Consider the following 113,458-nt stretch of genomic DNA (forward strand, 5'->3'; position numbering starts at 1 on the left):
ACGGTTTGCTGCGTTCAATCATCGCGTGTGCGAATGGATTTTCTATTTGATCCGGGTCTGGAAAATTGTCGCTTTTCAGCACTCGTTCGTCGTAATACGTACCGTTAACCGAACTATCGGCCCTAAGGTAAATTGCAGAGATGATCCGGATGATCCGGTTGCGCACCAACGCTTGGGTGTGCTTACATCGCGACAGAAGTGCAGAGCCAATCTGCCGAACCAAACCAGGGAGCCTCACTTGGCTGATGCGTCAAACACGAGCGCGTTCGTTGAATTCGAACGCGTCCAGAAGAGTTATGACGGCGAGAACCTCGTTGTCAAAGATCTGAACCTCACCATGCCGAAAGGTGAATTTTTGACAATGTTGGGCCCGTCCGGTTCGGGTAAGACAACCTGTCTGATGATGCTGGCGGGGTTTGAGACAGCAACCCATGGTGATATCCGGCTGGGCGGTATCTCGATCAACAATATCCCACCCCACAAGCGCGGCATCGGGATGGTGTTTCAGAACTACGCGCTGTTCCCCCATATGACTATTGCCGAAAACCTCAGCTTTCCGCTGGAGGTTCGTAGCATGGGTAAATCCGAGCGTGAGCAGAAGGTGAAGCGCGCGCTTGATATGGTGGAAATGGGGGCCTTCGGAGGGCGTCGACCGGCCCAATTGTCCGGTGGTCAGCAGCAGCGGGTTGCCCTGGCACGGGCGCTGGTGTTTGAGCCTGAACTGGTTCTGATGGACGAACCGCTTGGTGCACTGGATAAGCAGCTGCGGGAAAAGATGCAGTTCGAAATCACCCATCTGGCACATCAACTGGGCATCACTACGGTTTACGTGACGCACGACCAGACCGAAGCGCTGACCATGTCGGATCGCGTCGCTGTATTCAACGACGGCCGCATCCAGCAGCTGGCGCCGCCGGATCAGTTGTATGAAGAGCCGTCCAACAGTTTCGTTGCGCAGTTCATTGGCGAGAACAACACGCTGGAAGGCACTGTCAAAGAGGTCAACAACGGCATCGCGCTGGTGCAGCTGGACGATGGCGAGCTGATCGACTGCAAACCAATCAACGTGTCCAAGCCAGGTGAACGGACCCGCGTTTCGATCCGTCCTGAACGTGTCGAATACAATAAGGACCGGATGCAGGAAGGCGCTCATACGCTGAAGGCGGAAGTGCTGGAATTCATCTACATGGGCGATATTTTCCGCACTCGCTTGCGGGTTGCCGGCAATGATGAGTTCATCATCAAAACCCGCAACGCCCCTGATCAGGAACGGCTGAAGCCTGGCCAGCAGATCGAAATCGGCTGGTTGCCTGAAGATTGCCGCGCGTTGGACGCCTAAGCCTCCACGCGTGCCCGAACCCCCGGCAGTGAACGACCGGGGGGCGACGATCCAGACAAATAATAATTTCAACAAGGAGTAGAGTGTCTATGAAACTCACCAAACTGACTGCCCTGGCGGCCACCACGGCGTTGTGTGCGCCGATGGCGATGGCCGCCGATATGGCCAACGAAATGACCATCGTGTCCTGGGGCGGCGCCTATCAGGAAAGCCAGCTGAAGGCATATGTCGTTCCCTATCAGGAAATGCACCCTGATCTGAAAGTGATCTGGGACGAAAGCTCGGCCGAAGCGACCGCAAAAATGCGCGCTATGACCGAAGCTGGCAATGTGACCTGGGATCTGGTCGATGTGGTTGCCTCCGACGCCATGCGCATGTGTGACGAAGGCCTGGCCGCTGAGCTGGATCACGACGAAGTGCTGGCTGCGGCGCCTGACGGCACCCCCGCAAGCGAAGACTTCGGCGAGCTGATCGTGAGCGACTGCTTTGTACCGCAGATCGTTTATTCGACCACTTTCGGCTATCGCATGGACAAAGTGGGTGACACCCCGCCATCCTCCATCTGCGATATCTTTGACACTGCAAAGTATCCCGGCAAGCGCGCCCTGCAGAAGCGTCCGATCGACAACGTCGAATGGGCTCTGTACTGCGATGGCGTCGCCAAGGATGAGATCTATGACGTGCTGAGCACCGATGAAGGTGTGGAGCGCGCGCTGGCCAAGCTGGACAGCATCAAGGATCAGGTTGTCTGGTGGACCGCTGGTGCAGAAACGCCTCAGCTGCTGGCCGACGGTGAAGTCGTCATGGGCTCGACCTTCAACGGCCGTCTGTTCTCGGCCATCGCTGAGCAGAACCAGCCAATCGACATGCTGTGGGATATGCAGTCCTTTGACCTCGACGGCTGGATTGTTCCTGCTGACCTGCCCGAAGATCGCAAGGCTCGCGTGATGGACTTCCTGAAGTTCGCCACCGACACCCAGCGTCTGGCTGATCAGGCGAAATTCATCTCCTATGGTCCGGCGCGTGCGTCGTCTGCACCGCTGGTTGGTAAGCACGCCATTCTGGGTATCGACATGGCGCCGCACATGCCAACCGATCCGGCAAATGCTGGCAACGTGCATGTCTATGACTACGAATGGTGGGCCGATAACCGTGATGATCTGGATGCAAAATTCCAGGCATGGCTGGCCAAGTAATCTGTTCCTGAACAGAGACTGACATCATCGGGAAAGGGCTGTGTGCCTGGCGCACGGCCCTTTCTCCACCAACAAAAAATTCCGACGGGGGCTCCTACCCATGAGCGATACCACCCACACCGGACCGGTCCTGGCCGCCGATGGCACGCCGCTGAAGCGTAGCCTGGCCCGAGCTCTCCGGATGCAGAAAATTCGCGCCCTGATGTTGATCGCGCCGCTTCTGCTGTTTGTTCTTCTGACCTTCATTCTCCCGATTGCCGACATGTTGTTCCGCTCGGTTGAGAATAAGATCGTCTCTGATACCCTACCCAAGACCGTGGTTGCGCTCAAAGACTGGGATGCAAATTCGGGCGAGACGCCGGATGAGGCGATATTCGCGGCGCTAGCTGCTGATCTTCAGGTTGCCGCGCAGGAAAAGACTCATACCCGTGTAGGCTCGCGTCTGAACTACGAAAATCCGGGCATTTCCTCACTCTTCCGCAAGGCTGGGCGCAAGGTCAAACGTTGGGATCTGGCTGAGGATGGTCCATTCAGGGAGCAGTTCATCAAAATCGATGAAGATTGGGCTGACCCGGAGGTCTGGCGCACCATTCAGACCTATTCCGGGGCCTATACCAACGGTTACTTCCTGAATGCTGCCGACTTCCAGAAAGGTGCTGAAGGGGCTGAGCTGCGACCGGAAAACGAACGCATCTATGGTACGCTTTTCCTGCGCACCCTGATCATGTCGCTGGCGATCACTGTGAGCTGTATTGTTCTGGGCTATCCTGTGGCTTGGATTCTGGCCAACTTGCCGTCGCGCACTGCAAACTTGTTGATGATCCTGGTGCTGTTGCCGTTCTGGACATCGTTGCTGGTGCGGACCTCCGCCTGGAAAGTCATGTTGCAGCAACAAGGTGTTATCAATGATACGCTGGTTTGGTTGGGGTTGGTCGCAGATGATGCGCGCCTAGTCATGATCAACAACCAATTCGGTACGATTGTGGCGATGACCCACATCCTGCTGCCGTTCATGATCCTGCCGATGTACTCTGTGATGCAGACGATTAACCCTTCCTATCTGCGCGCGGCCAAATCCCTTGGCGCGACCAATTGGACAGCCTTCTGGCGGGTCTATTTCCCGCAGTCGGTGCCGGGTATCGGTGCGGGGTCGATCCTCGTCTTCATTCTGGCGATTGGCTACTACATTACGCCGGAACTGGTTGGCGGCACCAAAGGTGTCTTCATCTCCAACCGGATTGCCTTCCACATCTCGCAATCGCTCAACTGGGGTCTTGCTGCGGCACTTGGCAGTATTCTGCTGGTCGTCGTCCTCGCGCTCTACTGGGCCTATGACAAGATTGTCGGCATCGACAACGTGAAACTGGGATAAGACACATGGCTTTGACACCTGTTGAAAACCAAACGCCCGGTTTTGTCGCGCTTGTTGCGGCTGCTGCCGGGGCCTTCTTCGGCCTCTTCGTGGGGACCGCCCAAGGCTCCGGGCTTCTCGGAGTTCTGATTGGCGCAGCTCTTGTCGGTGGACTCGGATTTGCCCTTGCGGGGATGCGTGATCAGGAGCGGTTGATCCGCTGGGTCTTGATCGCAGCCTTTGCTGTTGCGGGCTTCGTAATGGGCGGTCTGCCGGCAGCCGTGATGGGGTTGCTGTTCGGCGCTTTTGTCGGCTGGTTCATTTTCTGGCTCTCGACCTCGCGCTACCGCGTGCATCTGGCGCCATATCTCACTCCGGGGCAGGTGCTGTGGCACTATACGTTCCGGGTGATTTGTGGGGCGATCTTCATCTTCTTGATTACGCCGATTCTGGTGGTGATGCCGCTGTCGTTCAATGCACAGGACTTCTTCACCTTCACGCCGGAAATGATCCGCTTCGATCCTGAAGGATATTCGCTGAAACATTACCGCGATTTCTTCACCAATGCGGATTGGCAGCAGGCGATGTGGAACTCCATCAAGATCGCACCGATGGCGACAATCCTGTCGGTTGGCTTTGGTACCCTCGCTGCGATTGGCCTCAGTCAGCCGCATGTGCCGTTCCGTCGCGCCATCATGGCAATTCTGATTTCGCCCATGATCGTACCACTGATCATTTCGGCTGCGGGTATGTATTTCTTCTACAGCCGGATCGGCCTGCAGGGGACATATTTTGGCGTGGTTCTGGCCCATGCGGCATTGGGGATCCCCTTCGTGATCATCACAGTGACTGCGACGCTGGTTGGCTTTGATCGCTCGCTCACACGGGCTGCGGCGAATATGGGGGCTGGTCCTGTGACCACCTTCTTCCGTGTGCAGATGCCACTGATCCTGCCCGGTGTGATTTCCGGCGGCCTGTTTGCCTTCATCACCTCGTTTGATGAGGTTGTGGTTGTGTTGTTTGTCGGTTCGGCTGGTCAGAAGACGCTGCCCTGGCAGATGTTTATCGGCCTGCGCGAACAGATTTCCCCCACTATTCTGGCGGTGGCGACCATTCTTGTTGTGGTCTCGATCTGTCTCTTGACAGTGGTCGAGATGCTGCGCCGTCGTTCCGAACGTTTGCGCGGGATGAGCCCGAGCTAAGACATATGTTATCCAATGAAAAAGGCCCCGGTGAAAACCGGGGCCTTTTGCGTTTCGGGGGCTGGGATCAGAGACGTTCGATTGCCAAGGCAATGCCCTGACCGCCACCGATGCACATGGTGATGAGCCCTTTGGAGCCACCGATGCGCTCCAATTCATAAAGTGTCTTCAGCGTGATGATTGCACCAGTCGCACCTACGGGATGGCCAAGCGCAATCGCGCCGCCGTTCGGGTTCACTTTCGCAGGATCGAGCCCCAGTTCCTTGTTCACCGCAAGTGCCTGCGCCGCAAAGGCTTCGTTTGATTCGACGACGTCAAAATCGGAGGCCGACAGCCCGGTTTTCTTCAGAAGGTTCTGTACTGCGGGAACCGGGCCAATGCCCATGACCTCGGGGCGGACACCGGCGTGCGCGTAGCCCAAAATGCGCGCTTTGGGTTTCAGCCCGGCCTGCCGCGCTGCGTCGGCCGTGGCCATAACGATGGCAGCCGCGCCGTCGTTGATACCGCTGGCATTGCCGGCCGTGACGCGGCCGTCTTTCTTGAACACAGCTTTCAGCCCGCCCAGTGTCTCTAGCGTGCTGGCTTTGGGATGTTCGTCTACGTCAAACGGCACCATGTCCCGCTTTACCTTCACTTCAACCGGGGTGATCTGGCTGGCGAAATATCCGGCCTCGATCGCTGCGGCAGCGCGGGTCTGGCTGGCGAGGGCAAATTCATCCATCTGGGCGCGGGTAATGTCATGTTCATCCGCGACGTTTTCGGCGGTCACCCCCATGTGGCCGGTTCCGAACGGGCAGTTCAGCGCGCCCAGCATCATGTCCAGTGCCCGCGCATCACCCATTTTCTGACCCCAGCGTGCGCTTGGCACGATGAAGGGGCTGCGCGACATGTTTTCGGCGCCACCGGTAAGGGCAAATTCCGCATCCCCCAGCATCAGTGACTGGATGCCGGAGACAATCGCCTGTGCGCCAGACCCACAAAGCCGGTTCACGTTCATTGCCGGCGTACCATTGGGGATGCCAGCCTGCATCGCCGCCACCCGGCTCAGGTACATGTCGCGGGGTTCGGTGTTGATCACATGGCCAAATACCACATTGCCGATCTGTTCCGGCGCAACGCCGGAGCGTTCCATTGCGGCCTTGGAGGCCACGGTTGCCAGATCAATCGGCGTGGTGCCGGCAAGCGACCCGCCAAAGGTGCCAATGGCGGTACGGGCGCCATCCAGGATCACGATATCGGTCATCTCTCTCTCCTCATAGGTTTGGCGCAGAGTATGCAGATGCAGCATGGCCTGTCCTGCGGAACGTGCCGTCAAAACATGACTTCCGTGTCATGGCGTCTGTTTGACAAATAGGTCGTAAAGGCGCAGTGATTCCGTCATGACGGAACATGTAGACGATATCCTGACCCTGTTGCCTGCCCGCCTGAAAGAGGCGCGCCGGGCCCAGGGCCTCAGCCTTGAGGCGGTGGCCAATCTCTCTGGTGTCAGCCGCTCTATGGTAAGCCAGATCGAACGCGGAGAAAGCTCACCTACAATTGCGACCCTTTGGAATTTGACGCGCGCACTACAGGTTGATTTTGCCGGGCTCCTGGACAGCAATGAGGCGCAGGACAGTATTGAAATCCTGCGCGATGGCGATGTCCCTTCGATTGAGAATATGGGCGAGGGATGCCTCATCCGCATTCTATCCCCGCCGGAAGACGCCGGTGGGCACGAGGTCTACGATATCCGCCTCAAGGATGGTGGTGCGCTGAACAGTCAGCCGCACGGGCGGGGTACAGTTGAACATGTAACCGTGCTGGAAGGGGCCGTGGCGCTCACCTCTGGCAGCGCCACAGATCGGCTGCATGCAGGAGATACCGCACGATATGCCGCAGATGTGACCCATTCCATTGCAGCATTGGGAGGCGCGGCCCGCGTTTTCCTGATCGTGAAGAACGCGTGACGGAGGTCTATCGTCCGGCTTGTCCATTTTGACGGATATATCTCCGTTATCCTGAAATCCCCTATTCCGGAAATTAATCCGTTATGATAGAACCTCGACTCGAAAGAGAAGGAGTTCCCGCATGTCCACTGATTTTCTGACCGACATCTCCAAGACCCTGGAAGAGATCAAAGCCGATGGTCTCTACAAGCGGGAACGAATGATCACCTCCCCTCAGGGGGGCGAGATCAGGGTTGGAGATGCAGCAGTCATCAACCTTTGTGCCAACAATTACCTCGGCTTGGCAGATCATCCCGATCTGATCGCTGCCGCGCGTGGTGTGATGGATGATAAGGGTTTTGGCATGGCCTCTGTCCGCTTCATCTGTGGCACACAGGATATCCACCGTGAGCTGGAGCAACGTCTGGCGAAGTTTCTCGGTAAGGATGACGCGATTCTGTTTGCTGCCTGTTTCGATGCGAATGGCGGGTTGTTTGAGCCGCTGTTGGGGCCGGAGGATGCGATCATCTCTGACAGCCTGAACCATGCGTCGATCATCGACGGCATCCGGCTGTGCAAGGCCAAGCGCTACCGTTACCTGAACAGCGACATGAACGACCTGGAGGCCTGGCTGAAACAGGCACGTGAGGACGGGGCGCGGCATATCATGATCGCCACCGACGGCGTGTTCTCGATGGATGGCTATCTGGCGAAGCTGCCGGAAATCCGGGCGCTGGCGGACAAATACGATGCCATCGTGATGGTGGATGACTGCCACGCAACCGGCTTCATGGGGGCCACTGGCGCAGGCACGCCGGAGCACTTCGGGGTGGACGTGGATATCGTCACCGGAACATTGGGCAAAGCACTTGGGGGGGCTATCGGCGGTTACATCGCCGGGCCGCAGCCAGTGATCGACCTCCTGCGGCAGCGGGCGCGGCCCTATTTGTTCTCCAATTCGCTGCCGCCATCGATTGTCGCTGCCGGGCTGGAGGCAATCCGGCTGGTGGAGGAAGGCAACGGCTCACGCGCCCAGCTGTTCGAGAATGCGAAATATTGGCGCGCTGGGCTGGAGAAGCTTGGATTCGATCTCTTGCCGGGTGAGCACCCGATCATTCCGGTGATGCTGGGCGAAGCACAGCTGGCGCAGGACATGGCATCCCGGCTATTCGATGAAGGTGTCTATGTCTCCGGTTTCTTTTTCCCGGTGGTGCCGCGTGGTCAGGCCCGCATTCGCACTCAGATGAATGCGGCGCTGACGCGAGATGAGCTGGACCGCGCATTGGCCGCTTTTGGCAAAGTGGGCAAGGAACTGGGAATTCTGTCATGAGCCGTCCGAACACGATGAAGGCGCTGGAGAAAAGCCATCCGCGAGAAGGCCTGTGGATGGTGCAGGCGCCGGTGCCGGAGATCGGTCCAGATGAAGTGCTGATCAAGATCAGAACCACCGGCATCTGCGGCACCGATATCCACATCTGGAACTGGGATGAATGGGCGTCGCACACCGTGCCTGTGCCAATGATTACCGGGCATGAATTTGCGGGTGAAATCGTCGAGATCGGGCGCAATGTCACCGATTTGGCGGTGGGGCAGCGCTGCTCTGGCGAGGGGCATCTGATCCAGACGGATTCGCGCCAGTCCCGGGCGGGTAAGTTCCACCTGGACCCCGGCACCCGTGGTATCGGGGTGAATGAGCAGGGCGCTTTCGCGCAGTATCTCAAACTGCCGGCCTTCAACGTGGTGCCGCTGCCGGAGGATATCCCGGATGAGATCGGCGCCATCCTCGACCCGCTGGGCAACGCCGTCCATACCGCACTCAGCTTTGACCTGCTGGGGGAAGATGTACTGATCACCGGTGCCGGCCCTATCGGCGTCATGGCGGCTGCAGTGGCACGACATGCCGGCGCGCGGCATGTGGTAATCACCGACATCAACCCGGACCGCTTGGCGTTGGCAGAACACGTTGTCCCGGCGGTGCGTGCGGTGAATGTCGCAGAGGAAGACCTGCAGGACGTGGTGCGCGAACTGGGTCTGAAGCAGGGTTTTGACGTCGGGCTGGAGATGTCCGGCAGTCAGGCCGCGCTGGATCAGATGGTGGAGGCGCTGGTAATGGGTGGCAAAATTGCCTTGCTCGGCATTCCTCCGGGCAAATCTCCCGTCGATTGGAGCCGCATCGTGTTCAAGGCGATCACCATCAAAGGCGTTTACGGCCGCGAGATGTTCGAGACCTGGTATAAGATGATCGCCATGCTGCAGAATGGTCTGGATGTCAGCCGGGTCATTACCCATCGGTTTGATGTCGAGGATTTCGCGGAAGGCTTCGCTGCGATGAAGTCCGGTCGCAGCGGCAAAGTCGTGTTGCGCTGGCCCTGACAGGCAGGAGTGACGGAGTTCAAGTCTGCGTATGCTTCGGTTCCTCTGATGTCTCAAGCGGGTATGGCGAGGGGTGATCTATCCGGTCACATCCATAGCTTTGCTGTTTCCAGATGTTGACCGAAGCAACACGATATATATGTCTAGCCAGATGATAAAGACAGCCGACATAAAAGACCGCTTGGTCGCACAGGCTCTGGCGGAGGGGTTTGTGGCCTGCCGGATCTGCCGCCCGTCTGACGTGCCTGAGGTGCCGGACCGGCTTCAGGCGTTTCTGGACGCGGGCTATCATGGTCAGATGGGCTGGATGGAGGAGCGCAGCCATTGGCGTGGCGACCCGGCCCAGCTTTGGCCCGAGGCGCGTTCGGTGATCATGCTTGCCGAAAGCTATACGCCTGATGTGGATCCCATGGACATTGTCGGGCAGGCAGATCGGGCGGCGATCTCGGTCTATGCGCGGAACAAGGACTATCATGACCTGGTGAAAAAGCGCCTTAAGCGTCTGGCCCGTTGGTTGATTGCGGAGGCCGCGCGCGTGGAGGAGGCTGCTGAGGTCAAGGTCTTTGTTGACACCGCGCCGGTGCCCGAGAAACCACTGGGACAGGCGGCGGGTCTTGGCTGGCAAGGGAAGCACACCAATCTGGTCAGCCGTGACTGGGGCAATTGGGCCTTTATAGGCTCTGTTTTCACGACACTCGACCTTCCTGCGGATGCGGCTGAACCGGATCATTGCGGGTCGTGCCGTTCCTGCCTGACGGCCTGTCCAACCGATGCCTTTCCGGCGCCCTATCAGCTGGATGCGCGGCGTTGCATTTCCTATCTGACGATTGAGCATAAGGGGCCAGTCGATGAGGAGCTGCGCGCCAAATTGGGCAACCGGATCTATGGCTGCGACGATTGTCTCGCGGCGTGTCCCTGGAACAAGTTTGCCGTGGCCGCCAGTGATATCCGCTATGAGGCCCGCCCGGAATTCAACGCGCCTAAGCTGGCGGATCTGGCCGCTCTGGATGATCCGGGCTTTCGGGCGCTGTTTTCCGGCTCCCCGATCAAGCGGATCGGTCGGGACCGGTTTGTCCGCAACGTGCTTTATGCGATCGGGAATTCCGGCCTGCCCAAGTTGCGCCCGACGGCAGAAGCCCTGACCGAAGATCCTGATCCCACCGTGGCGGATGCCGCCCGTTGGGCCGTTCAGCGACTGACGTGACGCAAACAGGATGGATTGGCGGCAGGGCTGCGCTAAACCGGTGACCAAGACCAAAGATATGGTGAAGGGAGAACGGCCATGGCGCTCTTGCTTGGGGTCGATACAGGCGGCACTTATACCGATGCGGTGCTGATCCGCGATGATCGTGAGGTGCTGGCCAAGGCCAAGGCGCTGACCACCCGGCAGGATCTGGCCATCGGTGTAGGGGAGGCGGTTGCGGCGGTTCTGGCAGAGGCTGCGGTGGAACCGGGAGAGATTGCGCTGGCGGCGTTGTCCACAACGCTGGCAACCAATGCGCTGGTGGAGGGGCAGGGAGGTCGCGTCGCGCTGATATACATCGGCTTTGGTGAGGCGGATCTCGATCGTCACGGTCTGCGCGAGGCGCTGAAGGGCGACCCTGCGCTGGTCCTCGCCGGTGGCCATAGCCATTCCGGTGGTGAGGCTGCGCCACTGGACACAGAGGCGCTCCGCGTGTTTCTGCAACAGGAGGCGGCCTCAGTCAGCGGGTTTGCCATCGCCGGTCAGTTTGCGACCCGCAACCCCGCCCATGAGCTGGAGGTCGCCCGCATTATTGCCGAAGAAACCGGCGTTCCCGTCACTTGTTCACATCAACTGTCCGCGCGGCTGAACGGGCCGAAACGCGCATTGACGGCGGTTCTGAATGCGCGGCTGATCGGGATGATCGATCGGTTGATCGGGCGCGCTGAGACGCGTCTGGCCGACCTTGGGATCACAGCGCAGATGATGGTGGTGCGGGGAGATGGTGCATTGATGTCCTCAGAGCAGGCACGGGCGCGTCCGATCGAGACAATCCTCAGCGGCCCGGCGGCGTCCCTGGTGGGGGCGCGTTGGTTGACCGGTGTCGATAGTGCGCTGGTCAGTGATATTGGCGGCACCACCACCGATGTGGCGCTGATCGAAAATGGGAAGCCCAAGATTGACCCAGCAGGCGCGCAGGTGGGCGGTTTTCGCACCATGGTGGAAGCCGTCGCAATGCGGACCAGCGGTCTGGGCGGCGACAGTCAGGTGCATCCGGTTGCGGCGGGTCTGAACGGCGGTGTCAGCCTTGGGCCGCGCCGGGTGCTGCCGGTATCTTTGATCGCTACGATGGCGCCGGACGTGGTGCATGCCGCGCTGGATATGCAGTTGCGCGCTGCCACTGTCGGTGAATACGACGGCCGCTTTGTGCGTGCCATTCCCGGCCAGCATTCTCTGGGCCTCAGCGACAGAGAGGCCCGGGTGTTGGACCGGATCGGAGAACAGACACACCCCTTGGGTGCCGTGCTACAGACCCGCATTGAGCAGGGCGCGTTGATGCGGTTGGTGGACCGGGGGCTGGTGCAGGTAGCTGGGGTCACACCATCGGATGCCAGCCATGTTCTTGGCCGACTGGCCAGCTGGGACAGTGCGGCGGCTGAGAAGGCGCTGACGCTGTTTGCCCGCCGCCGGGTTGGATCCGGGGATCGTCTGGCACCGGATGCGGAGACATTGGCGCAGATGATCGTTGATCAGATGACCGAGCAGACCTCTTTGACCTTGTTAGAGACTGCATTTTCTGAAGAGAGCAGCCCCTTCGGGCCGCCGCCAGATCAGCTCGCGCGCCATGTGTTGATGCAGCGCGGGTTGACCGGACATCAGGGGCTTGTCGCCATCAAGGCAGGGCTGAATGTGGATGTCGTGGGCCTTGGCGCCTCAGCACCCAGCTATTACCCTGCTGTTGGGTCCCGCCTTCACTGCCGGATGATCGTGCCGGATCATGCTGGGGTCGCCAATGCCATCGGGGCGGTGGTGGGCCGCATCACCATGCGCCGAAGCGGAACCGTAACCGCGCCGGAGGAAGGCCGATACCGGGTGCATCTGGAGAACGGTCCGCAGGATTTCGCTGCCTCGGAAGAGGCCCTGATCTGTCTGGAAACCGAACTGCGTGCTGAGGCCCGTGCCGCGGCGGAGGCTGCCGGTGCACAGGATATCTCCGTTCAGGTGGACCGCGATATTCGCGTTGCTGAGGTGGAGGCACGGCAGGTGTTTGTTGAGGCTTTCCTGACCGTGGAGGCCAGCGGTCGCCCGCGTATTGCACAGGGGTGACCGCCGCTGCTGACCACAGACTTAACGCAGTAGGCCCCGCCAGATGACGGGGCCTTTGTGGTAAAGGATTCAGGGCTGCCCCATACGGGCGACTTATTCGGCTGCGGTCTCACTGCGCCTGGGCAGAACCCAATCGGGACGGGCAAAATGGCAGGTATAGCCGTTGGGCTGCCGCTCCAGGTAGTCCTGATGCTCAGGCTCCGCTTCCCAGAAATCACCAACCGGTTCGACCTCTGTGACCACCTTGCCGGGCCACAGACCCGAAGCATCGACATCAGCGATCGTGTCTTCGGCAATCGCCTTCTGGTCGGCATCCACATAGTAGATCGCGGAGCGATAGCTCATCCCCAGATCATTGCCCTGCTGATTGACGGTGGATGGATCATGGATCTGAAAGAAGAATTCCAGCAGCGCGCGGTAGCTGGTTTGACCCGGATCGAACATGATCTCAATCGCCTCAGCATGGGTGCCGTGGTTCTTGTAGGTCGCATTGGGCACATCGCCACCGGAATAGCCGACGCGGGTACTGACGATGCCCGGACGCTTTCGGATCAAATCCTGCATACCCCAGAAACATCCACCGGCCAGGACGGCACGTTCTGTCGTGCTGCTCATCTTCTATCCTCCACTTGATCTATATAATCGCCGTAGCCTTCTGCCCGCATGTCGTGCAGATGCACAAACCGCAAGGAGGCTGAATTGATGCAGTAACGCAGGCCGCCACGATCTGCGGGACCGTCCGGAAACACATGGCCCAGATGGCTGTCGCCATGGGTCGAGCGGACCTCGGTGCGGATCATGCCCAGGGTCCGGTCCTCCAGCTCCTGCACATGGGCAGGCTCAATGGGCTTGGTAAAGCTTGGCCAGCCGCAGCCAGACTCATATTTATCGGCAGAGGCAAACAGCGGCTCGCCAGAAACGATATCGACGTAGATACCGGGTTCCTTGTTGCCGAGCAGCTTGCCGGTGCCGGGGCGTTCCGTGCCTGCGTTCTGGGTGACGTAGAATTCTTCTTCCGAGAGGGCCGCAATGGCGTCCGGGTCTTTGGAATAGCTGCGCATCATGTCCTCCGATCTTGCTTGTGTTGCTGTAAATGGGGTCGTTCGGGGCAAAAGCAAAGCTGTATTTCAACGGCTCGCGTTTGCGTGTGTGGTGTCAGAGCGCAGGGCGGCGTCATGGCTTCGGTGTGCGCTGCGCAGACTGCCGCGCCAATTGCACCGCCAGAATGCCAAAGGTGACTATCCCGACACCGACGATATCCAGCAGCCCCAATTGCTCTCCCAGCAGCACACTGGCCACCGCGACGCCAAAGACCGGGTTGAGAAAATGGAAGGTCGCGGCACGCACGGCGCCAATCCGGTTCAACAGCAGCACCCAGATGAAAGTGGCGGTCAGACCAGGGACAAGTGTGGTGTAGACAAAGGCCAGCGCCAGCGGCCAGCTTGGCGTCAGGCGAAACGTCTCCACCATCGGGGCCACTACAAACAGAACCGCTGAACCGATCAGCATCTGCAACCCTACCACCATCATGTAGTTGCCGCCGGAGGTCGCGCCGCGCAAGGCCAGCGTCGCCAGCGTTAGGGCCAGAACACCGATCCCGCAGAGCAGAACACCAAACAGATCGACCCCGGCGCTGATGCGGGTGCCCATGATCAAGGCGACGCCCAGCACCCCCGCCAGCAGTCCCACAACTCCCAGTCTGGGCAGCCGTTCGCCGTATACCAGCCACAGGGCGATCGCGACCAGCATCGGCATGGTTGAGGCGATGATCGCGGCCAGCGAGGCCTCGATGGTTTCCATCGCGACGAAGTTCAGGCCGAGATAGAGCGCGTTCTGGCAGATGCCAAAGATGACTGTCGCCTTCAGCTGGCCGCGTGTCAGACGCCAGCTCTGTCCCATGTAGCGTGCAACCGCGACGCCGATCAGGCCGGAAATCAGAAACCGGAACGCCAGCGAATAAAGCGGCGAGGCATCGGCAACGATGATCCGCGCCGAGGTGAAGGCAGATGACCACATGAAGGCAAAGGCCAGCCCCATCGCCAAAGCGCGCAGATCCATGGATATGTCTCCCTGCCGGTCAGCTACCGGTCCCTGCCGTCGCCTGATCAGGCGCAGTCGCGATATGTTTAGCAAGGCAAGCATTCGCAGGAAACCGAATTCGCCCTCCGCATCCGGCGGGCCACATCAGCCACGCAGCCTACGAGATGAGCACAAAAAAGGGCCGCCTGAAAAGGCGACCCGAAACACGGTCAACCGTGCCTGAACCCTTAGCCGTTCACGCTGTCTTTCAGCGCTTTGGCGATGGTCATCTTGACCACCTTGTCGGCCTCTTTGGTGAATTTCTCACCGGTGGCCGGGTTGCGCACTTCGCGCTCGGGGCGCTCACGGCAGTAGATCTTGCCAACGCCGGGCAGAGTCACAGCGCCACCGCCGGATACTTCGCGAGTGATCAGCGCGCAAACAGCGTCAAGTGCTGCGCCTGCGGCCTTCTTGTCGCTGTCCATCTCTTCAGCCAGTGCGGCAACAAGCTGGGTCTTGGTCATCGGTTTGGACATTCTTAGGTCTCCTTGTCACTGCCCGAGTTGTGGGGCCTCATCGCGTAACTCTAGCGTTATGTAGTGTAAGAACACAACGAGTAGTGTCGTCAAAAACCCCACAAAATAGGGGTTTTCGAAGAATTAGAGGCAAAATAGCTCTCAAAGAAAGGCGGTTTCGTCAAAGGAACGCAGTTTTCGGCTGTGCAAACGTTCCAGAGGCATGCCGCGCAGCTGCTCCATCGCCTTTATCCCGATCTGCAAATGGCGTGCAACCTGAGTGTGATAGAACTCCGACGCCATACCCGGCAGCTTCAGCTCGCCATGCAACGGTTTGTCAGACACACAAAGCAGCGTCCCATAAGGCACCCGGAACCGGTAGCCATTGGCCGCGATGGTGGCGCTCTCCATATCCAGTGCGATGGCGCGGGATTGCGACAATCGCTGCACCGGGCCGGACTGGTCACGTAGTTCCCAGTTGCGGTTGTCGATGGTTGCGACGGTGCCGGTCCGCATGATCCGCTTCAGGTCGTAGCCCTCTAGCTCGGTCACCTCTGCCACCGCATCCTCTAGCGCGACCTGAATCTCCGCCAGCGCCGGAATCGGCGTCCAGATCGGCAGGTCGTCGTCCAACACGTGATCTTCGCGCAGGTACCCATGGCCCAGCACAAAATCGCCCAGTGTCTGGGTGTTGCGCAGTCCGGCACAGTGGCCGACCATCAGCCAGGCGTGTGGACGCAGAACCGCGATATGGTCGGTTGCTGTCTTGGCGTTGGAGGGGCCAACACCGATATTGACCAGTGTGATACCGCTGCCGTCTTCCCGTTTCAGGTGATAGGTCGGCATTTGCGGCAGCTTGCCAATCGTGGGGATCTCAGCTTCGGCCTCGGTGATCTCATGATCGCCGGTGCTGACAAAGCTGCTGTAGCCTGACGCGGGATCCGCCAGTTGCGCACGGGCGTAGGCTTCGAATTCGGCTACATAAAACTGGTAGTTGGTGAACAGAACGTGGTTCTGGAAATGGCTCGCATCGGTTGCGGTATAATGGGCGAGGCGGGCCAGAGAATAATCCACGCGCTGGGCCGTGAACAACGCCAGCGGTCCGGTGTCATCTGATGCTTTGTAGGTGCCGTTCACAATGTCATCATTGGTTGTCGACAGATCCGGCACATCAAAGACATCCCGCAACGTGAATCCTGCTGCGCCTTCCTGCGGAACGGTCAGGCTGGGATCAGCCGCCACCGCAAAATGCACCGGGATCGGTGTGTCAGAGACCGCGATGGTCACAGGCTGGCCGTGATTGCGGATCAACAGGCCGATTTGTTGGGTCAGATAATGGCGGAACAGGTCCGGGCGGGTCACCGTGGTGGCATAGGTGCCCGGCGCCGAGACATGCCCATAGCTCAACCGGCTATCCACCTGCGCAAAGGACGACGTGGTAAAGCGGATTTCAGGGTAGAATGCGCGAATACGATGAGTGGTGCCGGTACTGCCGACCGCTGGGCCATCGCTTAAAATCCGTGAGAACTCGGCGCAGAGAAACTGCGTCGCCTCGCGGTACAGAAGCTCCAGCCGGGCGACGGCTGCCGCAGCATCCGTGAACTCTTCGGCAGCCGGGAGTTGAGGGGTTTTAACTGTTGTCATGACGGTGCTCGATCACTGGAAAACGGGGTCCGCTGTGCGGTTCAGAAGGGCAATTGAAACGGGTGGGCGGTCAAGAGGATGGGGCACTCACGATCACGGGGATCTGTTCGAAACTGCGCACATCCACCAACCCCAGATCGGAAATCCGCAACTCGGGGATCACGACCAGTGCCAGCAGAGAATGCTGCATATAGGCGTTGTTGAGCTTGCAGCCGCAGGCCTCCATCGCCTCGACCATTTTCTGTGCCTTTGCGGCAACCTCGGTGGCGGGGCTGTCGGACATCAGTCCAGCGATGGGCAGTTCTACCAGCGCCAGTTCGGCACCATCGCGGAAAATGGTGATACCGCCGCCGACCTCGGCCAGACGATTGGCGGCCAGCGCCATCTGGTCGCGGTCGGTGCCAACGACAATCATATGGTGGCTGTCATGCGCCACGGTGGAGGCCATCGCCATCGGGCCCTTGTACCCAAAGCCAGAGACAAAGGCATTGGTCACACCGCCCGTTGCCCGGTGGCGTTCCACCAGCGCGATCTGGCAGGTGTCGCCCCCCTCCGCCATAGTGGCCTCGACCAGCCCATTCTGCACCGGCAGTTCTGCCTGCAGCGCCTTGGTCGGGGCCTGGTTCTCCACCACGCCGATCACATTGGCGGTGACCGCATTCGCGCCTTCGGGGGCGGCAATCTCGAAATCCTCAGCGCTCAGCTGATGTCCCAGATGCACGGTGCCACGTGCGCTCTCCGGCCAGTCCAGATGCGGACACTCCACGGTGATCTCACCGTCTTTGGCAGCAATTTGACCACGGGCAATCACCAGTTCAATCGGCAGGGTTTTGAGGTCAGAGGTCAGGATCACATCGGCGCGGCGCCCCGGTGTGAGGGAGCCGATATCCCGCTCCAGCCCGAAATGCGTGGCTGTATTGATTGTCGCCATCTGCAAGGCGATGACCGGATCACAACCACAGTCGATGGCGTGGCGCACCACCCGGTTCATATGACCGTCATTGACCAGCGTACCGGAGTGGCAGTCATCGGTGCAAAGGATGAAATTACGCGGATCCAGCCCTTTCTCGGTGATCGCGGTGATCTGCGCCTCAACGTCATACCAGGCCGACCCCAGCCGCACCATCGCGCGCATTCCCTGCCGCATCCGGGCAATGACATCCGCCTCGCAGGTGCCCTCGTGGTCGTCGGCTGGACCGCCCGCAACATAGGCCGCGAAATCCGGCCCCAGATCAGGAGAGGCATAATGCCCGCCAACGGTTTTGCCCGCGCGCTGTGTCGCCGCGATCTCCGCCAGCATCTTGGGATCACCGGCTGCTACACCGGGGAAATTCATCATCTCACCCAGACCAATAATCCCCGGCCAGCTCATGGCCTCCGCAACATCCTCGGCGGTAATCTCATACCCGGTGGTTTCCAGCCCCGGCGCTGAGGGCGCGCAGGATGGCATCTGGGTAAAGATATTGACCGGCTGCAACAGCGCCTCATCATGCATCAGGCGCACACCCTCCAGCCCCAGCACATTGGCGATTTCATGCGGGTCGGTGAACATGGACGTCGTGCCATGTGGGATCACCGCACGGGCGAATTCTGCGGGGGTCAGCATCCCGGACTCAATATGCATATGGGCATCACAGAGGCCGGGGATCATATAGCGCCCGTTGGCCTCAATCACTTCGGTGTCGGGACCGGTGCAATAGCTGGCATCGGGCCCGACATAGGCGATGCGCCCTGCAACGATGGCGATGTCATGATCGGGCAGTTGTTCGCGGGTGTGAACATTGACCCAGATCCCTTTGCGGATCACCGTATCCGCAGGGCGGCGACCTGCCGCGACTTCGATCAATTGGGGGGCAACGTCGGGCCAGCTTGGGAATGCGATATCTGTCATGGCCCAATTGTTCTGATAACCCGGGCAAGCGCAAGGCCCCTTGAGCGCTAGCGCAAACAATAGCTGTTTTTTGCAATACAAGAAGACCGCTGCAGGGATCCGCGCGTGCTATCGTCGGGTGGCGCGCAGGGCGCGCGGCGTTGTCGCAAAGGCGCTGCGAAAGGCACGGGTCAGCGCGCTGGGGTCCTCATATCCGCAGCGTACCGCAATCTCGGCGACACTGAAATCAGTCTCTAAGACAAGGCGTTTCGCCTGCTTTAGTCGCAAATGCCGATAGAGCGCCTGCGGCGTGGTGCCCAACTCGCCCCGCGTGCGGCGCGCCAGATCCCTTAGGCTGCGTCCTGCATGTCTTGCCACCTCCTCCAGCGGCAGTGGCGTTTCCAGATTGGCCTCCATCGCGCGGATGGCACGGGCCACAGAGGCGCTGCGCACAGGGGATGACCGGTCGCTCCCGGACTGGCTTTCGCTCAGAAACAGGGCCGCAACATCCAGTCGCAACGCTTGCCCGTGCTGCTGGGCAATCATGTCGAGAATCCCGTCAAAGGCCGCCATCGCACCGGAAGAGGTCAGCCGGTCGCGATCCCAGAGGAACCGATGTGTCTCCGCCTGAACCGCCGGGAACATGTCTGCAAAAGCCTCCATTTCCGAACTGTGAATCGTGGCCCGATAGCCATCAAGCAGCCCGGCTGCCGCCAGCAGCCAGGCGCCGGTGTCAAACCCTGCCAGAACGCCGTAGCGTTGCTGTGCCGCCCGCAATCCCCGTGCGGTGGCCTCCGTGGTGTGGCGTAGGTATCCATAGCTGGGCATTGCGATCAGCATGTCGCCCTCTGCCTTGTGCAGCGGCATCTGTGCAGTGACTTCCATCCTGGCAGAAGACATCGCGGTGCCGCCGTCTACCGTAACAAACTGCCAGGAGTAGACCTGTCGCCCGGCAAGGGTATTCGCCGCGCGCAGCGGCTCGACCGTATTGGCGAGGCAGTGGCCGGAGAACTGATCAAACAGCAGCAGGTCGATCTGCTGCGGCGCGGCGTGAGGTTTCTTCCAACTTGGCATGAAAAGGTCCGTTTCTGCACGATGATAGCCTCTCCCAGCCCTAGGCTCAGGTCAAGATCAATGCAGGAACCACCAAGGGGGAGCGGAAATGCAGTTTGGCCTGTCCGAAGAACAGTCGATGATCGTGGACACCACGCGCGCCTTTGTCACCAAAGAGCTCTATCCGCACGAACTGGAGGTGGAGCGCAGTGGTCACTTACCGATGGAGCTGGTACGCGAGATCCAGGCCAAGGCAATCGAGGCCGGGTTATACGCCGCCAATATGCCAGAGGAGGTCGGCGGGGCCGGGCTCGATACGCTGACATGGCTGCTCTATGAAAAAGAGCTGGGCCGCGCCAACTACGCCCTGCATTGGACCTGTGTTGCGCGCCCGTCGAACATCCTTCTGGCGGGCACCGAGGAGCAGAAAGAGAAATACCTGTACCCCTGTATCCGGGGCGAGAAATGGGATTGTCTTGCCATGACGGAACCGGGCGCCGGTTCCGATTTGCGCGGCATGACAGCAACTGCGCGTCAGGACGGCGATGAATTCATTCTGAACGGCACCAAGCATTTCATCAGCCACGCGGATATCGCCGATTTCGCCATTGTGTTCATGGCCACCGGCGAGGAGGACACCCCGCGCGGACCAAAGAAGAAAATCACCGCTTTCTTCGTCGATAAGGGGACGCCAGGTTTCACCATTCGCGATGGCTACCGTAATGTGAGCCACCGGGGCTACACCAATGCGGTGCTGGAATTCGACGACTGCCGCCTGCCCAAATCTTCCGTTCTGGGTGAGGTCGACAAAGGCTTTGATGTGGCCAACACCTGGTTGGGTGCCACCCGGCTGCAGGTGGCTGCGACCTGTCTCGGACGGGCGGAACGCGCGCTGGATCATGCGATCTCCTACGCCGCTGAACGCCGCCAGTTTGGCCAGCAGATTGGGAAATTTCAGGGGGTTTCCTTTAAGTTGGCCGATATGGCAACGGAACTGAAAGCGGCGAACCTCCTGACCTGGGAGGCCGCTTGGAAATTTGATCAGGGCAGCGTGACCGAAGCCGATATGTCGATGGCCAAACTCAAGGCGACCGAGATGCTCGCCATGGTGGCGGATGAGGCGATCCAGATTCACGGCGGTATGGGCCTGATGGATGAGTTGCCACTGGAACGCATCTGGCGCGACGCGCGAGTGGAGCGAATCTGGGAAGGGACCAGCGAAATCCAGCGCCATATCATCAGCCGCGAGTTGCTGCGCGCGCAGGGTGGTTGAGAGCATGGCGGCGAACGGTCTCAGGCTCTACCCGGACGCGTCGGGCAGGCGGGTCAGATTTCGCCTTCGGCGAGGATATTTGGAGCCAGAAGATGCAGAAAGGGTCAAGCCCCCGGAAGGGCGTTGCCGCAACCGGGGGCCATCTCCTGGCGCGGTCATCGGCGTCCCCGCCTGTACCGCCGGTCGAGGCTCGTCGATTCTGGTTAATGAAACCCTACCCATCTTCTGGCTCCAAATATCCTCGCCGAAGGCATCAGGTCTCTGTTCAGGCGGGAGCCGTGGCAATGATACGTGACTTCTGCACTTTGTTTCGGCCCTCTTCCATCGCGGTGATCGGTGGCGGTGCCTGGTGTCGTCAGGTGATCGAACAATTGCAGAAGATCGGGTTTTCCGGTCAGATCTGGCCGGTGCATCCGAAGGCTGCGGAGGTCTGCGGCTTGACAGCGTTTGCATCGGTGGATGATTTGCCCGCCGCGCCCGATGCCAGCTTTATCGGCGTCAACAGACATGCCACCGTCGAAGCGGTCGCGGCGCTCTCTCGCCGGGGGGCTGGGGGGGCGGTCTGTTTTGCCTCCGGTTTTCGCGAGGCCCAGAGGGAGGCCGGTGATGGGGCCGACCTGCAGAACCATCTTTTGCAAGCGGCGGGAGAGATGCCGATCCTTGGCCCCAATTGCTATGGGTTCATCAACTATCTGGACGGCGCCCTGCTCTGGCCGGATCAGCATGGTGGCACACAGGTCGCGCAGGGTGTCGCCATTCTCACCCAGAGTTCCAATATCGCCATCAATCTGACTATGCAGGCGCGTGGGCTGCCGATAGCCTATATGATCACCGTCGGAAATCAGGCGCAAAGCGATATGGCGGAGATCGCGCGGGTCCTGTTGGATGATCCTCGCGTCACTGCCATTGGCCTTCATATTGAAGGGATCCGTGATCTGCGCGCCTTTGAGGCGCTGGCGCAGGAGGCGGCTGTCTGTGGCAAGCCGATTGTGGCGCTGAAGGTGGGGCGCTCGGATCAGGCACAGGCCGCGACTCTGTCGCATACTGCATCGCTGGCGGGGCAGGAGGCGGGGGCGGCTGCCTTCCTGCGGCGCTGTGGCATCGCGCGGGTCGATGATTTGTCAGTGTTTTTGGAAACGCTGAAAATCCTGCATGTGCTTGGTCCCCGACGCGGGTGTCAGGTTGCCACGATCAGTTGTTCCGGTGGGGAGGCCAGTCTCGCTGCGGATCTGGGACAGGCGCAGGGTGTCACCTTTCCGCCGCTGTCCGACGGGCAGCATCAGGCGCTGCGCGCAGCACTTGGACCCATGGTGGCACTGGCCAATCCGCTGGACTACCACACCTACATCTGGCGCGACGTGCCTGCGATGACACAGGCGTTCAGTGCGATGGTGCATCCCGATCTGGATCTATTGATGCTGATTGTGGATTTCCCGCGCAAGGATCGGTGCAGTGCCGCAGATTGGGAGTGCGCAATTGAGGCGGCCATGGCCACGCGGATGCGCACAGGCGCCCCTTTGGCCATGGTTGCGACGCTGCCTGAACTCATGCCTGAGGAGATCGCGGACCGTTTGCTTGCAGCAGGCGTGGTGCCGCTCTGCGGTCTGCAGGAGGCAATGAGCGCCACGGCGGCCGCCAGCCAGATTGCGAGGCCATCGGATTTGCCCGCGCTCCTGCCCCGGCCGGACCTTGATGGGGTGGGCTCTGACATAGCACTTGTGCCGGAAGGCATCGCCAAACAACGCCTTGCCGCAACCGGTCTGCGCATTCCACGTAGCTGTCGCCTTTCCCGCAAAACGCTGGATGAAACGCTGGCTGAGGTAACATCCGAAGTTGGCTTCCCCCTCGTGTTGAAAGCCGAAGGCCTTGCCCACAAAAGCGAAGCTGGCGCGGTGCGGCTTGCTCTTGGATCGCAGGAGGCCGTCGCCGATGCCGCGCGGGAGATGCCGGGGGACCAGCTGCTGCTGGAGGAAATGATCAGCGGGACGGTTGCGGAACTGCTGATTGGGGTAACGCGCGATCCGGCGCATGGGTTTGTGCTGACGCTGGGTGCCGGTGGTGTGTGGACCGAGCTGCTGGAGGACAGCGTCTCGCTATTGCTGCCCGTCAGCGACACAATGCTGGAGGCGGCGCTGGATCAACTGCGGATCACCCGGTTGCTCAATGGCTATCGCGGTGCCCCGGCAGCGGATCGTCCAGCTGTTCTGCGGGCGGTGCGGGCGGTGGAACGCTATGTGCTTGCCCACTCGGACACAGTTGAAGAAATTGAAATTAACCCGCTGATTTGTACGCCCAGCGACGCCATAGCGGTGGACGCGCTGCTGCGAGAGAAGGAACTGACCCATGACTAATACCCCTATTCGAACGCGCCGCGATGGTCCCATTCTGGAAATCACACTGGATCGACCAAAGGCCAACGCCATTGATCTGAAAACCAGCGTTGCCATGGGGGAGGTGTTTCGGGATTTTCGCGATGACCCTGAGTTGCGTGTGGCGATTCTGACCGGCGGCGGTGAGAAATTCTTCTGCCCGGGTTGGGATCTGAAAGCGGCTGCCGACGGAGACGCGGTCGACGGTAACTACGGTGTCGGCGGGTTCGGCGGGTTGCAGGAGCTGCGCGATATGAACAAGCCGGTGATCGCCGCCGTGAACGGCATCGCCTGCGGTGGCGGGTTGGAGCTGGCGCTGTCGGCGGATATGATCGTTGCTGCCGATCACGCGACCTTTGCGCTGCCGGAGATCCGCTCCGGCACGGTAGCGGATGCCGCCTCGATCAAATTGCCCAAACGCATTCCCTATCATATCGCCATGGAGCTGTTGCTGACGGGGCGCTGGTTTGATGCCGAAGAGGCCCATCGTTGGGGCCTGGTGAATGAAATTGTCACAGCGGATCAGCTGTTGGACCGTGCCTGGGAACTGGCGCGCCTGCTCGCCTCCGGCCCGCCATTGGTTTACGCGGCGATCAAAGAGATCGTCCGTGACGCTGAGGATAGCAAGTTTCAAGACGCGATGAACCGGATCACCAAACGCCAGCTGCGCAGTGTCGATGTGCTGTATGACAGCGAGGATCAGATGGAAGGCGCGCGGGCCTTTGCTGAGAAACGCGACCCGGTGTGGAAGGGCCGTTAAGGGGAGGCGTCGTCCGGTTTCCGGTTCCAATTCGAAGATGACTGGCGGGGACTTGGACGGTCGGCACTCCCGCCCGCTCCGGGTGACCAGATGGTCTCCCGTCGCCGTTGGGCGTGGCGCTGCGCCAAACGGCGCAGCGGTCGGCGCCACAGATCAGCCCGAATGGCCGGATCAGAGGGCTTGACGCGCTGTCGCTAGACCTTTGAAAACACCGCAATCAATGCCGTGTCTGCGCTATGGGGACCCGTCGCCTTCGTACCGTAGATGGCCACCTCGGGCAGGGTCAGGTTGCGGATCCAGCCACCGTCCTGCAACCGCTCCAGTGCTGAGGCAAAACCGGACCGGGCCGAGAACCGCGCATTCACAGCCAGCGCAAACACCGCGCCGGGCCGTGCGAGGCGCAGCAGACCCGGCAATACCTCAGGGCCCACATGACCATGGGTGAAGGTGCCAGAGGAAACCACCCCGGCATAGGCGGCACCCGGCACCGGCACGCCCACTGTCAGATCCGCCTCGATCACATCGCGGTAGACATCCTTGCGCAGCGCCTGTGCCAGCATCTCCGGACTGATATCCGTGGCATCAATCGGTGCGATCCCGCGCCGGTTTAGCGCCACGCCACACAGACCGGTACCCGCCCCGACATCCAGCACCGGACCACACCCCTCCGCTGCGGCAAACAGCCTGGCAACCTGATCCGGCAGGATATAGCCGGTCTCCTCCGCAAAGCTTCGGTCGTAACTTTCGGCCCAGTCGGCATAGAGCCGCCGGGAATGGTCCGGCGTCTCCAGCCCGTAGGCGGTGGTCAGGGTGATCGGTTTTCGCGCCATGGATACAGGAAATGCGGTTTTGGTCTCTGAATCAACCCTTGCACCCGCAGAGAGCCACGCGCATCTATGAGCCATGATGAAAACGCTGCTTTGTCTTGGATTTGGCTACACCGCCCGCGCATTGGTTCCCCGGTTGCTTCAGGCCGGTTGGCGGGTCATTGGCACCACCCGGTCAGCCGAGGATGCTGTGCCGGTGCCGGGTGTCGACCTGATCACCTGGCCCGGTGCACCTCTGTCGCTTGATGGGGTGACGCATATCCTGTCGTCGGTGGGACCGACCGAGGCAGGAGACCCGGTTCTGGCGGAACTGGCGGATGCTCTGGCAGCCGCCGCCCGTGGCGACACTTTGGAGTGGGTCGGCTACCTCTCCACCACGGCTGTCTACGGTGATCATGATGGCGCCTGGGTGGATGAGGACACAGCCGTCACCCCCTCCAGCCAGCGCGGTCGCTGGCGCGCTGCGGCAGAGGCTGATTGGCAGGCTATTGCCGACTTGCCGCTTCATATCTTTCGCCTCGCTGGGATCTACGGCCCCGGACGCGGCCCCTTTGCCAAGCTGATGGCGGGCAAGGCGCGGCGTATCGTGAAACCCGGTCAGGTGTTCTCGCGGATCCATGTGGATGACATTGCGCAAGCGCTAGCCGCCTCGATTGCGCAGCCCGCCCCCGGCGCGATCTACAACCTCTGTGATGATGACCCGGCCCCGCCACAGGATGTTCTAGGCTTTGCGGCTGAGTTATTGGGCCTGCCGATCCCTGCCGAAGTCCCCTTCGATGAGGCCGGAATGACCCCCATGGCACGCAGCTTCTATGGTGAAAACAAGCGCGTCGCGAACCAGCGCATCAAGGAGGATTTGGGGGTGGAATTGCTCTACCCCACCTACCGCGAAGGCCTGCGCGCGGTCCGCGCTGCCGAAGATTTAGAAGCCTTTACCCCGCCGCAGGAAACGACAGGGGTCTAAGTTTCCTCGGCTCCGAAGAGGTTTGGACAAATCGCCTGTCAGACGCAAGCCCTAAGCCCGCTTCTCTCCAATCGACGCTACGCCCAGAACCTCCAGAACCTTGGCTTCGATCTGCGGCGCATTCATGGCGGCGACGGTGTACATATCCGCCGGGCTGGCCTGATCGATGAAGGTGTCGGGCAGCACCATGGAGCGGTACTTCAGCCCGCTGTCAAAAACGCCCTCTTCGGCCAAGAGCTGCGCCACGTGGGAGCCAAAGCCGCCTACGGCGCCTTCTTCGATGGTGATCAGCGCATCATGGCTTGCGGCGAGATTTAGGATCAGGTCGCGGTCCAGCGGTTTGGCAAAGCGGGCATCTGCAATCGTGGGTGTGATCCCCTTCGCCGTCAGCGCCTCAGCCGCCTTTCGCACCTCACCCAGACGGGTGCCAAATGACAGCAGAGCCACACGTTTACCGTTCTGGATCATCCGGCCCTTGCCGATCTCCAGCACTTCCGGAACCTCCGGCATGTCCACGCCTTCGCCTTCACCGCGCGGATAGCGGAAGGCAATGGGGCCGTCGTCATAGGCGGCGGCAGTGGCCACCATATGCGCCAGTTCAGCCTCATCCGCGGCGGCCATCACCACCATGCCCGGCAGGTTGGCCATATAGCCAATGTCAAAGCTGCCCGCATGGGTCGCCCCATCCGCGCCGACCAGACCGGCCCGGTCGATGGCAAAGCGGACTGGCAGGCGCTGGATCGCCACGTCATGCACCACCTGATCATAGCCGCGCTGCAGGAAGGTGGAATACATCGCACAGAACGGTTTCATCCCACCAGCTGCCAGCGCGGCGGCAAAGGTCACGCCATGCTGCTCGGCAATGCCCACGTCAAAACAGCGCGACGGGTATCGCTCAGCCATCAGGCTCAGACCGGTGCCATCGGGCATCGCCGCCGTAACGGCGCAGATCTTGTCATCCTCAGCCGCCAGCCGCACCAACTCCTTGCCAAAGACGGAGGTATAGGAGGGCGCGTTGGAGGGCGCTTTCTTTTGCTCGCCCGTCACCATGTCAAATTTGGCGGTGGCATGACCCTTGTCTCGGGCGGCCTCAGCAGGGGCATAGCCCTTGCCCTTCTTCGTCAGCACATGGATCAGGATCGGACCGGTGGCGCGGGCCTTCACGGTGCGCAGAACCGGCAACAGCTGGTCCATATCGTGGCCATCAATCGGCCCAAGGTAAGAAAAGCCCAAGCTTTCAAACAAGGTACCGCCGACGGCCATGCCCTTCAGCATATCTTTGGCGCGCTTGGCACCTTCGCGGAAGGGTTCAGGCAGCAGGGATGCGGCGCCCTTGGCCACGGCTTTCAACTCCTGAAAGGGTTCCTCAGCATAAAGGCGGGACAGATAGGATGACAGCGCCCCAACCGGCGGTGCAATCGACATTTCATTATCGTTCAGGATGACAATCAACCGCTTGCCCAGATGGCCTGCGTTGTTCATCGCCTCAAACGCCATGCCGGCCGACATCGATCCATCGCCGATCACCGCAATGGCGTCGCCCAGCCCCTCGGGCACCACACCACCCAGATCCCGCGCCACGGCAAAGCCAAGGGCCGCGCTGATTGACGTGGAACTATGCGCCGCGCCGAACGGGTCAAAGGGCGATTCCGAGCGTTTGGTGAAGCCGCTCAGCCCGTCCTTCATCCGCAATGTGCGAATGCGGTCGCGCCGACCGGTCAGGATCTTATGCGGATAGCACTGATGGGACACATCCCAGATGATCTTGTCGCGCGGGGTGTCAAACACCGCATGCAGCGCCGTGGTCAGTTCGACAACACCCAGACCTGCACCCAGATGGCCACCAGTGACCGAGACGGCAGAAATCGTTTCCTGCCGCAGCTCTTGCGCCACCTGCGTCAGCTGCGCGTCACTCAAGGATTTCAGATCTGCCGGGCGGGTGATCTGATCCAGAAGAGGGGTCTGGGGCCGGTCTGACATGGCAGCTCCTTGGGCGTGTTGCTTTGGCGGTGCACGCATTGTGCGGCTCAGCTATCGCGCGAGATAACGAAGCGCGCGGTGTCCTTCAAGGTTTCGGCGGCATCGCCATAGGGTGTCAGCGCATCACAAGCCTGTTCCATCAGGGTTTTGGCGCGCTTTTTCGCAGCGTCCAGTCCCAATAGCGACACAAAGGTGGCCTTGCCCGCATCGGCGTCCTTGCGGACGGCTTTGCCAACCTTTGCGGCATCGCCTTCCACATCCAAGATGTCATCTGCGATCTGAAAGGCAAGACCAAGCGCATCGGCATAGCGTCGCAGCGGGGCCTCATCCGCGCCAGCCATGACCGCGCCTGCGGTGGCAGACCAGGAAATAAGACAGCCGGTTTTGCGGTTCTGCAGGTGGGTGATTTGTTCCAGATCCAGCGGTCTGGTGGCGGTTTCTGCGGCGATATCCAGCATCTGTCCGGATACCATGCCGTCCTTGCCCGAAGCCTGCGCCAGGCCACGGATCAGCGTCAGCGCATGGGGGCCGATCCTGGGATCGGCGAGCAATTCAAACGCAAAGGTCTGCAGACTGTCGCCCGCCAGCACGGCCATCGCCTCATCCCATTTCCTGTGAACCGTGGGCTGGCCCCGCCGCAGATCGTCATCATCCATGCAGGGCAGATCATCATGCACCAGCGAGTAGGCGTGAATACATTCGATCGCCAGCGCCGCCTCTAGCGCCGCCGCCTCGGCAACGCCATGCAGGCGGGCGCTCTCCAGAACCAGAAACCCGCGCAGCATCTTGCCGCCGGTGACGGCATAGCGCATCGCGGCGTGCAGCGCGTCATCCCCGCCAAGCCGCGCATCCATATGCGTCGTGATACGGGTCTGGGCGTCCTTGAGCGCCTGCGCAAAGGGGCGCACAGGAGCAGGTTGCACGGTGGTATCTGCGGCAGTAGCCATGGATCAGCCAGCATCCAGAGGCTGGGTGCCGGTCGGAGTGCCCTTGGCATCCAGCGTGATCGCCGCGACTTTTTCCTCGGCCCGCTTCAGCTCATCCTCGCAACGTTTCTTCAGCTTGGCGCCGCGGTCATATAGCGCGATGGACGCATCCAGTGCCACATCGCCACGTTCCAGCTGGTCCACCACGGTTTCAAGCGCGCGCATGGCCTGCTCAAAGCTCAGCTCTTCAACGGGAGTTTCAGGGGTGGATGTGTCGGTCATGTGCCTGCCTCTATCAATTCTTCCACATGGGCTTTGGCCGCTGCGGCCAGCGCGTTCAGATCATATCCCCCTTCCAAAGTCGAGACGATACGACCGCCGCAAAGCTCCGCCGCCAGCGCACATAGCTCGCGGCTGAGCCAGCGAAAATCCTCGGTGCTCCAATTGAGTTCGGCAAGCGGATCGTCCTGATGGGCGTCAAATCCAGCCGAAACAATGATCAGCTCCGGCTTAAAGGCCCGCAGCCGCGGAAAAGCCTGATCAACATAGGCTGCTTTCATCTGCACGCCGCCCGATCCGGGCGGCAGGGGCAGGTTCAGGATCTGGCCGTGGACGCCATCTTCCTCCGGGCGGCCCGATCCGGGCCAAAGCGGCATCTGCTGGCTGGAAATGAACAGCGCACGCGGCTCATCCCACAACAAATCCTGTGTGCCGTTGCCGTGATGCACATCGAAATCCACCACGGCCACACGGGCCAACCCGTGGTGATCCAGCGCGTGTTTCGCTGCCAGTGCTGCATTGCCGAAAAAACAGAACCCCATGGCGGTGTCGGTTTCCGCGTGATGGCCGGGCGGGCGCACCGCAGCAAATGCGTTCTGTGCCTCACCGCCCAGTACCATATCCACCGCGCGCACTGCTGCCCCTGCTGCGCGAAACGCCGCATCCAGCGAGCCTGGCGACAGGAAGGTATCCCCATCAATCCGGCCAAACCCCTCCTTTGGCAGCGCCTTGCGCAGATCCGCGAGATAGCTGGCCGGGTGAATGCGCAGGATATCATCCTCTGCCGCCATCGGCGCGGTGACACGGGTCGGCCTCAGCCCCTCAAGCGCATGCAGAACATGCTCCAAACGGGCCACCCGCTCGGGATGGCCCTCGGGCGTCACATGGGTCAGACAATCAGCATGGGTGATCAAGGCAGTGGTCATGAGAGGTCCCCGTTTCTTCTAGCCAGAAATAGTCCCGCCGGAGGCACAGAAAAACCGCGCAGCGGCTCCGGAACTCTGGGCCTAATCCGGCGCCAGCATATATCCTGCACCGCGCACCGTCTGCAGATATTGCGGCTGCTTCGGGTTGGGCTCGATCTTGCGCCGCAGCCGGGTGATCTGAACATCCACGGCGCGTTCCTGCGCCTGACCACGGTCGCGGCCCAAATCTTCCACCAGCTTGGTCCGGCTCACCGGCTCGCCCGGACAGGCGGAGAAGATCTTCATCAGCTGGTTTTCCGTGCCGGTCAGGCGGATCAGCTCCTCGCCCTGCCACATCTCGCCGCGCTCAATATCATAGCGGATTGGTCCCAGATGCAGCACCTTGGGGGCGGCTTCGCTGGCGGCGGGCTCTGGCATCCGTCGCAGGATCGCATTGATCCGTAACAGTAGCTCCTTGGGTTCGAACGGTTTGGACAGATAGTCATCCGCGCCCGCTTCCAGCCCTTCGATGCGGTCTTCGGTCTCGCCCTTCGCCGTCAAAAGCAGAATCGGTGTGGCGATGGTTTCGCGCAGCGACCGGGTGAGAGAAATCCCATCCTCGCCCGGCATCATCACATCCAGCACGATCAGATCGAAATCCAGCCCCGACAGAACCCGCCGGGCATGGGCCGCATCGCGCGCGGCGGTGACCAGGAACCCGGCGCGCATCAGGAATTTTTTCAACAGGCCCCGGATGCGTTCATCATCATCGACGATCAGCAGGTGGGAATCAAAACTCGTCATGTGCCGGTCTCCCGTAACTTGGCGTAAGCGCGGCGCATATCGGAATCCATCATCGACTCTAGCACACGTTTAAAGCCCTGTACGGCCTCTGGCCCTGCATCCTTATAGGCGGCGCGCATTCGGGCGCGCTGGGCATCTGATAGGCTGGTTTCCAGCGCACGCCCTTTGTCGGTCAGAAACAGATGTCGTTCACGCTTGTCAGTGACGCCGACACGGCTTTCGACCAGACCATCGCCGATCAATGCGCGCAACACCCTGTTCAGCGATTGCTTGGTGACGCCGAGGATGGACAAGAGATTGTTCACCGTGGTGCCTGGTGCCCGATTGATAAAATGGATCGCCCGGTGGTGTGCCCGGCCATAGGCCAATTCTGCCAAAATCCGGTCCGGGTCTGCGGTAAATCCGCGATAGGCAAAGAACATCGCCTCGATGCCCTGCCGCAACTGCTCATCCGTCAGAAACAGCAGGCTTTCGCCGCCAAATCCCTGCCCCGGTCGCCCTTCTGCCATGGGTCTCTCCCTGTTGTGCTGAGGTCATTTTAAGTCAGCGTTGTTGACATTCCAAGTCCGAAGATGTATCGAATCGCAGGTTTAGCGCAATATTATGTCCGAACCGGTCATATACGGCGCAACTTATGGAAATTTGGCGAGACATTAGGAGGTGCGCCATGGCAGGTTATGATGATCGGGACGGTTTGATCTGGATGGATGGTGAGATGGTCAACTGGCGCGATGCCAAGGTCCACATCCTCAGCCATGCGATGCATTACGCCTCCTCCGTCTTCGAGGGAGAGCGGGCCTATAACGGCAAAATCTTCAAAAGCCGCGAACATTCCGAGCGGTTGATCGCCTCGGCAGAGGCGCTGGATATGCCGATGCCTTACACCGTCGATCAGATCGAAGCGGCGAAGGAGGAAGCCCTGAAAGCCTCTGGTCTGCAGGATGCCTATGTGCGGGCGGTTGTATGGCGTGGCTCGGGCGAGGATATGGGTGTCGCGTCGGCGAAAAACCCGGTGCGCATGGCCATCGCAGTCTGGGGCTGGGGCGCCTATTACGGCGATGCCAAGATGCAGGGCGCCAAGCTGGACATCGCAGAGTGGAAACGCCCAAGCCCGGAAACGATCCCGGTGCACGCCAAGGCCGCGGGCCTCTACATGATCTGCACCATCTCGAAGCATAAAGCCGAGGCCAAGGGCTGCTCGGATGCGCTGTTCATGGACTATCGCGGCTACGTGGCCGAGGCGACTGGCGCCAATATCTTCTTCGTGAAGGATGGTGAGGTCCACACGCCGAAACCCGACTGTTTCCTGAACGGCATCACCCGCCAGACTGTGATCGGCATGCTGAAGGATCGCGGCATCACCGTGCATGAACGCCACATCATGCCGGAAGAGTTGGATGGGTTCGAACAGTGCTGGCTGACCGGCACTGCAGCAGAGGTTACCCCCGTTGGCCAGATCGGCCCGCATAGCTTTGAGGTGGGGGAACTGACCCAAGACATCGCCAAGGCTTATGAAAAGCTGGTGCGCAGCTGATCATCCAGCCGTTTCAGATCCAGTTAAAATGCAAAAGCGCGGAGTAACCTCCGCGCTTTTTCCGTATGAGCCCGGTCCCTGCGTGCAGGGGCCGGGCGTGAATCAGAACAGGTATCAGACCAGTTCAGTTGTGACGGTCACATTGCCACGCACGGCGTTGGAATAGGGGCAGATCTTGTGGCCCGCCTCGGTCACGGCCTTTGCCTCCTCGGGGGAGAGGCCGGGCAGCGCCACCTTCAGTGCTACGGTCAGACCAAAACCGCCCTCGTCACGCGGGCCAATGCCAACCTCAGCGTGGACCGACACATCATTCGGGACCTTGGCCAGGCTGTCGTCCTGCGTGGTCGCGAATTTCATCGCGCCGATGTAGCAGGCCGCATAGCCTGCTGCGAACAGCTGCTCGGGGTTGCTGCCGTTGCCGCCACCACCCATCTCCTTGGGTGGATCCAGATCAAAGCTAAGGTCGCTGTCGTGAATGCTGGCCTTGCCATCGCGGCCACCGGTTGCAGTGGCTGATGCGGTATAGACGGGGGAGACGCTCATGGCGGGATCCTTTCCTGTGTCACTGTCGGAGTTCTTTATATCGTGTGCGATATAAATGGGTCTCCTTGCGCCAACGTCAAGTCCTTGCAGGTGGATCGTGTGCGATTTAAATTACCCCCATGACCGATGCGCCTTTTCCTGACATCCCGGATACGCCGGATCTTCTGTGTTTTGCGATCTATTCGGCAAATCACGCGTTGACCCGGCTTTACCGTCCTTTGCTGGCGCCTTTAGGGCTGACCTACCCGCAATATCTGGTGTTGATCTCGCTCTATCATGCTGACGGGCAGACAGTCGGGGCGTTGGGCCAGCGTTTGGATCTGGAGACCAATACGCTGACGCCCTTGCTGAAACGGATGGAGGTTGCGGGTTTCCTGTCACGGGTCCCCAACCCTGAAGATGACCGCAGCCGATTGGTGCAGCTGAGCGCAAAAGGCCGGAATCTGGCGGTGCGGGCGGGCGAGATCACCGCCTGCGCGGTTGAGGAGATGGGCGGCGATCTTCAGGATATTCTGGACCTGCGCGACAGGGTCAATGCGCTGCGGGCACGAATGGCGGCCAAGTAGAGCACGGCGCAGGCCGTGGTTTACCCTTTCGGATCGGTGACAGATCGCGCCTTGCCGCGTTCCAGCCCCAACCGGCTTTCGCGCCAGATCACCAGCACATTGCCCGCGATCACCAGCCCGGCCCCGATAAGCATCACCAACGTTGGCAGTTCATTGAACCAGATGTAGCCCAGCAGGATTGCAAACAGCATTGAGGAATAGTCGTACGGCGCCAGCATGGAGGCAGGGGCAAACCGATAGGACGATGTGACGAGGATCTGCGCCACGCCCCCGACCAGACCCGCGCTGATCAACAGTACCAGCGTGGTTGGATCGGGCCAGACCCAGCCAAAAGGCAGCGTGCAGAGCGACAGAATCGACGCGGTGAGCGAGAAATAGAACACGATGGCTGCGGTATGCTCTGTCATCACCATGCGGCGGATGTGGATCTGCACCAGCCCCCGCGCTACGGTTGCGATCAGGATCAGGATCGCCCCCAGTGTGGCTGTATCGCCAAGGTTGCCGCTGCCCAATCGGGGCCAGAGCATCACCAGAACCCCGATCAATCCAATGGTCACAGCGCTGATGCGGATCAGCCTGATCCGCTCGCCCAGCAAAACCGCCGCCAGAATGAGTGTGAAGATCGGAGTCGCATAGCCAATCGCCGTGACCTCGGGCAGCGGCAGCATCCCCAGCCCCATGAAGGTCATGCCCATCGCCGTCGTCCCGAGTATTCCGCGCAGGAAATGGCCACCGGGACGGGTGGTCTTTAGCCCGCGCGGCAGCTGGCCGCGCAGGGTCAGCCAGATCAGGATCACCGGGATGGCAAAAAACGATCGGAAAAACACGGCCTCACCGGCAGGGACCACATCGGATGTTGCCTTGATGATCGCGGACAGCCCTGTGAACAGGGCAATCGCCGCCAGTTTCAGCGCGATGGCCCGGCCCGGTTGATGCGATGTTAAGGATTTCACCATGCGCAGACCCTGCGCCCAAGCGTCGGAAAGTGCAACGGGTTGATTTTCCCACCCGGCTTTGTCCAAGGTCACGCAACGCTGCAACCACCCGTCGCCCCGCTGCAAGGAGTCCTTCGATGTATGACGCCAATCCTCTGATCCGCCACCTGCGTGCTGCGTCCCTGGATCGCGAGGACGCCCTGTTTGCCACCCGTCCCGGTGCGGATCCGGTTGGCTATGGCGAACTGTTTGCGGGGGCGGAACGTATGGCAGCCGCACTTGTTTCACGTGGAGTTGCGCCGGGCGATCGTGTGGCTGCGCAGGTGGACAAATCCCTCGCCGCGATTCAGCTCTATCTGGGTACGGTAATGGCCGGGGCAATCTTTCTGCCGCTCAATCCGGCCTACACCGAAGCTGAGGTTGCCTATTTCATCGGGGATGCCACGCCGCGTGTGTTTGTCTGTAACCCTGTGCGGCACGAGAGTCTGCGCGCCGTGGCGGGCGAGGCCACAGTATTGACGCTGGATGGTGAAGGGCAGGGCAGCCTTGCGGATCTGGCGGCTGGGCACGCGGGGTTCGAACCGATTGAGCGGAAACCATCGGATCTGGCGGCAATTCTTTATACCTCGGGCACCACGGGCCGGTCCAAAGGGGCGATGCTCAGCCATGAAAACCTCTATTCCAACTCACTGACCCTACGCGACTACTGGCAGTTCACCGCCGAAGATGTGCTAATCCATGCACTGCCGATCTTTCACACGCACGGTCTGTTCGTTGCCACCAATGTGGCCCTTCTGGCGGGGGCACAGGTGGTGCTGCTGCCCGGTTTTGATGCGGAGGCGATTCTGGCAGCAATGCCAAATGCCACGGCGCTGATGGGGGTGCCGACCTTCTACACGCGGCTTTTGGTGGACGCGCGGCTGACCCCCGATCTGGCGGCCAATATGCGGCTGTTCATTTCTGGCTCGGCGCCACTGCTGGTGGAGACCCACGAGCAGTGGGAGGCGCGTACCGGTCACCGTATTCTGGAGCGCTACGGGATGACCGAAACCAATATGAGCACCTCAAACCCCTATGATGGTGTGCGGGTTGCGGGCACTGTTGGCCCGCCGCTGCCAGGGGTTGAGGCGCGGGTGACGCTGGACAATGCGGAGATCCCGCTGGGCGAAATTGGCGTGCTGGAAGTGCGCGGCCCGAATGTGTTTCAGGGTTACTGGCAGATGCCGGAGAAAACCGCCGAGGAACTGCGCCCGGATGGCTGGTTCATCACCGGCGATCTCGCCAAGATCGACAGCAACGGCTACGTCATCATAGTGGGCCGGGAAAAGGATCTGGTGATATCCGGTGGTTTCAACGTCTACCCGAAGGAGGTCGAGACGCTGATCGACGATTTGCCCGGCGTATTGGAAAGTGCGGTGATCGGCGTGCCGCATCCCGATTTCGGCGAGGCCGTTGTGGCTGTGGTGGTCCCGACAGAGGAAGGCACCGATGCTGCATCCATCCAAGCGGCGCTGTCGGAACATCTGGCAAAGTTCAAACAGCCCAAGCATATAGCGCTGATGGATGAGCTGCCGCGCAACACCATGGGTAAGGTGCAGAAAAAAGCGCTGCGCGAGACATTCGCCCAGCTGTTTACCTGACTACAGGGGGGGCGCCGTCTCACGTCCGACCTTGGCGGTGAGCGGAGACAGGATTAGCCGCCGATGTGGCCCTGATTCTCGCCCACCTGACCACGATGCAGCAGCAGGTGATCCAGGATCACGCAGGCCATCATTGCCTCTGCCACCGGCACTGCACGGATGCCTACACAGGGGTCATGGCGGCCCTTGGTGATGACTTCGGCGGCGCTGCCATCCTTGCGGATCGATTGGCGCGGCGTCAGGATCGAGGAGGTAGGTTTCACTGCGAAGCGGATGACAACATCCTGCCCGGTGGAAATCCCGCCCAAAATCCCGCCGGAATGGTTCGACGAATAAACTGGCTGGCCATCCTCGCCGAGGAAGATCTCATCGGCGTTTTCGGACCCTTTCAGAAGCGCGGCGTTCATGCCTTCGCCGATCTCGACGGCTTTCACCGCGTTGATCGACATCATCGCTGCGGCCAGATCGGTGTCCAGCTTGCCATAGATCGGTGCGCCGATGCCTGCGGGCACGCCTCGGGCGACAACCTCAATCACAGCGCCAACTGAATCGTGATCCTTGCGCAGCCCCTGTAGGTAATTTTCCCAGTCCTGAACGGCGCCGGCATCGGGGATCCAGAAATCATTCTGGTCGATGGCGTCCCAGTCAAAGCGGCTGCGGTCGATTTCCATCTCGCCCATCCGGGTCATGTAGCCTTTGATTTCCAGGCCGGGCACCAGCGCCTTGATCGCCTCCCGAGCAACACCGCCAGCGGCCACGCGGGCCGCCGTTTCGCGGGCGGAGGAACGCCCGCCGCCACGATAGTCGCGGTTGCCGTATTTTTGGAAATAGGTGATGTCGGCATGGCCGGGGCGGAAGGTCTGGGCGATATCGCCGTAATCCTTGGAGCGCTGATCGGTGTTTTCGATCATCAGCTGAATCGGTGTGCCGGTCGATTTGCCCTCGAACACACCGGACAGGATTTTGACCGCGTCAGGTTCGTTGCGCTGGGTCATGTTCTTGTTCTGACCGGGGCGGCGTTTGTCGAGCCACTGCTGCAGCATCTCGGCATCGACCGGGACATTGGGCGGGCAGCCATCAACCGTCGCACCCAGAGCGGGTCCGTGGCTTTCGCCCCAGGTGGTGACGCGGAACAAATGGCCAAAGCTGTTGATCGACATGGGCGCGGTCTCCTTTGCGGGATTGCTTAGCGGGGGTGGGCGGCTCTCTCAAGGGCTTTCCTGTGTTTCTCAGCTCGTTGGGGGCGCTGCCCCCGCCACCCCTTGGGCGGCTCCCCCGGGATATTTCCGGCCAGAAGATGGGGCGTGTTTACCTGGCAGAAAGGACAGGCAGACTCCCCCAATGTTTCGCGTGCGAAACAATTGGTCAGCTCTGCTGTCGTTCTTTGAAAAGATGCGAGGCGGCTATCGCTTGTCTTTCGCCGGCCTGCCGCTTAGGGTCCGCGCCACCTCGGGGTGCGCCTTCGGCGCTGAGATCACACCCGTAGAACCTGAACCGGCTAGAACCGGCGGAGGGAAGGTATGGACTGGCTCCACCCTTGCCCCTCGTCGCGATGGAGGATGCCATGAAACATCTTGTACTTGCAGCGGGACTGCTGGGCGCTACGGCAGCCTATGCCGATACGCCTGAATTGATTGTCTATACATACGACAGCTTCGTCTCTGACTGGGGACCGGGTCCGGCCGTCGAGAAAGCCTTTGAGGCGACCTGTGGCTGTGATCTGAAACTGGTCGGCGCAGGCGACGGCGCGGCGTTGTTGGCGCGGGTGAAGCTGGAGGGCGCACGCTCTGACGCTGATGTGGTGCTGGGGCTCGATACCAATCTGACCGCAGCGGCCAAGGCGACAGGTCTGTTTGCGGATCATGCGGTCAGTGCCGATTATGCGCTGCCCTTCGCCTGGGAGGACGCCACTTTCGCCCCTTATGACTGGGGCTATTTTGCCTTCGTTCACAAGGCGGGAATGGACGCGCCTGCGAATTTTGCCGAGCTGGCCGAAAGTGATCTGAAGATCGTCATTCAGGATCCGCGCTCGTCTACGCCGGGTCTGGGGTTGTTGATGTGGGTGAAAGCGGCCCATGGCGACAAGGCGCCCGAGATCTGGGACGGGCTGGCGGACAATGTGCTGACCGTGACCAAAGGCTGGTCCGAAGCCTATGGTCTGTTCCTGGAGGGGGAGGCCGATATGGTGCTGTCCTATACCACCTCGCCCGCCTATCATCTGATTGCTGAGGAAGATGACAGCAAGGCGGCAGCGGTGTTTGACGAAGGTCACTACATGCAGGTCGAAGTTGCCGGTAAGCTTGCGAACAGTGACCAGCCGGAGCTGGCGGATCAGTTCCTTGCCTTCATGGTGTCGGACGCATTCCAATCGGTCATCCCGACCACCAACTGGATGTATCCGGCAGTGACCCCAGCTGATGGGTTGCCCAAAGGGTTTGAGACTCTGGTGGCACCGGAAAAATCGCTGCTGCTGAGCGAAGACGAGGCTGCGGCGCTGCGCGATGTGGCGCTGGACGAATGGCTGACCGCGCTCAGCCGTTAAGATCCCGTTGGGGTCTGGGCGTCGCTGCCTGTGTGGCGGCGCTGATCCTTGGGGCACTGGCCGCAGTGGTCTGGCGCGCCGAGGTTGGGCGCGGGCTTGGGTTTGCTGATTGGGCTGCTATTCGGTTCACTTTAATGCAGGCGGTGCTCTCGGCTGTTGTCAGCGTGGTGCTGGCGGTGCCGGTTGCCCGGGCGCTGGCGCGGCGGCGATTCCCGGGGCGGCGCCTGCTGATCGCCCTCATGGGCGCGCCGTTTATCCTGCCGGTGATCGTGGCAATCCTTGGCATTCTTGCGGTATTTGGCCGCTCCGGCTGGCTGAGCGATTTTCTGGGCCTGTTCGGGTTTGAGCCGGTGCAGATCTATGGGTTGCACGGAGTTGTGCTGGCGCATGTGTTTTTCAATCTGCCACTGGCGACGCGGCTGATCCTGCAGGGCTGGCAAGAGATCCCGGCAGAACGGTTTCGGCTGGCGGCGCAGATCAATGCAGACAGTCGAGCGATGTGGCAGCTGCTGGAAGCGCCGATGCTGCGGCAGGTGGTGCCCGGCGCGCTGGCGGTGGTGTTTGCGATCTGCCTGTCAAGCTTTGCGGTGGCGCTGACGTTGGGGGGCGGGCCGCGGGCCACTACCATTGAACTGGCGATCTATCAGGCGTTTCGATTTGATTTTGATCTGGGCCGCGCGGCGATGTTGTCCGGGGTTCAACTGTTGTTGACCGGTGGCGCGGCGCTGGTGGCCCTGCGGGTGGCCACGGGGGAAGGCTTTGGCGCGGGACTGGACCGCCCGGTACGGCGCTGGGACGGGCGGGGGAGTCTCGCACGCGTCGCGGACGCCGTATGCATCATCGGTGCTGCGGTGTTTTTGTTGCTTCCGCTGAGCGCGATTGTGATCTCTGGCCTGCCGGGACTGGTGTCGATGGGGGCGTCGGTCTGGTTGGCGGCGGTGTATTCGGCGCTGATTGCCGGGGTCAGCACGCTGGTGTTGCTGGCGATGGCCTTGCCGATGGCGGTTGCGGTGGCGCTGGGCCGGGGCGGGCTGGTCGAGCTGTCGGGCCTGCTGGGGCTGGCAGTGTCGCCACTGGTGATCGGCACCGGCCTGTTTATTCTGATCTATCCTGTGGCGGATCCCTTTGCACTGGCTTTGCCGGTGACGGCAATGGTCAATGCGCTGATGTCGCTGCCCTTTGCGCTGCGCATTCTGATTCCACGGGTGCGCGAGATCCTGGCGCGTTACGGCCGTCTGGCGATGTCACTCGACATGCGGGGGTGGGTGTTTGTCTGGCGTGTGCTGCTGCCCCGGCTGCGCCCGCAGATTGGCTTTGCCGCCGGGTTGGCGGCTGCGCTGTCGATGGGGGATCTCGGTGTCATTGCGCTGTTTGCCGATTCTGAAACAGCAACCTTGCCCTTGCAGGTCTATCGTCTGATGGGGGCTTACCGGATGGAGGCAGCCTCGGGTGGGGCGCTCTTGCTTTTGTGCCTGTCCATGGGAGCGTTTTATATTCTCGACCGGGGAGGTCGTCGCCATGCTGAGACTTGAGAACTGCCGATTGGATAACGGCGGCTTTATCGTGCGCGCGGATCTGTCGGTTGCGGCGGGTCAGCGGGTGGCGGTGATTGGCCCCTCTGGTGCGGGCAAGACCACGCTGATCGAGGCCATCGCGGGGTTTGTTCCGATCACGGCCGGAACGCTGTCCTGGCAGGGGCGCGCGCTGACCGATGTATTGCCGGGGGAGCGGCCCATCGCGATGCTGTTTCAGGACGGCAATCTGTTTCCGCATCTGAGCGTGGCGCAAAACGTGGGTCTTGGGATCCGCCCGAATCTGCGCCTGAGTGCTGAGGAGCAGGACAAGGTGCGCGCAGCGATCGCGCGGGTGGGATTGGCGGGTATGGAAGATCGCAAACCCGCCGCGCTTTCGGGGGGACAGCAGAGCCGCGTGGCGCTGGGACGCGTATTGGTGCAGGGGCGTGATCTGTTGCTGCTGGATGAGCCTTTCGCGGCACTTGGACCAGCGCTGAAGGCGGAAATGCTGGATCTGGTGGCAGAACTGGCGGCGGAGACCGGGGCCACGGTGCTGATGGTCAGCCATGATCCTGCGGATGCGCGCCGGATTGCCGGTCAGGTGGTGGTGGTGGCGGAGGGTGAAGCCCACCCGCCAATGGCGACGGCGGAGTTGCTGGACAATCCGCCGCCTGCGCTGAAGGCCTATCTGGGATAGGCCCTCGCGCCTGAAGGTCAGGCGCCAAACGCCTCTTTGCGGGTCTTGGTAATCATCAGCGCCGCATTGGCCGCCTCGCGCCCCTTGTCGACGAAATGAGCGCGGTAGATGGCGTTGTGATGATCGGTTTCCTGATAGTGGTGTGGCGTCAGCGAGACGGACAGGACAGGCACGTTGGTCTCCATCCCGGCCTGCATCAGACCATCCACCACAGCCTGTGCCACAAAATCGTGGCGATAGATGCCGCCATCCACCACAAAGGCAGCGCAGGCGATGGCATCGTATTTGCCGGTCTTGGCCAGTTCTTTGGCCAGAAGCGGCATTTCAAAGGCGCCGGGAACATCGAACACGTCGATCTGCTCGGCGGGGATCAGCTCCTGAAAGCCCTCCAGCGCGCGATCAACGATATCGGAATGCCAGTGCGCCTTGATGAAGGCAAATCGGGTGTGTGTCATTGTGGTATCTCCTATAGGTTTGACACGTCACCCAAGGCGATCACGAGTGATGAGGGCACACGTCCCCCGCGGCCCTGTCACACGTTCTCTTCCATCCGGACTATGACCGTCGGCTCTGGAGTTGCACCAGATCTGCTAGACATCATTTCCAGCGTGTTCACAGCCCGAAGAATGGGAACCGGTTTTCGGCTCAAGCTGTGACGTCACTCAAAATGACCGCTCGCGGGCTTACGGGGCTGGCCCGCTTACCGCCGGTGGGGAATTTCACCCCGCCCTGAGAACAGCGCGACCATGGCGGCAAGACAGGTCAAAGGCAAGAGAAAGAGCGCCGGTGCCGCACGGCAAAGGGGGGTTTTCCTACCGGCCTGCGCAGCTAGAGTGGAACGCGACCGGCCAGATTATCATCAAAAGGACATTCGACATGAAACTCTATCACGCGCCGACCTCTCCCTATGTACGCAAGGTCATGGTGCTGCTGCACGAGACCGATCAGTTGGCAGATGTGGAGCTGCGCCCGGTTGCCACGACGCCGATCTCTCCGGCCAGTGATCTGAGGGCGGCCAATCCGCTGGCAAAGATCCCGGCGCTGGAGCGGGCCGATGGTGCGACGCTTTATGACAGCCGGGTGATCTGCGCCTATCTGGCAGACCGCGCTGGCAATGCGCTTTATGCTGGCGGCTGGGACACGCGGGTGCTGGAGGCGACGGCGGATGGTATTATGGAGGCGGCTGTATTTCTGTCCTATGAAAAGCGTCTGCGCCCCGCAGACAAGCAGTGGCCCGAGTGGATCGAAGGGCAGAGCGGCAAGGTGCTGGGGGGCTGTGCCGCGCTGAACACCCGCTGGATGTCACATTTGCAAGGCCCCTTGCGGATTGGCCAGATCGCGGTCGCCTGTGCGCTGGCCTATGTGGATTTCCGCCACCCGGATATGGGGTGGCGCAACGGCAATGAGGCGCTGGCAGAGTGGTTTGCCGCATTCGATTCGCGCCCGTCGATGCAGGCGACACGCCCGCCGGAAAGCTGAGCTCTGGCGCAGGTGGCCCCTTGAATTCGAGGGTGCCTGCGCAAATATGTAAGGCTGTTTGCAACAGTTGTGCATAATTACTTGCGGATGCGTCCATCTGCGCGCCTATGACCGCTGGACGAAAGCCCTTCTCCCCGCTAGATACCCGCGATGAGTCACTGCGTTCTTTGCGCAGTGAATGCGCATGTTTGCCCTAAACGGGCGCTGGAATTGGAGAAAACCTCGTGTCCCACGCAGAAGACAACGAAGGAACCCGGAGAGATTTCCTCTACTACGCCACTGCCGGCGCCGGGGCAGTGACTGCGGGTGCCGCAATTTGGCCCCTGGTCAACCAGATGAACCCCTCGGCTGACGTTCAGGCTCTGTCCTCGATCATCGTGGATGTGAGCGGCGTGGAAGTCGGGACTCAGCTCTCGGTTATGTTCCTTGGCAAGCCGGTGTTCATTCGCCGCCGTACCGAGGAAGAAATCGAAGAAGCCCGTGCTGTCGATCTGGCGGAACTGCCTGATCAGCAGGACCGCAATGCGAACAAACCTGGTCTGGACGCATCCGATGAAAACCGCACCCTGGATGACGCTGGCGAATGGCTGGTGATGATGGGTGTGTGTACCCACCTCGGTTGCGTGCCGCTGGGTGACGGTGCAGGCGATTTCAACGGCTGGTTCTGCCCCTGCCATGGTTCGCACTACGACACTGCCGGTCGTATCCGCAAAGGCCCCGCACCCGAGAACCTGCCGGTTCCGGCCGCGGAGTTCATCGACGAAACCACCATCCAACTGGGATAAGGGAGGCACATATGTCCGGCATTCCGCACGATCATTACGAGCCGAAAACCGGTGGCGAGAAGTGGCTTCACAGCCGTCTGCCCATCGTCGGCCTGATCTACGACACCATCATGATCCCCACGCCCAAGAACCTGAACTGGTTGTGGATTTGGGGCATTGTCCTGGCCTTCTGTCTGGCCATGCAAATTGTCACCGGTATCATTCTGGTGATGCATTACACCCCGCATGTGGATCTGGCGTTTTCCTCCGTTGAGCACATCATGCGCAACGTGAACGGCGGCTTTATGATCCGCTACCTGCACGCCAATGGCGCGTCGCTGTTCTTCATCGCGGTCTATATCCACATCTTCCGTGGTCTCTATTATGGCTCCTACAAGGCGCCGCGCGAGATCACGTGGATCATCGGTATGCTGATCTATCTGATGATGATGGGCACCGCATTCATGGGCTATGTTCTGCCCTGGGGTCAGATGTCCTTCTGGGGCGCGACCGTGATCACCGGCCTGTTTGGCGCGATCCCGTTCATCGGCGAGCCGATCCAGACCCTGCTTCTGGGTGGTCCGGCCGTGGACAATGCCACGCTGAACCGCTTCTTCTCGCTGCACTACCTGCTGCCGTTTGTGATTGCCGGTCTCGTGATCGTCCACATCTGGGCGTTCCACACCACGGGCAACAACAACCCGACCGGTGTTGAGGTGCGTCGTGGCTCCAAGGAAGAAGCTAATAAAGACACGCTGCCGTTCTGGCCTTATTTCGTGATCAAGGATTTCCTTGGTCTGGCGGTCGTGCTGGTGATCTTCTGGGCCATCGTCGGCTTTATGCCGAACTACCTGGGGCATCCGGACAACTACATCGAGGCCAACCCGCTGCAGACCCCTGCGCATATCGTTCCGGAGTGGTACTTCCTGCCGTTCTACGCGATCCTGCGGGCCTTCACCTCTGAAGTCTGGGTTGTGCAAATTGCGTCCTTCGTCACCGGTGGTATCGTGGATGCCAAGTTCTTTGGTGTTCTGGCGATGTTTGGTGCGATTGCAGTGATGGCGCTGGCGCCCTGGCTGGACACCAGCCGCGTGCGCTCCGGTCGTTTCCGCCCGCAGTTCAAATGGTGGTTCCTCTTGCTGGTCATCGACTTCTTCGCCCTGATGTGGCTGGGTGCGATGCCTGCGGAAGAACCCTATGCGTCGATCTCCCTGGTCGCTTCGGCTTATTGGTTCGGCTACTTCCTGGTTATTCTGCCCCTGCTGGGCGTGATCGAGAAGCCGCTGGCCATTCCGGAGACCATCGAAGCCGATTTTGATGCCCATTATGGCAAGAAATCTGGCGCTGACGCCACGCCGGCTGAGTAATTGAGAAGGACAGCAACCATGTTGAAAAAACTTGCAACCGGTGCCGCCTTCGCTCTGGCGCTCGTTCCTGCCGCATCTTTTGCGGCAGGCGGAGCAGGCCATGTCGAAGACTACGACTTCTCTTTTGAAGGCCCGTTCGGCACCTATGACACCAACCAGCTGCAGCGCGGCTTGCAGATCTACACCGAGGTCTGCGCGGCCTGCCACGGTCTGAAACAGGTGCCGCTGCGCACGCTGGCAGACGAGGGCGGACCGAACCTGCCTGCGGATCAGGTCCGTGCCTATGCGGCTGATAACTTCAGTGTTTATGATCCGGAACTGGATGAGGACCGCCCGGCGAAGCCGACGGATCACTTCCCGGAGAACAACAACGCTGGTGCTCCTGACCTGTCGCTGATGGCGAAGGCGCGCGCAGGCTTCCACGGGCCCTATGGTCTGGGTCTGAACCAGATGTTCAAAGGCATGGGTGGCGCCGAATATATCGCCTCTCTGCTGGCGGGCTACACTGGTGAAACCAAGGAAGAAGCGGGCACCACTTTCTATGAGAACACCGCCTTCCCGGGTGGCTGGATCTCCATGGCGCCGCCGATTTCGGATGAGCAGGTCGAATTCATCGATGGCGCGCCGACCGATGTGGAAAGCCTGTCTCAGGACGTCGCGGCTTTCCTGATGTGGACCGCAGAGCCGAAGATGATGGCACGCAAGCAGGCTGGTTTTGTCGGCGTGCTGTTCCTGACGCTGCTGTCGGTGCTGCTGTATCTGACCAACAAGCGCCTCTGGGCGCCGCATAAAGGCAAGAAAACCAGCTAAGCCGGTTATGTCTTCAAGAACAATAAACCCCCGCACGGTCCTGCCCTGCGGGGGTTTATTTTTTGATCCTCAAGATGGGGCGCTGCCCCTCTGCCCTGCGGGCATTCACCCCGGAGTATTTTGGGAAAGATGACGGGGCAGGGCGCGCTGAGGCTGCTGTCAGGCGAAGAAGCGGGAGCGGGGTCTTGGGGTCTCGAGATGCGTGAAGAGCGTTCGGGCCATATCTGCGGCCGGGGGGCTGCCATCAAATTCCAGGTCATATCGGAGCCCATCATGGACATGCGCCGCATCTCGTGCGGCGCTGCCTGCTGGTCTGTTGCCTCGGACCCTCTCGCGCTGATTGAGCGTCGCGAGCGGCGGGCGCAACCCGATGAAGACAATATCATGGTGGCTCAGCAGGGCCTGTAGCTCAGCGTGCCAGCCGGGGGTGTCGAGGATATGTTCGATGATCAGGTCGTTCCCGGCCTCGGCAAAGCCGGCAATCATGCGGTGGAAGCCGGCGAAGAACGCCGGACGCGCTGCGTGCCAATCGGGATAATCCGCAGGCCGCCAGGCACCACTGTCGCGCAGGTGATCAATGGAAAGATGCAGGAAAGGCCGCGAAGCCTGATCCCGCAATGCGGTTGCAAGCGTGGATTTGCCGCTGCTGGAGGCGCCATGGAGGAAGAGGATGAGAGCCATTGATGTGTCTGTCTCCCGGCCGATAGGCACCCACTGCGCGAGGTCAGGCTGTGAGCTGTGTGCCCGTGATCCCGGTTGGTGTGGCGGTCACGATCTGCCCTTCGATCTGAGGGGCGGCAAAGGTGACTTCGGTGAATTGTTCGGTTCGGCCCATGTGCGGATTTTCCATCAAAATCTGATGAGCTTTACCCACTGCCGCGGTCAGATGCGTCTGAACCTGGGCGTCACCCGCGGCGCGCAGGCGGGCGGCGCGTTCCTTGATCAGAGGGCCGTTGACCTGGCTGGGGATCCGGGCTGCGGGCGTGCCCTCACGCTTTGAGTAGGGGAAGACATGCAGCCAGGTAAGATCGCAGTCGCTGACCAGCTTCAGCGAATTCTCGAAATGGGCATCGGTTTCGGTCGGAAAGCCTGCGATGATATCGGCGCCGAAGGTCATCTCCGGGCGAAGTTTGCGGGCCTCCTCGCAGAAGCGGATCGCATCATCGCGGAGGTGGCGTCGGGCCATGCGTTTCAGTATGAGATCATCGCCGTGCTGTAGAGACAGGTGCAGATGTGGCATCAGACGGGGTTCTGTTGCGATCGCCTGCATCAGGTTGTCATCTACCTCAATCGAATCGATCGAGGAAATCCGCAGGCGTGGCAGATCCGGCACCAGCTTCAGGATGCGCATCACCAGATCGCCAAGCTGTGGCGTGGCGGGCAGGTCTGCGCCCCAAGAGGTGAGGTCGACGCCGGTCAACACCACCTCATTATAGCCCCGGTCCACCAGCCGCTTGATCTGGTCCACCACCACGCCCGCCGGAACAGAGCGTGAGTTGCCGCGACCATAGGGGATGATGCAGAAAGTGCAGCGGTGGTCACAGCCATTCTGTACCTGCACATAGGCGCGCGAGCGGGTGCCGAAGCCATCAATCAGATGGCCAGCGGTTTCCGTCACCGACATGATGTCGTCGACTTGCACCTTTTCAGTGGTGCCGATGAAATCAGGTCCCTTGGCGATCTGCTGCCAGGTTTGGGCCTGCATTTTCTCGGTATTGCCGATGACCTGCGTGACCTCATCCATGGCGGCAAAGGTCTCGGGCTCGGTCTGGGCGGCGCATCCGGTGACGATGATCGGCGCCTCGGGGTTTTCGCGGCGCAGCTTGCGAATCTCCTGCCGGGCTTTGCGCACCGCCTCTGCCGTGACAGCGCAGGTGTTCACCACGACCGCATTCTGAAGCCCGGCCTGCTGGCTGAGCTCCTTCATGGCCTCGGTCTCATAGGCGTTCAGCCGACAGCCGAGTGTTGTGAACTTGGGGGCGTTGGTCACTTGGAGAGGCTTTCGAGGAATTGGCGGGTGAAGTGGCCGTCGGCCACATGCATGGTGGGTCCGGTCATCCAGACGCCATCCTCGCGCCAGTCGATCCAGAGCGTGCCGCCGTCCAGATCAATCTGCACCTTGCGGCCCGTCAACCCGCGGCGCGCTGCGGCCACTGCGGTGGCGCAGGAGGAGGAGCCGGAGGCCAGCGTAATGCCGACACCGCGTTCCCAGACCCGCATCCGCAGATGATCCGGTGCAACCACATGGGCCACCTGCACATTGGTGCGTTCGGGGTACAGCGGGTGATGTTCGTAGCGGGCGCCAAACTCCGCGAGAGGAATCACCTCTGCATTGTCGACAAAGAAGGTGCAGTGTGGATTGCCCATGCCGGTGGCGGTGGGTGCGCCCTCGATCGGCAGTTCCAGCGTATCGACATCTTCGGCCAGAGGAATATCCTGCCAGTCGAGCTGCGGCTCGCCCATGTTGACAGATGTGAGCCCGTTCCCCGCGTCCTCAGCCAGGAGGAGACCACGGTCGGTGGTCAGGCGCAGATGGGTCTTGCCGCTTTCATCCAGCAGGTGGCGCGCAATACAGCGGGTGGCATTGCCACAGGCGGCGGAGGTTGATCCATCGGCGTTGTAGAACGTCAGATGCGCGTCCTCGTCGCCCTTCGTGATGACCGTCAACTGATCAAAACCGATCCCCATCTGACGATGGGCGATTCCCTCAGCCATGGCCGGGGTGATGTCCCAAGTTTGATCGCGCGCGTCCACCACAACGAAATCGTTGCCGAGGCCATGCATTTTCATAAAGGGCAAGCGGGTGTCTGATCCTATGGTCATTTCGGGCATATAGACCTCCGCCGAAGATGAATCCAGCCTTGTGGCAAGAAACTTGAAAAAAGGGGTTGACCGTCTCAGCCCTTACCCCTAGATACGCCGCCTATCGGGACAGCATGACTGACACGGTCGCGCCGCTCCGAAGCAAATTAAGTGCTTGATCCTTCTGGGTTATGTCCTTAAAGAGCGACCAAGGAACGACAGATTGTTCCGACGAAGAAGTGGGCCGTTAGCTCAGTTGGTAGAGCAACTGACTTTTAATCAGTGGGTCGCAGGTTCGAATCCTGCACGGCTCACCACTTCCTCTCTTTCCACTGAAAATACAGCACAAGCTAGCGCATGATTCCGGTCCTGAGTGGGGCTGTATGGCCTGTTTTTGCGATAAGCTTCCGTCACCGCGATTGGTTGCGCGGGATTTCTGACGTGGAGTGCACACTGAAACCCTGCGGTGGGGACTCGCGCTGGACGGGGCGCATTGCTAGGGTGCGGTATCTTATCTCTGACGGCTTGCGGCGGTTTTGCGGGGCTGTTGATGGGCCGATTTGATCGCCTCTTTATCCGAAGGATTCTCCATGTCGAAAGTGCTGTTTGATCTGCCGCCGGTGCCGGCGATTCCTGTTGAGGGGCGGGATGAGAGCTGGCCGATTGGTCGTATCTTCTGTGTGGGCCGGAACTATGCAGCCCACGCGGCGGAGATGGGGGTCGAGGTCGATCGGGAACAGCCGTTTTATTTCACAAAGTCAGCCTGTCATGCCGTGCTGAGTGGTGCCGAGGTGCCCTATCCGCAGGGGACGGAAAATTTTCACCACGAGATGGAGCTTGTGGTGGCGATTTCTGCGCCTTTGCAGGATGCGACAGTGGCGCAGGCGCGGGCGGCGATTTGGGGCTACGGCTGCGCGCTGGATATGACGCGGCGGGACCTGCAACTGCGCGAGCGGCAGAAGCAACGCCCGTGGAGCCTGGGAAAGGATCTGGAGAATGGCAGTGTCTTTGCGCCGCTGCGCGCGGCGGAGGACTGGGGCGCACCGGGGGATCAGCGGATCTGGCTGAGGGTCAACGATGAGATTCGCCAGGACGCCTCGCTTGCGGAGCTGATCTGGTCGGTTGAGGACATACTTTGCCATCTGTCACGGTATTATCACCTGCGGCCCGGGGATCTGGTGATGACAGGAACCCCGGCTGGCGTCGGACCTGTTGTGGCGGGAGATGATATCGAAGGCGGGATTGACGGGTTGATGCCAGTGCGGCTGGCGCTGCGCTGAGGGATCTACGCGCGATATACAGGCGTTATGGTGAGTTTCACATCGCTATACACCTATAACGTGAATTAAGTAACCGAATTACCGCTTGTTTAGATTATCCTGTAACGTATTTTTCTTTCAACACGCTGCGCGCCCTGCGCAGGATCGCGAAATCATGTGGCGGAAATGCATAATCATCGGTTGATGGTTACAAATGCACCTAATAGCTGGTGAAGCAAGGGGGCGCTATCGTGACGGTCCGGGGCGGAATGGCCTCGTTTGCACAGTGTCGCAGGGCATGGGCGTTTGTTGCATCGGCGGGGTCCGATGGCGATAAATGGAATAAACAAAGGTCAGAGGGAGGAAACACATGACCACTCGGAGAAAGCTACTTGGCGCGGCGGGGGCCGTTGCACTCATGGCGATGGGGGCGACGTCTGCCATGGCGCAGGAGGTGACGCTGAAGCTGCACCAGTTTCTGCCGGCGCAGGCGAATGTGCCCAAGTTGATTCTGGATGTCTGGGCCGACAAGGTTGAGGCCTCTTCCGATGGCCGCATCAAGATTGACCGCTATCCGTCGATGCAGCTGGGGGGCAAGCCGCCAGAGCTGATGGATCAGGCCATTGATGGTGTTGCAGATATCGTCTGGACCGTGGTGGGCTATACGCCCGGCCGCTATCCGTCGACCGAGGTGTTCGAACTGCCGTTCATGATGACCAATGCGCGCGCAGCCTCGCACGCCTATTGGGAGATGTTCGACGAACATATGAAGGACACCGAGTTCAAGGACGTGAAAATCCTGGGCACATGGGTCCATGGTCCGGGTATCATCCACACCACTGATCCAGTGGAATCCCCCGACGACCTGCGCGGTATGAAGATCCGTGGCGGTGGCCGTTCGGTGAATGGTCTGCTGACCGAGCTGGGCGCAACCCCGGTTGGTATGCCGGTGCCTGCCATCCCCGAGGCGCTGTCCAAAGGCGTGATCGACGGGACTACCATCCCGTGGGAAGTCACCACCGCGCTGAAAGTACCGGAACTGGTTGAGAACCACACCGAATTCACCGGTCGTGCGCTTTATACGCTGACCTTTGTTCTGGCGATGAACAAGGAGAAGTACGAAAGCCTGCCTGACGATCTGAAGAAGGCTGTCGATGAGAACTCCGGTCTGGAATTCTCGGTCTTTGCCGGTGGGACCATGGCGGATGCCGACACTCCCGCGCGGGAATTTGCGCTGGATGAAGGCAACAATGTCATCACTCTGGACGAGGAGCAGACCGCGATCTGGCGTGAGGCGTCCCAGCCGATCTACAAGCAGTGGCTGGATGATATGAAGGCCAAAGGGGTCGATGGTGACGCGCTGCTGGAGCAGGCGACTTATCTGATCGACAAATACACTGCTCAGTACGACAACTGAGCCAAGACCGGTGGACCTGCGGCTGCGTTTATCCGCAGGTCCACCCCCCACCTGAAAGGGTAGGCTTTCCATGCACAAGCTGATGATGGGACTGGCCAGATCCATGGCCATGGCGGGCGGCGTTGTGCTGTCTCTGCTGATCCTGCTGACATGTCTGTCGATTGCCGGACGTCTGTTGAACGGGGGGTTGCACGGCGCCCTGATGCAGAGCATCGCGCCGGATCTGGCCGAGTGGCTGATCGCGATCGGCGTCGGGCCGATCAACGGGGATTTTGAGATTGTCGAGGCCGGTGTCGCCTTTGCGATCTTTGCCTTTCTGCCGCTCTGTCAGATTACCGCAGGCCATGCGTCGGTTGATATTGTGACCAACAGCTTTCCGAGGGGGGCCAAGCGGTTCCTGCGGATGGTGACGGAGATCATTTTCGCCGCAGTCTTGGTGCTGATTGCGGTTCGGCTCGGGGCCGGTGCGCTGAGCAAGCTTCAGAACGGCGAGACGTCCTTCCTGCTCGAGTTTCCTGTCTGGTGGGCCTATGCCGCCAGCCTTGTCGCGGCCAGCGTGGCCGCAGTGGTGGGCATCTATATGGCCACCATACGCACGATTGAATTCATGACTGGCCGCATCCTTGTCTGGGACGGCGTGGAGGGCGAACAGTGACTGCGCTTGAAATCGGGATTGCCTCTTTTCCCGTCCTGATGATGCTGATTTTCCTGCGGGTTCCGATTGGCCTGTCGATGTTTCTGGTTGGCCTGGTCGGGCTGATCATCGTGACCGATGGCACTCAGGTTGCCTTTGGCCGAATGAAGAGCGAGACCTATTCGACCTTCTCCTCCTATTCACTGACCATCGTGCCGATGTTCTTGTTGATGGGGCATTTTGCGACACTGGGGGGCATGTCGACTGCCTTGTTCAAGGCGGCCGAGGGCTTCCTTGGCCATAAGAAGGGCGGTGTTGCCATGGCGGCTATCGGCGCCTGTGCGGGCTTTGGCGCGATTTGCGGCTCGTCCCTCGCGACGGCGGCGACAATGGGGCGGGTGGCGCTGCCGGAGCTACGCAACTACGGCTATGCCGGTGGCTTCTCTACCGCGACGCTGGCGGCGGGCGGCACCCTTGGTATTCTGATCCCGCCCTCTGTGGTGCTGGTGATCTACGCGATCCTGACCGAACAGAACATTGCCAAACTGTTCTTGGCGGCCTTCATCCCCGGTATTCTGGCGGCCATCGGTTATGTGATTGCAATCTCTATCTACGTTCGCGTCTTTCCCGGAAGTGCTGGTACCCGCCCGCCCGTGCCATGGGGCGAACGGTTTGCGGCGTTGTTTCACGTCTGGCCGGTTCTTCTGGTCTTTGGACTGGTGGTTGGTGGGATCTATCTCGGTTGGTTCACCCCGACCGAAGGCGCGGCCGTTGGCGCGTTGGGGACTGGGCTGATTGCCTGGCTGAACGGTGGGCTTAATCGCGAGACCCTGACTGACAGTTTCATGGTCACGGCGCGTTCGACCGCGATGATCTTTTTCATCGTGTTGGGGGCCGGGTTTTACAACGGGTTCCTCGCCCTCACCAAGGTGCCGCAGGAGCTGGCTGATTTCGTGGTCTCACAAGGGTTGAGCCCTTGGATGGTGCTGATGCTGATCTTGGCGTTCTATCTGGTGTTTGGCTGCCTGATGGACAGCCTGTCGATGATCCTGCTGACCATCCCGATCTTTTACCCTGTCATTTCGGCGATGGATTTTGGTCTGGTGAACCTGCCCGCCATGCAGGCCGAGGCCGCGATGGAGGTGTTGAAGGCAGGTGTGCCACAGGGGATGGGGGCGGACATGCTTGCCTCGATCCAGGAGGCGATTGCCACCGGCACCGAACTGACCCGCGAGCAGATGAAAGAACTGGGCATTCGCGTGAGCAAGGGCATGGCGAACCGTTTGGAGACCGAATACGTCGCCATCTGGTTTGGCATTCTGGTTCTGATCGTGGTCGAGGTTGGTCTGATCACCCCGCCGGTGGGGATGAACCTGTTTGTGATCAACGCGATGGATCGCACCACACGGATGGTGGACACCTATAAGGCGGTGATGTTCTTTGTCGCCTCCGACCTGATCCGCGTTGTGATCCTAGTGGCTTTTCCGATCATCACACTGCTGCCGCTGATGTTGATGCGCTGACGGCGCGGTTCACTCTTGCGGCCATCCGTTTGACCATCGTGTCTGACGGGTGGCCGTTGCCGTTTCCAATCCTGTTTTCCCAAGTTCGAGGCCCAGAATGACCGACAGCCAGACGTCCGATTTTATCCATGAGATCCGTGTGGGCTGGGGTGACTGCGACCCGGCGCGTATCGCCTATACCGGTCATTTGCCGGGTTTCGCGCTGCAGGCCATTGATGCCTGGTGGGAACATCAGCTGGATGGCGACGGCTGGTATCAGATGGAACTGGATCGTGGCACCGGCACGCCCTTTGTGCATATGAGCATCGATTTCCGCTCCCCCGTTACGCCACGCCATCGGCTGGCCTGTTCGGTCTGGCCCGTTGCATTGGGGCAGAAATCCGTGACCTTCCGGGTGGAGGCGCGGCAGGACGGCACGCTTTGTTTTGAGGGCAAATTCGTCTGTGTCTTTATTGAGCCGAGCGATTTCAGCGCCAAGCCTGCGCCTGCTGATTACCGTGCGGTGATTGAGCCGTTGCTGCGGCCTGATCTCGTATAAAGCGCACTTTCTGGCAGGTTAGAGCTGCAATCACAGTGGTTCACGCTGCCAACCATCTGCAAATGACACCCGCTCCATGTCGGTGAAACGGCGGGTCCGTTCCAGCTCGGCCTCCAGCCGGTTCTGCCGTGCCGGAGACCATTTGACGCCCCGCTCTGGCCAAAGCGCGGTGACATGTAGATCGCCTGCGAGGTCACCCGCCTGACGGTGCGCCTTCATGTCGATACGCCCCACCAGACGGTCGCCTTCCATCAGCGGGAAGACATAATAGCCGTAGCGGCGTTTGGCGGCTGGGGTGAAAACCTCAATCCGGTAGTGAAACCCAAACAGCCCTTCGGCGCGCTTGCGATCCCGCAAGGCCGGATCAAACGGGCTGAGGAGACGCATGCGGCCGGGTGGTGGCGGCAGCGCGGCGGCCTGTTCGACAGCACCGGGGCGGGCAAAGACACGGCGGCTGCGCCCGTCCGCCAGCGTGACATCGACCGGTTCAATCTGCCCATCCGCCAGCGCCCGTTTGCACCACGCGGCGCATTCCGTTGGGGAGGCCGTGGCCCAGAAGGCTGCCAGCTCCCCGGAGGTGGCAAAGCCGAGCCGATCGAGCGCCGCGTTGCAGAGCCAGTCCAGTGTTTCTTCTGGTTTGGGGGAGCCTTGCACGGAGAGGTGACGAGCGTCGATGACCCGTTCGCTCAGATCATAGCGTTTCTGAAAGCCGCTGCGCCCCACAACCGCCAGCGCGCCGGACCGCCAGAGGTATTCCAACGCGGTTTTTGACGGGTGCCAGTCCCACCAGCCGCCGGTGCCCTTTTTCTCGTCCTTTCCCACGTCAGAGGAGCTGACCGCGCCATGGTCGCGAATATGGTCCAGAACATGCTGAAACTTGGCCTCGTAACCGTCGCGGTGCCAGTTGCGGTACCTCTGGCGCAGAACCTCGGCGTCGCGTCGAAACCGCAGGTGCCAGTGCGGGTAGAATTCCATTGGCAGGACCGCGGCGTCATGGGTCCAATGTTCGAACAGGCTGCGATCCTGTTCATAAAGCCGTTTCAGCGCCGCAGGCCGATAGCTGGGCCTGCGCGAAAACAGGATCATGTCATGGGCGCGGGCGACGGTATTGATGCTGTCCAGCTGCACAAAGCCCAATCGGGTGATCAGCTCCAGCAGTGCATCACCCTTGGCCGACCCGCTGGGTTGCTCCAACAGTGCGTGCCGATCCATGAACAGGCGCCGCGCGGCCCGGTTGTCCAGCCGCGCAATCGCCATCAGCGCCGTTTGAGCGTGTCACCAAAGGTGATCGTGGGCGTCAGGGTCACGTGCTTTTCGATCTCGGCATCCGGATTGTCGAGTTGGGCGGCAATGATCTCTGCCGCCTTGCGCCCGATTTCCAGACGACAGGCATCCATCGTGGCCAACTGCCGTGGCAGCCCCTGCAACAGTTCGACCCCGTTGAAGCCGGCAAGTCCGATCTGACCGGGAATGTCGATCTTCTGATCCATCAGATAGAGCATGCCACCGGCGCCGATCATGTCGTTGGAATAGTAAAGGAAATCCAGCTCGGGGGAGCGTTCGAGCATTTCCTGTGTCATCTCACGGCCCTTGGCGAGGGCAGATCCGCCAGAGTAGAAAGCGCGATCCATGATCTCCACGCCTTCCTTGGCGAGGGCCTCGGTGAAGCCCTCAAAACGTTTGCGCGCGCGGTGGTCCAGCGGCATCTTGGTGCCCATGAAGCCGATATTGCGGTAACCCGCCTTCAGGATCGCCTTGGCCATTTCTCGGCCTGCGCGACGGTGTGAAATGCCGACCATCGCATCCACCGGCTTGCCGTCGGTGTCCATTACCTCAACCACAGGAATACCCGACGCATTGAGCATGGCGCGCGCGGCCTCAGTGTGTTCAAGGCCTGCGATGATGACGCCAGAGGGCCGCCAGGAGAGCATCTCGTAGAGGACTTTTTCCTCTTTTTCCGGCTGATAGTCGGTGACGCCCACGACCGGCTGCAGATCGGTGTTTTCAAGCACGGAGTTGATGCCGGTCAGCACCTCGGGAAACACCATGTTGGAGAGCGACGGAATGATGACCGCCACCAGGTTCACCCGGTTCGACGCCAGCGCGCCGGCAATCTTGTTGGGGACATAGCCCAGTTCCTTTGCCGCGCTCAGCACCTTCTGGCGGGTCTTTTCCGACACATCGCCCCGGTTGCGCAATACGCGACTGACGGTCATTTCTGACACCCCGGTGGCTTCGGATACGTCACGAAGGGTGAGCGGGCGCTTGTTGTCCGTTGTCACGTCGATGGCCTCACATTGTTGTTCCCGTTAGGTTAGCGCAGACAGCGCAGGCTGCACAATGGGGACAGCCGCCGCGAAATCCAATTCCTCAGGATTGTCTTGCCATGACGGGTTTGCTATCGCGTAAACAGGCTGGCCTGGATTAGGCCCCGTGGCTCAACTGGATAGAGCAGCCCCCTCCTAAGGGGCAGGTTGCAGGTTCGAATCCTGCCGGGGTCGCCATAAATTTCAAAGGATTATGGTTGAATTTAACCTTGAAGTTTGTCGTTCCGGAACGAAACTCGGAACGAAACCCCGTGATTTCACACTGCGAAGCGGCCTGACCGATCGAGCTTGGGATCGACCGCGAAATGCGCGTGGTCCTTGCAGAAGGGTCAATTAGCTTTGATTGGGGAGGGCGTGGACGGCCTGACGGCAAGCCCTCACCCTCCGCAATAACGAGGCCTCAATCATCATCCAAGAAATCACTCAAGGCAGCAATTTTCTTAGCCAGCTTCTTGAGGCCATCTTTGTCGAGCAGGGCGGAGACGTAGACCGTATCGCGTCGAATGCGCCTTCCCGTTCCAGATATCGGTAGGTTTCGGTGTAGCTTTTCACGATGGGCTTGATTGCGCGATTCTGGAAATTTTCGCGCACAAGCCACGAAGTCAGAGCAGGTTCAGAAGGAGGGGAGCCAGGAAAACGATCCTAGATCTCGTTAAAAATATCCGGACCCCTGCCTGCTGTGAGGAGGGCAGACTCTCTGCCTTCATCGGAGTCTGGTTGAATGATATGCATGGCGACTTGAGTGACTCTTGTTTGTCCGACCCTGATTTTACAATAATTATAATGCTTTAAAGTGGCCAAGACCTTGTCGGATGCACCGCTGAGGCTGCTATAACCGACATGCTTCGCTGCCGTTTCACGATCAATGATGTTTCTGCGGTCAGCCTCAAAAATATCTGAAATCATCACCAGTGCCTTCTCAAGCGGGAAGTTGGGGTAGGCAGGGCTTCTGGGCCTGGCCATTTTAAGATCCTTTGACCTGCACCACCATGCATACACCCCCACCCAAGGGTGTCAGGCCTTCCTACACGGTCAGAATCAAAGGCAAATAGTTTCACAAAACGGCAGGGGGTGCCCGCCTACACGCGCTCGGGCGACAGCTGAACTGACGTCATTGGCATCGCACAGATCACCTTGCAGACCAGCCAGGTTTTTTCCCAGAAAGCTCGAAATCGGTATGCCTATTGGTGTCGTCTTGTGGCGCCTGTTTGATCCTGGGGCCACCCGTATTACGTCAGCCATATGAAACATTTGGGACCTATATACTTAACTAGCCGTATAGCAATCGCGGCTTAGTATGTTTATGTTACCCACAGGAGCGCGAAATGTCAGCACAAGTTGTAGCAGATGATATTCTAAAGATTGCAAAGAGGCGGGGCATGTCCCTGACCCCTATGCAGTTGATGAAGCTCGTCTACATCTCTTACGGTTGGTACCTCGCGATGCACAACGACAAGCTGTTCAATGACCGCATTGAGGCTTGGAAGTATGGGCCTGTCATCCCCAATCTGTATCAAGCGACTAAGCGGTTCGGCAGAGACGAAATCCCCACAGACTTGGTTGCCGATGGGCCAATCAGTAACCCGAGCATGGAAGCATTTTACGATAGCATTGTAGAGAACTATGGAAAATACTCCGGGATTGCCCTTTCAAATCTAACACATAGGCAGGGCACCCCTTGGCAGAGGGTTTTCCAGACCAATGTCATGAGTACTGAAATACCGGATGAATACATTCGAGACCACTATCAGCAGGGATTAGATGCAAGACGCGCCACCCCCACCCCCGCCTGAATGGGCCGAGGGCCATGAGTGGGAGCAAGACGCTGTTGCTAAAGCTGAAAAGTCGAAGTGGCCAGATCAGGAATCCTTGCAAGGTACGAAGGATGAAAACACCCTTCGCTTGTTGCGGCATTCGGGGAAAATTGCTGTTTGTATGATGTGGTTTTTCGCGCTGGTCTTTGTGTCCAGCATGGGTGTTTGGCTCTTTCACTTCCTGACGCCATGGGGGTGGCTAACCGATCTGCAACTATCGAAAATTCAGACAGTCGTTTTCTCCGGCAGTCTTGGTGCCCTCGTATCGGCATTCGCCCAAAAACACATTTCACAGTAGATTAACCCTCAATCAAAATGTCGTCGTATTCTCCAGCCGCCAGTGCTTCCTCGTCATATTCTATGCCCATAGCCTCAATTTTCTTGCGCTTCTTGAAGAGCGCCAACTCAGCGCGTGCGTGTTTCTTAGCCGTTTCAGCATTAAAGTTTCGCCACCCGTCAAACACTGGGTAATCGTTCACCTCCAGCAAACGGTCTAGCTTGTTGTGCAGCGACGCCATTGTCATAGGCGTGCCGCGCAGCGCGGACGCTTCCGCATAGAGCAGGAATTGCTCTGACAGCAAATGAAGCCGATACAGTTCATCATCATTGAGGTAATTCTTACCAACGACGACCTCGGACGCCTTTGGCTGTTTTCCGGCAAATGTTTGAACCCCCATGTTTTCGTCGCGATGGTCAGCCCGATCCAAGATGATCTTTGCCCCAGTTTGCCCTGTAACTGCGTGGTGGAACTTGTCCTGCAAGAGTGCATAAAAGGTTTTAACTTCTTGGGACGACGGCTCGTAATCAGACGCGCTAACCTTGAAGCACTCGCGTACCTTAGCGTAAATCTGCGTTTCTTCCGAGCGAAGCGCGCGTAGTTTTGCAGCAAGCGCATTTAGCTTTTCAGGCGACTCACGTAGGGCGCGATCATTGAGGACATAGCCCTCTTCGATGAACGCCTTGATGGTCTGTGTAGCCCACTGGCGAAAGCGTGTCGCCTTAGTGGAGTTCACGCGATACCCGACCGAGATAATGGCATCGAGGCTATGGACCGTTACAGGCTTCTTTGAGCCATCAATACCAACTTTCTTTGTATTGTTATTTTCATCAAGCTCACCATCTCGCCAAACGTTGCCCAGATGGTATGATATCGTTTGCTGTGTCGTCTCAAACAATTCTGCCATTTGGGCCTGTGTAGCCCAGATGCTTTCAGTTTCGGTATCAAGTCGAAAATCCACGGGGTCGGATTCACCCTGAATCGAGTATTGAACGACTTCGAAATTATCGCCGGATAGCACCTCTACAGGCGCTGCCTTGGTAACCTTCGGTGCGATAGCCGCAACCACCTCGTCAAAGGTTCCGCGAATAGGTTCTATAATGTCGGGCTTCTTAGCCATTAATCAGTTCCCTGTATGTCAGGCGCTTCGCGTCCATCCGGTCAATTGTCATGTTGATGAAGTTCATGGTGCCCGCTTTGGCGGTGTTGTGGCGGAATGAGAACTCATTCACGTAGCGGTGCAGGTGGTCTGTGCTCATGTAGTGATAAACGCCAATGTAGCCCCGCTTAAGCAGTGACCAGAAACTTTCAATGCCGTTTGTGTGGGCCATGTTGCGAACGTACTCGCCAGCAGAGTGACGTACTGTCTTATGGTCAAAGCCATGCTTGGGAAGGCTGCGATATGATTTGAATTCATCTGTGACGACCGTTGCACCCTCTGGGGCGTTGTCTTTGATGAAACCCACGAGCGTTGTGCCATCGGTACACTCGACAGGCATAGCGCGCACTTCGCCATGTTGGTCACGAATGCCTACAACTGCGGTTTTGCCAACCGCGCCACGGCCTGCACGCAACTTCTTGTCCGCGTGCTTGTTCTTCTCTTTGCCACCAACATAGGTTTCATCAACCTGAGTGTGATCGCCCATGTCGCCGTTACCTTTGCCGCTCATCCATGTCTCGCGGATGCGCTGAGCAAGGAACCATGCGGTTTTCTGAGTAACGCCCAATTCGCGGGCCATCTGAGTGCTAGGGATACCCTTGCGGGCGCTGGTGAGCATGTAGATGGCAAGCAGCCACTTGAGCAGGGGAAGGCGGCTCTCAGCCAGTACAGTGCCAGTACGAACGCTGAAATGCTTGCGACAGTCTTTGCAGCGATAAGGCATGGGCTTGTGATCTTTGCACTCGGCCACGCTGACCGAACCGCAGTGACCACAAACGGGCTCATCACCCCAACGGCGGGCTTCAAAGAACTTGCGGGCCGCTTCCTCATCAGGGAACTTGGCAAAGAATTCGAAAGTCGAAAGTGTCTCTGGCTGATCTTGCGGCATGGGCGTTGCTCCTTACAACACCCTTGTAACCTAACTAGCCAAAGTACGCAATAGATTTATGGCTAGTTAAGTATATAGGCCCCAAACATTTGATGATTTTGGGTATTCTGCTTCTTTGTGCGTGTGGTCGGAGCGTGCCAGATGAAGCACGTATCGTTGTGGCCGGAGACTCTATCATGGCCTGGAACCGCAGCGGCGGTGACTCGGTCGCAGATGGGTTGGAAAGGCGTCTCAGGGAGCCTGTGGGAGATGTCTCGCTGTCATTTGCACGGCTTATCGGGGGGGGAGGAGCTTTGAACATCCCCTCTCAGCTGAACGGCGTTGTGGCGGATTGGGTGGTGCTGAATGGCGGAGCCAATGACCTGAGCGGCAGCGGGTGTGGCTGTAGGGTTTGCGACAGCGTGCTTGACCGGCTGATCTCTGAGAGCGGGTCGAGGGGGGCAATTCCTGAGCTGGTTGCGGAGCTACGCCGCCGTGGATCCCGCGTGGTCTGGTTGGACTACTACACCGCTCCGCGATACGCCGGAACAAGCTGCGTTGTGCCATACCGGATATTGAAGGAGCGTCTGGATCGCATGGCGGCAGCAGATCAGGGGGTGATTGTTTTGGATTTGGATTCGGTGTTCCAATCCGATGATCTGTCCCTCTTTTCCAGGGATCGCGTCCACCCGTCCCGGCAAGGGTCAGGTCGCATTGCCGATTTTGTTGCACCTGTTCTTATTCGTTGACTGCAGTTATCTTTTTCGATGACTGCCTCTGCTCATATGTGAATTCCAAGCTTCGCGGGCACAACCGGGAGAGTGGGGTAGGAAAGCCAAGTACCGAATCATTCAGCACTGTCGCGCCGGACCGTTCAGAACGGACCGGCGTTCGTCATCAATCGCCAGCGCTCAGACCGGAGAGGAAGAAATCTTTGCCGAACTTGGGGTTGTTGGCCAGCCCTTCGACCATGTCCTCGTAGTATTGCCGTTTGATTGTACGGCTTTGGGCTTTCTCAAGTCCATGCCCGGTGAAGGAGGCGATGCGTGCGGTTTCATTGTCTTTCTTGACCCGCAGCGCGCGGGCGACCTTGTCCGGGTAGCGTTTCACCAGTGCGCTGCGCAGGGTCCAGGAGTATTTCGGGGAGAATGGAGAAATCCAGTCAATGAACCACAGGCGGTCGCCGCTGTTCCAGTGATCAGGATCGAGGTTGTTGGGATTGAGGATGTAGGCGGCCTCGGTGTCCTCATCAAGAAGCGCCCAGCTGCAATAGGCAACCGGAAAGCCGTCCTTTTCAACGATGTAATATTGCTGACTGGCGATGGCAGGCAGGATGAACCCTGCCTGCTGGCTGACCGTCCAATCCCGGTGCAGGACGGAATTGGACCACAGCCAGGCAATCTTGCCATAGGTCTGAAAGTTCTGTTGTTGGTCCATGGTCCTGCTTTCCTGCTGTGACGGTCTTGCGGTCGTGACGTCAGACGAAGACAAAGGAAGTCGCTCCCAGCTCATCAATTTCCACGCCAAACAAATCGATCAGGTCGCCGTCTGCGGTTTGGATACGGGTGTGGGTCTCTTCACCATTTGCGCTTTCGATGACCGAGATGTCAAAGCCATCCACCGATCCGCCGAAATCAAACATCAGCTTGTCTTCACCGACAGTGAAGTCAGTGATCCGGTCCATGCCATGGCCCGCGCGGAAGACGAAGGTATCAAACCCGTCTCCCCCGGAAAGCCGGTCGTTACCCGCCCCGCCTTCGAGAAGGTTGCGCCCTGCGGTGCCGTTCAGGTCATCATCGAAATCAGAGCCAATGACGCCTTCGAACCCGGAAATATGATCACCGGCAACATAGTTGGTCGGCGAGGGGATGAACTCCGAGGTCTGCTCAGTCAGTTTGATCCGCACCGCGGTTGAATGGCCCTCGTAGCTCAGCACATCAAAGCCATCGCCGCCGTGCAGCGTATCGGTACCCTCGCCGCCATGGATTGTGTCATCTCCGCCGTACGCGGAAATAACGTCATTGCCATCGCCGCTTTTGAAAAAGTTCGCACCGTCATTACCAACAAAAATATCGGTAAAGCTGGTTCCGACGGCCCCTTCAAAGTTTTCAATGCTCTCACTGGATGGTGTTACGTTGTCGTTCACAATGTCAGCGACCAACGAAGACCAGCCCTTAGCCGGGTTGTCAAAATACAGAACAATGCCATTGGTGGCGCCCTCATAGCTGAGGACATCAAATCCTGCTCCGCCATCCAGATTGTCTGCACCGGCACCCCCGTCGATCAGGTCATTCCCAGCGCCACCTGAAATCGTGTCGGCTCCCCCACTGCCCCTAATGAGGTTCGCGTCCATATCGCCGACCAGTTTGTTCTGGCCCGCGTCTCCGAGCAGGACATTGTAACTGCCGTCTCGGTTGGCAAGCATGTCTTCTAAGGTCGCAAGCCCCTCGGCGGTCAGAACTGCACCGCCGGTCTGGGCATCCCGTGCCTGTCCCAGCGCATCGGCGAATGTGCTGCTGTATGGGCTGTCGCCATTGTCGCGGTGCGTTGCCCAAATGTCGTCCGAATTCCGGAACGCGTGATAATTTGCGCGCAGGGTGCTGAAGGCGTTGTTGGGTGCCGCGGCTGAGGTGCTGTCGAAAGCCCCAAGCGCGCCGTGGCGGAAATTGACATCCGCACCATTGGAGGTGACCACATTGACCCGGAAGGTGCTGGCGCTGTTGCCGTCCTGCAGGATGGTATCAAGGTCCGCCTGCGACAGCCCGTCTTGGGTGGTCCACCCGGCCCAACTGCTGCTGGAGACCTGGTTGCTGGTGCTCAGGCCCGGACGATCAATGAAATAGTCCTGAACGGTGAAAGAGGAGTGCGCACCAAGTGAGATGACCAAGTCGTCGCCATATGAGTTGAACCAGATATCCCCGTCTTCGCGCATATGGATGTTGAGGACGTCACCTTTGATGTCTTCTGCTTCTGGCCCGGTGATCAGGTGGTGACCCTGGCTGCCGCCTCCATGGCTGGCCGGGAAATAGGTGATGTTGTAGACATCCCGGCCTTCGCCTCCGACCAGGATATCATTGCCGCCGTGGATATTGCTGTAGCTGAATTGATCATCCCCGGCACCGCCATAGAGGTAATCATCTTTCCATGACCCCTTGATCGTATCGTTGTGTTCCGTCCCGAGGATTGCAACGGAGTGGTTCCCCGCAACGTCGACGCTGATATCCAGCTCAGTTGTGGTCCCGTCGGCATTCACATTGGTAATGCCGTTGTTGATCGCCTCGCGGTAGTCCGACAGCGAATGAACAATCGTGTCTCCGTCGACGCCTTCCTGTTCCAGCGTGATATGCGCGGCTTCGGTATTCCATACGTTGAGTTGTTTCAGCGCAGTATCGTCAGTGCTGCGCAGGATATTGGTGAGCGAAGCCGCGGTTTTCGCAACCTCTTCATCCCGGTTGTCGGTCACCAGAGGGATCAGGGCTTCGGCCATCTCAGATGCGGTTTGTTCGCGGATCTGGTCAGTTTCCAACTCGTCTACCAAACGTTTGAAGCTCTCGGTACTCAGGCCCAGGGTGTCTCCGTCGCCAGCGCCACCATCAAGATAGAGCTCCTCCTTCTGACCGCTCCAGTAGCTCTCCAGTAGCGCGTGGTCGAGGTTGATCAGATCGTCACCCTCACCGCCGCCAACAACCTGAATGGTCGCGCCGACGTCGATCTGGTCATCACCGCCAAAGCCGAACACCTGTTCAAGCTGGGTCGATGTGTCGAGATACATGTAATCGCCCAGAGACGAGCCATGCAGAATCTCAACGTTGCTAAGGGTGTCTCTGACGGAATGCGCCTCGCTGCGCTCATCCAGCCCAACCTTGCGGAACTGCACAACTTCGGTGCGCTTGCCGTGATTGGTTGTCTGGGAGTCGATGGACTCCTGGTAGTATTTTGAACCGGCTTTGAGGTTCTTATACACATAGGTGGTGCCGTCAGAACTAGAGATCGACAGCCCGCGCGACAGCTCGTCTTCGGACAGCCGTGCATAAGAGGCGGTGTCTTGCCCGCTGCCACCATCAAAAGTGACCTGGCTTTCGTAAGAGAACAGGGTGTCATCGCCGCCGCCCGCATCGATGTCGATCCCGATCTCCATCTTGTTGCCCATGCGATCCTCTGCACTGGACACGACTTTGCTCATGTTGAAACTGGTTTGGTTGGCGCCGTAATCGCGGATATTCCAGCCCGAAAGATCGGTGATCTTGAGCGTTGTCTGATATTCGTTCTTGCCGGTTTCTTCGCGGCTAGTTTCCTCAGTCCCGGCGGAGAACAGTGGCGTCGTGAAGGTCAGGTAGGATTTGGCACCATTGGCGTTGGGCAACTGAATGACGTTGATATTGCTGCCTTCGCTCGGCGTGAGCGCACGGTCGCCAGTCTGCCAGCCATTGTTGGTGAAGGTCTCGACATAGTTCTTGGCGGTCTTGTTCAGCTCGCCGCTGGTTTTGCTGATTGCCGCCAGCTCGACATCGGTAACATCCAGCCCCTGACCCCCTAGCGCAATCACCTGATCAACGTCTTCATCGGCGACCAGATCACTAAAAAAATCGGTGTAGTGGGCTTTGGTCTTTTCCTGTTTTTGATCGAAACTGCCGTCAAAGAACTCCTCTACGGTCTGTGGGTTTCCGTTCTCATCCGTCCTTATCTTTTCGGCGTATTTGTCGGCAATCGCTTCAAGCGCGACCTGTTCAAACGCCCCGACAATCGCGGAAATTGCGCCGCCGATCAGCCCCACCGCAGCCGCGATGGGCGCCCCCACGCCGGTTGCGGCCAGCACGCCCGAGGTCACCCCTGTGACAACATCAAGCCCAGTGGTCACACCGTAAAACGCGGCTTCTGCGTCCTTGGATTCCTGCAACAGATCGCTGAGAAGACCTGAACTGTAGGTGTCGGATTTCTGGATCGCGTCGATCCGGTCCTGTTTCTGGTCGAACTCGGCCCATTTTGCCGGGTTGATGGCTCCGACGACGGACCCGATGGCACCAATCACCGGCACTGCCTTGCCAAGCACATTGGCGGCCTTGCTGCCCGCCTTCACTGCCAGTTCCGCAATGCCGAGCACGTTTTCAACCGTTGCAAAGGCCAGTGCCGTGCCCTGAAGACCGACTTCGGCCTGTACGATCTTGCGGGTCTCATCCGGCAAGTCGGGATCCGCCAGCAGCTTGGCAGTCGGCACAAAGCTCCCAGCGGCGCCGCCAACCAGTGACAGCGCGGCAAAGCCCTTTGCCCCCTTGGCGAATTTGAGGTGCCCTGCGGCCTCAAGAATATCACCGCCCGCCCCCAGCGCGGCCTCACCCAGGAAACCGGCATTTGCGGCATGGCCCTCGGGTGTGTTGTCGGGTTTCACCGCAAAGGCCGAAATTGCCTGTCCGGTGCTCAGCACATTGACGCCCGCCTTCAGCGACGCCGTGCGCACGGTGCTGCTGTATTCCTCAAACCCCTCAGTTTTTTCTTTCAGATTGATGAGATCAAGTGACTCTGCCGAAACCGCTTCCAGTTCGGCCTTCTTGTTGGCGGCAAGGATATCACTGCCGGTGTAGGTCTCGGCAGCATAGGTCTTGTATTCTTCAAGCTTTTCCTGGCGAGAGATCTCCAGCGCGTCGATGCGGGCTTGCAGATACTCTGCGTGGTTTGCGGTGTGTTCGCCAATGTCGCCACCTTTTGAGAAGGTCGCGAGTTTTGTCTGAAGGCTTTCAGCAGCATCCACCACTGCGTTGGTGCGGTAGATTTCCTTGCTGATCTTATCAGCCGCCGCCGCATCGAAATCCGGGTGGTTCGGATCACTCAGCCGGTCGTGTTGCGCCCGCAGGACATCAAGCTCGACATTCAACTTCGAAATGTCGTCGGTGACAGTGCCCTTGATTGAGTTGATGAACTGTTCATTGGTGTTTGCCAGTTCACCTGCGGCGTACTGCTGTTCGACCGCGGCGACGATCTTGCCAACGATTTTCAGGTCTTTGGCGACAAACTCCGCCCATTGGGCTTCCACGTTATTGTCTTCATCCTCGCCGGTCAGATCCTTTCCGGCGATTTTCCCTTTCAGGCTTTTGACCAGATTGTAGTTCCAGTTCGAGTAGTTGGTCGCCTTGCTGATCGACTTGACCTCTGGAATGGCGATCCCGGATTCAAGAAATGTCTGAACCGTATCGCGAAACGAGTCCCGCGCCTCCGGTCCCAGATCCGCAAAGATCGTGTCATATGCAATGACTGAGGTTTCCAGGATGGCGGCTTGTTCTTCGTTCAGCATATAATGCGACCTTTCTGACGGGGGCAGAGTGTGATCCGGTTTCGTCACGGTTGTGCCGTGCACGCAAACGCTGAAAAAAGCGCCGCCGTCATCGTATGTCCAGATCGCAGGGTTGGATAGATCCAGTCCGCGCTAAGTGCGAATAACGCGCGCGTGCTCAAGGGGTTATCAGAAACCTCCAAACTGAAACTAAGTGCGTTCAAGGGCGATGGCCGGGCGTATCAACTTGTTGATCTACAAAGGCAGTTGTCGCAGGTCTCAGCCGTAGTGACGCATTTCTATTATTACATCACATGTTCACAAAATCGGCGAATCGCCCCGGGATGGGGATGTATCGGTTCTCTCACAGGTGTGAATGCTGTGTTTTCGCCAGGCATGCCGACGAGCCGCTAAAGGGCACGCTCAGGTTGAACCCTGACTGGGCGCTTGCGTTTTGGAAGGGACCTGCGTGCTACCTTACTTCATACCGCCCAAGTCGCAGATCAGCGCGCGGATGGCGTCGACACCGTCGCGAGCCTTGAGGTTGGCAAAGACAAAGGGGCGTTCGTTTCGCATGCGTTTCGCATCGCGCTCCATCACTGATAGATCCGCGCCGACATGGGGGGCCAGATCGGTTTTATTGATAATCAGAACGTCCGAGCGGGTGATTGCAGGACCGCCTTTGCGCGGGATTTCTTCTCCTGCGGCGACATCAATAACGTAGATTGTCAGATCGGCGAGCTCCGGGCTGAATGTGGCCGATAGATTATCACCGCCGCTTTCGATCAGGATGACCTCAAGATCAGGATGACGCTCGCGCATTTCTGCGATAGCGCCAAGGTTGATGGATGCATCTTCGCGAATAGCGGTATGGGGACAGCCGCCGGTTTCCACTCCCAGAATCCGGTCTTGTGGCAGGATCTGCTGGCGCATCAGCGCTTCGGCGTCTTCTTGGGTGTAGATGTCATTGGTGATCACCGCGATTGAGTGGCTGTCGCGAAAAACCTCGCTCAGCGCAGCAGTCAGGGTGGTTTTGCCTGCGCCGACCGGTCCACCGATTCCAATACGCAGGGGGCCGTTGAGAGTGGTCATGTGCGAAAGATCCTTGAATGCTGGGTTTCATGTTTCATTGCGGCAATGTCGGCGAGGAAGCTGGTAGAAGACAGCTGCCCGAGGTCGCCTTCGTTGGTTTGCTCGGCAATGTCCTGACAAAGCGGCGCAAGGGCGTTAAGGCACGCCTGCGCCTCGCTTTGTCCGATTGGGGCAAGGCGCTGACCTGCCGCGATAAGGTTTGCAGCAAAGGCCTGCAGGTGCAGCGCGATGGTCGCCTGCAAGGGCATTGAACAGCAGATTGCCGCAAAGCCGACAGCAACGGGATAGGTGAGTTTGGCCGGGATGCCGTTCTGGTCTGTTTTTAGCCATACGCTGCGGGTGATTTGGCAAAAGGCCGCGCCCTGCAGGTCAGTTTCGCGAAGGCGTTCCAGGGATGGTGCATAGGCCCGGCACTGAGCGTCGATCTGTGTCACGGCATCAGTATTCGGGGCGTGATAGGCCGCAGCAAGAAACAGTGCATCAGACCAGCCACTGCCGTCCCTTAGAACTGTTGCAATCCAGTCCTGCAATTCTGGTGCTGTACTGACCGCAGCGGAGGTCATCGCCCATTCCAACCCGTGCGAGTAACTGAACGCCCCCACCGGATATCCGGGCGAAAACCACTGCGCCAAGGTCAGCAATTGTGCATCAGTGGGCATGGGAATGCGTGTGCCCTTCGCCATGTGCGTGGGAGTGTGAATGGCTATGGGTGCGGCCATGGCCGTAGGCCCCGCCCTCGGGGGTGAAGGGTTCCACCACATCGCACAATGCTGCACCGAGTTTCTGTAGCATGTCGCGGATTACATGGTCGCGCTGAATCAGCAGGCGATTGGTCTCTATCTGGCAGGGCATGTGACGGTTGCCTATATGCCAGGCCAGACGGAGGATGTGGTCTCCCGTGACTTCCAGCAGCTCCTCCTTTGCCGGACGGACGCCGATTTTGCGCCCGTCGTTGAGCACAAAGGCGTCGCCTGCATCAAGCGATTGCGTGGATGGAAAATCCGCCAGAAACCGCAGGCCGCTATCGCTGGTCAGCACTTTGCGCCGTAGAAACCGATCCTCATAGTTAAGGGTGATCCGGTCATCGGCATCATGCGCGTGGATCTTGTGTTGGCTTAGGGGGAGGGACATGGGAAGGCTCCGTCAGAAAAGGAAATAGCGCTGGGCCATCGGCAGGTCATCGGCCGGGGCGCAGGTCAGAAGCTCGCCATCTGCACGGACCTCATAGGTTTCGGGATCGACCTTGATCTCTGGCAGGGCGGTGTTGAGTTTCAGGTCAGATTTACCGATGTTGCGCGTTTTCCTGACTGCGCAGGTCTGTTTGGCGAGGCCAAGGTTTTGACCAATTCCGCCTGACTCGGCTGCCTCTGAAACAAAGGTGACGGATGAGTTTTCCACCGAACGGCCAAAGGCTGCGAACATTTGGCGTGAATAGACTGGCTGCGGCGTTGGGATCGAGGCATTGGGATCGCCCATTTGCGCCATGGCGATAGACCCACCAAGCAGAACCATTTCCGGCTTTACGCCAAAAAATGCAGGGTTCCAAAGAACCAGATCAGCCCGCTTGCCCACTTCTATACTGCCGATTTCATGGGCAATGCCATGGGCAATGGCAGGGTTGATGGTGTATTTGGCAATATAGCGGCGGACGCGAAAGTTGTCGTTTTCGCCGGTCTCTTCCGGCAGGCCCCCCCGTTGCTTTTTCATCTTGTCGGCGGTTTGCCAGGTGCGGATCAGAACTTCTCCCACCCGGCCCATGGCTTGGCTATCTGAGGCAATAATCGAAAAGGCGCCCATGTCGTGCAGAATATCCTCGGCTGCGATGGTTTCGCGGCGGATCCGGCTTTCGGCAAATGCGACGTCTTCGGGGATGGACTTGTCGAGGTGATGACAAACCATCAGCATATCAAGATGCTCTTCGATGGTGTTGACGGTAAACGGACGTGTGGGGTTGGTGGAGGAGGGCAGAACATGTGCCTCGCCGCAGATCTTGATGATGTCCGGGGCATGTCCGCCACCCGCGCCTTCGGTGTGGAAGGCATGAATGGTGCGCCCCTTCAGTGCAGCGACGGTATGTTCGACAAAACCAGATTCATTCAGCGTGTCGGTGTGGATCATCACCTGCACGTCCATCGCGTCCGCCACTGACAGGCAGCAGTCGATGGCGGCGGGGGTGGTGCCCCAGTCCTCGTGTAGCTTCATTGCGCAGGCACCTGCGGTGATCTGCTCTTCCAGTGCGCGGGGCTGTGATGCGTTGCCTTTGCCTGCAAAGGCCATGTTCATGGAAAAGGCGTCAGCCGCCTGCAGCATACGTCCGATGTGCCACGGTCCCGGCGTGCAGGTGGTGGCGAGGGTACCATGTGCGGGGCCGGTGCCGCCGCCGAGCATGGTCGTCAGCCCGGAGTGCAGCGCCTCCTCAATCTGTTGGGGGCAGATAAAATGGATGTGGCTGTCAAACCCGCCTGCGGTCAGGATCCGTCCCTCCCCCGCGATGATTTCGGTTCCCGGTCCGACGATGATCGTGACACCGGGTTGTGTGTCCGGGTTGCCCGCCTTGCCTATTGCAGCGATGCGCCCGCCTTTCAGGCCCACATCGGCCTTGTAAATGCCGCTATGGTCCACGATCAGTGCATTGGTGATGACCGTGTCGACGGCCCCCTCGGCGCGGCTCGCCTGAGACTGGCCCATGCCGTCGCGGATCACCTTGCCACCACCGAATTTCACCTCTTCGCCATAGCGGAGAGCCTTGCCGCCTCCGCTGGCTTCGGCGATCAGATCGCGCTCTACCTCGATGACCAGATCGGTGTCCGCCAGGCGCAGGCGGTCACCTACTGTAGGGCCAAACATCGCTGCATAATCGGCACGGGTGATTTGGGATGGCATTAGAGATTCCCCATGATGGCAGCATTGAAGCCAAAGATGCGCCGTGCGCCGGATATCGGGATTAGCTGCACTTCGCGGCGCTGGCCCGGTTCGAACCGCACGGCGGTGCCCGCTGCAATATCAAGACGCTGGCCGCGTGCGGTATTCCGGTCAAAGTCAAGCGCCGGGTTTGCTTCGGCAAAATGGTAGTGCGACCCGACTTGAATCGGCCGATCGCCGGTGTTTGCCACCATCAAATGGGTAACAGGGCGATCCGGGTTCAGCTCCAGATGGCCGATAGCGGGGAAAAGCTCGCCGGGGATCATTTGCGCCGCCACAGAAGGCTTGCACAGCCAATGATCACGGTCGCGACCAAGGCCGCCAGAAGCCAAGTTTCGGCGCCGTGGGGATGAACATGTGCCCCGCTATGGGCAAGGGCAGGGCTGCCGATCAGTAGCAAGAGAGAGAATAATGCAGGGTGCGGTGTCATGGCTTAAGGTCTCCTGGATGTGGATCAGCGAATGGGGTTGTGGACGGTGACAAGCTTGGTGCCATCGCGGAAGGTTGCTTCTACCTGGATGTCGTGGATCATCTCGGCGACGCCGTTCATGCAGTCGTCGCGGGTGATGACCTGCGCACCCGCTTCCATCATGTCGGCGACTGATCTACCGTCGCGCGCCCCTTCGACTACCGCATCTGTTATCAGAGCGATGGCTTCGGGATGGTTCAGCTTCACGCCGCGCGAGAGGCGGCGTCGGGCCACCTCTGCCGCCATGGAAATCAGAAGTTTGTCTTTTTCACGCGGGGTCAGATTCATGTCAGATCATCCAAGGTCGGGGAAGGGAAGCGCCGTACAGGTCACGGAGAAGAGGCAGCAGCATCTGGCGTAAAGCGAAACTGTCGGGAGCGAGGGCACGCAGGAGCAAAAGGTCATCGTCGATTAAACTGGCACCGGCGGTAGGACCCAGTTGTGCGCGCAATGGATCAAGCCTGCCTTGGGCATCGGCCGCGACGTATACCAGAGTTGCAACGGCTCCGGCTCCACCGGCTATTGCCGGTTTGGCCAGATGTGCGGCGACATCGCCCTGCAGACGTATCGTATCCAGAAACAGGGGGCGTCCGCTGCGACGAATATCGATGCGATCATTCAGGCTGGCTCTGGTCAGTTTCTCGCCCATGGCGGCCCGCCCAAAAACCAGCGTTTCACACAACAAAAGGCGGGACTGTGCGTGTAGATCGACGGTGAGGGTTCGGTCTAGGTTGCAGTCTTGAAACAGGATCGTTTCCTGTGGAAGCCAAGCGAGGCTGGCCTGGGATTCAACGCTGAGCACGTTGCGGATCATACCCGTCTCTTCAGGCTGTGCACGATAGACACGTTCGGCGGCTTGGGTGGTGAGGGTCAGCGATGTCCCGGCGCAAGCAGTCGCATTCAGATCAAGTTGGTCACCGCCAGTCACACCGCCCGCAGTATTGACGATCACCCCCTGCAGCGCAGCGCCATTGGTGCGCGGAAACAAGAGCTTCAGCGAGCCGACCTGCCTGAGCCCGGCCAGGACCGATGCGCTGCCACGCCGCTTGGTTGAGACTGAGATATCTCCAACTGCGCGCGGGGGCGCTGGTTGTACTGCTGCGGTAGGTGCCGTTTCGGCGTGCTGGCCCCGGATTACAGGCAGTTCACACGCACGGTCCGGCCAGTACGATTGCTGGCATTGAGATGAAGGTATGGGCGTCATGCTGCTGATTTCATCACAGTGCAGACCCATCGCCAGCGCAAAGCGGATTATTCGGCATTTTGCGTCAAGCCCTGCGCAAAATAGAGGCCAATTGTAGGATTGTTGCTGAAAAAAAAGGCGCGCACATGGTTCGCGCCAGATCACTTTCGCGACGCGTTTGCGAAAATCGCTGCGATGCAGAATGCTCATCACATCCACGAAAGCGCAATGCGCGGAGATCGTGGATGTGTGACGACCGGAGGAATTTGCGATCTCGCCAGCCGCCACACGGATGCAACACGAAGCTGCCCGGTACAGGTAGGAAATCCGGCGCTCCGGCGCAAGGGATCCGCCGCCGTCCCGGCGAGGAGAGACTATATGATCACCCGAAAATTCGTTCCGGCAACGACGGCCACCATTGTAGCCTTGGCGATGACGACCATTGGAACCGGGGCCTTGGCTGCAGATTGCCCGATTAAGGTAGGCGTCCTGCACTCGTTGTCCGGTACGATGGCAATCTCTGAGACGACGCTGAAGGATACCATGCTAATGCTGGTCGACGAGCAGAACGCTAAGGGTGGCGTTCTGGGATGTGAGCTGGAGCCGGTTGTGGTTGATCCCGCGTCGAACTGGCCGCTGTTTGCGGAAAAAGCCCGCGAACTGCTAAGCGTGCACGAGGTGGATGTGATTTTTGGTAACTGGACCTCGGTAAGCCGGAAGTCGGTGTTACCAGTGATCGAGGAGCTGAACGGCCTGCTGTTTTACCCAGTGCAATATGAGGGCGAGGAAAGCTCGCGCAATGTGTTCTATACCGGCGCGGCACCAAACCAGCAGGCGATCCCTGCTACGGATTATTTCCTGGAGGAGCTTGGCGTTGAGAAGTTTGCGTTGCTCGGCACAGATTACGTCTATCCGCGGACGACCAATAATATTCTAGCCAGTTACCTGGATCAGAAGGGGGTCGCGGAGAGTGATATCTTTGTGAACTACACGCCGTTTGGTCATTCTGATTGGTCGAAGATTGTCGCGGATGTCGTGGCCTTGGGTGCGGACGGTAAGAAAGTTGGTGTAATCTCCACTATCAATGGCGATGCAAACATTGGCTTTTACAAAGAACTGGCAGCGGCTGGTATCAGCGCGGATGATATCCCTGTAGTGGCTTTCTCCGTGGGAGAGGAAGAGCTGTCGGGCCTGGATACCTCCAATCTTGTCGGGCATCTGGCTGCCTGGAATTACTTCCAGTCCGCTGAGGGAGAGGCCAACAGCGCCTTTGTTGAGAAATGGAAGGCGCGCATGGGTGATGAGCGCGTCACGAATGACCCCATGGAAGCCCATTACATCGGCTTCAACATGTGGGTGAATGCTGCCACAGAAGCAGGCAGCACTGATGTCGACGCGGTGCGAACTGCGATGTATGGGCAGGAATTTCCGAACCTGACGGGCGGTACAGCTGTCATGCTGCCTAACCATCACCTCGCCAAGCCGGTTCTGATTGGCGAAATTCTGGATAACGGCCAATTCGACATCATCAGCCAGACCGAAGAGATGCCCGGTGATGCCTGGACGGACTATCTTCCTGAATCTGCGGTTTTGACCTCGGACTGGAAAGATCTTGGCTGCGGCATGTACAATACCGAGACCAAGAGCTGCGTTCAGACACTGTCTAACTACTGATTTCGCAGGACAAAAGGAAGGGGGAGACCCCTTCCACCCTCGCTCTCCTTGAATGGAAATGATCCCTATCATGACACGGTTTTTCGCCGCTGGTCTGCTTGTTCTGTGGGGCTGTCTGGCTGCCATGGCGCAGACGATGCCGCCATCGGATTTGCCTCAAACCGAGATATCATCGACGCCGGATGCGCCCCTTCAGCAACTTCTGCAGTCACAGTCTGACCTAATCATCGCCAGTTCGCGACGGACGATTCAACCCGCCATTGACGCGGTTGCGCAGAGTGGTCTGGGCGATGTGCAGACGCTTTTGCAGCTGTGGCAGGGCAAAAAACTGGTCGTGCGCAAGTCGGATGGGCTTTTCTTTCGTGGTGATACGATAGGCGATAGCCGCTATGAGCTGACGGATCTGGACAGTGGAGCTGTGGTCGGGGCTGTTGGCAGGGCGGAGCTCAAACAGATCAAACCCAATTCTGGCGTGCGGGCCCTGATTGGCACTGCTCTGGTGCGGTTCCAATTGAACGATCCGGTGGCGGCAACCCGTAGGGCTGCGGTTACCTCAATTGGACGTGATCCGTCGGCGGAAGCGCTGGAGCCTCTGCGGGCCTCTATCCGAAGCGAAACCGACGACGACCTGCGCGTGCTGAAGCAGCGTCAGGAGCGCTTGCTGACCATTCGTTTTGATAACGACCCTACGGCTCGGGTTGCCGCAATAGAAGAGATGTCGGGCGATCTGGGTGTTGATGTGCGCGCGGCCCTGAACCCGCTGCTGGACATTTCGCTGCAGATTTACCCAGAGGGAGAGCCAGCGACTGGAAATGTCGCAGCCGAACGTCGTATCGGTGAGGACTTCAGCCAAGCCGACGCCTATGCGGCGTTGGTTGCCAGAGGGTTCGCCGAGCCGCGGTTGCAAAACGATGAGATCAGACTGGCGCTTGAGGCGCATATTGTTGACGGACGTGTGGCAGGCATTCCTCTGGCGCAGCTCTCGGATATGTCCACGCGGCGGAGAGCTTACGGCGCGCTGGCCGCCTCAGGGTTAGCACGCCCTGGTCCAACATTGTCGGACATGACTGACACAGTTGCCCGTTATCAGTTCGTCGATACCTACAATGAGGCCTCTTCTGCCGTGACAGATGCAGCGGAGATGGCGCTGGCACAGAGCAACCGCAAGGTTGCCTTCCATAAAGCGGCGGATCTCGCTCTTGATGCAATATCGCTGGCTTCCATTTATTTCCTCGCAGCGATCGGCTTGGCGATCACCTTCGGCGTGATGGGAGTCATCAATATGGCTCATGGTGAGTTCATTATGATGGGCGCCTACACTGGCTATGTGATCCAGCTGGTGATCCCGGATCACACGCTTTCCATTCTTGTGGCGATCCCTGCTGCGTTTGCCGTAACCTTTGGCGCGGGGATTGCGATGGAGCGGTTGGTGATCCGATGGCTTTATAACCGTCCTCTGGAGACGCTGCTCGCTACTTTCGGCATTTCGATAGCGCTGCAACAGCTGGCCAAGAACATCTTCGGCACACAAGCGCGTCCGCTGACCGCACCGGGCTGGCTGGATGGCGCGTGGATCGTCAACGATGTGGTATCGATCAGCTATATTCGTATTGCGATCTTTGTTCTGGCGCTGGGCTTTCTCGCGCTGCTTTTGTTCATCATACGTCGCACACGTCTGGGATTGGAAACCCGGGCAGTGACCCAGAACCGCAGTATGGCAGCATCAATGGGGATCAATCCAGACCGCGTGAATATGCTGACCTTTGGTTTGGGGTCTGGCATTGCGGGGATTGCGGGCGTGGCGATCGGATTGTTTGCAAAGGTCACCTCGGAGCTGGGCAACGATTACATCGTGCAGAGTTTCATGACAGTTGTTGTCGGCGGTGTCGGTAGCATCTGGGGAACCCTGGCAGGCGCTGTGATGATCGGCTTCTCTCAGAAGGGGATCGAATGGCTCAATCCCTCCAATACCCTTGCTGCACAGACCTATATGATCGTGCTGATCATTATCTTCATTCAATTTAGGCCGCGTGGGATTGTTGCCCTACGGGGGCGTGCGGCGGGAGATTGATCCATGCAACGTAGCTTTATTGCCCGAAACCCGTCTGTCCTGATCTTCGTCTCGATCCTCGCGCTGTTTACACTGGCCGTCACCCTGTTATCCGAAGGATTGGGGGTCGGAATTGTCTCAACCTCGCTGATCAAGACATTGGGAAAAACACTTTGCCTCTGTCTGGTCGCCATCGCGATGGATTTGATCTGGGGCTATGTGGGGATCCTTAGTCTGGGTCATTTCGCCTTCTTCGGGTTGGGTGGATATATGATCGGCATGTGGCTGATGTACGAGCGGACCCGGGACACGGTGTTGGCGTCGTTGTCTGACGCGGTGCTGCCACCAACTGATACTGAAATACGAGATGCGGTTGCGCATCAGATTTTTGGCGTAGTCGGCGGCGACAGTTTCCCGCTGGTCTGGGCCTTTGCCGACAGTTTGCTTCTGCAACTCTTCCTGATCGTTGCTGTCCCCGGTGTGCTGGCGCTGACCTTCGGCTGGCTTGCCTTTCGGAGCCGGGTGACCGGTGTCTACCTGTCGATTCTCACCCAAGCGATGACCTTGGCACTGGCGCTCTATCTGTTTCAGAACGACAGTGGTTTGCGCGGCAACAACGGGTTGAGCGGGTTGCAGAATTTGCCAGGCTTAGCCCATGTGCCGCAGTCGTTGATCTCGATATGGTTCTTCTGGGGTTCGGCTCTCGCGCTGGGGCTGGGCTATGTGATCGCTGCCTGGGCGGCCAGTGGGAAATTTGGCTCCGTTCTGCGTGCCATTCGCGACAATGAAACCCGGGTGAGGTTCCTTGGATATTCCGTTGAGGGATACAAACTGGTGATGTTCACCGGGACGGCCTGCGTCGCGGGCATCGCTGGTGCGCTCTATTATCCGCAGGCAGGGATCATCAACCCGGCTGAAATGGCGCCGATTGCCTCTATCTATCTGGCGGTCTGGGTGGCGATCGGGGGGCGGGGGCGGCTCTACGGCGCGGTGATTGGTGCGGTTTTCGTATCGCTGTTGTCCAGCTGGTTCACAGGCGGGCAGGCGCCGGATGTTGACCTCGGGCTGTTCACTATTCGCTGGGTCGACTGGTGGCAGGTTGTTCTGGGGCTGGGGTTTGTTCTGGTTACCCTATTTGCACCGAAGGGGATTGGCGGCTTGGTCGATCTGGCTCAGCAGCGCCGCACTGCTGATCTGTCATCCAGCACAGGGAAGACAAAATCATGAATCCTCTCCTGGAAGTATCGGGTGTCTCTGTCAGCTTTGATGGTTTTCGTGCAATCAATAACTTGTCGTTTCGGATTGGTAGGGCCGAGCTTCGTGCGATCATTGGTCCTAACGGCGCGGGCAAGACTACGTTCATGGATATCGTCACAGGAAAAACAGCGCCGGACAGCGGTAGCATCACCTGGGATGGGAGCCGACGTTCAGTATTTGCCCGTTCAGAAGCGCGTATAGCCCGTGAAGGCATTGGTCGAAAATTTCAGAAACCAACTGTATTTGAAGAGCAGACGGTTCAGGAAAATCTGCTGCTTGCGCTAAAAGCGGATCGCCGCCCACTTGCCGTATTGCGGTATCGCCCCTTCCGGCAGCACCTTGCCCGGATCGAAGAACTGGCAGGCGAGGTTGGATTGAGCAATGCATTGCAGCGCCGGGCCGGAGAGCTGAGCCACGGTCAGAAGCAGTGGCTGGAGATCGGCATGTTGCTGGCACAAGAACCGCGCTTGTTGTTGGTGGATGAGCCTGCAGCGGGCATGACGCTGGAAGAACGGGAACAAACCACAGCAATCTTGGTTGCGGCGGCTAAAACGCGCGCGGTGGTGGTCGTGGAGCACGATATGGATTTTGTCCGGAGACTGAATTGCCGGGTCACCGTGCTGCACGAGGGCGCGGTTCTCGCTGAGGGATCGTTGGACCATGTGACTGCGGACCAAGCTGTCATTGATGTTTATCTGGGGCGCTGAGAGATGTTGAAACTCGACGATGTAACTCTGCACTACGGTCATTCTCAGGTTCTGCATGGGATCTCGATGGAGGTGCTACGCGGGGAGGTGACCTGTGTTATGGGAACAAATGGTGTTGGTAAAACCAGCCTGATGAAGGCTATTGCTGGTCGCCATACCCGGTCTGGCGGTATCATTGAGTTGGATGGCCGGTCTTTGGGCACCGCCTCGGCACATCAGTTGGCCAAGAATGGGATTGCCTATGTGCCGCAAGGGCGGGAGATTTTCCCGCTTCTGACAGTTCTGGAAAATCTCGAAACCGGGTTTGGGTGCTTGCCACAAGCCGAGCGCCATGTCCCGGATCGGATCTATGATCTGTTCCCCGTGCTTCATGATATGCGGCATCGACGCGGCGGGGATCTGTCGGGCGGTCAACAACAGCAGCTTGCCATCGCCAGAGCGCTGATCACGCGACCAAAACTGCTATTGCTTGATGAGCCAACAGAGGGCATCCAGCCGAATATTATCCAGCAAATCGGTGAGGTGATCCGGCATCTGCGGTCCGAAGGTGAGATGGCGATTGTGCTGGTAGAGCAGTATTTTGATTTTGCCTACGAACTTGCAGATCGGTTTGTGGTTCTTCGTCAGGGCTGTGTCACATTGGCTGGTGGTCGCGACGACGTCAGCCGGGCTGATCTGTTGGCGGGTGTATCCGTCTGATTTTCGCGACGCGTTATTGTTGCGGCGGAACTGCCTAGCGTGCTGCGGTAAACCGGGGTTGGTAGGCTGTGATGCATATATTGGTATGATCCCTCGCCCTGAAACGCCAATCTGTCGCTTTCGACTGCTGTCATGGTCGAAAACCGCATTCATCACGCCTTTGACTGGCTGATCATTCACGGCGTGTCGCGGTGGATTTAGATAATCTGAAATTCACTACATTTTATTCGAAGTGCTTGGCGTGCTGTATTTGGCTAGTATTGGCCAAATGCATGGTGACGCCGCGCCGAGGACGGCAGAGGAAAGGAAGATCAACCGGAACTGCCGTTCTGGCAACGCCGATGGGATGCATCGCAGCCAAGGGGGCGCGCGCATTTTCCGAAGTTGCCTGCAGTCCATCATCATTTAATTGAAACCTGCGCAGTTCCTCTGTGCAGGCGGAGACCAGCCCGCCATCTGAGCGTCAGGGTGAGACGGGATCGAAAAAAAGACGTGCTACACTCATCAGGGAACGATCATGTCAATCAAGCCACCATTTACCGAGTTGGAGATCGAAACGGCTCCATCCGGGTTCTACGAAGGCCACAGCCTTCCTATCGCATTGATCAGTAAGATCATCATGACGACGCTGGTCCTATGGGCCTTGGTCTGGCCAAGCAAGGCCAGCGGCATTCTGTCTTGGGTTAACAGTGAACTGTTGAATGGATTCAACGCCTTTTACATCGTTTCAGTGGGGGCGTTTGCCTTTTTCCTGTTTGTGCTGGCAATCCTGCCTGCCACAGGAAGCAAAAAACTGGGTCCTGCGGATGCCGCGCCTGAGTTTTCCAATTTCTCTTGGTTCTCGATGATGTTCGGCGCTGGTCTGGGCGTTGGTCTGATGGTTTTCGCAACGGCTGAGCCGCTGGGCCTTTGGGGGTCAAACCCGGTTGTTCTGTCAGGTGCCGTGGCGGCCAACAGCGAAGAAGCGGTGCAATCGGCCTATCGCTATACCTTCCTGCATTATGGGTTCCATGCCTGGGCGATCTATGTGCTGACCGGTCTGTCGCTCGCCTATTACGCCTACACGCGCGATATGCCGCTGACCATCCGCTCGGCGCTGACGCCGTTGCTGGGTAAGGCTGCAAACGGGTTTGTCGGTCATCTGGTTGATGTGCTGGGCGTGGTTGCCACGATCCTGGGCGTTTCGGTCACCATCGGTTTTGGTGTTAGCCAGTTTGTCGACGGCGTCTATGCGGTCTCGGGCATGGAATGGCTGATGAACGGCGATACCGAAGCCCCGAAGCCCAGCACGGTGGGCCTGTTGTCGGCTTTGTTTGTGATCATGGGTCTGTCGATCCTGTCGGCGGTATCAGGCGTGGGTCGTGGGATCAAATACCTCTCCAACCTTAACCTCGTGCTTTCGGTCATTCTGCTGCTGACCTTTGTGTTCTTCGGCTCGTTCTTCTTTGCGATGACCAAATTTGGCAGCGGGTTGGTGGACTATATCCTTCACTTTACCCAGATGTCGTTTGGTGCCTATGGTCCGCAATCAGCTGAGGCCTTTGCTGCGGCGTTGCCTGATGCGGCGCAGGCTTTGCCCGCGGAAGATCTGAGCACGGTCTACGGTTCAGCAACATCGCCGTGGGGATCGTTGGGTGGCTTCACCGAAGGGTTGCCGGCCTCAGCAGCAGCGCTGGATGCAAACGCTGTCTATGCTGCCGGTGAACCCGGTCGCCAGTTCGGCTGGCAGGCCGGTTGGACGACATTCTACTGGGCCTGGTGGATTGCGTTCTCGCCCTTTGTCGGTTTGTTTCTGGCGCGCATTTCCAAGGGCCGCACCGTGCGTGAGTTCATTCTGGGCTGTGTGATCGCGCCTGCCATCGTTTGCTTCCTGTGGATGACCATTCTGGGCGGCACCGCGATTGATCTGGAGTTGAATGGCGGTGCTGCGGGATCAATCATCGGGGCCACCAACACGGCCAAACTGTTTGCAACGCTAGAGCAGATGATTTCGGGTGGTTTCCTGTCCGCCATCACCGTGATGTGTGTTGTGCTGATCATGACCTTTCTGGTCACGTCGGCGGACTCAGGTATTTTGGTGATGAACACCATTATGTCCGGCGGGGAGCAGGAAACCGGCATCAAGCACCGCATCATCTGGGGTCTTATCCTGACCTCCGTGATCGGCGCGCTGATCATCGCAGGCAACAGCGGGACGGCTTCCAATCCTTTTGGGGCTTTGCAGAACGCGATGATTATCGGGGCGCTGCCGTTCACCATCGTCATGGTCTTCATGATGATCTCGCTGGCGAAAGCGCTGTACCGCGACAGTCTGCGGGCCAAAGCAGACTAACCACGGTTCAGTTTCTGAATTGAGAGCAAAGGTCGCGCCCCGGCGCGGCCTTTGTCGTTATTGGATGGTGATAAGGTCAAAAACCTATGAGTGATGCTCATAGGTGGCGGCGGTAATCTCATTGGTAAGACTGGCGTATTTGGGTGATAAAGCCATTGAACTGTCAGAGGTAAGGCCATGGATCGCGCCGAGATCGTACATCAAAATTTCCTTGAGCGAGTGCGGAGAGGTTCCCTGCCACCGGGAGCCTCGCCCGACGGCGGCTTGACGCCCAGTGAAGCGGTGGCGATCTTTCGTGCGCAGGTACTGAGCCGGGCACTGGATCGCACAAGTCGGGCGATGCAGAAGGCGGGGCAGGGGTTCTATACCATCGGGTCGTCCGGTCATGAGGGCATGGCGGCAGTGGCGCGGTCGCTGCGGCCCGATGACATGGCCTTTTTGCATTATCGCGATGCGGCGTTTCAGATTGCCCGTGCAGGCCAAGTGCCGGGGCAGAGTATTGCCTGGGATATGCTGCTGTCCTTTGCTTGCTCCGCTGAAGATCCCATATCAGGCGGGCGGCATAAGGTGCTGGGGTCCAAAGCGTTGATGATCCCGCCGCAAACCTCCACCATCGCCAGCCACCTGCCAAAGGCGGTCGGCGCGGCCTACTCCATCGGTGCGGCGCGGCGTCACGATCCGGAACATCGGGTTCTGGCCGAAGACGGGCTGGTGATGTGTTCCTTTGGTGACGCCTCTGCCAATCATTCCACAGCGCAGGGTGCTATCAATACGGCGTGCTGGACGTCTGTGCAGTCGACACCCCTGCCGCTTCTGTTCGTCTGCGAGGACAACGGGATCGGCATTTCGGTCAAGACACCGAAGGGCTGGATTGAGGCGTCGATGTCCCATCGTCCGGGCATGCGCTATTTTCAGGCCGATGGGCTGAATATGCATGATGCCTACGCAACCGCGCAGGCGGCGGCAGAATATGTGCGACTGCGGCGCAAGCCTGCTTTCCTGCATCTGCGTACTGTCCGGCTCTATGGTCACGCAGGGGCCGATGTGCCGACAACCTATCTGAGCAAGGCTGAGGTAGAAGCGGATGAGGCCAATGATCCGCTGCTGCATTCGGTGCGCCTGTTGTCAGAAGTTGGCGCGTTGTCCTGCGAGGCCGCGTTGGAGATTTATACTGAGACTTGTGCACGGGTGGAGCGGATCCGAACGGAGGCTGTCACCCGCCCCCATCTGAAAACGGCGAATGAGGTGAACGCGAGCCTGGTTCCGCCAGCCCGGGCGTGCCGATCGACGAACGGACCAAGTGCTGAGGCCCGGGCAGAGGTGCTGGGCAGTGACCTGCGCGCTCAGGCAGATCCGCAGCCGATGAGCCGCTTGATCAACTGGGCGCTCACAGACCTGATGCTGGAGCATGGTGAGCTGGTCGCCATGGGCGAGGATGTGGGCCGCAAGGGAGGTGTCTATGGTGTCACCCAAAAACTGCAGCAACGGTTTGGCCAAGATCGGGTGATCGATACGCTGCTGGATGAGCAGTCGATCCTTGGTCTTGCTATCGGCATGGGGCACAACGGATTCGTGCCGATCCCAGAGATCCAGTTCTTGGCCTATCTGCACAATGCGGAAGATCAGATCCGGGGAGAGGCCGCGACATTGCCGTTTTTCTCCAACGGCCAGTTCAGTAATCCGATGGTGCTGCGTATTGCAGGGCTTGGGTATCAGAAAGGTTTTGGCGGCCATTTCCACAATGACAACTCACTCGCGGTTCTGCGCGATATTCCGGGCATTGTGATTGCCTGCCCCTCAGATGGGGCAGAGGCCGCCATGATGTTGCGCGAGGCAGTGCGGCTCGCGCGGGAGGAGCAGCGGGTTGTGGTCTTCGTTGAACCTATCGCGCTTTATCCGATGCGGGATCTGCATGAGCCGAAGGACGGCGGCTGGATGCGTCACTACCCGGCATTGGATCAGCGGATCGCACTGGGGGAGGTCGGTGTGCATGGGGATGGGACCGATCTGGCCATCGTCACTTACGGCAATGGTCGCTATCTGGCGACGCAGGCACAGGCGGATCTCGCAGCCAAGGGGGTGGCTGCCCGTGTTGTCGATCTGCGCTGGCTTGCGCCCCTGCCAAAGGAGGCCCTGCTGGCAGCGGCGGCGGCCTGCGACAAGATCCTGATCGTGGATGAATGCCGCACCACTGGCAGCCAGTCCGAGGCACTGATGGCGCTTTTCTATGAGGCGGAGGGCCGCCCGATGGCGCGTGTCGTGGCAGAGGACTGTTTCATCCCGACGGGGCCCGCCTATGCGGCGACCCTACCCTCGAAGGAGAGTATTGTCGCTGCTGCCCTTCGCTTGACGGGAGTTACGACATGAAACGGACCGCTGTTTTGATCTGCCCCGGACGAGGCACCTATAACAAGACGGAACTGGGCTACCTGTCCCGCTATCACAATGAGAAACAGGCTCTAATTAGCGCGTTTGATGCTTTGCGAGAGACAGCGGGACAGGAACGCGTTTCAGCGCTGGATGCGGCTGGACGCTATTCGGTGTCGAAATACACGCGCGGTGACGTGGCCTCACCGCTGATCTACGCCAGCGCCATCGCAGATGCGCAATCCCTTGCGGAGGACATCGACGTTGTCGCGGTCACCGGTAACTCTATGGGGTGGTATATCGCGCTGGCGGCGGCGGGCGTGCTCAGCCCGCAGGCGGGGTTTGAGGTGGTGAACACCATGGGCCAGCTGATGCAGCAGCACCTGATTGGCGGGCAGCTGGTCTATCCCTGTCAGAGTGAAGATTGGCAGCTGGATCGTCGCCGCAAGGTGGAGCTGTTGCAGCTGGTCAGTGACATCGCCAACCGTCCCGGTCACCAGCTGTCGCTGTCAATCGATCTGGGCGGTATGTTGGTTCTGGCTGGGAATGCCGAGGGGCTTGACGCGTTCGAACGGGCCGTGCCCCCGGTTCAAGACCGCTTTCCCATGCGTCTGGCCAATCATGCGGCATTCCACACGGAGCTGCAGGCTCCGGTAGCTGCCACCGGTCGGGCACGGCTGTCACAATCGTTGTTTGGTCCCGCCAAGAAGCCGCTGGTCGACGGGCGCGGACAGATTTGGTGGCCGGGTGCGGATACGGTGGAAAGGCTTTGGGGCTACACTCTGAACACGCAGGTGGTCGAACCCTATGATTTTACGCGTGCCGTGCAGGTGGCAGCGCAGGAGTTTGCGCCGGATCTGTTTATCGTTGCGGGACCGGGTACAACACTGGGCGGAGCGGTGGCGCAGTCTCTGGTACAGATCAACTGGCAAGGGCTATCTAATAAGGCGGCGTTCAAGGCCCGACAGGAGCAGGTGCCACTGGTTGTCGCCATGGGTGATCCAGTGCAGCGGGCGCTGGTCAGTCGCTAGAACGCTGGCCTGGGTCGATGGCCATGGAGACGGCAAAAGCCTCTACCGGGCGTGAGACGTTGTGCAGTGACACAGATCCCAGCGGGGTGGCCTGTTCCGGTGCTTCTAACAGGTCGCGGCTGACCACAATGGTATGGCCACAGGATTTGCCATAGTCGCCGAGCCGTGCCGCGATATTCGCGGCTTGTCCGATGACGGTGAAGTCCAGCCGCTCACGCGATCCGACGTTGCCATAGGTCACGCCACCATAGGCAAGACCAATGGAACATTCGCTGCGCCTCTGGCCGGGATCGTCGCCCATAGCGTCCAGCGCAGCGACAATAGCGCGCGCGGACTGCAGCGCCTGAGCGCGGGCCTCTGCCGGGCTTTCGCCAGCTGGGAACACGGCCAAAACAGCGTCTCCGATGAATTTCAGCACCTCACCTTCGTGATCGTGTACGATGGTGGATGCGGTCTCAAAGAAATTGTTGAGCAGTTCTATATAGGCGGTGCGGCCCAGTTCCTCTTCCAGACGGGTGGAACCGCGCAGGTCGCAGAACATGATTGCGGCATCAATATCGTCGCCATCGCCGCGCCGGATTTCTCCGCCCAAGACCCGCGCGCCGGTGCGTTTCCCGACATAGGTCTCCAGCAATGACTGGGCGTTTTCGCGTTGCATGAACACCTCGTAGTAGCGCGCGATCACTGCAGAGCATTCGAATATCAGCCCCAGGTTCTCAGTTGTGAATCCTTTGGGGTGGTGGCTGGCGACTGTCAGCACGTTGATGCGCCCATCAGAAAAGGGAAGCGGCATAGCCACATAGTCGGTCGCGCCCTCCTCCCGTAGATCGTTCAGGATAGGAAACGCGTCGCTGGGCTGTTCCAGATCCAGACGTTGACGAATACCGCCCAGCCCGTTGGAAACGTGGCGCAGGGGGCTGTTCTGGAAGGCCGGGTGGTCGTGGATCTCATAGCTTGGCGCATAGGTGGTCACCTTGCCTGATGCGCGGCTCCAGATGAAGTTCTTGCCTGCGATCATTGGATGCAAAGACCAGGCCATCACCGAAAGGCGGGATAGATGAACGCCTTGCTCCACCAGTTTTTCGGAAAGGCGCTGTGTAAACTCCTCCGGTGTGGGCAGATAGGCCGCCTCACGCAGTAGCCAGTCGATCAGGGGGCCGGAAATGCTACCATATTCGGGAACGTCCAGCTGATTACTACCGAGGTCAATTTCAACTTTGGCGTCCGGCATGAAGCTGACATGACCTGCAATTCCGGATGCCTCGGGCAGGGCATCGTCGTAGGACCAAGCGGCGTTGCCGATGCAGTCTTTACCAAGTTGGAGATCTTGATAACCGGCTGTGCCCTTGAAGGGGCAGAAGGTCTGATGACCGTTGGCTGCAGACAGGCAGGAGTGGATATCATCCCGGGGGAAATAGATCGCGGCAGGCTGGCGGGTTTCATACATCACCTTTGCGCGGCGGCTTTGCGCGATGATCTTCCCACCAACGCGAGCGGTAACCGGCCCGCGCAGCTCCTCTATCAGGATGCCATAGGCGGGTTGGGCGGTATTGGCGCGCATGTTCATAAGCGTCGTTTCCTGCTGATTGGCCAGCATGGGGGCCATGCGACCTGCCCTCCATTATGTGGTGACTGATGATAGAAATGCCAGAGCGGCACGGGGAATTGATCGGCTTGACCTCAGGGTTGTTTCCACACTGGCTGCCAATTGGTCACCGACTGCATCGGCGCCATGTGCAGTCGTTCAGACCATGCGGATCACATCCTTGCTGATCGACAGAACATAGCCACGTTTGGCGATATTCTTGACCAGAAGCTCACTCACCATCTGATTGCCCAATGTATCGCGCAGGCGTTTGATCCGGGTGGCGCCCGCGGCCTCTTCGCAATCGACGGAAGGGCGGCCGGAGATCATCGCCTCAATCTCAGCACCGGAGAGCACATCGTCATCCAAACGTGCTTCAGCCAGAACCGCGAGGGTCTCCATCGCGGCTGCGGTCAGTTTGAAGCCCATGGTGTTGAGATAGACGGTGTTTTCCTCGCGGCTGATCAGCAGTTCCGTCACCTGAATGCCTGCGCGTTCGATCTGCACCATGCGCCGGTTCAGCATGACCAGCATAGCCAGAACCACCAGTGCGGCGACCATCATCATAGTGGCAAAAACCAGTAGGACAAAAATCACCATCCGATAGCTGGTCAGCGTATCGGCAAAGGCGGTGCCGGATTGGGCGAGGATCTCCAGCAGTTTGATCTCGGCCTGAGTGGTGAGGTCATTTTCGACAAAGACCCGCTCCACCCTGGCGTTGAACGCATTGGCATCCGGCAGCGTCAGCAGGAGCACGGTGCCGGCAATGACCAGGAGGGCAACAATGGTAGCAATCCCCAATGCGATGACGCGGCTGCCTGCCGCGCGCACCTCAGAAACGGAGAAAATAGGGTCCGGCATCCGCTTTCCTTTGCTCCAGCCCGTCGGGACCAAAAATGGACAGAACATTCAGCAAGGTCCAGCCTGCCGCCGATAACCTTCCGGAGATTTCCGCCTTGGCTGCGGGTTTGCTACAGGCATCGCCGATCTGGATGACACCGTAGTGCAGCCGCAGCGGCGCGTCCTGTTTTGCCTTGTAGTCGGCGTAGCATTCGGCGGCTGTGGCCGGACGTGCATCGCTGAGTATACCTGCTGCAAGACCGGCAATCAGGGCCGTGGAGATAAGGATCTGTTTCATGCCCTCACCCTGCGCATTTGTCGCGGGATATTCAATAACCACAGGTGATTGCGCGCGCTGATATTCGATAACAGGGCCGCGTTATTGCCTGTCCGAGGGGACTGACCCCAAGCTGAACGCATCGGTCATCTGACCTCATGTTTTCAGATCTCAAGGAAGGACATCCCATGTTTCGCAGCACCCGCTCCAGCGCTGATATCAAACCGCATCGCAAGTTCATCACACTGATTGTTGCCGCTGCCGTAGCAGTGACGGGCTTCTCAGCAGCGCCGGCACGGGCGGACGAAGATGTTGCCAAGGTCCTGGCGGGTCTGGCCGTTCTTGGCATCATCGGGGCCATTGTGAAAAACAACCGCGATGACGATCATCCGCAGGTGACCCGTCCGCACCGCCCGACTCACGGTCGCCCCAACCGCCCTCATCGTCCCAAGCCACTGCCGCCGCGGGTGGCGCGTTATGACCTTCCGGCGCAATGCGTGCGGTATTTCCCGCGCTACAGCCAGAGCCGGACCCTGATGGGGCGGGGATGCCTGCGTAAGCAGTACGGTTTTGAACACAAGCTGCCCCGTGCCTGCCAGGTGACTTTCTGGAACGGCAAACGCAACCGCGTTGGTTACCGTCCCGATTGCCTGAAGAACCGGGGCTATCGCATCACCCGTCGCTGAAGCGGGATCACAGGTTCGAGCAGACTTAGGGGGCTTAGGCCCCCTCTTTTTTATGCTCGTGGGGTGGCCGGGCTTGAAACTCAGCGTAAAACCCGGTCAGACCAAGGGATGGACTATCCCGATTATACATTAGAGGCGGCCGCCCATGGGCGTGGCCAGATACGCATTGCAGGCGTGGATGAGGTGGGGCGCGGCCCGCTGGCGGGTCCGGTGACAGCTGCGGCGGTGATCCTGGACCCTGAAAATATCCCCGAGGGGCTGAACGACTCCAAGAAACTGAGCGCCAAACGGCGCGAGGCGGTGGAGGCGTCTATCTTTGCGCAGGCTGAGGTGGCGATTGCCCATGCCTCTGTTGAAGAGATTGATTCTTTGAACATTTTACGTGCGTCGCATCTGGCGATGGAGCGCGCGGTTGCGGCGCTGGACCCGGCACCGGACTACCTGCTGATCGACGGCAATCTGATCCCCAAAGGGCTGCTGCAGCCTGCGGAGTTCGTGATCAAGGGTGACGCCAAATCAGTCTCCATCGCGGCGGCTTCCATAGTGGCGAAACAGGCGCGCGACCGGATCATGGTGGATTTGGCGCAACAGTTTCCCGGCTATGGCTGGGAGAAAAACGCAGGCTATCCCTCCAAACAGCATCGCGAGGCGTTGGTCAGCCTAGGGGTGACCCCACATCATCGGCGTTCATTCAAGCCAGTACACAAGATGTTGTATCAAGAGTGAACCACATCGCGTTGTTCTAAAAAACAAATTGACCTCGAATCCACGATGACTCATCCTGTGGACAACCAAAATGAGCGCAAAAATGCGCCGTGGTTATCGAGGCAGAGCAAATGAACAAAACACTGACACGGGGCGCCGAGGCGCTCCCGCTAAACGCGATCCTTGACGGTGACTGCATCGAAGTGATGTCCGGTCTGCCGTCAAATTCGGTTGATCTGATTTTTGCAGATCCCCCATACAACCTTCAGCTGAAGGGGCAATTGCATCGCCCTGACAACAGTAAGGTGGATGCCGTTGACGATCACTGGGACCAATTTTCCAGCTTTGGCGTCTACGACAAATTCACCCGCGACTGGCTGAAACAGGCCCGCCGCATCCTGAAGCCTAACGGCTCCATCTGGGTGATCGGATCCTACCACAACATCTTCAGGGTCGGCACAGCCGTGCAGGACGAAGGGTTCTGGATCCTTAATGATGTGATCTGGCGCAAGTCGAACCCGATGCCGAATTTCCGCGGCAAGCGTTACACCAATGCGCATGAGACGATGATCTGGGCGTCAAAGTCGGAAGGGGCGAAATATACCTTCAACTATGAGGCGCTGAAGGCGTTGAATGAAGGTTTGCAGATGCGGTCCGATTGGGTGATGCCGATCTGCACAGGCCATGAGCGGTTAAAGGATGACGCCGGTAACAAGGCGCATCCGACGCAAAAGCCCGAAGCGCTGCTGCACCGTATCCTTGTGGGTTCGACCAATCCCGGTGATGTGGTACTGGATCCCTTCTTCGGTACGGGCACGACAGGTGCCGTTGCCAAGATGCTTGGCCGTGAGTTCATCGGGATCGAGCGTGAGGCCGCCTATCGTGAGGTCGCGGAGAAACGTATTAAATCCGTACGCAAATTCGACCGTGAAGCGCTGCAGGTTTCCGCCAGCAAACGCGCCGAGCCGCGCGTGCCTTTCGGGCAGTTGGTTGAGCGCGGCATGCTGCGTCCGGGCGATGAGCTTTATTCGATGAATCGTCGTCACAAAGCCAAGGTGCGCGCTGATGGCACGCTGATTGGCGACAATATCAAGGGATCGATTCATCAGGTCGGTGCGCATCTGGAAAATGCACCGTCCTGTAATGGCTGGACTTACTGGTGCTTTAAGCGGGACGGAAAAACTGTGCCCATCGATGTGCTGCGCCAACAGATTCGGGCAGAGTTGCAAAACTGATCCCACCCTTTTCACAACCTGTGTGAAACCGCAGGCGCTGTCGCTTTGCCGACGGCGCCTACCTTGCCCCGCCAACCCGGCGGGGTCTTTTCGTTTTGGCATGGCGCTTCATGGGGTGCATCCGGCGGCAGCTACCGCTAATTTGTCGTAAGACCGGCGCCAATAGATGGACAAACGTCATGGCTGTAACTGCCTCCGCCCCCGCTCCAGCATTGGACAGCGATGAAGCGATTTTCACGCAAGAGAGCCCTTATGCGCTGGACGCGCTGACCGAACACAAGCGCAATGGGCTGGAGCTGGCGGTGCGGGCGCGTTGGGTTGCGATGGCGGTCACGGCGGCGTTTCTGGTCTACGTCAATCCCGAATGGGATGTTCTGTACTACCATTTCATTCTGGCGTTGCTGTGCCTGAACGGCTGGCTCATCCGCCGAGTGGGTCGGGTCGGGCAATCGCGGTTAGAGATGCTGCTGATCTTTGCAGATCTGGCGATCATGACGGCTGGCATGGTCATACCGAACCCGTTCAGCAGTGAGGATCTGCCACTGGCGATCCAGTATCGCTACGGCAATTTCATCTACTTCTTCATCATTCTGGCGGCCGGAACGCTGGCGTACTCCTGGCGCACGGTGATTGCAATCGGCAGCTGGACAGTGCTGATCTGGCTGTCAGCGGCTTTCACCGCTTGGTGGTTCGCGTCGCCCCAGGCGGGGTTGAGTGCGGCGCTCTTGGAGGCGGTCGAAGGGAACCAGTCTCTGGTTCCTCTCGTTGATCCAAACGACTTTGCTCTGCACCAGCGGCTTCAGGAAGCGATCGTGTTCTTTCTGGTCGCTGTCACATTGGGGGTGTCTTCGCGACGGTTTTACCAGCTGATTCAGAACAATGCCGGTCTTGAGCGTGAGCGCGCGAATCTTTCCCGGTATTTTTCGCCCAATGTGGTGCAGCAGCTGTCGCAGAATGATGAACCGTTGAAGCAAACCCGGCGCCAGGATGTGGCGATCCTGTTTATTGATATCATCGGGTTTACCCGCCTCGCGGCTGAGCGTGACGCCTATCAGGTGATTGATCTCTTGAGGGATTTTCACGGCCGCATGGAGCTGGAAGTCTTTCGCCATCAGGGCACGCTGGACAAATATCTGGGCGACGGTTTGATGGCGACATTTGGCACGCCCTTGGCCGGTCCACACGATGCGACAAATGCGCTGGCTTGTGCGCGGGCCATGCTGGCGTCACTGGCCGATTGGAACGCAGAGCGCCGCCGGTATGGTGAGGCTGAAATCCACGTTGGTATCGGGGTCCACTTTGGTGAGACGGTGTTGGGGAACATAGGTGCCAACCGATTGGAATATGCGGTGATCGGCAATGCGGTGAATATCGCAGCGCGGCTTGAGGAACGGACCCGCGAGCTGGATGCTCTGATTGTGATCAGTGAGGCGCTGCGGCAGCGCGTGCAGAACGAGGGTGGCCAGCTAGATTTACAAACCGGTTTTGTCGAGCATCGCGGATGCGAGTTGCGCGGGCTGACGCTGCCGATGACACTCTGGGTGCTGCCTCGTCAGGCGGATGCTCTGGCTGGGTCCGGTTCTGGGCGCTGATCCGTCGGAAGAGCCTTGTTGTAGGCGCTCCAATCGGTGATCTCAGGGTAGTACATCTGTCGCCAACGCCGCACCCGCGGGTTCATTATTCGACGCCACAGCGGCGGGATCATCGCCGCAATCGTCATTACCGGGTAGCCAAAGGGCAGCTGTGGTGCGTCGGCTGTGGTATGGTTCTGTAGCAGTGGAAACCGTCGGTCAGGCTTGTAGTGATGGTCGGAATGGCGCTGCAGGTTGATCAGCAACCAGTTCGATGCCTTATGTGCGGCATTCCAGGAGTGGCGTGGCATCACGTGTTCGAATTTGCCATTGCCCAGATATTTGCGGGTCAGCCCGTAGTGTTCAACGTAGTTCACCAATTCCAGCTGCCAGATTGCAACACCTGCTTGCACCAGAAACAGCACCAGCCCTGTGAACCCGCCCAGCAGAAACGCAACCAGCAGCATGAGCCCTTGTAGCATCCAGTAGCGAAAGAACGGATTGCGCCGATCGGTCCAAGGCAGATCGCGGCGCGCCAGCTGGGCCCTCTCGGCATGAAAGGCGGAGTGCCAGCATTGTCGTAGCACTCTCGGATAGAACCGGTGGAACCCTTCGTTGTAGCGTGCCGTCACCGGGTCGCGGGGGGTGCCGACATGGCGATGATGAACAAGGAGGTGCTCAGACCTGAAATGAGAGTACAGCACCATAGCCAGGAGGATATCCGCAAGCCATCGTTCCAGCTTGTTCTTCTGATGCATCAATTCGTGGCTATAGTTGATCCCGACAGTGCCGCTTAGGACGCCGACGCCGAAGAACACGCCAAATTTTTCAAGACCTGACAGATGTTCCGCCGCCGGGACATAGATGAGCGCGGCTACGAGCAGCAGAGCCTGCACAGGGACCCAGGCCATGGTCAGGGCGGAGTACCAGCGCAGGTCATTCTCCGGTGTGAGAGGGTCGGCGTTCTCCAGGTTGAGACCGAACACCCCGTCAAGCGCGGCAAAGAGATACCAGGTGGCCAAGGGCGGCAGCAAAATGGCCCAACCGCCATAAACTGCGGCCAGACCCACCAAGGGAACCAGCAGGAAAGACAGCCAGAACGGCAGGGCGGACTGCCAGCTGCGCAGTGTTTCGGGGGTGGTCATCATGGCGCAAATCCACTGACGTCTGAGACATTTTGCCAACTATGCCTGTGGTCCCGAAAAAAGAGAAGGGATCAGCACCCCTTCCATAGATCAAAGGCCTTGCGCATGACCGTTGGCAGATCCGTTGGTTTGAAATCATGTCGCGCGATTACGCGCTGATTTTCCTCAGCTGCGAATTCTGCAGGCAACTCTGCCAGCATGACGCGCAGGATAAGATGAAAATGCGTGAAGGTATGACGCACCTCGGCATTGAGAAGCTGCCAGTCGGCCTCAAACGGCGGTGCGGGGGCAGGGCTATCGGGGCTGTCCGTCCAGTCGCTGCCGGGCCAGCCCAACATGCCGCCCAAGAGCCCCTTGTCCGGGCGTTGTTCCAGCAGCCAGTCACCCGCAGCGCTGCGGGCCAGATAGACAATGCCGATCCGAGTGGGCTTGGGTTTCTTTGGGGTTTTCTTGGGCAGCTCTATTGCAGTCCCCGCCGCGCGGGCTGCGCAGGGCGTCCGCCATGGGCAGATGCCGCAAGCCGGATTGCGCGGCGTACAGATGGTGGCGCCCAGGTCCATCACGGCCTGAGCATGATCGCCGGGTCGCTCTGCCGGGGTGAGGGCGGCTGCTTTCTCCTTGAGCTGCGGTTTGGAGGTCGGCAGGGGAACATGGATATCGTAGAGCCGCGCCATCACCCGCTCGACATTGCCGTCCAAGACGGTTGCCTGCCGGTCAAAGGCAATGGCAGAGATCGCCGCCGCTGTATAAGGGCCGATGCCCGGTAGGGCGATCAGCCCGTCGTAGGTGTTGGGAAAGATGCCGCCATAGTCCTGCGCGACCACTCGGGCACATTTAAGCAGATTGCGTGCCCGCGCGTAGTATCCAAGCCCAGCCCATTCGGCCATCACATCCGCATCCGGCGCGGCAGCCAGATCTGCAACGGTTGGCCAGCGGCCGGTGAAGCGGTGAAAATAATCCTTCACAGCGGCCACGGTTGTTTGTTGCAGCATCACCTCGCTTAACCAGATGCGATAGGGATCCGGCCAGACGCCAGCTGCGCGGTCTACCGGGCTGATCCGCCATGGCAGGCTGCGGGCGTGCTGGTCGTACCATTCCAGCAATATGCTGCTTTGCGGTTGGCTCTGGCTGTTGAGGTCACGCATTCTTTATCCTTTGTGGCCCGGTTTCGCTGGTTCTCGCATGGCAGCCCTTTACAATAGGGCGAGCAGTCTAGCAAAACCACGGGCATGGCAGTGCAACGGACAAAATCTCGCGGGTTCAAGCGAACATCGCAGCTTCTGAATGATCAGATTCGCAAGGCCGGTGAAAGCCGGGGTTTTGCTGTGTCGCGTCTGCTGACCCACTGGGAAGAGATTGCCGGGCCTGACATCTCGTCTATCGCGCGGCCAGTCAACGTTCACTATGGGCGTGGCGGTTTTGGTGCGACATTGACGTTGCTGACCACCGGCGCCTATGCGCCGATGCTGGAGATGCAGAAGGAACCTTTGCGCAGCAAGGTCAATGCGGTCTATGGCTATAACGCCATTTCCAAGGTCCGCATTACCCAGACCGCGCCCACCGGTTTTGCCGAGGGGCAGGTCTCCTTCAAATATGCCCCGAAGGTTCGCAAACCGCAGGCGCCTGATCCGCAGGATGTGGCGGCAGCTGCTGAGGCTGCGACCGGGGTCGAAAGCGATGATTTGCGCGCAGCCTTAGAACGGCTTGGGCGTAATGTGCTGACAAAACAGAAAACTCTCAGAAAGGGGTACGAATGACCCGTTTGATGTCCGGCATCTTTGCCTCCGTCGCAGTTGCGGCGGGCGTCTATGGCTATGCCGCATTGCAGGGCGGCACGTCCATGCCCAGCAATCCGCTGATCGGAGCTGCTTACGCACAAGAGACTGAGGTGGATACCTCCGCCATCGTGGAAATGGTACAGGGTGCCGAAGATGCGCCGGTGACGCTGATCGAATACGCATCTTACACCTGCCCGCATTGTGCGAATTTTCATCAGGGCACCTATAAGCAGCTGAAGCAGGACTATATCGACACCGGCAAGGTGAAATTCATCTACCGCGAGGTCTATTTCGACCGTTATGGCCTATGGGCATCAATGATTGCGCGCTGCGGTGGACCAGAGAAATTCTTTGGAATTAGCGATCTGATCTATAAGGGGCAGTCCGACTGGGCCCGTGCCGGTGGCGCGACCGAGATTGTCGATGCGCTGCGCAAGATCGGGCGGCTTGCCGGGTTGGAAGAAGAGCAGCTTGAAGCCTGCCTGCAGGACGGCACCAAGGCACAGACCCTTGTGAACTGGTATCAGGAGAATGCGACTGAGCATGGGATCGAATCCACGCCCTCTTTCATTCTGAACGGCAAAAAGATCGAAAATCAGTCGTATGATGCGTTCAAAACGCTGATCGACGCCGAGCTGGACGGTTAATCGGCGGTCTCTCTGAAGGCATAAGAATCAGAAACCCGCCCGGTCTCCGTGGCGGGTTTTTGCGTCATATAGCCTGCAGATGTGGTTATGGTGGAGGTGGTGCAATTTCGCGAATTCGCGCCACGAGAGCCTCATCGTCGCTGATCTGCAGACGTACCGGCAGGGTTATCACCTTATTGCGGAAATTCTCCGGCAGGCGGACGGCGTCTTTTTCGGTGGTGACCATTTGCGCACCGATCAGCCTGGCCTCTGTTTCCAGTCGGGTCATCAGCGCGGTGGAGAGCGGCTGGTGGTCGTCCAGGGCTTCGCTGCGGCGCAGATCGGCGCCAAGCTCTCGCAGCGTGTCGAAAAATTTCTGAGGATGACCAATGCCCGCGAAGGCCAAAACGGGCGTTCCTCCCCAAGGCATGCCGGTTTTCAGCGGCTCAAGCGCGCCTGTGTAATGCGGACAAACCGTCAGCAGGTCCTGCCATGCTGCCCGGAACCGGGCCTGCGCATCGGGGTGCCCCAATGACAAGACCAGATCGGCACGGGCCAGACCTGTTGTGACCGGTTCGCGCAGGGGACCAGCGGGCAGGCAATGACCATTGCCGAACCCACGATCGGCATCGACCACAACAACCGAAAGATCCTTGTGCACGGCCGGGTTCTGGAAACCATCGTCCAAGAGAATGACCGTAGCCCCGGCAGCAGCGGCCGCCTCTGCACCGGCGGCGCGATCTTCTGCTTTCCACACCTCACCAAAGGCGGCGAGCAACAGCGGTTCGTCGCCAACCTGACTGGCGCGATGGCGTCCGGGATCCACCTGCACCGGCCCCTTAAGCGTGCCGCCATAGCCGCGCGTGACCACATGCGGCTCATGCCCCATGTCTCGCAGGCGTTCTAGAAACCAGATGACTGTTGGTGTCTTACCAGTACCACCGGCATTGATATTGCCGACGCAGATCACCGGCACGCCCACTCTCAGCGGGGTGCCGCCAGCCAGCCGTTTTGCGGTAGCATGGGCGTAGATATGGCCCAGCGGGGACAGCAGGGTTTTGCGAATATCGAATTGTCCGGCTGGTTTGTGCCAGAAATCAGGAGCTTTCATGTCTGTCCTCTCGCTTGTCCAGAAGCTCTTGGACGCGATCCATCAGGTGGTCGGTCATGCTGGCGCCTTCGGTGACGACCTGCCAGCCTGCCAGTGCCATTTCGGCGGCGCGATCTGGTGCTGACAGGCTCAGCACGCCTTGTGCCAGATCTTCGACGTCATCGACCTTCTGTGCGGCGCCGACCTCGGTCAGGCGTTTGTAGAGGGCGCTGTAGGTTCCTAAACCCGGTCCGTGCAGGACAGCGGAACCAAGTGCTGCCGCATCCAATGGGTTTTGCCCGTTCGCGCGCGACGGCAGGCTGCCTGCGAGCAGGCAAAGCGGGGATAGCCGGTACCAAAGGCCGCTGTCCTCTGCAGAGCTGAGCAACACTTGCGTGTATTCATCAGGTTCTTCGCCGCTGTCCCAATCGGCTAACTGCAGGCCGCTTGTGATGATGGCATCGCGCGCAGCGGCCAAGTCCTGCTCGTCACGCATGGCGACGACCAGCAACAGGCGGTGCAACAGGCGCAATACACTGCGGTGGGCGTTCAGGATTGTGGGTAGATCGTCCAGCTCAGTCTGCGATGAAAACCAGACCGGGCGGCTGCCCAATGTGGCTTGCATATGGGTGAGTTCATCACTGTTGCAGCCGGGGGGCGTGGTCGACAATCGCAAAGGATCCGTGCGTTGGATCCTGTCTGCGGCAAGGCCAAGGCGCAGCAGCTGCGTCCGTGCCTCATCCGAAGGGGTCATTATTTCGGTGAAGCGTTCAAACAGCCTGCGTCGCTGATCCGGCAACCAGCGGCTGGTGCGGTCGGGCAGTTCGCTGGCATCAATATCGACCAGCAGACTGTCCAGGTTGCGTTCACTCATCTGGCGCATAAGACCGCGGCGGAGATCCCCGCCCGACCAGATCATCAGGTCGGGCCGCCAGTGATCCAGAAACATCCGCACCTCTGCCGGGCTGTCGTCGGGCGGCGGACCCGCAGCGAGATCGTAGCCATCGACGGGGGGGCGGTTGGTAATGCTCCGGCTCCATGTCACCAGCACGGACAGATCCGGGCGCAGGGATTTCATCCGGTTGCCCAGATCGCCAAGCGCCAGATACCGCTCTGCTGAGGAGGCATGGACCCACAGCACTTCGCCCACCGGCCGGGCCGGCCAGCGGAGACTACGTTCGGTTGCGGCGGAAAGTCTCGACATGGCTAGATGGGTCCTGCTGCGGGGCACATGTCAGAGCGGGCGAAGGCCTGGGCTCTGCGGGTCGAGCGCGATGATCAGCTGGTCATGCAAGCGCGGCGGCGCGGCGATGACACCGTTGAGGGTCGGGTGTGGGTTGTTGTATCGCAATTCTCCACCGAAGCGATCACTGCAACACCCGCCTGCCTCACGCAGGATCAGATCCCCGGCAGCGATATCCCATTCCCAGCTGGGGCGGAGGGTGAGCATCGCGTCGTAGCCTGCATCTGCAACCCGTGCCATACGGTAGGCCAAAGACGGTCGATGGCTGCGATTGAAGCCTGGTACCTGACCATTCTGCCAGTGTTTGGGGTCCTGCACAGGTCGTGCCGCAAGCACGTTCGCCATGTTGAGGTCAGCTTGCGTGGAAACCCGGATCTTCGCACCATTGCAGGTCGCGCCCTGTCCACGCGCGGCACAATACATCAGGTCACGCTGGGGAAGATAGATGACCGCTGCGGTGATTTCACCATCTTCGGCAATTGCGAGCGAATGGGCCCAGGTGCGCGACCCCTCGGCAAAGCTGCGGGTGCCGTCGATCGGATCGATGATGAACAGTCTGTCATGGTCAAGGCGCGTTTCTGTGTCCTCGCTTTCCTCGGATAGCCAGCCATAGTCGGGCCGCGCCTTCAGCAGCACCTCGGACAGCATTTCGTTGACGGCAAGGTCCGCCTCGGTCACCGGTCCAGCACCGCCGGGTTTCTCCCATTTCTGCGCCTCTGGGCCACTGTAGCGGCAGGCGATGTCGCCTGCCTGCTCGGCCGCGCGGATCAGCAGGGAGAGGTCAGTTTCCGGCAAGGGTCATCCCCTCGACCAGCAGCGAAGGCACAACACGAGACAGGTGGCTGCGGGCGTCATTGGCGGGTACGATGCTGCGCAGCATGTCGCGCAGATTGCCAGCGATGGTGCATTCGTTGACCGGATAGGCAATTTCGCCATTTTCCACCCAGAAGCCTGCGGCACCACGGGAATAGTCGCCGGTATTGGGGTTGATGGTTGATCCGATCATGGAGGTCACCAGCAGGCCGGTCCCCATGCCGGATATCAGATTGGTGCGGCTGTTATTTCCCTGCGTCAGGGCGATATTCCACTGGGACGGCGAGGGCACCGATCCAACACCACGCGCTGCGTTGCCAGTGCTTTGCATGTCCAGTTTGCGCGCAGAGGCGAGGTCCAGTGTCCAGCCTGTGAGAACTCCATTGTCGATAATGGCGCGGCGTTGCGTCGCCAGCCCTTCGCCATCAAACGGGCGGGATCCCGCGATGCGCGGACGAAAGGGGTCTTCCGTTACGCTGAGCTGCGTAGGCAGGATCTGCTCTCCAAGCGCATCCTTCAGCCACGAGGAGCCACGGGCGATACTGGCACCGTTCACGGCCGCCAGCAGATGGCCGATCAGCGAGGAGGAGACCCGTTCATCAAACAGGACCGGATAGCTGCCGGTTTCCGGCTTGCGCGCGCCGAGCCGCTCGATTGCCCGCTCTCCGGCTTGTGTTCCGATATCTTTGGCGCTGCGCAGGTCGCCCTGAAACGTACGGGAGTCGCCATCATAGTCGCGCTCCATTCCTGTGCCGCTGCCCGCGATCGCCGTGCATGAGATCGACCGGCTGCTGCGCTGATAGCCGCCCGAGAACCCGTTGGTCGCCGCCATATGGACCTTGTGGGTGCCGTAGCCGGCCGCCGCAGATTGCACCTGTGTGACGCCGGGCACAGCAAAGCCGGCGGTCTCAGCGGCAAGCGCATCCTCCTGCAAGGCCGCTGGTGCCGGTTCCTCACTTGGATCAAACAGCTCCAGTGCCGCCAAATCCCAGTCCTGGGCGAGCTGGCCAGGTTCGGCGAGGCCCGCATAGGGATCTTCTGGTGCTTCGCGGGCCATGGCGACGGCGCGCTCGGCCATGGCGGTCAACGTTTCGGCCCGCATGTCCGAGGCCGAAACGCAGGCCTGACGTTGTCCGACAAAGACCCGCAATCCCAGATCAACGCCTTCTGATCGCTCAGCATGCTCCAGCGTGCCCTGACGAACCTCGATGGAGAGAGAGCTGCCTTCGGCCACCATCGCATCGGCAGCATCAGCTCCGGCCTTGCGGGCGGCATCAAGGAGTGCGTGGCTTAGGCTTTCGGGGGTCTGGGTCATGGGCACCTACATGGGTTGAACGTCACCTAGAGCTAGCCAGCGCGGCCAGATGCTGCAAGAGCGCAGACGAAAAAAGGGGCCGCAAATTGCGGCCCCAATCTGGGATCAGCCTTGTGTCGCGATTACTTGATGCGCTGGCCGTTTGCCTTGATCTGACCGTCCTCGGTCACCTCGATCTTGGAGGTCAGCGTATCTTCGCCATCGCCCGGAACTGCCAGCATGCCCATCATCATGCGTGCGCCCATGGCATCGCTGTCCGATACCAGACCCATGCCGATCAGCTTGTCCAGCAGGGTATTGGCGCCCGCTAGGGTCAGATTGGCCTCGCCGGAGGGGGCCGGCATGCCGTCGAAGGTGCTCAGATCGTCGTTGTTGAAGGCAAAATCACCGGTACCGGTCAACTTGGCCCCAGCGGCGGAGATTTCGAGCGAATTCACGGTCAGCGCGTGCAGCTCGCCTGGTGCCTGTTCGCCATTCTCCACCTCTGCCATCGCTTCGGGATCAAAGAAGTCGAAGGCCAGCTTTGCCTTGCCTGCCAGATCCAGTGCAATTGTGGCGGGATCATGTGGCAGGGCACCGGTTGGATCCACCATCCCCCAGAGCATTTCCGGCACATCGAAGTCGCGCAGAACCAGGCCGAGGGCAAAGTCCTGTTCCTCGTCAGATTTGGCAACAGGCATGGTCAGCTTGAAACCGGCCTCAGCCATCGACAGTGCCAGCGGGAACGGCAGGTCCGAGCTGGTGATATTGGTTTCGGTCCGATTCTGTTTCACGTCATAGGTCAGCCCATCAAGGCCCATGTCAAAGCCGATTGTTCCGCCTTCAGAATTGCTTTCTAAGGCAAATGTATCCGCGCCATCCTCACCATTGATTGCGCTGCTGCCACTGGCAAAGTCAAACGTGCCTTTTGCGCTGAAACCGCCGCGCAGCAATGCCGCCATATCGGTGCTTTCCAACCCATTAGGTACAGTCGTGATACCGGTGAAATTTACCCCCTGCATCGCGCCCTTGAAGGCACCGCTGCCGTCGTCTTCAGGGATGTCGACAGAGGCGTCGAAATTCAGCGCTTCACTGGTCATGGTCTGGGTATAGGTGCGGGTATCCGCATTTGACATGATGGTCTTGGTGACCACATCCGTCAGCGTCATGTTGACTTTGATCGCGTCTTTCGGAAAGTCGGCGTCTGGCACCGTCATATCCTTCAGCGCGATTTTCATCAGGCCGCTGGCGTAATCGTAGGTCATTTCATCCGCATCACCGGAGACAAGCATCGGGCTGCCATCGTGGGAATACAGAACGGTGCCACTGACGAGACCTTCGGGACCATCAATTTTGAACATCATCGGCATTTCAGCAGGCAGCATGATGTTGACAGTGCCATCGCCGTTTTCGACGAATTTGATGTCAGGCAGGGTAAATGTGCCGTTAGTGTTCTCCTCCATGACCGGCATGGCCATAGAGATATCCGATATGGTCAGGGTATCGCCGGACATGGTCTCAGTGCCGCTCACGGCGTAGCCCGTGGCGGTCATGTAGGACTTCCAGTCTGACCAGACGTCTTTTGCCGTTACATCAGCCAGGGCAGCCTGGGCGGAAAACGCCATAACAATCGCAACACCGCTGCTGCGGGCGAGGAAAACGGACATAAGTATACCTTTCGTGGTCTATTTTGCGCCATGGTTGGCCGGAGGCGGTACCGGGTCAAGGGGGCATCACTCTGGACCGTTCCCCCTAACCAGTCTACCACACTTCAAAACAGGGACTTGGAGATTAATACTATGGAGATCAAGGGCAAGACAGTTGTGATAACCGGTGCAAGCCGGGGGATCGGGGCCGACGCGGCCCGCGTGTTTGGTGCCGCCGGGGCCAATCTGGCCTTGCTGGCAAGGAGCAAGGACAGCTTGACAGACCTTGCTCGGGAGATCGGCGGAAACGTGCTGACCTTTGCCTGCGATGTGGCGGACTATCCGGCTGTCGCTGCGGCTATTGCCGCAACCGAGGCGCAGTTCGGACGGATTGATGTGCTGATCAATAACGCTGGCGTGGTTGATCCGATTGCCCGGCTTGAGGCGGCTGATCCTGCCGACTGGGCACGGCTGATCGACATCAATGTGAATGGGGTTTTCAACGGAATGCGGGCGGTATTGCCGGGGATGAAGGCCGCCGGTGGTGGCACGGTGCTGACAGTCAGCTCTGGTGCTGCGCATAGCCCTGTCGAGGGTTGGAGCGCCTATTGCTCCTCCAAGGCCGCAGCCGCGATGCTGACCCGTAGCCTGCACCATGAAGAGGGCGCCAACGGCATCCGTGCCATGGGGCTGTCGCCGGGCACCGTCGCGACCGAAATGCAGCGTGTGATCAAGGCCAGCGGCGTCAATCCGGTCAGCCAACTGGAGTGGTCTGATCATATCCCGGCAGAGTGGCCTGCGCGCGCCTTGTTGTGGATGTGTACCGAGGCGGCAGACGATCTGGTCGGCACCGAAATTTCGCTACGCGACGAGCGCATCCGCAAGCAGGTCGGCCTGATATGATCGACCTTGATATCGCCGAAAACGGGTTGTGGACGGTGACCCTGAACCGACCGGACAAGGCGAATGCGCTGACTGCGGCGATGCTCGAGCAGCTCTGTGATATTGCAGAGCGCGCACAAGAGGCTCGCGGGTTAATCATTACCGGAGTTGGCCGTGTCTTCAGCGCCGGAGCTGATCTAGATGCGGCGCGAGCCGGGTTGGCGACGTCCCCCCTATGGGAGCACCTATCGGGCGCTATCGCTGATCTGCCCTGTCTGACGGTGGCTGCACTCAATGGTACTTTGGCCGGTGGAGCAAACGGCATGGCACTTGCCTGCGATTTGCGTATCGCCGTGCCGACGGCGAAGTTTTTTTATCCGGTGATGAAGCTTGGTTACCGTCCGCAACCCTCCGACGCGCGACGGATGGCAGGGCTAATCGGTCCTGCACGTACCAAGATGATCCTGGCGGCCGGACAGAAAATCAGCGCTGATGAGGCGCATATCTTCGGGTTGATTGATCGCATTGCCGCTTCTGACGATTTGATGAGAACGGCGCATGATCTAATGGCGGATAGCCTCGCGGCGGAGGCGGAGATGGCGCAGGCAATTTTGGCAGATTGCGCCCGAGTATAGCATCTAGGCATCAGCGTTTGCGCCGCCCGCCCGGCACGCGTGACTGGAAGGAGGGCGGGCGCTTTTGTACCCAAGCGATGAATTTCGCCAACCTTGGATGCTGGCGCAGGGCTTCCATCGTATTGAAGGACCGCGCCAGTTCCGCCTCGCTGAGGGCTGCATGGATTTCTTTGTGACAGATATTGTGCAGTAGCACTGTCGGCCCGCCTTTGCCGCCCTTCAGCTTGGGGATCAGATGATGCAGGCTTTGGGCGACCTCCGTAGGGATTGGCCGCTGGCACAGTGGGCACGTCGGATCGACATCGGCAGACGGTGACATTGGCGCAGTCTCTCAGTATGGCTGTTTCAACCGTAGGACATGCGCCGGTCATCGCAATCGGCAAGGATAAGTATCTAAGGAACTGTCAATTTGACACATCAACAAGAAAGCTGGGACGCAGTGGTCGTGGGCGCCGGACCTGCGGGTCTGCGGGCGGCGGAAGAACTGGGAGCCGCGGGTCGCCGCGTGTTGGTTGTTGATGCGAAGCCTTCCGTTGCACGAAAATTCCTGATGGCTGGGAAATCCGGCCTGAACCTGACGAAGGATGAGGCCCGCGCAACCCTGCTCAGCCACTACGGCGAAGCCGCGGACTGGTTGGCACCGATGATTGCAGACTGCGATGCGGCAGAGGTAATGGCCTGGGCGACAGGGCTGGGCAGCACCCTGTTCACCGGCACTACTGGACGGGTTTTCCCCCGCGAAATGAAGGCCTCACCGCTGCTGCGGGCTTGGCTGGCCCGTCTGGATGGCTACGGCGTTGAACGGCGCACCCGCTGGCGTTGGCAGGGCTGGAACGGCGAGGCCTTGCAGTTTGAGACACCGGATGGTCCTCATGTGATCACAGCGGGGGTTACAGTGTTGGCAATGGGCGGCGCCAGCTGGGCGCGGCTCGGCTCTGACGGGGCATGGGCCGCAACTCTGGCGGAGGAGGACGTGCCGCTGGCGCCCTTTCAACCGGCCAATGCAGGGTTACTGGTCGACTGGTCCGACCACATGGCACCACATTTCGGGGCGCCGCTGAAGGGGATCGCGCTGCAGGCGGGATCAATCCGGTCGCGGGGCGAGGCAGTCATCTCCAGACAAGGCCTGGAAGGGGGTGGCGTATACATGATCTGCGCCGCTGTCCGGGAGGGGGCTGAGCTATACATGGATCTGTTGCCGGATCTGTCACATGAGCAGGTCGCCGCGCGCTTGGCGCGCCCACGGGGGAAATCCAGTCTCTCGACCTATCTGCGAAAGGCGACAAAACTGGCACCATCGCGACTGGCGATCTTGCAGGAATTTGCCCGCCCGCTCCCGGTTGAGCCAGCAGCACTGGCGCGGCTGCTGAAGGCAGTGCCGATCCGACATCGGGGGCTGCGGCCGCTGGATGAAGCGATCTCCACGGCGGGCGGTGTTCTGGCAGAAGCGGTCGATGGCGGGTTGATGCTTCACAGGCGCCAGGGCGTGTTCTGCGCCGGAGAAATGTTGGACTGGGAAGCACCGACCGGTGGGTATCTGCTGACCGCATGCCTTGCGACCGGGCGCTGGGCGGGGCGGTCAGCAGTTCGATATCTGGCGGGTGACTACGTGATCGACGCTGCTACCGCCTGAAACGCGGGACGTGCGCGCATGCGCTTGCTATAGGCCAGAAGGACGTCGCTCTCGATTGGGAACTTGGCGCTATAGGCCCAGTTCAGGCAATGGGTGCAGATGATGTCGGGAATGGTGAACTCTTCGCCCATCAGAAACGGGCCGGTCATGCAGGGTTCCAGCTGCGCCAGATTGCGGGAAAACTCCCACTTCAGGCTGTCTTTCACCTCAGGCACACGCTTATCCTCGGGCAGGATGAAACTGTGGCGCGCGCCGGTCCACAACACCGCGTCCAGCTCATCCAGCAGACGATTCGTCATCGCGTCCTGTTTGGCCCGGGCGAGTGTGCCTGCGGGGGCGGTCAGCTTGCCGTGTTTATCAGCAAGATAGGTGATGATGGCGGTCGAATCGGTGATCACATCCTCACCATCCTTGAACACTGGCACCTTCCCTGAAGCGTTGAGGGCGACGACCTCTTCGCTCTGCGGCAGGGCAGGGTTCAGCTCATAGGATTGGCCCAGCTCCTCAAGCGCCCAAAGAACACGATAGCTGCGCGTCAGTTGCTTGCCGATAACGGTGTACATTGTGAAATCTCCCTGCGGTTTATGCCCGGAACGGAACCGGGTTCCCGCTATGAGGTCAAGCCATGCTCAAGCAGCAGTGATAGGAACGCAACGTCGGTGCAGATCTGCCGGTCGTGGGCTACCCCACCCGGCTGAGGCGGGCCAGCTGGATCAACGCCCGTTCCATCAGGGCAAGCGCCGGAGCGGTTTGCCCTGCCGAGCGCAGCTGAAGATCGGTGTCCGTCAGCAAGGTGAGCGCGGTTTCAAGCTTGAACGCACCCCAGCTCTGGGCCTGTCGCAGCAGCCTTTCACGGCGCTTGCCATAGGCCGGCGGGCGCAGTCGCCCGATACCCTGCGCCGGACCGCCAGGATCAGAGGCAATGGTGTAAAGCGTGCGAAAATGGCGGGTTGCCCCGATACAGAGTGTCACCGCGTTGGTGCCCTGCGCCTGCAACCGCCCCATCAGCGGGCCGATTTCTGCGCCGCGCCCTTCGGCCACGATATTGAGCATGTCGTCGACTGCCGCTTCGGTCGATTGCGGGGCGATGGCCTGAATATCGTCAAGCGTCAGCGGGGTGCTGTCCTCGTATTTGTACAGCGCCAGTTTCTCCACCATGCGGGAAAAATCGCCGGGACCGATCTCATTGGCGATATCAACCAGCGCAGACATGCTGTCCCCTGGCACATCACGAATACGGGCCGTACCCAGAATGCGCTCGATTTCACCGCGTGACGGAGGATCGTCATAGATACCGGTCGCATAGGCGTTGCGGTGCCCCTCAAAGGCCTTGCGCAGCTTTGAGGTTGCTTTCAATTGCCCTGCGGTCACGATGATCTGGGCATCACCTTGTTGCCAGGCCTCAAGCGCGGCAATCACGGCAGGGGCGGCAGTGTCATTGGCGTCTTCGACAAACACGGCACGGATGCCGGGGAAAAAACCCACGGCCTTGACCGCATCCATCAGCAACGCAGGATCCTTGCGCAGGTCAGCTGCGGGCATCCGGGTCAGGCGCATTTCTTCTTCGGCGGTGGGGCCAAGTAGCGCCGCCAGCATTTGCTGACGTTTCAATGAGACGCGCATGGCATCGGGACCGTAGATCAAAAAGCCGGTCTTGCCCGGATCCGGTTTGGCGAAGTATCCATCCGCCTCGCGCGGGCTCAGTTTCATTTTGGGGGAGCCGAAAGCTGTTCACTGCTGGAGGTGGCAAGATCCGCAGTGCTCAGCAGCTCAGTGGTGATCTGATCTGCGAGGATAACCATCAGGCGTCGATGGGCATCACGCTCCCCGGCAAGCGTTTCAACTGTAGTGCCTGTGGCGGAATAGCCGGTGAAATTCTCAACATCGCCACTGGCAACAATGACGCCATCGGATTGCCGGGTCAGCACATAGGCTGCCTGCCCAACGATCGAATAGCGGGTGATTTCATTGTCGGCGGTAATGGCCTGCCCTTCGCTTTGGGTGCGCAGTTTCAGATCGAGGGCATAGTCTGCACCATTCCCGCGCCCCAATCGGGTTTCGAGATTTTGAACCAGAAAATAGGCATCGGTATCATCGGTCGCCCCGATCGTTTCCGGGGCCTGAACCGTCACCACACCATAAAGCGCCGACCCGGTGCCCCCCGGGGCATAGACGGGAGTGAAGCCGCAGGCTGCCGCCAGCAAGGCTGCAGCCACGGCAACCGGATATTTCAGGTTAAGCCACGACATTCACAATCCGACCTGGCACAACGATTACCTTTTTCGGGGCGCTGCCATTCAGCGCCTTTTGTACAGCTTCATGCGCGAGGGCGATTTTTTCAACCTCATCCTTGGCCAGATCTTTGGCCACGGTGATCTCGCCCCGGCGTTTGCCGTTGATTTGGATCGGCAGAGTGACGCTGTCTTCAACCAGCATCGATTCGTCCGCCACCGGCCAGGGGGCGGTCGCGCAAAGGCCTTCGCCGCCCTGATGGTTCCAGATGTCCTCCGCCAGATGCGGCGTCATGGGCGACATCAGCTGGGCCAGCGTCATGATCGCCTGTTTCTGGGCCGCGGTGCCGGCCTTCGATTTCGCCAGTGTGTTGGTGAAACTGTAGAGCTTGGCAATTGCCGCATTGAAGCCGAAGGTTTCGATGCTGAGGGTGACATCGCGGATCGCCTTGTGCATTTCGCGCAGCAGATCCTCACCACCATTGCCGCTGGCGCCGGGGTCCATTTCACCAATGCGATCACAGAGGTTCCAGACGCGGTTCAGGTGCTTATGTGCGGCCTCAGCCCCGGAAGCCGTCCATTCCACATCGCGTTCCGGAGGCGAATCGGAGAGCACAAACCAGCGTGCCGTATCTGCGCCGTAGGATGAGATGATGTGCAGTGGATCGACGACGTTGTTTTTCGACTTCGACATTTTGGCCGAGGGGATGACTTTGACCGCTTCACCAGTCTCTTTGACCACGGTCGCGCCATCCCGTTCCTCGACTTCCTCAGGGTAGTGATAGATCGGGCGGTCGTTTTCAGTGCGTCGCTCTGCGTTCTCATAGATGGCGTGGGTCACCATGCCTTGCGTGAACAGCGCATCAAATGGCTCGATGGCCTTCTCCGGCAGGTGGCCACAGATCTGCATCGCGCGGGCAAAGAAGCGCGAATAGAGCAGGTGGAGAATCGCGTGTTCGACGCCGCCGATATACTGATCGACGTTCATCCAGTACTCGGCGTCTTCCATCCGGGTCGGCGTATCCGCGTCCGGCGCGGTGAAACGGGCGAAATACCAAGACGAATCGACGAATGTGTCCATCGTGTCGGTTTCGCGTTGCGCCGGCTTGCCGCAGGCGGGGCAGGCACAGTTGCGCCAGCTGGGGTGACGGTCCAGCGGATTACCCGGCACCGAGAAATCAATCGCCTTGCCGTCTTCGTCATATGGCAGTGCGATTGGCAGGTTTTCTTTCTTCTCAGGCACCACGCCGCAGTCCGGGCAATGCACCACGGGGATTGGACAGCCCCAATAGCGCTGGCGGGACAGACCCCAGTCGCGCAGGCGGAATTTGGTGACGCCTTCGCCCCAGCCCTCCGCTTCGGCCTTGTCGACGGCGGCGTTGATCGCCTCTTCCCCAGTAGCCTCAGTCAGTCCGGCAAAATGGTTGACCCAGCTAACCTTTTCGGTCTTTGGGGGCACGTACGCAATGCGTCCGATGCCCCACGCGATTTGTTTGCTGAGACAATCTCCGTCTGCATTAAACGTGTGAGGCAAAGCAAATGCTTCATTATCGTGGAGCGAGAAACTTTCCGGCTTCCCTGTCACATCATCATAACAGGGCCAATACTCTTTCGGTATATCGCAATTAAACTTGTCCACGATCAGAACATCGTCGTCCAAGTATGATGGCGTGAAGATTGGAATCACCGGTAGGTCATATTTACGGCAGAAATCCAGGTCGCGCTGATCATGGGCCGGGCAGGCAAAGATCGCGCCGGTTCCATAATCCATCAGAATGAAGTTGGCGATCCAGACCGGCAGCTCCCAGTCCGGGTTTAGCGGATGTTTGACGCGGATGCCGGTGTCATAACCCAGCTTCTCAGCGGTTTCGATGGCTTCTTCGGTCGTGCCGCCTTTGCGGCACTCGGCAACAAATGCTGCAACCTCTGCCGATTCGGCTTCCAGCGCCTTTGCAATCGGGTGGTCGGGAGAAATGCCGACAAAGGACGCACCGTTCAGAGTGTCGGGACGGGTTGTATAGACCTCAATCGGGTCACCACCATCAGTGCGGACAAAGCTGAACTGAAGGCCGCGGGATTTGCCGATCCAGTTTTCCTGCATCAGGCGCACCTTGGCGGGCCAGTTCTCCAATGTATCTAGCGCGGTCAGCAGCTCATCCGAATAGCCGGAGATCTTAAAGAACCACTGCGTCAGCTCGCGGCGCTCAACAAGTGCACCGGACCGCCAGCCACGACCGCCTTCGACCTGCTCATTTGCCAGCACGGTCATATCGACCGGATCCCAGTTCACCACAGCGTTCTTGCGGTAGACCAAACCCTTTTCAAGGAAGTCGAGGAACAGCGCCTGTTGCTGGCCGTAGTAGGATTCGTCACAGGTGGCGAACATCCGCGACCAGTCCAGCGACAGCCCCAGCGGTTTCATCTGTTCGACCATCGTGTCGATATTGGCGTAGGTCCAGTCCTTAGGGTGGCCGCCGCTCGCCATCGCGGCGTTTTCAGCGGGCATACCAAAGGCATCAAACCCCATAGGGTGCAGAACACTATGCCCGGTTGAAAGCTTATAGCGAGCAATTACATCACCCATCGTGTAGTTGCGTACATGCCCCATGTGCAGCTTGCCCGACGGGTAGGGGAACATCTCCAGCACATAGTACTTGGGTTTGTCGGCGGAGCGTTTCGCCTGAAAAATCCCGGTCTTTTCCCAGGCATCCTGCCAGCGCGCTTCGATTTCCGGGGCAACATAACGGGGCATCAAAACAGTCCTTCGTAGATAAAAACGCCAGGTTTGGGGCCTGGCGCTTGTGATAGTGATGTTTGCCCGCCTGTTCCAGAGGGCAGAAGAGGGGATGCGTCGCGTCAGAGTTTGCGATCAGCAATCCGAAGCTGTCGCGCCCGTGAGAGAATCGCATCCTCAATCGCGCGTGCGGTGCTGGCGCTGACGGGACCATTGCGGGTCTGCAGCGAGACATTCAGCGAGCGGGCATCCAGTGCGGGATCCTTGATATGAACCGTAGCGCGATAGGCGCGCCCGCCACCCGGGGGAGTACCGTAGCCTGTGACTATCACCCCGGTGTATGGCTCGACCGTTTGCAGCGGCAGGAAGTCGAGCACATCCAGCGTTGCGGTCCAGAGGTAACGGTTCACCTGAACAATCTGCTCCGCCTTCGTCGGTTTGAAGGCATCCCAGATTGTTGTGCCTTCTATATTCTCGGGGTCTCGCGGGTTGCCGCCAATGACATTGTCGTTGTAGGTCGACGGGCCGCCGCGGTTCTTGCCGCCGAACGCGCCACAGCTGGCTGTGACAGCCAGAAGCGAGATGAGTCCAAGTTTCGTGAGCCAGCGCATGATGGGCAAGATCCGTTGCTATTCCGGTTGCGGACTAGTCCTAGCCAAGCGATAGGGCGGCAACAAGCCTATTCTTTAATAGACTCTCTCTGTGCGAAGCCGTTGATGCCGTTGGGGTTAAGATACTGTGACATGGTTGCATCAACTTCGGGCCGAAAGGTTTTGCGGTCTGCGCCCAAGCTTGCGCAACCACCCCAAAAAGAGCGAAACGGATTGCGTACTCAGACTTGTGCCACTCAGCGCCTGTTTGAGCTTGGACATTTAAACCCGAGGGAAAAACATGAAAAAGATTCTCTTCGCTTCGACTGCGCTGGTCGCCACCGCTGGTGTTGCAGCAGCAGACGTTTCGTTCGGTGGCTACGGCCGCTTTGGTGTTGGTTACGTTGAAGACCGCACCGTTGGTGGTACTTCCGACACCGTGATCGTCAGCCGCTTCCGTATGAACATCGACGCATCCGCTGAAACCGACGCAGGCGTGAAATTCTCCGCTCGCGTTCGTATGCAGGCTGACGAAGATGCTGCTTCCGGCGAAGCAAACGCAGCTGGCCTGAACGGCGCGCGTTTCTCGGTTGAGTACGGCGGTCTGCGTGTTGACGTAGGCAACGTTGCTGGCGCAATCGACAACCTGCCCAACTACTACGGCAACGAGCCGGGCCTGGAAACATTCATGGGCCAGTACTCCGGTGCTGACTATGACTTCATCGGCTACTCTTCCGGTGGCGCAGGCGTAAACGGTGTATATGCACGTTACGCTGTTGGTGACTTCGCTGTTGCAGCTGCTTACGACCAGGCAGCAAACGGCGCAGACGGCGACCGTTTCGACATCCACGCTGCTTACACCTTTGGTAACATCACTGCCGCTCTGGCATATGGTGAAACCGACAACGGTGCAGCTGCAGACTTCGACATGACTGTCCTGACCCTCGGCGGTTCCTGGGGTGCATTCTCCGGTACTCTGATTGTTGGTGACGAATCCGTTGCAGCAGTCAACGAATCCGACACCTTCTACGGTATCTCCGCAGCTTACGACGTAAGCTCCGCAACCACCCTGACCTTCGCTTACGGCGACGGCTCCGGCGACGGCGACACCCGCAACATCGGTCTGGGCGTAATCCACGACCTGGGCGGCGGCGTCTCCCTGCGTGGCGGTATCGGCGAAAGCAAAACCGGCAACGCCGACGGCCAGATGCGTGCCGACTTCGGTGCTCAGTTCAGCTTCTAAGCTGACCTGAACCACTACGGTTCTTGGGGCGGGCTCTTGCGAGCTCGCCCTTTTCTTTTGGGCAGAAACCGTGTTTGTCTGCGTCAACATCTGACCAGAGTGAGACCGCCCATGTCGATTCAAGACATCCAAGCCCGCATCCATATCGCTGAGGAAAACGCTGGCCGCCCTAAGGGTTCGGCCAAGCTGATCGCGGTATCCAAAGTTCAGCCCAACGAAAGGGTTGAGGCTGTCCTTGAAGAGGGGCATCGTTGTTTTGGCGAGAACCGCGTACAGGAAGCCGCTGGAAAGTGGCCGGACTTTGCGATGCGTTATTCTGATCTGGATTTGCACCTGATTGGCCCGTTGCAATCCAACAAAGCGCGCCAAGCGATGGAGCTGTTTCAGAGTATTCACACTCTGGATCGGCCGAAACTGGCAAAGGCTCTTGCCCGATTGGCGCAGGAGCTGGGCCACTGCCCCAAGTTATTTGTTCAGGTGAACACCGGCGAAGAGCCGCAAAAGGCGGGTATCCCGCCGCGTGAGGCGGATGCCTTTATCCGCGAGTGTCAGGACATGGATCTCATCATTGAAGGTCTGATGTGTATTCCACCCGCTGATGAAGAGCCGAGCCTGCATTTTTCTCTACTGGGTAAGATTGCGGCCCGGAACGGTCTGAGCGGCTTGTCGATGGGTATGAGCGGTGATTTCGAGACTGCCGTGGCCCTGGGCGCGACACATGTTCGGGTTGGATCGGCCATTTTCGGTGCGCGCGCTTACGAACTCTGATAGTTTGCGCAGCAATCTCTCAGTGCGCCAGCGGTGGCACCACAAGGCGCGTTCCGGGCACAATCAGTCTGGCCAGCCAGTGTAAATCCTGACGCGAAAATGCGATGCAGCCTTCGGTCGGGTAGCCGGGGCGTCGCCATTGATGCAGGAAGATCGCCGAGCCACGACCGGGCTCCGCGTCAGGCCAGTTCCAATCCGTGACCAGGATCAGATCATACAGAGGGTCGGCTCGCCGGAGCGCTTCATGGCTGCCGGCGTATGGCGCGCGGACGTGTTGGTTGTAATCCTCCGCGTCGGCAGCATCGGACCACAGGTCGCGGGGGCCGATCGGCTCAGCCCAATCGGTGGGTGGTGCCATTCGGTCCGGTCGATAGAGCATACCGACGAGAAGATGACAGCCGATTGGCGTTGCGCCATCGCCCTCGACCTTGTTCGGGCTTAGCCCGCCGCGCCCTATTGAACAGGGCAGGGTGCGCCCAGCAAAGCGCAGGCCCCTTGGGGTGAGTAGCATATCGGTTGACCGCAAGTCGCGTGGGACGGCCGATCTCACAGCATATGACCGGATTTGGCGGCTTTGGTTGCGAGATATTCGCGGTTGAATGCGGTCTCCCCGACCTTCAGCGGCACCCGTTCGGTGACTGCGATACCGGTTTTTTCCATCATAGAAATCTTGTTGGGGTTGTTGGTCAGCAGTCGCACCGAAGAAAAGCCCAGCTCCTTCAGGATCGCCGAGCCCAGGCGAAAATCTCTCTCATCATCTTCGAACCCAAGGCGATGATTGGCCTCAACCGTGTCAAATCCCTGATCTTGCAGTGAATATGCACGCATCTTGTTGGCCAGACCAATCCCGCGCCCTTCTTGGTTGAGGTAGAGCAGAACACCGTGACCCTCGGCGCCCATTTGAGTCAGTGCCCCATGAAGCTGTGGACCGCAGTCGCACTTCAGCGACCCCAGAACGTCGCCGGTAAAACAGGCCGAGTGCAGCCGGGCCAGAACTGGCTGGCTGCGGTCAGGTTTGCCGATCTCGATGGCGTAGTGTTCCTCGGCGCCATCTTCAGGGCGAAAGATATGCAGTCGACCAGCTTCGGCAGCGGCAATTGGCAGGCGGGCGGCGGCCACGGGGTGGAGCGGAGAGCTTTCGACCATCAGTGGTGCAACAGCGGCGAGTGGCAGGGTTGTTAGTCCGTGACTTTGGGCAAACTGTGCGGGGTGTTGCAATGGGCAGATAACTGCCGCAGGTAGCAGTCGGGCTGATTTCGTCAATGCGATGGCCAGCCGATGCAGTTCCACGTCACCGTCCCTGTCGCTTCGCAGTGGCCCCTTCATTGGTGTGCGCAGGTCATCAGCCGGATCTGCAACTGCTTGGATCCACGTAAGATCGGCAGATGATGGAACGGCAATGCGGGCGATATCCCCATCATAGACCCGTGCCTTCAGTGTTTCAGCGCGCCGAGCTGTCACCGTCAGCGCAATAGGACCAAGCGCCCGCAAGCTGGCAAGACGTTTCGTGTCCAAAGGCTCCACCGCGAGGGCCAGAATGGCTTGGTCTGGGGTTGTCAGAACGACCGGTAGCCCCATGCGCAAGTCCACCCGCGCGCGGGCCAGAAGGTCGATCATCGTAGGCATCAGACTCATGCGGGAATCCTGTGAGGTCGTTGACGTCTTGGGGCGCTGCATCATGGCGGTGACCCGACCTTAAGTAGTCACAAACGATGCGAAAGTGAAACAATTCCCGTCTGATGGACACGTCGGCGTGAAAGCTTTGCAGCATAACTTGTGATCGGGGAATGGACTGCGCATGTGTTGGGAGTAGCACAGGAGGACAAGGTAATGGCCCAACTGAAGAAAATACTGCTCGTTGATGATGACGAGGATCTGCGCGAAGCCTTGAGCGAACAGTTGGTCATGACCGAGGACTTTGATGTCTTTGAGGCTGAGAACGGTCAGAACGCGATGGAGCGGGCAAAGGAAGCGCTTTATGATCTGATCATTCTGGATGTGGGCCTGCCGGATACCGATGGCCGCGAACTCTGCCGTCTGATGCGCAAGCAGGGCGTGAAGGCCCCGATCCTGATGCTGACGGGCCACGACAGCGATGCGGACACTATTCTGGGTCTGGATGCGGGCGCCAACGACTATGTGACCAAACCGTTCAAATTTCCGGTGCTGCTTGCGCGAATCCGTGCCCAGCTGCGCCAGCATGAGCAATCCGAAGATGCCGTATTCGCGCTTGGCCCCTATACGTTCAAGCCTGCGATGAAGCTGCTTTTGACCGAAGATGAGCGCAA

General features: G+C 59.4%; 105 protein-coding genes, 2 tRNA genes and 2 riboswitches (1 of these 109 running past the window's edge). Of the genes, 52 read left to right on the top strand and 55 right to left on the bottom strand.

Translation table 11 applies throughout. The annotated features are described in order from the left end of the window. Nucleotides 1–238 precede the first annotated feature (238 nt). From INHI_RS0116880 to INHI_RS0116895, 4 genes are all read left to right on the top strand, one after another. Entirely contained in the window at nt 239–1,339 is a 1,101-nt protein-coding gene (locus tag INHI_RS0116880; RefSeq protein WP_014881480.1) for an ABC transporter ATP-binding protein, read from the top strand. Between the two features lie 89 nt (nt 1,340–1,428). Next, nucleotides 1,429–2,535: an extracellular solute-binding protein gene (locus INHI_RS0116885; protein WP_027248365.1), complete on the top strand. Its 1,107-nt coding sequence runs from the start codon at nt 1,429–1,431 to the stop codon at nt 2,533–2,535. A gap of 100 nt (nt 2,536–2,635) precedes the next feature. Next, nucleotides 2,636–3,907 carry an ABC transporter permease gene (locus tag INHI_RS0116890; RefSeq protein WP_014876322.1) on the top strand — a complete coding sequence of 424 codons (1,272 nt, stop codon included), beginning with the start codon at nt 2,636–2,638 and terminating at the stop codon, nt 3,905–3,907. 5 nt (nt 3,908–3,912) lie between these two features. Beyond that, a complete protein-coding gene (locus tag INHI_RS0116895) occupies nt 3,913–5,088 on the top strand; it encodes an ABC transporter permease (protein WP_027248366.1) in 1,176 nt (391 codons plus the stop codon). A 67-nt stretch (nt 5,089–5,155) separates the two neighbouring features. Here the strand turns inward: INHI_RS0116895 and INHI_RS0116900 are convergent, their stop codons facing one another. After that, complete coding sequence (locus tag INHI_RS0116900; protein ID WP_014881478.1) at nt 5,156–6,331, bottom strand: acetyl-CoA C-acyltransferase family protein; 1,176 nt, start codon at nt 6,329–6,331, stop codon at nt 5,156–5,158. 136 nt (nt 6,332–6,467) lie between these two features. Here INHI_RS0116900 and INHI_RS0116905 point away from each other — a divergent pair, with 136 nt between their 5' ends. The 5 genes from INHI_RS0116905 (at nt 6,468) to INHI_RS0116925 (ending at nt 12,675) form a co-directional block, all read left to right on the top strand. Further along, the gene (locus INHI_RS0116905) at nt 6,468–7,034 is read left to right on the top strand and encodes a helix-turn-helix domain-containing protein (RefSeq protein WP_014881477.1); all 567 of its coding nucleotides are present in this window, start codon (nt 6,468–6,470) and stop codon (nt 7,032–7,034) included. A gap of 121 nt (nt 7,035–7,155) precedes the next feature. Next, nucleotides 7,156–8,343, top strand: coding sequence for a glycine C-acetyltransferase (locus INHI_RS0116910; protein WP_027248367.1), 1,188 nt, complete (start codon nt 7,156–7,158; stop codon nt 8,341–8,343). Nucleotides 8,344–8,357: 14 nt separating this feature from the next. Beyond that, entirely contained in the window at nt 8,358–9,386 is a 1,029-nt protein-coding gene (tdh, locus tag INHI_RS0116915) for an L-threonine 3-dehydrogenase (protein WP_014881475.1), read from the top strand. Nucleotides 9,387–9,537: 151 nt separating this feature from the next. Continuing rightward, on the top strand, nt 9,538–10,590 hold the full coding sequence (queG, locus tag INHI_RS0116920) for a tRNA epoxyqueuosine(34) reductase QueG (protein ID WP_027248368.1): 1,053 nt from the start codon (nt 9,538–9,540) through the stop codon (nt 10,588–10,590). A gap of 78 nt (nt 10,591–10,668) precedes the next feature. Further along, on the top strand, nt 10,669–12,675 hold the full coding sequence (locus INHI_RS0116925) for a hydantoinase/oxoprolinase N-terminal domain-containing protein (protein ID WP_027248369.1): 2,007 nt from the start codon (nt 10,669–10,671) through the stop codon (nt 12,673–12,675). A gap of 93 nt (nt 12,676–12,768) precedes the next feature. Here INHI_RS0116925 and msrA read toward each other — a convergent pair whose 3' ends face one another. The 7 genes from msrA to INHI_RS0116960 form a co-directional block, all read right to left on the bottom strand. After that, entirely contained in the window at nt 12,769–13,290 is a 522-nt protein-coding gene (gene msrA / locus INHI_RS0116930) for a peptide-methionine (S)-S-oxide reductase MsrA (RefSeq protein ID WP_027248370.1), read from the bottom strand. Continuing rightward, nucleotides 13,287–13,736, bottom strand: a complete 450-nt coding sequence (msrB, locus tag INHI_RS0116935) for a peptide-methionine (R)-S-oxide reductase MsrB (protein ID WP_027248371.1) — start codon at nt 13,734–13,736, stop codon at nt 13,287–13,289. Before msrB ends, msrA begins: the two co-directional genes overlap by 4 nt. A 112-nt stretch (nt 13,737–13,848) precedes the next feature. Beyond that, complete coding sequence (locus INHI_RS0116940) at nt 13,849–14,733, bottom strand: DMT family transporter (RefSeq protein WP_014881471.1); 885 nt, start codon at nt 14,731–14,733, stop codon at nt 13,849–13,851. A gap of 209 nt (nt 14,734–14,942) precedes the next feature. Then, nucleotides 14,943–15,230, bottom strand: a complete 288-nt coding sequence (locus tag INHI_RS0116945) for an HU family DNA-binding protein (RefSeq protein WP_014876311.1) — start codon at nt 15,228–15,230, stop codon at nt 14,943–14,945. 141 nt (nt 15,231–15,371) lie between these two features. Next, nucleotides 15,372–16,853, bottom strand: coding sequence for an AMP nucleosidase (locus tag INHI_RS0116950; protein ID WP_027248372.1), 1,482 nt, complete (start codon nt 16,851–16,853; stop codon nt 15,372–15,374). A 70-nt stretch (nt 16,854–16,923) separates the two neighbouring features. Then, nucleotides 16,924–18,744, bottom strand: a complete 1,821-nt coding sequence (ade, locus tag INHI_RS0116955) for an adenine deaminase (protein ID WP_027248373.1) — start codon at nt 18,742–18,744, stop codon at nt 16,924–16,926. Nucleotides 18,745–18,852: 108 nt separating this feature from the next. Next, complete coding sequence (locus tag INHI_RS0116960) at nt 18,853–19,797, bottom strand: GlxA family transcriptional regulator (protein WP_027248374.1); 945 nt, start codon at nt 19,795–19,797, stop codon at nt 18,853–18,855. Between the two features lie 88 nt (nt 19,798–19,885). Here INHI_RS0116960 and INHI_RS0116965 point away from each other — a divergent pair, with 88 nt between their 5' ends. From INHI_RS0116965 to INHI_RS0116975, 3 genes are all read left to right on the top strand, one after another. Further along, nucleotides 19,886–21,049 (top strand): acyl-CoA dehydrogenase family protein, encoded by a 1,164-nt coding sequence (locus INHI_RS0116965; protein ID WP_014881467.1) that lies wholly within the window; start codon nt 19,886–19,888, stop codon nt 21,047–21,049. Between the two features lie 284 nt (nt 21,050–21,333). Then, complete coding sequence (locus INHI_RS0116970) at nt 21,334–23,400, top strand: acetate--CoA ligase family protein (RefSeq protein ID WP_027248375.1); 2,067 nt, start codon at nt 21,334–21,336, stop codon at nt 23,398–23,400. Beyond that, nucleotides 23,393–24,178: a carnitinyl-CoA dehydratase gene (locus tag INHI_RS0116975; RefSeq protein ID WP_027248376.1), complete on the top strand. Its 786-nt coding sequence runs from the start codon at nt 23,393–23,395 to the stop codon at nt 24,176–24,178. The genes INHI_RS0116970 and INHI_RS0116975 overlap by 8 nt, the downstream gene beginning before the upstream one ends. A gap of 194 nt (nt 24,179–24,372) precedes the next feature. Here the strand turns inward: INHI_RS0116975 and INHI_RS0116980 are convergent, their stop codons facing one another. Beyond that, nucleotides 24,373–25,008: a class I SAM-dependent DNA methyltransferase gene (locus INHI_RS0116980; protein ID WP_027248377.1), complete on the bottom strand. Its 636-nt coding sequence runs from the start codon at nt 25,006–25,008 to the stop codon at nt 24,373–24,375. A 73-nt stretch (nt 25,009–25,081) separates the two neighbouring features. Between INHI_RS0116980 and INHI_RS0116985 the strand changes: the two genes are divergently transcribed. After that, nucleotides 25,082–25,969 carry an SDR family oxidoreductase gene (locus tag INHI_RS0116985; protein ID WP_027248378.1) on the top strand — a complete coding sequence of 296 codons (888 nt, stop codon included), beginning with the start codon at nt 25,082–25,084 and terminating at the stop codon, nt 25,967–25,969. A 51-nt stretch (nt 25,970–26,020) separates the two neighbouring features. On the opposite strand, the gene dxs is transcribed toward INHI_RS0116985, so the two are convergent. The 6 genes from dxs to INHI_RS0117015 all read right to left on the bottom strand — a co-directional run bounded on the left by dxs (nt 26,021) and on the right by INHI_RS0117015 (nt 31,372). Next, nucleotides 26,021–27,949 (bottom strand): 1-deoxy-D-xylulose-5-phosphate synthase, encoded by a 1,929-nt coding sequence (gene dxs / locus INHI_RS0116990; RefSeq protein ID WP_027248379.1) that lies wholly within the window; start codon nt 27,947–27,949, stop codon nt 26,021–26,023. A gap of 47 nt (nt 27,950–27,996) precedes the next feature. After that, entirely contained in the window at nt 27,997–28,896 is a 900-nt protein-coding gene (locus INHI_RS0116995) for a polyprenyl synthetase family protein (protein ID WP_014876301.1), read from the bottom strand. Nucleotides 28,897–28,899: 3 nt separating this feature from the next. Then, nucleotides 28,900–29,157: an exodeoxyribonuclease VII small subunit gene (locus INHI_RS0117000; RefSeq protein ID WP_014876300.1), complete on the bottom strand. Its 258-nt coding sequence runs from the start codon at nt 29,155–29,157 to the stop codon at nt 28,900–28,902. Continuing rightward, nucleotides 29,154–30,080: a histone deacetylase family protein gene (locus INHI_RS0117005; RefSeq protein WP_027248381.1), complete on the bottom strand. Its 927-nt coding sequence runs from the start codon at nt 30,078–30,080 to the stop codon at nt 29,154–29,156. Before INHI_RS0117005 ends, INHI_RS0117000 begins: the two co-directional genes overlap by 4 nt. A gap of 81 nt (nt 30,081–30,161) precedes the next feature. Then, nucleotides 30,162–30,863 carry a response regulator gene (locus INHI_RS0117010; RefSeq protein ID WP_027248382.1) on the bottom strand — a complete coding sequence of 234 codons (702 nt, stop codon included), beginning with the start codon at nt 30,861–30,863 and terminating at the stop codon, nt 30,162–30,164. Beyond that, a complete protein-coding gene (locus tag INHI_RS0117015; protein WP_027248383.1) occupies nt 30,860–31,372 on the bottom strand; it encodes a MarR family winged helix-turn-helix transcriptional regulator in 513 nt (170 codons plus the stop codon). The genes INHI_RS0117010 and INHI_RS0117015 overlap by 4 nt, the downstream gene beginning before the upstream one ends. Before the next feature lie 158 nt (nt 31,373–31,530). Between INHI_RS0117015 and INHI_RS0117020 the strand changes: the two genes are divergently transcribed. Continuing rightward, nucleotides 31,531–32,397, top strand: a complete 867-nt coding sequence (locus tag INHI_RS0117020; protein WP_027248384.1) for a branched-chain amino acid aminotransferase — start codon at nt 31,531–31,533, stop codon at nt 32,395–32,397. 114 nt (nt 32,398–32,511) lie between these two features. Here the strand turns inward: INHI_RS0117020 and INHI_RS0117025 are convergent, their stop codons facing one another. Further along, entirely contained in the window at nt 32,512–32,940 is a 429-nt protein-coding gene (locus INHI_RS0117025; RefSeq protein WP_014876295.1) for an organic hydroperoxide resistance protein, read from the bottom strand. A gap of 119 nt (nt 32,941–33,059) precedes the next feature. Here INHI_RS0117025 and INHI_RS0117030 point away from each other — a divergent pair, with 119 nt between their 5' ends. Beyond that, nucleotides 33,060–33,506 (top strand): MarR family winged helix-turn-helix transcriptional regulator, encoded by a 447-nt coding sequence (locus tag INHI_RS0117030; protein WP_027248385.1) that lies wholly within the window; start codon nt 33,060–33,062, stop codon nt 33,504–33,506. A gap of 20 nt (nt 33,507–33,526) precedes the next feature. On the opposite strand, the gene INHI_RS0117035 is transcribed toward INHI_RS0117030, so the two are convergent. Further along, nucleotides 33,527–34,462 carry a DMT family transporter gene (locus INHI_RS0117035; protein WP_027248386.1) on the bottom strand — a complete coding sequence of 312 codons (936 nt, stop codon included), beginning with the start codon at nt 34,460–34,462 and terminating at the stop codon, nt 33,527–33,529. Between the two features lie 116 nt (nt 34,463–34,578). On the opposite strand from INHI_RS0117035, the gene INHI_RS0117040 reads away from it, so the two are divergent. Next, entirely contained in the window at nt 34,579–36,081 is a 1,503-nt protein-coding gene (locus tag INHI_RS0117040; protein WP_027248387.1) for a malonate--CoA ligase, read from the top strand. Between the two features lie 53 nt (nt 36,082–36,134). Here INHI_RS0117040 and aroC read toward each other — a convergent pair whose 3' ends face one another. Next, nucleotides 36,135–37,241 (bottom strand): chorismate synthase, encoded by a 1,107-nt coding sequence (gene aroC / locus INHI_RS0117045; RefSeq protein ID WP_027248388.1) that lies wholly within the window; start codon nt 37,239–37,241, stop codon nt 36,135–36,137. A gap of 280 nt (nt 37,242–37,521) precedes the next feature. Next, nucleotides 37,522–37,614: riboswitch (TPP riboswitch) on the top strand. Nucleotides 37,615–37,645: 31 nt separating this feature from the next. Here aroC and thiB point away from each other — a divergent pair. From thiB to INHI_RS0117060, 3 genes are read left to right on the top strand one after another with little or no spacing between them, the layout of a single operon-like run. Next, nucleotides 37,646–38,623, top strand: coding sequence for a thiamine ABC transporter substrate binding subunit (gene thiB / locus INHI_RS0117050; RefSeq protein ID WP_027248389.1), 978 nt, complete (start codon nt 37,646–37,648; stop codon nt 38,621–38,623). Beyond that, entirely contained in the window at nt 38,599–40,155 is a 1,557-nt protein-coding gene (locus tag INHI_RS0117055; protein WP_027248390.1) for a thiamine/thiamine pyrophosphate ABC transporter permease ThiP, read from the top strand. The genes thiB and INHI_RS0117055 overlap by 25 nt, the downstream gene beginning before the upstream one ends. Further along, nucleotides 40,142–40,834, top strand: coding sequence for a thiamine ABC transporter ATP-binding protein (locus tag INHI_RS0117060; RefSeq protein ID WP_027248391.1), 693 nt, complete (start codon nt 40,142–40,144; stop codon nt 40,832–40,834). The genes INHI_RS0117055 and INHI_RS0117060 overlap by 14 nt, the downstream gene beginning before the upstream one ends. A gap of 17 nt (nt 40,835–40,851) precedes the next feature. Here the strand turns inward: INHI_RS0117060 and INHI_RS0117065 are convergent, their stop codons facing one another. Continuing rightward, entirely contained in the window at nt 40,852–41,289 is a 438-nt protein-coding gene (locus tag INHI_RS0117065; RefSeq protein ID WP_027248392.1) for a 6,7-dimethyl-8-ribityllumazine synthase, read from the bottom strand. Nucleotides 41,290–41,368: 79 nt separating this feature from the next. Beyond that, a riboswitch (FMN riboswitch) is annotated at nt 41,369–41,575 on the bottom strand. 135 nt (nt 41,576–41,710) lie between these two features. Here INHI_RS0117065 and INHI_RS0117070 point away from each other — a divergent pair. From INHI_RS0117070 to INHI_RS0117085, 4 genes are all read left to right on the top strand, one after another. Further along, complete coding sequence (locus tag INHI_RS0117070) at nt 41,711–42,313, top strand: glutathione S-transferase (protein ID WP_027248393.1); 603 nt, start codon at nt 41,711–41,713, stop codon at nt 42,311–42,313. A 224-nt stretch (nt 42,314–42,537) separates the two neighbouring features. Beyond that, nucleotides 42,538–43,098, top strand: coding sequence for a ubiquinol-cytochrome c reductase iron-sulfur subunit (gene petA, locus INHI_RS0117075; RefSeq protein WP_014876285.1), 561 nt, complete (start codon nt 42,538–42,540; stop codon nt 43,096–43,098). Nucleotides 43,099–43,109: 11 nt separating this feature from the next. Further along, complete coding sequence (gene petB / locus INHI_RS0117080) at nt 43,110–44,444, top strand: cytochrome b (RefSeq protein ID WP_027248394.1); 1,335 nt, start codon at nt 43,110–43,112, stop codon at nt 44,442–44,444. Between the two features lie 18 nt (nt 44,445–44,462). After that, nucleotides 44,463–45,254, top strand: a complete 792-nt coding sequence (locus INHI_RS0117085) for a cytochrome c1 (RefSeq protein WP_014876283.1) — start codon at nt 44,463–44,465, stop codon at nt 45,252–45,254. A gap of 159 nt (nt 45,255–45,413) precedes the next feature. Here the strand turns inward: INHI_RS0117085 and INHI_RS0117090 are convergent, their stop codons facing one another. From INHI_RS0117090 to dapF, 3 genes are read right to left on the bottom strand one after another with little or no spacing between them, the layout of a single operon-like run. After that, a complete protein-coding gene (locus INHI_RS0117090; RefSeq protein WP_027248395.1) occupies nt 45,414–45,935 on the bottom strand; it encodes a chloramphenicol phosphotransferase CPT family protein in 522 nt (173 codons plus the stop codon). 43 nt (nt 45,936–45,978) lie between these two features. Then, nucleotides 45,979–47,244 (bottom strand): tRNA (N(6)-L-threonylcarbamoyladenosine(37)-C(2))-methylthiotransferase MtaB, encoded by a 1,266-nt coding sequence (mtaB, locus tag INHI_RS0117095; RefSeq protein WP_027248396.1) that lies wholly within the window; start codon nt 47,242–47,244, stop codon nt 45,979–45,981. After that, nucleotides 47,241–48,086, bottom strand: a complete 846-nt coding sequence (dapF, locus tag INHI_RS0117100) for a diaminopimelate epimerase (RefSeq protein WP_027248397.1) — start codon at nt 48,084–48,086, stop codon at nt 47,241–47,243. The genes mtaB and dapF overlap by 4 nt, the downstream gene beginning before the upstream one ends. 211 nt (nt 48,087–48,297) lie before the next feature. Here dapF and INHI_RS0117105 point away from each other — a divergent pair. The 6 genes from INHI_RS0117105 (at nt 48,298) to INHI_RS0117130 (ending at nt 53,427) form a co-directional block, all read left to right on the top strand. Next, nucleotides 48,298–48,373 (top strand) — tRNA-Lys (locus INHI_RS0117105). Nucleotides 48,374–48,646: 273 nt separating this feature from the next. Then, nucleotides 48,647–49,336, top strand: a complete 690-nt coding sequence (locus INHI_RS0117110; RefSeq protein ID WP_027248398.1) for a fumarylacetoacetate hydrolase family protein — start codon at nt 48,647–48,649, stop codon at nt 49,334–49,336. 349 nt (nt 49,337–49,685) lie between these two features. Continuing rightward, on the top strand, nt 49,686–50,732 hold the full coding sequence (locus INHI_RS0117115; protein WP_014881445.1) for a TRAP transporter substrate-binding protein: 1,047 nt from the start codon (nt 49,686–49,688) through the stop codon (nt 50,730–50,732). Nucleotides 50,733–50,802: 70 nt separating this feature from the next. After that, entirely contained in the window at nt 50,803–51,387 is a 585-nt protein-coding gene (locus INHI_RS0117120; RefSeq protein ID WP_014881444.1) for a TRAP transporter small permease, read from the top strand. Further along, the gene (locus tag INHI_RS0117125) at nt 51,384–52,889 is read left to right on the top strand and encodes a TRAP transporter large permease (RefSeq protein WP_014876276.1); all 1,506 of its coding nucleotides are present in this window, start codon (nt 51,384–51,386) and stop codon (nt 52,887–52,889) included. The genes INHI_RS0117120 and INHI_RS0117125 overlap by 4 nt, the downstream gene beginning before the upstream one ends. 97 nt (nt 52,890–52,986) lie before the next feature. After that, nucleotides 52,987–53,427, top strand: coding sequence for an acyl-CoA thioesterase (locus INHI_RS0117130; RefSeq protein WP_014881443.1), 441 nt, complete (start codon nt 52,987–52,989; stop codon nt 53,425–53,427). Nucleotides 53,428–53,457: 30 nt separating this feature from the next. Here the strand turns inward: INHI_RS0117130 and INHI_RS0117135 are convergent, their stop codons facing one another. Further along, a complete protein-coding gene (locus INHI_RS0117135; protein WP_027248399.1) occupies nt 53,458–54,684 on the bottom strand; it encodes a winged helix-turn-helix domain-containing protein in 1,227 nt (408 codons plus the stop codon). Next, the gene (locus INHI_RS0117140; protein WP_014876273.1) at nt 54,684–55,709 is read right to left on the bottom strand and encodes a LacI family DNA-binding transcriptional regulator; all 1,026 of its coding nucleotides are present in this window, start codon (nt 55,707–55,709) and stop codon (nt 54,684–54,686) included. Before INHI_RS0117140 ends, INHI_RS0117135 begins: the two co-directional genes overlap by 1 nt. 145 nt (nt 55,710–55,854) lie before the next feature. On the opposite strand from INHI_RS0117140, the gene INHI_RS0117145 reads away from it, so the two are divergent. After that, nucleotides 55,855–55,931: transfer RNA gene (locus INHI_RS0117145), tRNA-Arg, on the top strand. Between the two features lie 465 nt (nt 55,932–56,396). On the opposite strand, the gene INHI_RS0117150 is transcribed toward INHI_RS0117145, so the two are convergent. After that, nucleotides 56,397–56,717, bottom strand: coding sequence for a hypothetical protein (locus INHI_RS0117150; protein ID WP_027248400.1), 321 nt, complete (start codon nt 56,715–56,717; stop codon nt 56,397–56,399). A 362-nt stretch (nt 56,718–57,079) separates the two neighbouring features. Between INHI_RS0117150 and INHI_RS20585 the strand changes: the two genes are divergently transcribed. Further along, nucleotides 57,080–57,547 (top strand): Panacea domain-containing protein, encoded by a 468-nt coding sequence (locus INHI_RS20585; RefSeq protein WP_036767142.1) that lies wholly within the window; start codon nt 57,080–57,082, stop codon nt 57,545–57,547. 320 nt (nt 57,548–57,867) lie between these two features. On the opposite strand, the gene rhuM is transcribed toward INHI_RS20585, so the two are convergent. Both rhuM and INHI_RS0117170 read right to left on the bottom strand, forming a co-directional pair. Beyond that, a complete protein-coding gene (gene rhuM, locus INHI_RS20590; protein WP_051338973.1) occupies nt 57,868–58,965 on the bottom strand; it encodes a RhuM family protein in 1,098 nt (365 codons plus the stop codon). Continuing rightward, a complete protein-coding gene (locus INHI_RS0117170) occupies nt 58,958–59,893 on the bottom strand; it encodes an IS1595 family transposase (RefSeq protein ID WP_027248402.1) in 936 nt (311 codons plus the stop codon). Before INHI_RS0117170 ends, rhuM begins: the two co-directional genes overlap by 8 nt. Nucleotides 59,894–59,985: 92 nt before the next feature. Between INHI_RS0117170 and INHI_RS0117175 the strand changes: the two genes are divergently transcribed. Next, on the top strand, nt 59,986–60,621 hold the full coding sequence (locus INHI_RS0117175) for an SGNH/GDSL hydrolase family protein (RefSeq protein ID WP_036767146.1): 636 nt from the start codon (nt 59,986–59,988) through the stop codon (nt 60,619–60,621). Between the two features lie 148 nt (nt 60,622–60,769). Here the strand turns inward: INHI_RS0117175 and INHI_RS20595 are convergent, their stop codons facing one another. The 10 genes from INHI_RS20595 to INHI_RS0117225 form a co-directional block, all read right to left on the bottom strand. Continuing rightward, nucleotides 60,770–61,309, bottom strand: a complete 540-nt coding sequence (locus INHI_RS20595) for a toxin-activating lysine-acyltransferase (RefSeq protein WP_051338974.1) — start codon at nt 61,307–61,309, stop codon at nt 60,770–60,772. Between the two features lie 40 nt (nt 61,310–61,349). After that, entirely contained in the window at nt 61,350–66,158 is a 4,809-nt protein-coding gene (locus INHI_RS0117185; RefSeq protein WP_027248404.1) for a hypothetical protein, read from the bottom strand. 456 nt (nt 66,159–66,614) lie between these two features. Next, the gene (gene ureG / locus INHI_RS0117190; protein WP_027248405.1) at nt 66,615–67,229 is read right to left on the bottom strand and encodes an urease accessory protein UreG; all 615 of its coding nucleotides are present in this window, start codon (nt 67,227–67,229) and stop codon (nt 66,615–66,617) included. Further along, complete coding sequence (locus tag INHI_RS0117195; protein ID WP_027248406.1) at nt 67,226–67,888, bottom strand: urease accessory protein UreF; 663 nt, start codon at nt 67,886–67,888, stop codon at nt 67,226–67,228. Before INHI_RS0117195 ends, ureG begins: the two co-directional genes overlap by 4 nt. Then, nucleotides 67,878–68,360 (bottom strand): urease accessory protein UreE, encoded by a 483-nt coding sequence (locus INHI_RS0117200; protein WP_027248407.1) that lies wholly within the window; start codon nt 68,358–68,360, stop codon nt 67,878–67,880. Before INHI_RS0117200 ends, INHI_RS0117195 begins: the two co-directional genes overlap by 11 nt. Nucleotides 68,361–68,372: 12 nt before the next feature. Next, nucleotides 68,373–70,112: an urease subunit alpha gene (ureC, locus tag INHI_RS0117205; protein ID WP_027248408.1), complete on the bottom strand. Its 1,740-nt coding sequence runs from the start codon at nt 70,110–70,112 to the stop codon at nt 68,373–68,375. Beyond that, entirely contained in the window at nt 70,112–70,417 is a 306-nt protein-coding gene (locus INHI_RS0117210) for an urease subunit beta (RefSeq protein WP_027248409.1), read from the bottom strand. The genes ureC and INHI_RS0117210 overlap by 1 nt, the downstream gene beginning before the upstream one ends. Then, on the bottom strand, nt 70,414–70,581 hold the full coding sequence (locus INHI_RS21150) for a peptidase M23 (protein ID WP_102870685.1): 168 nt from the start codon (nt 70,579–70,581) through the stop codon (nt 70,414–70,416). Before INHI_RS21150 ends, INHI_RS0117210 begins: the two co-directional genes overlap by 4 nt. A 24-nt stretch (nt 70,582–70,605) precedes the next feature. Continuing rightward, the gene (locus INHI_RS0117220) at nt 70,606–70,908 is read right to left on the bottom strand and encodes an urease subunit gamma (RefSeq protein WP_027248410.1); all 303 of its coding nucleotides are present in this window, start codon (nt 70,906–70,908) and stop codon (nt 70,606–70,608) included. Nucleotide 70,909: 1 nt separating this feature from the next. Next, entirely contained in the window at nt 70,910–72,013 is a 1,104-nt protein-coding gene (locus INHI_RS0117225) for an urease accessory protein UreD (RefSeq protein ID WP_367834108.1), read from the bottom strand. A gap of 222 nt (nt 72,014–72,235) precedes the next feature. Between INHI_RS0117225 and urtA the strand changes: the two genes are divergently transcribed. From urtA to INHI_RS0117265, 8 genes are all read left to right on the top strand, one after another. Further along, nucleotides 72,236–73,477: an urea ABC transporter substrate-binding protein gene (urtA, locus tag INHI_RS0117230; protein ID WP_102870874.1), complete on the top strand. Its 1,242-nt coding sequence runs from the start codon at nt 72,236–72,238 to the stop codon at nt 73,475–73,477. Between the two features lie 70 nt (nt 73,478–73,547). Further along, nucleotides 73,548–75,548: an urea ABC transporter permease subunit UrtB gene (gene urtB / locus INHI_RS0117235; RefSeq protein ID WP_027248412.1), complete on the top strand. Its 2,001-nt coding sequence runs from the start codon at nt 73,548–73,550 to the stop codon at nt 75,546–75,548. Nucleotides 75,549–75,551: 3 nt separating this feature from the next. After that, nucleotides 75,552–76,754 carry an ABC transporter permease subunit gene (locus INHI_RS0117240; protein WP_027248413.1) on the top strand — a complete coding sequence of 401 codons (1,203 nt, stop codon included), beginning with the start codon at nt 75,552–75,554 and terminating at the stop codon, nt 76,752–76,754. Continuing rightward, on the top strand, nt 76,751–77,491 hold the full coding sequence (gene urtD, locus INHI_RS0117245) for an urea ABC transporter ATP-binding protein UrtD (RefSeq protein ID WP_027248414.1): 741 nt from the start codon (nt 76,751–76,753) through the stop codon (nt 77,489–77,491). The genes INHI_RS0117240 and urtD overlap by 4 nt, the downstream gene beginning before the upstream one ends. Before the next feature lie 3 nt (nt 77,492–77,494). Continuing rightward, entirely contained in the window at nt 77,495–78,190 is a 696-nt protein-coding gene (urtE, locus tag INHI_RS0117250; protein ID WP_027248415.1) for an urea ABC transporter ATP-binding subunit UrtE, read from the top strand. Between the two features lie 517 nt (nt 78,191–78,707). Then, nucleotides 78,708–80,522 (top strand): BCCT family transporter, encoded by a 1,815-nt coding sequence (locus INHI_RS0117255; RefSeq protein ID WP_014876257.1) that lies wholly within the window; start codon nt 78,708–78,710, stop codon nt 80,520–80,522. Nucleotides 80,523–80,699: 177 nt separating this feature from the next. Beyond that, the gene (locus INHI_RS0117260) at nt 80,700–82,889 is read left to right on the top strand and encodes a thiamine pyrophosphate-dependent enzyme (protein ID WP_027248416.1); all 2,190 of its coding nucleotides are present in this window, start codon (nt 80,700–80,702) and stop codon (nt 82,887–82,889) included. Beyond that, a complete protein-coding gene (locus tag INHI_RS0117265) occupies nt 82,886–83,920 on the top strand; it encodes an ACP S-malonyltransferase (RefSeq protein ID WP_027248417.1) in 1,035 nt (344 codons plus the stop codon). Before INHI_RS0117260 ends, INHI_RS0117265 begins: the two co-directional genes overlap by 4 nt. On the opposite strand, the gene INHI_RS0117270 is transcribed toward INHI_RS0117265, so the two are convergent. The 3 genes from INHI_RS0117270 to INHI_RS0117280 form a co-directional block, all read right to left on the bottom strand. Then, nucleotides 83,910–85,526, bottom strand: a complete 1,617-nt coding sequence (locus INHI_RS0117270; RefSeq protein ID WP_027248418.1) for a DUF427 domain-containing protein — start codon at nt 85,524–85,526, stop codon at nt 83,910–83,912. The two genes, INHI_RS0117265 and INHI_RS0117270, sit on opposite strands and share 11 nt — an antisense overlap. A 138-nt stretch (nt 85,527–85,664) precedes the next feature. After that, nucleotides 85,665–86,366, bottom strand: coding sequence for a winged helix-turn-helix domain-containing protein (locus INHI_RS0117275; RefSeq protein WP_014881420.1), 702 nt, complete (start codon nt 86,364–86,366; stop codon nt 85,665–85,667). Then, nucleotides 86,338–86,643: a hypothetical protein gene (locus INHI_RS0117280; RefSeq protein ID WP_014876252.1), complete on the bottom strand. Its 306-nt coding sequence runs from the start codon at nt 86,641–86,643 to the stop codon at nt 86,338–86,340. The genes INHI_RS0117275 and INHI_RS0117280 overlap by 29 nt, the downstream gene beginning before the upstream one ends. A 167-nt stretch (nt 86,644–86,810) precedes the next feature. Here INHI_RS0117280 and INHI_RS0117285 point away from each other — a divergent pair, with 167 nt between their 5' ends. From INHI_RS0117285 to INHI_RS0117300, 4 genes are all read left to right on the top strand, one after another. After that, complete coding sequence (locus INHI_RS0117285) at nt 86,811–87,308, top strand: hypothetical protein (protein WP_014876251.1); 498 nt, start codon at nt 86,811–86,813, stop codon at nt 87,306–87,308. A 108-nt stretch (nt 87,309–87,416) separates the two neighbouring features. Further along, nucleotides 87,417–88,034: a ribonuclease HII gene (rnhB, locus tag INHI_RS0117290; RefSeq protein WP_014876250.1), complete on the top strand. Its 618-nt coding sequence runs from the start codon at nt 87,417–87,419 to the stop codon at nt 88,032–88,034. A gap of 110 nt (nt 88,035–88,144) precedes the next feature. After that, nucleotides 88,145–89,248 carry a site-specific DNA-methyltransferase gene (locus tag INHI_RS0117295; protein WP_014876249.1) on the top strand — a complete coding sequence of 368 codons (1,104 nt, stop codon included), beginning with the start codon at nt 88,145–88,147 and terminating at the stop codon, nt 89,246–89,248. 179 nt (nt 89,249–89,427) lie between these two features. Beyond that, nucleotides 89,428–90,840, top strand: a complete 1,413-nt coding sequence (locus INHI_RS0117300) for an adenylate/guanylate cyclase domain-containing protein (RefSeq protein ID WP_014881418.1) — start codon at nt 89,428–89,430, stop codon at nt 90,838–90,840. Here INHI_RS0117300 and INHI_RS0117305 read toward each other — a convergent pair. Both INHI_RS0117305 and mutY read right to left on the bottom strand, forming a co-directional pair. Further along, nucleotides 90,801–91,964 carry an alkane 1-monooxygenase gene (locus INHI_RS0117305; protein WP_036767366.1) on the bottom strand — a complete coding sequence of 388 codons (1,164 nt, stop codon included), beginning with the start codon at nt 91,962–91,964 and terminating at the stop codon, nt 90,801–90,803. The genes INHI_RS0117300 and INHI_RS0117305 overlap by 40 nt on opposite strands. A 71-nt stretch (nt 91,965–92,035) precedes the next feature. Then, nucleotides 92,036–93,109 carry an A/G-specific adenine glycosylase gene (gene mutY / locus INHI_RS0117310; RefSeq protein WP_027248420.1) on the bottom strand — a complete coding sequence of 358 codons (1,074 nt, stop codon included), beginning with the start codon at nt 93,107–93,109 and terminating at the stop codon, nt 92,036–92,038. An 84-nt stretch (nt 93,110–93,193) separates the two neighbouring features. On the opposite strand from mutY, the gene INHI_RS0117315 reads away from it, so the two are divergent. Then, entirely contained in the window at nt 93,194–93,721 is a 528-nt protein-coding gene (locus INHI_RS0117315) for a DUF721 domain-containing protein (protein WP_014876245.1), read from the top strand. Continuing rightward, complete coding sequence (locus INHI_RS0117320; RefSeq protein ID WP_027248421.1) at nt 93,718–94,389, top strand: DsbA family protein; 672 nt, start codon at nt 93,718–93,720, stop codon at nt 94,387–94,389. The genes INHI_RS0117315 and INHI_RS0117320 overlap by 4 nt, the downstream gene beginning before the upstream one ends. Before the next feature lie 85 nt (nt 94,390–94,474). On the opposite strand, the gene lpxK is transcribed toward INHI_RS0117320, so the two are convergent. The 5 genes from lpxK to INHI_RS0117345 form a co-directional block, all read right to left on the bottom strand. Then, on the bottom strand, nt 94,475–95,479 hold the full coding sequence (gene lpxK / locus INHI_RS0117325) for a tetraacyldisaccharide 4'-kinase (protein ID WP_027248422.1): 1,005 nt from the start codon (nt 95,477–95,479) through the stop codon (nt 94,475–94,477). Further along, nucleotides 95,466–96,662, bottom strand: coding sequence for a 3-deoxy-D-manno-octulosonic acid transferase (locus INHI_RS0117330; RefSeq protein ID WP_027248423.1), 1,197 nt, complete (start codon nt 96,660–96,662; stop codon nt 95,466–95,468). The genes lpxK and INHI_RS0117330 overlap by 14 nt, the downstream gene beginning before the upstream one ends. A gap of 30 nt (nt 96,663–96,692) precedes the next feature. Continuing rightward, nucleotides 96,693–97,496 carry an inositol monophosphatase family protein gene (locus tag INHI_RS0117335; protein WP_027248424.1) on the bottom strand — a complete coding sequence of 268 codons (804 nt, stop codon included), beginning with the start codon at nt 97,494–97,496 and terminating at the stop codon, nt 96,693–96,695. Beyond that, nucleotides 97,483–98,829 (bottom strand): TldD/PmbA family protein, encoded by a 1,347-nt coding sequence (locus INHI_RS0117340; protein ID WP_027248425.1) that lies wholly within the window; start codon nt 98,827–98,829, stop codon nt 97,483–97,485. Before INHI_RS0117340 ends, INHI_RS0117335 begins: the two co-directional genes overlap by 14 nt. A 122-nt stretch (nt 98,830–98,951) precedes the next feature. Further along, the gene (locus INHI_RS0117345) at nt 98,952–100,475 is read right to left on the bottom strand and encodes a DUF2125 domain-containing protein (protein WP_027248426.1); all 1,524 of its coding nucleotides are present in this window, start codon (nt 100,473–100,475) and stop codon (nt 98,952–98,954) included. Nucleotides 100,476–100,607: 132 nt separating this feature from the next. Between INHI_RS0117345 and INHI_RS0117350 the strand changes: the two genes are divergently transcribed. Together INHI_RS0117350 and INHI_RS0117355 are read left to right on the top strand one after the other, a co-directional pair. Then, complete coding sequence (locus INHI_RS0117350; protein ID WP_027248427.1) at nt 100,608–101,357, top strand: SDR family oxidoreductase; 750 nt, start codon at nt 100,608–100,610, stop codon at nt 101,355–101,357. Then, nucleotides 101,354–101,971 carry an enoyl-CoA hydratase/isomerase family protein gene (locus INHI_RS0117355; protein WP_027248428.1) on the top strand — a complete coding sequence of 206 codons (618 nt, stop codon included), beginning with the start codon at nt 101,354–101,356 and terminating at the stop codon, nt 101,969–101,971. Before INHI_RS0117350 ends, INHI_RS0117355 begins: the two co-directional genes overlap by 4 nt. A 10-nt stretch (nt 101,972–101,981) precedes the next feature. On the opposite strand, the gene INHI_RS0117360 is transcribed toward INHI_RS0117355, so the two are convergent. Continuing rightward, a complete protein-coding gene (locus tag INHI_RS0117360; protein WP_027248429.1) occupies nt 101,982–102,290 on the bottom strand; it encodes an HNH endonuclease family protein in 309 nt (102 codons plus the stop codon). A 90-nt stretch (nt 102,291–102,380) separates the two neighbouring features. Here INHI_RS0117360 and INHI_RS0117365 point away from each other — a divergent pair, with 90 nt between their 5' ends. Continuing rightward, entirely contained in the window at nt 102,381–103,604 is a 1,224-nt protein-coding gene (locus INHI_RS0117365) for a TIGR03862 family flavoprotein (RefSeq protein ID WP_027248430.1), read from the top strand. Here the strand turns inward: INHI_RS0117365 and INHI_RS0117370 are convergent. From INHI_RS0117370 to INHI_RS0117390, 5 genes are all read right to left on the bottom strand, one after another. After that, nucleotides 103,577–104,167: a glutathione S-transferase family protein gene (locus INHI_RS0117370; RefSeq protein WP_014881406.1), complete on the bottom strand. Its 591-nt coding sequence runs from the start codon at nt 104,165–104,167 to the stop codon at nt 103,577–103,579. The genes INHI_RS0117365 and INHI_RS0117370 overlap by 28 nt on opposite strands. 118 nt (nt 104,168–104,285) lie before the next feature. Then, nucleotides 104,286–105,314: a DNA polymerase III subunit delta gene (gene holA / locus INHI_RS0117375; RefSeq protein ID WP_027248431.1), complete on the bottom strand. Its 1,029-nt coding sequence runs from the start codon at nt 105,312–105,314 to the stop codon at nt 104,286–104,288. Continuing rightward, nucleotides 105,311–105,853 (bottom strand): LPS assembly lipoprotein LptE, encoded by a 543-nt coding sequence (lptE, locus tag INHI_RS0117380; protein WP_027248432.1) that lies wholly within the window; start codon nt 105,851–105,853, stop codon nt 105,311–105,313. Before lptE ends, holA begins: the two co-directional genes overlap by 4 nt. Next, nucleotides 105,840–108,587, bottom strand: a complete 2,748-nt coding sequence (locus INHI_RS21445) for a leucine--tRNA ligase (RefSeq protein WP_027248433.1) — start codon at nt 108,585–108,587, stop codon at nt 105,840–105,842. The genes lptE and INHI_RS21445 overlap by 14 nt, the downstream gene beginning before the upstream one ends. A 104-nt stretch (nt 108,588–108,691) precedes the next feature. Next, a complete protein-coding gene (locus INHI_RS0117390; protein ID WP_014876231.1) occupies nt 108,692–109,180 on the bottom strand; it encodes a DUF3576 domain-containing protein in 489 nt (162 codons plus the stop codon). A gap of 280 nt (nt 109,181–109,460) precedes the next feature. On the opposite strand from INHI_RS0117390, the gene INHI_RS0117395 reads away from it, so the two are divergent. Both INHI_RS0117395 and INHI_RS0117400 read left to right on the top strand, forming a co-directional pair. Next, a complete protein-coding gene (locus INHI_RS0117395; protein ID WP_014876230.1) occupies nt 109,461–110,402 on the top strand; it encodes a porin in 942 nt (313 codons plus the stop codon). A 111-nt stretch (nt 110,403–110,513) separates the two neighbouring features. Next, nucleotides 110,514–111,170: a YggS family pyridoxal phosphate-dependent enzyme gene (locus tag INHI_RS0117400; protein ID WP_027248434.1), complete on the top strand. Its 657-nt coding sequence runs from the start codon at nt 110,514–110,516 to the stop codon at nt 111,168–111,170. A gap of 19 nt (nt 111,171–111,189) precedes the next feature. Here INHI_RS0117400 and INHI_RS0117405 read toward each other — a convergent pair whose 3' ends face one another. Both INHI_RS0117405 and ribA read right to left on the bottom strand, forming a co-directional pair. Next, complete coding sequence (locus INHI_RS0117405; protein ID WP_014881401.1) at nt 111,190–111,681, bottom strand: L,D-transpeptidase family protein; 492 nt, start codon at nt 111,679–111,681, stop codon at nt 111,190–111,192. A gap of 35 nt (nt 111,682–111,716) precedes the next feature. Next, nucleotides 111,717–112,805 (bottom strand): GTP cyclohydrolase II, encoded by a 1,089-nt coding sequence (gene ribA / locus INHI_RS0117410; RefSeq protein ID WP_027248435.1) that lies wholly within the window; start codon nt 112,803–112,805, stop codon nt 111,717–111,719. A gap of 195 nt (nt 112,806–113,000) precedes the next feature. On the opposite strand from ribA, the gene INHI_RS0117415 reads away from it, so the two are divergent. Further along, nucleotides 113,001–113,458: the 5' portion of a response regulator transcription factor gene (locus tag INHI_RS0117415; protein WP_014876226.1), read on the top strand. The gene runs 229 nt beyond the window's last position; 458 of the gene's 687 nt are visible here — the first part of the coding sequence; the start codon lies at nt 113,001–113,003; its stop codon lies beyond the right edge, outside the window.

Source organism: Phaeobacter inhibens DSM 16374, from assembly GCF_000473105.1.
In the GTDB taxonomy this organism is placed as follows: Bacteria; Pseudomonadota; Alphaproteobacteria; order Rhodobacterales; family Rhodobacteraceae; genus Phaeobacter; species Phaeobacter inhibens.

Coding starts and splice junctions, on each gene's coding strand:
- INHI_RS0116885 (WP_027248365.1), top strand. CDS start 1,429: ATGAAACTCACCAAACTGACTGCCCTGGCGGCCACCACGGCGTTGTGT.
- INHI_RS0116890 (WP_014876322.1), top strand. CDS start 2,636: ATGAGCGATACCACCCACACCGGACCGGTCCTGGCCGCCGATGGCACG.
- INHI_RS0116895 (WP_027248366.1), top strand. CDS start 3,913: ATGGCTTTGACACCTGTTGAAAACCAAACGCCCGGTTTTGTCGCGCTT.
- INHI_RS0116900 (WP_014881478.1), bottom strand. CDS start 6,331: ATGACCGATATCGTGATCCTGGATGGCGCCCGTACCGCCATTGGCACC.
- INHI_RS0116905 (WP_014881477.1), top strand. CDS start 6,468: ATGACGGAACATGTAGACGATATCCTGACCCTGTTGCCTGCCCGCCTG.
- INHI_RS0116910 (WP_027248367.1), top strand. CDS start 7,156: ATGTCCACTGATTTTCTGACCGACATCTCCAAGACCCTGGAAGAGATC.
- tdh (WP_014881475.1), top strand. CDS start 8,358: ATGAAGGCGCTGGAGAAAAGCCATCCGCGAGAAGGCCTGTGGATGGTG.
- queG (WP_027248368.1), top strand. CDS start 9,538: ATGATAAAGACAGCCGACATAAAAGACCGCTTGGTCGCACAGGCTCTG.
- INHI_RS0116925 (WP_027248369.1), top strand. CDS start 10,669: ATGGCGCTCTTGCTTGGGGTCGATACAGGCGGCACTTATACCGATGCG.
- msrA (WP_027248370.1), bottom strand. CDS start 13,290: ATGAGCAGCACGACAGAACGTGCCGTCCTGGCCGGTGGATGTTTCTGG.
- msrB (WP_027248371.1), bottom strand. CDS start 13,736: ATGCGCAGCTATTCCAAAGACCCGGACGCCATTGCGGCCCTCTCGGAA.
- INHI_RS0116940 (WP_014881471.1), bottom strand. CDS start 14,733: ATGGATCTGCGCGCTTTGGCGATGGGGCTGGCCTTTGCCTTCATGTGG.
- INHI_RS0116945 (WP_014876311.1), bottom strand. CDS start 15,230: ATGTCCAAACCGATGACCAAGACCCAGCTTGTTGCCGCACTGGCTGAA.
- INHI_RS0116950 (WP_027248372.1), bottom strand. CDS start 16,853: ATGACAACAGTTAAAACCCCTCAACTCCCGGCTGCCGAAGAGTTCACG.
- ade (WP_027248373.1), bottom strand. CDS start 18,744: ATGACAGATATCGCATTCCCAAGCTGGCCCGACGTTGCCCCCCAATTG.
- INHI_RS0116960 (WP_027248374.1), bottom strand. CDS start 19,797: ATGCCAAGTTGGAAGAAACCTCACGCCGCGCCGCAGCAGATCGACCTG.
- INHI_RS0116965 (WP_014881467.1), top strand. CDS start 19,886: ATGCAGTTTGGCCTGTCCGAAGAACAGTCGATGATCGTGGACACCACG.
- INHI_RS0116970 (WP_027248375.1), top strand. CDS start 21,334: ATGATACGTGACTTCTGCACTTTGTTTCGGCCCTCTTCCATCGCGGTG.
- INHI_RS0116975 (WP_027248376.1), top strand. CDS start 23,393: ATGACTAATACCCCTATTCGAACGCGCCGCGATGGTCCCATTCTGGAA.
- INHI_RS0116980 (WP_027248377.1), bottom strand. CDS start 25,008: ATGGCGCGAAAACCGATCACCCTGACCACCGCCTACGGGCTGGAGACG.
- INHI_RS0116985 (WP_027248378.1), top strand. CDS start 25,082: ATGATGAAAACGCTGCTTTGTCTTGGATTTGGCTACACCGCCCGCGCA.
- dxs (WP_027248379.1), bottom strand. CDS start 27,949: ATGTCAGACCGGCCCCAGACCCCTCTTCTGGATCAGATCACCCGCCCG.
- INHI_RS0116995 (WP_014876301.1), bottom strand. CDS start 28,896: ATGGCTACTGCCGCAGATACCACCGTGCAACCTGCTCCTGTGCGCCCC.
- INHI_RS0117000 (WP_014876300.1), bottom strand. CDS start 29,157: ATGACCGACACATCCACCCCTGAAACTCCCGTTGAAGAGCTGAGCTTT.
- INHI_RS0117005 (WP_027248381.1), bottom strand. CDS start 30,080: ATGACCACTGCCTTGATCACCCATGCTGATTGTCTGACCCATGTGACG.
- INHI_RS0117010 (WP_027248382.1), bottom strand. CDS start 30,863: ATGACGAGTTTTGATTCCCACCTGCTGATCGTCGATGATGATGAACGC.
- INHI_RS0117015 (WP_027248383.1), bottom strand. CDS start 31,372: ATGGCAGAAGGGCGACCGGGGCAGGGATTTGGCGGCGAAAGCCTGCTG.
- INHI_RS0117020 (WP_027248384.1), top strand. CDS start 31,531: ATGGCAGGTTATGATGATCGGGACGGTTTGATCTGGATGGATGGTGAG.
- INHI_RS0117025 (WP_014876295.1), bottom strand. CDS start 32,940: ATGAGCGTCTCCCCCGTCTATACCGCATCAGCCACTGCAACCGGTGGC.
- INHI_RS0117030 (WP_027248385.1), top strand. CDS start 33,060: ATGACCGATGCGCCTTTTCCTGACATCCCGGATACGCCGGATCTTCTG.
- INHI_RS0117035 (WP_027248386.1), bottom strand. CDS start 34,462: ATGGTGAAATCCTTAACATCGCATCAACCGGGCCGGGCCATCGCGCTG.
- INHI_RS0117040 (WP_027248387.1), top strand. CDS start 34,579: ATGTATGACGCCAATCCTCTGATCCGCCACCTGCGTGCTGCGTCCCTG.
- aroC (WP_027248388.1), bottom strand. CDS start 37,241: ATGTCGATCAACAGCTTTGGCCATTTGTTCCGCGTCACCACCTGGGGC.
- thiB (WP_027248389.1), top strand. CDS start 37,646: ATGAAACATCTTGTACTTGCAGCGGGACTGCTGGGCGCTACGGCAGCC.
- INHI_RS0117055 (WP_027248390.1), top strand. CDS start 38,599: ATGGCTGACCGCGCTCAGCCGTTAAGATCCCGTTGGGGTCTGGGCGTC.
- INHI_RS0117060 (WP_027248391.1), top strand. CDS start 40,142: ATGCTGAGACTTGAGAACTGCCGATTGGATAACGGCGGCTTTATCGTG.
- INHI_RS0117065 (WP_027248392.1), bottom strand. CDS start 41,289: ATGACACACACCCGATTTGCCTTCATCAAGGCGCACTGGCATTCCGAT.
- INHI_RS0117070 (WP_027248393.1), top strand. CDS start 41,711: ATGAAACTCTATCACGCGCCGACCTCTCCCTATGTACGCAAGGTCATG.
- petB (WP_027248394.1), top strand. CDS start 43,110: ATGTCCGGCATTCCGCACGATCATTACGAGCCGAAAACCGGTGGCGAG.
- INHI_RS0117085 (WP_014876283.1), top strand. CDS start 44,463: ATGTTGAAAAAACTTGCAACCGGTGCCGCCTTCGCTCTGGCGCTCGTT.
- INHI_RS0117090 (WP_027248395.1), bottom strand. CDS start 45,935: ATGGCTCTCATCCTCTTCCTCCATGGCGCCTCCAGCAGCGGCAAATCC.
- dapF (WP_027248397.1), bottom strand. CDS start 48,086: ATGCCCGAAATGACCATAGGATCAGACACCCGCTTGCCCTTTATGAAA.
- INHI_RS0117110 (WP_027248398.1), top strand. CDS start 48,647: ATGTCGAAAGTGCTGTTTGATCTGCCGCCGGTGCCGGCGATTCCTGTT.
- INHI_RS0117115 (WP_014881445.1), top strand. CDS start 49,686: ATGACCACTCGGAGAAAGCTACTTGGCGCGGCGGGGGCCGTTGCACTC.
- INHI_RS0117120 (WP_014881444.1), top strand. CDS start 50,803: ATGCACAAGCTGATGATGGGACTGGCCAGATCCATGGCCATGGCGGGC.
- INHI_RS0117130 (WP_014881443.1), top strand. CDS start 52,987: ATGACCGACAGCCAGACGTCCGATTTTATCCATGAGATCCGTGTGGGC.
- INHI_RS0117135 (WP_027248399.1), bottom strand. CDS start 54,684: ATGGCGATTGCGCGGCTGGACAACCGGGCCGCGCGGCGCCTGTTCATG.
- INHI_RS0117150 (WP_027248400.1), bottom strand. CDS start 56,717: ATGGCCAGGCCCAGAAGCCCTGCCTACCCCAACTTCCCGCTTGAGAAG.
- INHI_RS20585 (WP_036767142.1), top strand. CDS start 57,080: ATGTCAGCACAAGTTGTAGCAGATGATATTCTAAAGATTGCAAAGAGG.
- rhuM (WP_051338973.1), bottom strand. CDS start 58,965: ATGGCTAAGAAGCCCGACATTATAGAACCTATTCGCGGAACCTTTGAC.
- INHI_RS0117170 (WP_027248402.1), bottom strand. CDS start 59,893: ATGCCGCAAGATCAGCCAGAGACACTTTCGACTTTCGAATTCTTTGCC.
- INHI_RS0117175 (WP_036767146.1), top strand. CDS start 59,986: ATGATTTTGGGTATTCTGCTTCTTTGTGCGTGTGGTCGGAGCGTGCCA.
- INHI_RS20595 (WP_051338974.1), bottom strand. CDS start 61,309: ATGGACCAACAACAGAACTTTCAGACCTATGGCAAGATTGCCTGGCTG.
- INHI_RS0117185 (WP_027248404.1), bottom strand. CDS start 66,158: ATGCTGAACGAAGAACAAGCCGCCATCCTGGAAACCTCAGTCATTGCA.
- ureG (WP_027248405.1), bottom strand. CDS start 67,229: ATGACCACTCTCAACGGCCCCCTGCGTATTGGAATCGGTGGACCGGTC.
- INHI_RS0117195 (WP_027248406.1), bottom strand. CDS start 67,888: ATGCCCACTGATGCACAATTGCTGACCTTGGCGCAGTGGTTTTCGCCC.
- INHI_RS0117200 (WP_027248407.1), bottom strand. CDS start 68,360: ATGTCCCTCCCCCTAAGCCAACACAAGATCCACGCGCATGATGCCGAT.
- ureC (WP_027248408.1), bottom strand. CDS start 70,112: ATGCCATCCCAAATCACCCGTGCCGATTATGCAGCGATGTTTGGCCCT.
- INHI_RS0117210 (WP_027248409.1), bottom strand. CDS start 70,417: ATGATCCCCGGCGAGCTTTTCCCCGCTATCGGCCATCTGGAGCTGAAC.
- INHI_RS21150 (WP_102870685.1), bottom strand. CDS start 70,581: ATGACACCGCACCCTGCATTATTCTCTCTCTTGCTACTGATCGGCAGC.
- INHI_RS0117220 (WP_027248410.1), bottom strand. CDS start 70,908: ATGAATCTGACCCCGCGTGAAAAAGACAAACTTCTGATTTCCATGGCG.
- INHI_RS0117225 (WP_367834108.1), bottom strand. CDS start 72,013: ATGAGCATTCTGCATCGCAGCGATTTTCGCAAACGCGTCGCGAAAGTG.
- urtA (WP_102870874.1), top strand. CDS start 72,236: ATGACGACCATTGGAACCGGGGCCTTGGCTGCAGATTGCCCGATTAAG.
- urtB (WP_027248412.1), top strand. CDS start 73,548: ATGACACGGTTTTTCGCCGCTGGTCTGCTTGTTCTGTGGGGCTGTCTG.
- INHI_RS0117240 (WP_027248413.1), top strand. CDS start 75,552: ATGCAACGTAGCTTTATTGCCCGAAACCCGTCTGTCCTGATCTTCGTC.
- urtD (WP_027248414.1), top strand. CDS start 76,751: ATGAATCCTCTCCTGGAAGTATCGGGTGTCTCTGTCAGCTTTGATGGT.
- urtE (WP_027248415.1), top strand. CDS start 77,495: ATGTTGAAACTCGACGATGTAACTCTGCACTACGGTCATTCTCAGGTT.
- INHI_RS0117255 (WP_014876257.1), top strand. CDS start 78,708: ATGTCAATCAAGCCACCATTTACCGAGTTGGAGATCGAAACGGCTCCA.
- INHI_RS0117260 (WP_027248416.1), top strand. CDS start 80,700: ATGGATCGCGCCGAGATCGTACATCAAAATTTCCTTGAGCGAGTGCGG.
- INHI_RS0117265 (WP_027248417.1), top strand. CDS start 82,886: ATGAAACGGACCGCTGTTTTGATCTGCCCCGGACGAGGCACCTATAAC.
- INHI_RS0117270 (WP_027248418.1), bottom strand. CDS start 85,526: ATGGCCCCCATGCTGGCCAATCAGCAGGAAACGACGCTTATGAACATG.
- INHI_RS0117275 (WP_014881420.1), bottom strand. CDS start 86,366: ATGCCGGACCCTATTTTCTCCGTTTCTGAGGTGCGCGCGGCAGGCAGC.
- INHI_RS0117280 (WP_014876252.1), bottom strand. CDS start 86,643: ATGAAACAGATCCTTATCTCCACGGCCCTGATTGCCGGTCTTGCAGCA.
- INHI_RS0117285 (WP_014876251.1), top strand. CDS start 86,811: ATGTTTCGCAGCACCCGCTCCAGCGCTGATATCAAACCGCATCGCAAG.
- rnhB (WP_014876250.1), top strand. CDS start 87,417: ATGGACTATCCCGATTATACATTAGAGGCGGCCGCCCATGGGCGTGGC.
- INHI_RS0117295 (WP_014876249.1), top strand. CDS start 88,145: ATGAACAAAACACTGACACGGGGCGCCGAGGCGCTCCCGCTAAACGCG.
- INHI_RS0117300 (WP_014881418.1), top strand. CDS start 89,428: ATGGCTGTAACTGCCTCCGCCCCCGCTCCAGCATTGGACAGCGATGAA.
- INHI_RS0117305 (WP_036767366.1), bottom strand. CDS start 91,964: ATGACCACCCCCGAAACACTGCGCAGCTGGCAGTCCGCCCTGCCGTTC.
- mutY (WP_027248420.1), bottom strand. CDS start 93,109: ATGCGTGACCTCAACAGCCAGAGCCAACCGCAAAGCAGCATATTGCTG.
- INHI_RS0117315 (WP_014876245.1), top strand. CDS start 93,194: ATGGCAGTGCAACGGACAAAATCTCGCGGGTTCAAGCGAACATCGCAG.
- INHI_RS0117320 (WP_027248421.1), top strand. CDS start 93,718: ATGACCCGTTTGATGTCCGGCATCTTTGCCTCCGTCGCAGTTGCGGCG.
- lpxK (WP_027248422.1), bottom strand. CDS start 95,479: ATGAAAGCTCCTGATTTCTGGCACAAACCAGCCGGACAATTCGATATT.
- INHI_RS0117330 (WP_027248423.1), bottom strand. CDS start 96,662: ATGTCGAGACTTTCCGCCGCAACCGAACGTAGTCTCCGCTGGCCGGCC.
- INHI_RS0117340 (WP_027248425.1), bottom strand. CDS start 98,829: ATGACCCAGACCCCCGAAAGCCTAAGCCACGCACTCCTTGATGCCGCC.
- INHI_RS0117345 (WP_027248426.1), bottom strand. CDS start 100,475: ATGTCCGTTTTCCTCGCCCGCAGCAGCGGTGTTGCGATTGTTATGGCG.
- INHI_RS0117350 (WP_027248427.1), top strand. CDS start 100,608: ATGGAGATCAAGGGCAAGACAGTTGTGATAACCGGTGCAAGCCGGGGG.
- INHI_RS0117355 (WP_027248428.1), top strand. CDS start 101,354: ATGATCGACCTTGATATCGCCGAAAACGGGTTGTGGACGGTGACCCTG.
- INHI_RS0117360 (WP_027248429.1), bottom strand. CDS start 102,290: ATGTCACCGTCTGCCGATGTCGATCCGACGTGCCCACTGTGCCAGCGG.
- INHI_RS0117370 (WP_014881406.1), bottom strand. CDS start 104,167: ATGTACACCGTTATCGGCAAGCAACTGACGCGCAGCTATCGTGTTCTT.
- holA (WP_027248431.1), bottom strand. CDS start 105,314: ATGAAACTGAGCCCGCGCGAGGCGGATGGATACTTCGCCAAACCGGAT.
- lptE (WP_027248432.1), bottom strand. CDS start 105,853: ATGTCGTGGCTTAACCTGAAATATCCGGTTGCCGTGGCTGCAGCCTTG.
- INHI_RS21445 (WP_027248433.1), bottom strand. CDS start 108,587: ATGCCCCGTTATGTTGCCCCGGAAATCGAAGCGCGCTGGCAGGATGCC.
- INHI_RS0117390 (WP_014876231.1), bottom strand. CDS start 109,180: ATGCGCTGGCTCACGAAACTTGGACTCATCTCGCTTCTGGCTGTCACA.
- INHI_RS0117395 (WP_014876230.1), top strand. CDS start 109,461: ATGAAAAAGATTCTCTTCGCTTCGACTGCGCTGGTCGCCACCGCTGGT.
- INHI_RS0117400 (WP_027248434.1), top strand. CDS start 110,514: ATGTCGATTCAAGACATCCAAGCCCGCATCCATATCGCTGAGGAAAAC.
- INHI_RS0117405 (WP_014881401.1), bottom strand. CDS start 111,681: ATGCTACTCACCCCAAGGGGCCTGCGCTTTGCTGGGCGCACCCTGCCC.
- ribA (WP_027248435.1), bottom strand. CDS start 112,805: ATGAGTCTGATGCCTACGATGATCGACCTTCTGGCCCGCGCGCGGGTG.